Origin of the sequence: Saccharibacillus qingshengii (assembly GCF_013185195.1) — a bacterium.
GTDB lineage: Bacteria > Bacillota > Bacilli > Paenibacillales > Paenibacillaceae > Saccharibacillus > Saccharibacillus qingshengii.
The window spans coordinates 56,251-153,663 of the sequence record NZ_JAAZWC010000012.1 but is presented as its reverse complement, the minus strand read 5'-3'; the positions used below and the strand labels follow the sequence as shown (position 1 = coordinate 153,663).

77 protein-coding genes and 1 tRNA gene (1 of these 78 only partly in view) are annotated in these 97,413 nt (G+C 58.5%); 52 read left to right on the top strand and 26 right to left on the bottom strand.

The window, feature by feature from the left end; all coding sequences use genetic code 11:
• Positions 1-213: 213 nt before the first annotated feature.
• The 3 genes from HRQ60_RS12585 to HRQ60_RS12575 all read left to right on the top strand — a co-directional run bounded on the left by HRQ60_RS12585 (position 214) and on the right by HRQ60_RS12575 (position 2,504).
• Positions 214-660: a LytTR family DNA-binding domain-containing protein gene (locus HRQ60_RS12585; protein WP_172196167.1), complete on the top strand. Its 447-nt coding sequence runs from the start codon at positions 214-216 to the stop codon at positions 658-660.
• Positions 657-1,076 carry a hypothetical protein gene (locus HRQ60_RS12580; RefSeq protein ID WP_172196166.1) on the top strand — a complete coding sequence of 140 codons (420 nt, stop codon included), beginning with the start codon at positions 657-659 and terminating at the stop codon, positions 1,074-1,076. The genes HRQ60_RS12585 and HRQ60_RS12580 overlap by 4 nt, the downstream gene beginning before the upstream one ends.
• A gap of 141 nt (positions 1,077-1,217) precedes the next feature.
• Positions 1,218-2,504 (top strand): galactokinase, encoded by a 1,287-nt coding sequence (locus tag HRQ60_RS12575; protein WP_425501669.1) that lies wholly within the window; start codon positions 1,218-1,220, stop codon positions 2,502-2,504.
• Positions 2,505-2,586: 82 nt separating this feature from the next.
• Here HRQ60_RS12575 and HRQ60_RS12570 read toward each other — a convergent pair whose 3' ends face one another.
• From HRQ60_RS12570 to HRQ60_RS12560, 3 genes are all read right to left on the bottom strand, one after another.
• Positions 2,587-3,297 (bottom strand): ABC transporter permease, encoded by a 711-nt coding sequence (locus HRQ60_RS12570; RefSeq protein WP_172196165.1) that lies wholly within the window; start codon positions 3,295-3,297, stop codon positions 2,587-2,589.
• Positions 3,298-3,320: 23 nt separating this feature from the next.
• The gene (locus HRQ60_RS12565; protein ID WP_246281298.1) at positions 3,321-4,235 is read right to left on the bottom strand and encodes an ABC transporter ATP-binding protein; all 915 of its coding nucleotides are present in this window, start codon (positions 4,233-4,235) and stop codon (positions 3,321-3,323) included.
• 79 nt (positions 4,236-4,314) lie between these two features.
• Entirely contained in the window at positions 4,315-4,959 is a 645-nt protein-coding gene (locus HRQ60_RS12560) for a TetR/AcrR family transcriptional regulator (protein ID WP_172196164.1), read from the bottom strand.
• 130 nt (positions 4,960-5,089) lie between these two features.
• On the opposite strand from HRQ60_RS12560, the gene HRQ60_RS12555 reads away from it, so the two are divergent.
• Together HRQ60_RS12555 and HRQ60_RS12550 are read left to right on the top strand one after the other, a co-directional pair.
• Positions 5,090-5,938: an aldo/keto reductase gene (locus tag HRQ60_RS12555; RefSeq protein WP_172196163.1), complete on the top strand. Its 849-nt coding sequence runs from the start codon at positions 5,090-5,092 to the stop codon at positions 5,936-5,938.
• Between the two features lie 104 nt (positions 5,939-6,042).
• Complete coding sequence (locus tag HRQ60_RS12550) at positions 6,043-8,487, top strand: polyprenyl synthetase family protein (protein WP_172196162.1); 2,445 nt, start codon at positions 6,043-6,045, stop codon at positions 8,485-8,487.
• 106 nt (positions 8,488-8,593) lie between these two features.
• On the opposite strand, the gene HRQ60_RS12545 is transcribed toward HRQ60_RS12550, so the two are convergent.
• Positions 8,594-9,088 (bottom strand): hypothetical protein, encoded by a 495-nt coding sequence (locus HRQ60_RS12545; protein WP_172196161.1) that lies wholly within the window; start codon positions 9,086-9,088, stop codon positions 8,594-8,596.
• Between the two features lie 12 nt (positions 9,089-9,100).
• Positions 9,101-9,763, bottom strand: coding sequence for a hypothetical protein (locus HRQ60_RS12540; RefSeq protein ID WP_216671571.1), 663 nt, complete (start codon positions 9,761-9,763; stop codon positions 9,101-9,103).
• A gap of 58 nt (positions 9,764-9,821) precedes the next feature.
• On the opposite strand from HRQ60_RS12540, the gene HRQ60_RS12535 reads away from it, so the two are divergent.
• Positions 9,822-10,136, top strand: a complete 315-nt coding sequence (locus tag HRQ60_RS12535) for a hypothetical protein (RefSeq protein WP_172196160.1) — start codon at positions 9,822-9,824, stop codon at positions 10,134-10,136.
• A 217-nt stretch (positions 10,137-10,353) separates the two neighbouring features.
• Positions 10,354-13,128 carry a glycoside hydrolase family 3 C-terminal domain-containing protein gene (locus HRQ60_RS12530; RefSeq protein WP_172196177.1) on the top strand — a complete coding sequence of 925 codons (2,775 nt, stop codon included), beginning with the start codon at positions 10,354-10,356 and terminating at the stop codon, positions 13,126-13,128.
• Positions 13,129-13,338: 210 nt separating this feature from the next.
• Here the strand turns inward: HRQ60_RS12530 and HRQ60_RS12525 are convergent, their stop codons facing one another.
• Positions 13,339-14,997 carry a glutamate synthase subunit beta gene (locus HRQ60_RS12525; protein ID WP_246281297.1) on the bottom strand — a complete coding sequence of 553 codons (1,659 nt, stop codon included), beginning with the start codon at positions 14,995-14,997 and terminating at the stop codon, positions 13,339-13,341.
• A gap of 373 nt (positions 14,998-15,370) precedes the next feature.
• On the opposite strand from HRQ60_RS12525, the gene HRQ60_RS12520 reads away from it, so the two are divergent.
• Positions 15,371-16,024: a transcriptional regulator gene (locus tag HRQ60_RS12520; RefSeq protein WP_172196159.1), complete on the top strand. Its 654-nt coding sequence runs from the start codon at positions 15,371-15,373 to the stop codon at positions 16,022-16,024.
• Positions 16,025-16,470: 446 nt separating this feature from the next.
• A complete protein-coding gene (locus HRQ60_RS12515) occupies positions 16,471-20,289 on the top strand; it encodes an alpha-L-arabinofuranosidase C-terminal domain-containing protein (protein ID WP_172196158.1) in 3,819 nt (1,272 codons plus the stop codon).
• A 242-nt stretch (positions 20,290-20,531) separates the two neighbouring features.
• On the opposite strand, the gene HRQ60_RS12510 is transcribed toward HRQ60_RS12515, so the two are convergent.
• Both HRQ60_RS12510 and HRQ60_RS23685 read right to left on the bottom strand, forming a co-directional pair.
• Complete coding sequence (locus tag HRQ60_RS12510; RefSeq protein WP_246281296.1) at positions 20,532-21,212, bottom strand: hypothetical protein; 681 nt, start codon at positions 21,210-21,212, stop codon at positions 20,532-20,534.
• A 69-nt stretch (positions 21,213-21,281) separates the two neighbouring features.
• A complete protein-coding gene (locus HRQ60_RS23685; protein WP_246281295.1) occupies positions 21,282-21,509 on the bottom strand; it encodes a hypothetical protein in 228 nt (75 codons plus the stop codon).
• On the opposite strand from HRQ60_RS23685, the gene HRQ60_RS12505 reads away from it, so the two are divergent.
• From HRQ60_RS12505 to HRQ60_RS12460, 10 genes are all read left to right on the top strand, one after another.
• Positions 21,492-22,814 carry a LamG-like jellyroll fold domain-containing protein gene (locus tag HRQ60_RS12505; protein ID WP_246281294.1) on the top strand — a complete coding sequence of 441 codons (1,323 nt, stop codon included), beginning with the start codon at positions 21,492-21,494 and terminating at the stop codon, positions 22,812-22,814. The two genes, HRQ60_RS23685 and HRQ60_RS12505, sit on opposite strands and share 18 nt — an antisense overlap.
• A 210-nt stretch (positions 22,815-23,024) precedes the next feature.
• Positions 23,025-23,252: a DNA-binding protein gene (locus HRQ60_RS12500; protein WP_172196157.1), complete on the top strand. Its 228-nt coding sequence runs from the start codon at positions 23,025-23,027 to the stop codon at positions 23,250-23,252.
• Positions 23,253-23,352: 100 nt separating this feature from the next.
• Positions 23,353-23,436 (top strand) — tRNA-Leu (locus HRQ60_RS12495).
• A gap of 243 nt (positions 23,437-23,679) precedes the next feature.
• The gene (locus HRQ60_RS12490; protein ID WP_246281293.1) at positions 23,680-24,246 is read left to right on the top strand and encodes a MarR family winged helix-turn-helix transcriptional regulator; all 567 of its coding nucleotides are present in this window, start codon (positions 23,680-23,682) and stop codon (positions 24,244-24,246) included.
• A gap of 365 nt (positions 24,247-24,611) precedes the next feature.
• Entirely contained in the window at positions 24,612-26,003 is a 1,392-nt protein-coding gene (locus HRQ60_RS12485; RefSeq protein ID WP_172196156.1) for an MATE family efflux transporter, read from the top strand.
• Positions 26,004-26,153: 150 nt separating this feature from the next.
• Positions 26,154-26,789, top strand: a complete 636-nt coding sequence (locus HRQ60_RS12480) for a pentapeptide repeat-containing protein (RefSeq protein ID WP_172196155.1) — start codon at positions 26,154-26,156, stop codon at positions 26,787-26,789.
• 56 nt (positions 26,790-26,845) lie between these two features.
• Entirely contained in the window at positions 26,846-27,565 is a 720-nt protein-coding gene (locus HRQ60_RS12475; protein ID WP_172196154.1) for an HAD family hydrolase, read from the top strand.
• Between the two features lie 88 nt (positions 27,566-27,653).
• Positions 27,654-28,496: a VanW family protein gene (locus HRQ60_RS12470; protein ID WP_172196153.1), complete on the top strand. Its 843-nt coding sequence runs from the start codon at positions 27,654-27,656 to the stop codon at positions 28,494-28,496.
• A 290-nt stretch (positions 28,497-28,786) separates the two neighbouring features.
• Complete coding sequence (locus HRQ60_RS12465; protein ID WP_172196152.1) at positions 28,787-29,995, top strand: S-layer homology domain-containing protein; 1,209 nt, start codon at positions 28,787-28,789, stop codon at positions 29,993-29,995.
• Complete coding sequence (locus HRQ60_RS12460; RefSeq protein ID WP_172196151.1) at positions 29,995-33,465, top strand: DUF5704 domain-containing protein; 3,471 nt, start codon at positions 29,995-29,997, stop codon at positions 33,463-33,465. The genes HRQ60_RS12465 and HRQ60_RS12460 overlap by 1 nt, the downstream gene beginning before the upstream one ends.
• A 133-nt stretch (positions 33,466-33,598) precedes the next feature.
• Here the strand turns inward: HRQ60_RS12460 and HRQ60_RS12455 are convergent, their stop codons facing one another.
• Positions 33,599-34,726: a glycoside hydrolase family 88/105 protein gene (locus HRQ60_RS12455; protein WP_246281292.1), complete on the bottom strand. Its 1,128-nt coding sequence runs from the start codon at positions 34,724-34,726 to the stop codon at positions 33,599-33,601.
• Between the two features lie 187 nt (positions 34,727-34,913).
• Here HRQ60_RS12455 and HRQ60_RS12450 point away from each other — a divergent pair, with 187 nt between their 5' ends.
• The 11 genes from HRQ60_RS12450 (at position 34,914) to HRQ60_RS12400 (ending at position 48,682) form a co-directional block, all read left to right on the top strand.
• Complete coding sequence (locus HRQ60_RS12450) at positions 34,914-35,750, top strand: helix-turn-helix domain-containing protein (protein ID WP_172196150.1); 837 nt, start codon at positions 34,914-34,916, stop codon at positions 35,748-35,750.
• A 111-nt stretch (positions 35,751-35,861) separates the two neighbouring features.
• Positions 35,862-36,026: a hypothetical protein gene (locus HRQ60_RS12445; RefSeq protein WP_172196149.1), complete on the top strand. Its 165-nt coding sequence runs from the start codon at positions 35,862-35,864 to the stop codon at positions 36,024-36,026.
• 45 nt (positions 36,027-36,071) lie between these two features.
• Entirely contained in the window at positions 36,072-36,392 is a 321-nt protein-coding gene (locus HRQ60_RS12440; RefSeq protein ID WP_172196148.1) for an iron-sulfur cluster biosynthesis family protein, read from the top strand.
• A gap of 232 nt (positions 36,393-36,624) precedes the next feature.
• On the top strand, positions 36,625-38,889 hold the full coding sequence (locus HRQ60_RS12435; RefSeq protein ID WP_172196147.1) for an AraC family transcriptional regulator: 2,265 nt from the start codon (positions 36,625-36,627) through the stop codon (positions 38,887-38,889).
• 189 nt (positions 38,890-39,078) lie between these two features.
• Positions 39,079-40,041, top strand: coding sequence for an ABC transporter permease (locus HRQ60_RS12430; protein WP_172196146.1), 963 nt, complete (start codon positions 39,079-39,081; stop codon positions 40,039-40,041).
• Positions 40,042-40,083: 42 nt separating this feature from the next.
• Positions 40,084-40,980 (top strand): carbohydrate ABC transporter permease, encoded by an 897-nt coding sequence (locus tag HRQ60_RS12425; RefSeq protein WP_172196145.1) that lies wholly within the window; start codon positions 40,084-40,086, stop codon positions 40,978-40,980.
• A 37-nt stretch (positions 40,981-41,017) separates the two neighbouring features.
• Complete coding sequence (locus HRQ60_RS12420; protein WP_172196144.1) at positions 41,018-42,643, top strand: type 2 periplasmic-binding domain-containing protein; 1,626 nt, start codon at positions 41,018-41,020, stop codon at positions 42,641-42,643.
• 357 nt (positions 42,644-43,000) lie between these two features.
• Entirely contained in the window at positions 43,001-43,840 is an 840-nt protein-coding gene (locus HRQ60_RS12415) for a LamB/YcsF family protein (protein ID WP_172196143.1), read from the top strand.
• A 142-nt stretch (positions 43,841-43,982) separates the two neighbouring features.
• Positions 43,983-46,004, top strand: a complete 2,022-nt coding sequence (gene pxpB / locus HRQ60_RS24015; RefSeq protein ID WP_343044681.1) for a 5-oxoprolinase subunit PxpB — start codon at positions 43,983-43,985, stop codon at positions 46,002-46,004.
• 80 nt (positions 46,005-46,084) lie between these two features.
• Positions 46,085-47,773, top strand: a complete 1,689-nt coding sequence (locus HRQ60_RS12405; RefSeq protein WP_172196142.1) for a right-handed parallel beta-helix repeat-containing protein — start codon at positions 46,085-46,087, stop codon at positions 47,771-47,773.
• A gap of 225 nt (positions 47,774-47,998) precedes the next feature.
• Complete coding sequence (locus HRQ60_RS12400; protein WP_172196141.1) at positions 47,999-48,682, top strand: methyl-accepting chemotaxis protein; 684 nt, start codon at positions 47,999-48,001, stop codon at positions 48,680-48,682.
• A 175-nt stretch (positions 48,683-48,857) separates the two neighbouring features.
• Here the strand turns inward: HRQ60_RS12400 and HRQ60_RS12395 are convergent, their stop codons facing one another.
• Positions 48,858-49,430: a 5' nucleotidase, NT5C type gene (locus HRQ60_RS12395; protein WP_172196140.1), complete on the bottom strand. Its 573-nt coding sequence runs from the start codon at positions 49,428-49,430 to the stop codon at positions 48,858-48,860.
• 271 nt (positions 49,431-49,701) lie between these two features.
• Between HRQ60_RS12395 and HRQ60_RS12390 the strand changes: the two genes are divergently transcribed.
• Complete coding sequence (locus tag HRQ60_RS12390) at positions 49,702-50,451, top strand: thermonuclease family protein (RefSeq protein WP_172196139.1); 750 nt, start codon at positions 49,702-49,704, stop codon at positions 50,449-50,451.
• A gap of 368 nt (positions 50,452-50,819) precedes the next feature.
• On the opposite strand, the gene HRQ60_RS12385 is transcribed toward HRQ60_RS12390, so the two are convergent.
• The gene (locus HRQ60_RS12385; RefSeq protein ID WP_172196138.1) at positions 50,820-51,155 is read right to left on the bottom strand and encodes a winged helix-turn-helix transcriptional regulator; all 336 of its coding nucleotides are present in this window, start codon (positions 51,153-51,155) and stop codon (positions 50,820-50,822) included.
• A gap of 300 nt (positions 51,156-51,455) precedes the next feature.
• On the opposite strand from HRQ60_RS12385, the gene HRQ60_RS12380 reads away from it, so the two are divergent.
• The 3 genes from HRQ60_RS12380 to ribD all read left to right on the top strand — a co-directional run bounded on the left by HRQ60_RS12380 (position 51,456) and on the right by ribD (position 54,664).
• Positions 51,456-52,547: an FAD-dependent monooxygenase gene (locus HRQ60_RS12380; RefSeq protein WP_172196137.1), complete on the top strand. Its 1,092-nt coding sequence runs from the start codon at positions 51,456-51,458 to the stop codon at positions 52,545-52,547.
• Positions 52,548-52,771: 224 nt separating this feature from the next.
• A complete protein-coding gene (locus HRQ60_RS12375) occupies positions 52,772-53,560 on the top strand; it encodes a GTP cyclohydrolase II (RefSeq protein WP_172196136.1) in 789 nt (262 codons plus the stop codon).
• Between the two features lie 6 nt (positions 53,561-53,566).
• On the top strand, positions 53,567-54,664 hold the full coding sequence (ribD, locus tag HRQ60_RS12370; RefSeq protein WP_172196135.1) for a bifunctional diaminohydroxyphosphoribosylaminopyrimidine deaminase/5-amino-6-(5-phosphoribosylamino)uracil reductase RibD: 1,098 nt from the start codon (positions 53,567-53,569) through the stop codon (positions 54,662-54,664).
• Between the two features lie 97 nt (positions 54,665-54,761).
• On the opposite strand, the gene HRQ60_RS12365 is transcribed toward ribD, so the two are convergent.
• Both HRQ60_RS12365 and nudC read right to left on the bottom strand, forming a co-directional pair.
• Entirely contained in the window at positions 54,762-55,694 is a 933-nt protein-coding gene (locus HRQ60_RS12365; protein ID WP_172196173.1) for a cation diffusion facilitator family transporter, read from the bottom strand.
• 303 nt (positions 55,695-55,997) lie between these two features.
• A complete protein-coding gene (gene nudC / locus HRQ60_RS12360) occupies positions 55,998-56,861 on the bottom strand; it encodes an NAD(+) diphosphatase (protein WP_343044680.1) in 864 nt (287 codons plus the stop codon).
• Between the two features lie 200 nt (positions 56,862-57,061).
• On the opposite strand from nudC, the gene HRQ60_RS12355 reads away from it, so the two are divergent.
• A complete protein-coding gene (locus HRQ60_RS12355) occupies positions 57,062-58,159 on the top strand; it encodes a threonine aldolase family protein (RefSeq protein ID WP_172196134.1) in 1,098 nt (365 codons plus the stop codon).
• 126 nt (positions 58,160-58,285) lie between these two features.
• Here the strand turns inward: HRQ60_RS12355 and HRQ60_RS12350 are convergent, their stop codons facing one another.
• Positions 58,286-59,149 carry an SDR family NAD(P)-dependent oxidoreductase gene (locus HRQ60_RS12350; RefSeq protein WP_172196133.1) on the bottom strand — a complete coding sequence of 288 codons (864 nt, stop codon included), beginning with the start codon at positions 59,147-59,149 and terminating at the stop codon, positions 58,286-58,288.
• Positions 59,150-59,328: 179 nt separating this feature from the next.
• On the opposite strand from HRQ60_RS12350, the gene HRQ60_RS12345 reads away from it, so the two are divergent.
• On the top strand, positions 59,329-59,793 hold the full coding sequence (locus HRQ60_RS12345; protein WP_343044679.1) for a MerR family transcriptional regulator: 465 nt from the start codon (positions 59,329-59,331) through the stop codon (positions 59,791-59,793).
• A gap of 111 nt (positions 59,794-59,904) precedes the next feature.
• On the opposite strand, the gene HRQ60_RS12340 is transcribed toward HRQ60_RS12345, so the two are convergent.
• Positions 59,905-60,780, bottom strand: a complete 876-nt coding sequence (locus tag HRQ60_RS12340) for an aldose 1-epimerase family protein (protein ID WP_172196132.1) — start codon at positions 60,778-60,780, stop codon at positions 59,905-59,907.
• A gap of 177 nt (positions 60,781-60,957) precedes the next feature.
• On the opposite strand from HRQ60_RS12340, the gene HRQ60_RS12335 reads away from it, so the two are divergent.
• From HRQ60_RS12335 to HRQ60_RS12320, 4 genes are all read left to right on the top strand, one after another.
• Positions 60,958-63,348 carry a glycoside hydrolase family 3 protein gene (locus HRQ60_RS12335; protein ID WP_172196131.1) on the top strand — a complete coding sequence of 797 codons (2,391 nt, stop codon included), beginning with the start codon at positions 60,958-60,960 and terminating at the stop codon, positions 63,346-63,348.
• 93 nt (positions 63,349-63,441) lie between these two features.
• The gene (locus HRQ60_RS12330; RefSeq protein WP_172196130.1) at positions 63,442-64,080 is read left to right on the top strand and encodes a peptide-methionine (S)-S-oxide reductase; all 639 of its coding nucleotides are present in this window, start codon (positions 63,442-63,444) and stop codon (positions 64,078-64,080) included.
• Between the two features lie 162 nt (positions 64,081-64,242).
• Positions 64,243-65,004 carry a tetratricopeptide repeat protein gene (locus tag HRQ60_RS12325; RefSeq protein WP_172196129.1) on the top strand — a complete coding sequence of 254 codons (762 nt, stop codon included), beginning with the start codon at positions 64,243-64,245 and terminating at the stop codon, positions 65,002-65,004.
• A 64-nt stretch (positions 65,005-65,068) separates the two neighbouring features.
• Entirely contained in the window at positions 65,069-65,554 is a 486-nt protein-coding gene (locus tag HRQ60_RS12320) for a GNAT family N-acetyltransferase (RefSeq protein ID WP_172196128.1), read from the top strand.
• 90 nt (positions 65,555-65,644) lie between these two features.
• Here the strand turns inward: HRQ60_RS12320 and HRQ60_RS12315 are convergent, their stop codons facing one another.
• Positions 65,645-66,748, bottom strand: a complete 1,104-nt coding sequence (locus HRQ60_RS12315) for a Gfo/Idh/MocA family protein (protein WP_172196127.1) — start codon at positions 66,746-66,748, stop codon at positions 65,645-65,647.
• Positions 66,749-66,789: 41 nt separating this feature from the next.
• A complete protein-coding gene (locus HRQ60_RS12310; RefSeq protein ID WP_172196126.1) occupies positions 66,790-67,449 on the bottom strand; it encodes a ThuA domain-containing protein in 660 nt (219 codons plus the stop codon).
• Between the two features lie 161 nt (positions 67,450-67,610).
• Between HRQ60_RS12310 and HRQ60_RS12305 the strand changes: the two genes are divergently transcribed.
• From HRQ60_RS12305 to HRQ60_RS12290, 4 genes are all read left to right on the top strand, one after another.
• Positions 67,611-68,456, top strand: a complete 846-nt coding sequence (locus HRQ60_RS12305; protein WP_172196125.1) for an AraC family transcriptional regulator — start codon at positions 67,611-67,613, stop codon at positions 68,454-68,456.
• Between the two features lie 427 nt (positions 68,457-68,883).
• Positions 68,884-70,176, top strand: coding sequence for a hypothetical protein (locus HRQ60_RS12300; protein WP_172196124.1), 1,293 nt, complete (start codon positions 68,884-68,886; stop codon positions 70,174-70,176).
• Positions 70,177-70,437: 261 nt separating this feature from the next.
• A complete protein-coding gene (locus HRQ60_RS12295; protein ID WP_172196123.1) occupies positions 70,438-71,709 on the top strand; it encodes a hypothetical protein in 1,272 nt (423 codons plus the stop codon).
• A gap of 337 nt (positions 71,710-72,046) precedes the next feature.
• The gene (locus HRQ60_RS12290; RefSeq protein WP_172196122.1) at positions 72,047-72,622 is read left to right on the top strand and encodes a hypothetical protein; all 576 of its coding nucleotides are present in this window, start codon (positions 72,047-72,049) and stop codon (positions 72,620-72,622) included.
• Here HRQ60_RS12290 and HRQ60_RS12285 read toward each other — a convergent pair.
• From HRQ60_RS12285 to kdpF, 5 genes are all read right to left on the bottom strand, one after another.
• Complete coding sequence (locus tag HRQ60_RS12285; RefSeq protein ID WP_172196121.1) at positions 72,606-74,951, bottom strand: universal stress protein; 2,346 nt, start codon at positions 74,949-74,951, stop codon at positions 72,606-72,608. The genes HRQ60_RS12290 and HRQ60_RS12285 overlap by 17 nt on opposite strands.
• A 60-nt stretch (positions 74,952-75,011) precedes the next feature.
• Complete coding sequence (kdpC, locus tag HRQ60_RS12280; RefSeq protein WP_172196120.1) at positions 75,012-75,578, bottom strand: potassium-transporting ATPase subunit KdpC; 567 nt, start codon at positions 75,576-75,578, stop codon at positions 75,012-75,014.
• Positions 75,579-75,662: 84 nt separating this feature from the next.
• The gene (gene kdpB, locus HRQ60_RS12275) at positions 75,663-77,693 is read right to left on the bottom strand and encodes a potassium-transporting ATPase subunit KdpB (protein WP_172196119.1); all 2,031 of its coding nucleotides are present in this window, start codon (positions 77,691-77,693) and stop codon (positions 75,663-75,665) included.
• Positions 77,694-77,724: 31 nt separating this feature from the next.
• Positions 77,725-79,410: a potassium-transporting ATPase subunit KdpA gene (gene kdpA / locus HRQ60_RS12270; protein ID WP_216671568.1), complete on the bottom strand. Its 1,686-nt coding sequence runs from the start codon at positions 79,408-79,410 to the stop codon at positions 77,725-77,727.
• A gap of 73 nt (positions 79,411-79,483) precedes the next feature.
• The gene (kdpF, locus tag HRQ60_RS24130; protein WP_172196169.1) at positions 79,484-79,564 is read right to left on the bottom strand and encodes a K(+)-transporting ATPase subunit F; all 81 of its coding nucleotides are present in this window, start codon (positions 79,562-79,564) and stop codon (positions 79,484-79,486) included.
• 488 nt (positions 79,565-80,052) lie between these two features.
• Here kdpF and HRQ60_RS12260 point away from each other — a divergent pair, with 488 nt between their 5' ends.
• The 4 genes from HRQ60_RS12260 to HRQ60_RS12245 all read left to right on the top strand — a co-directional run bounded on the left by HRQ60_RS12260 (position 80,053) and on the right by HRQ60_RS12245 (position 85,038).
• The gene (locus HRQ60_RS12260) at positions 80,053-82,743 is read left to right on the top strand and encodes an ATP-binding protein (RefSeq protein ID WP_172196118.1); all 2,691 of its coding nucleotides are present in this window, start codon (positions 80,053-80,055) and stop codon (positions 82,741-82,743) included.
• Positions 82,733-83,437: a response regulator gene (locus HRQ60_RS12255; protein ID WP_172196117.1), complete on the top strand. Its 705-nt coding sequence runs from the start codon at positions 82,733-82,735 to the stop codon at positions 83,435-83,437. Before HRQ60_RS12260 ends, HRQ60_RS12255 begins: the two co-directional genes overlap by 11 nt.
• A 58-nt stretch (positions 83,438-83,495) precedes the next feature.
• The gene (locus tag HRQ60_RS12250) at positions 83,496-83,957 is read left to right on the top strand and encodes an Lrp/AsnC family transcriptional regulator (protein ID WP_172196116.1); all 462 of its coding nucleotides are present in this window, start codon (positions 83,496-83,498) and stop codon (positions 83,955-83,957) included.
• A gap of 247 nt (positions 83,958-84,204) precedes the next feature.
• Complete coding sequence (locus tag HRQ60_RS12245; protein ID WP_172196115.1) at positions 84,205-85,038, top strand: endonuclease/exonuclease/phosphatase family protein; 834 nt, start codon at positions 84,205-84,207, stop codon at positions 85,036-85,038.
• Positions 85,039-85,272: 234 nt separating this feature from the next.
• Here the strand turns inward: HRQ60_RS12245 and HRQ60_RS12240 are convergent, their stop codons facing one another.
• The 3 genes from HRQ60_RS12240 to HRQ60_RS12230 all read right to left on the bottom strand — a co-directional run bounded on the left by HRQ60_RS12240 (position 85,273) and on the right by HRQ60_RS12230 (position 91,454).
• Positions 85,273-85,713 carry a GNAT family N-acetyltransferase gene (locus HRQ60_RS12240; protein ID WP_172196114.1) on the bottom strand — a complete coding sequence of 147 codons (441 nt, stop codon included), beginning with the start codon at positions 85,711-85,713 and terminating at the stop codon, positions 85,273-85,275.
• 411 nt (positions 85,714-86,124) lie between these two features.
• Complete coding sequence (locus tag HRQ60_RS12235; protein ID WP_172196113.1) at positions 86,125-89,391, bottom strand: DEAD/DEAH box helicase; 3,267 nt, start codon at positions 89,389-89,391, stop codon at positions 86,125-86,127.
• On the bottom strand, positions 89,388-91,454 hold the full coding sequence (locus HRQ60_RS12230; RefSeq protein ID WP_172196112.1) for an SWIM zinc finger family protein: 2,067 nt from the start codon (positions 91,452-91,454) through the stop codon (positions 89,388-89,390). The genes HRQ60_RS12235 and HRQ60_RS12230 overlap by 4 nt, the downstream gene beginning before the upstream one ends.
• 220 nt (positions 91,455-91,674) lie before the next feature.
• Between HRQ60_RS12230 and HRQ60_RS12225 the strand changes: the two genes are divergently transcribed.
• On the top strand, positions 91,675-92,346 hold the full coding sequence (locus HRQ60_RS12225) for a GntR family transcriptional regulator (protein WP_172196111.1): 672 nt from the start codon (positions 91,675-91,677) through the stop codon (positions 92,344-92,346).
• Between the two features lie 152 nt (positions 92,347-92,498).
• Positions 92,499-93,911 (top strand): branched-chain amino acid transport system II carrier protein, encoded by a 1,413-nt coding sequence (gene brnQ, locus HRQ60_RS12220; protein ID WP_172196110.1) that lies wholly within the window; start codon positions 92,499-92,501, stop codon positions 93,909-93,911.
• A 111-nt stretch (positions 93,912-94,022) separates the two neighbouring features.
• On the opposite strand, the gene HRQ60_RS12215 is transcribed toward brnQ, so the two are convergent.
• The gene (locus tag HRQ60_RS12215; protein WP_172196109.1) at positions 94,023-94,568 is read right to left on the bottom strand and encodes a GNAT family N-acetyltransferase; all 546 of its coding nucleotides are present in this window, start codon (positions 94,566-94,568) and stop codon (positions 94,023-94,025) included.
• 177 nt (positions 94,569-94,745) lie between these two features.
• On the opposite strand from HRQ60_RS12215, the gene HRQ60_RS12210 reads away from it, so the two are divergent.
• Positions 94,746-95,357 carry a TetR/AcrR family transcriptional regulator gene (locus tag HRQ60_RS12210; RefSeq protein ID WP_172196108.1) on the top strand — a complete coding sequence of 204 codons (612 nt, stop codon included), beginning with the start codon at positions 94,746-94,748 and terminating at the stop codon, positions 95,355-95,357.
• Positions 95,358-95,400: 43 nt separating this feature from the next.
• Positions 95,401-97,413, top strand: the 5' portion of a protein-coding gene (locus HRQ60_RS12205; protein WP_172196107.1) for an MMPL family transporter. The gene runs 414 nt beyond the window's last position; only the first 2,013 of its 2,427 coding nucleotides appear in the window; the start codon lies at positions 95,401-95,403; its stop codon lies off the right edge, out of view.

The following is a 97,413-nucleotide window of genomic DNA, read 5'->3' as shown; positions in this document are numbered from 1 at the left end:
GCCGAGGAAAAAAGAGACTCGAAACACAAAAGAAACCCAACCCTCCGTTTGGAGAGCTGGGTTTCTCGACACTCTGAGGCGCTCCTGCGGAGCGCCTTTTTGCCGTGCTTGCAACAAAAACCCCAATCTTTGCAACAAACGGTACAAACCCTGGTTCCTACCCGATTTTGCGGGTACGCTGAATACAAGCAGCAGAAAGGGGAGGAGGCCATCATGAAAATTACATTCGAAGCCGATGCCGCGCTGGAGCGCCGGATCGCGAAAATACGGACCCATCCGGAAGAACAAGAGCGCTGGCCGCAGATCCGCGACGCGATCGAACAGTCGATAGGCAGGATCGGATTAATCAATGCCGCGAACGACCGGGTCGTCCAGGTCCCGCTTGGACAGATCGCCGTGATCGAATCGGAAGACCGGATGTGCGGCGTGAGACTGATTAGCGGTGAGCGGTATCTGCTGAACAAGCGTTTGAAGTCTGCCGAAGAAGCTTTTGCCGCGCCGCAGTTTGTCCGGATCAACAACCGCACGATGATCGGCGCCGCGCATATCCGGGAATTTTCGTCTGCCGCTCACGCCCGGATCGAAGTAACGTTAACCGACGGTTCGCAGTATGTGGTCAGCCGCTTTTATATTCAACAATTCAGGAGGGGTTTGGGATGATCGTTCAATTGAGACAGTCGTTTTTCCAGGTATTTACGATGAGTTTGCTGTGGGTGGTTCTGCTGCTGACGCTGTTCTACAAAGAAGAAACGGTAGGGATCGGCTATCTGTGGAATGTGGCCGGGATCGCCGCGATCTGCGGAGTGCTGTTCGGCGTGATGTACAAAGCGCTGTGGAGCCATTTTACGCTGAAGCCGGTCTGGAATATCCTGATCTCGTCGGTGCTGTCGATCGGCGGGGCGATGCTGGGGACGAACTTGTTTTCGGCGGAAATGTACGGGATGCTGCTTCCCTGGCTGCCGGGCATGATCGCGGTATCGCTGGTGCTGCATACGCTCGCCTTCTATGGGTATGCACGGATAGACAGCAGAAAGCGGGCGGAGGAACTGAACCACAGACTCAAACAGCAGGCTTAGAGGGTTAAAAGTGTCGAAAAGAACCGGGATATTGGCAATCTGCCCTGTATGCGTATTCAAAAATGTGTCATATTGGAGAGGTGGGCGGACAGAGCCGCTTCTTTAACCGATTTGACATACCGTATTCAGGAGGAATTTTGGATGACGAACGAATTTAACCCGGCTTTTCTGCAAACGCCGGCGATGCTCTCCGCTTTGACCGCGCTGTACGGCGCAGCCAAGCTTGACGAACAAACGGTGCGCTACCAAAAAGTGCTGGACGCGTACGCCGACACCTACGGACCGGAAGCGGTACGGCTGTTCAGCGCGCCGGGACGGACCGAGATCGGCGGTAACCATACCGACCATAACCACGGCAAAGTGCTGACCGGCAGTATCGATCTCGATACGATCGCCGCAGCGGCGAAGACGGAAGAGAACGTCATCACGCTGCGTTCGGAAGGCTACGAGCGGCAGTATTCGATCAACCTCGATCAGCTGGAGATCAACGCCGAAGACGACGGCACGGCGGGCTTGATCCGCGGCATCGTCGCCGGCTTCGCCGAACAGGGCTACCGGACCGGCGGATTCCGCGCCTACGTCTCGAGCAGCGTGTACAGCGCTTCGGGGCTCAGCTCGTCCGCTTCGTTCGAGATGCTGATCTGCACGATCCTCAGCGAGTTCTATAATGAAGGAAGCTTGAACGCGGTGCAGATCGGCAAGATCGGCAAATACGCGGAGAACAAATTCTGGAACAAGCCGTCGGGTCTGCTGGACCAGATCGCCTGCGCGCACGGCGGCCTGATCTCGATCGACTTCGAGAATCCGGACGAGCCGGTGATCGAGCCGGTCACGTACCGTTTCGATCAGGACGGGTATGCGCTCGTGATCGTAAATACCGGCGGCAACCATGCGGACCTGACGGAAGACTACGCAGCCGTTCCGCGGGAAATGTTCGCGGTGGCGGAGCTGCTCGGAACCGAGTTCTGCCGCGGTACGTCGGCGGACGAACTGTACGCGCGCCTGCCGGAAATCCGGGAAAAAGCCGGCGACCGTGCCGTGCTTCGCGCGCTGCACTTTTTCGAAGAGAACGACCGGGTAGACGGCATGCTGGACGCGCTGCGCCGCGAAGATCTGCAGGCGTTTCTTCCATTGATTACGGAGTCGGGCAATTCGTCGTGGAAATGGCTGCAAAACGTCTATCGTCCCGAAGCGACCCGCGGGCAGGAAGTGGCGATCGCGCTGGCGATCACGGAGCGCTATATCAAGCAGCTCGGAGCGGGCGCGTGCCGCGTTCACGGCGGCGGATTCGCGGGCGTGATTCTGGCCGTGCTGCCGCAGGATGCGGTTCCGGCGTATCAAGATCTGATCCAGCGCACGCTGGGCACGGAGTCGCTTGAGATCCAGGTCCGCGCGCACGGTGCGGTCTGCCTGGACCGGGTGAAGTAGCCTTCAATACACGCTAAAAAAGAAACGAGCCGCCGAAGAGATTCGGGAGGCTCGTTTTTTACATTCCGTCTTGTCTGTCGAATTACCGCTGGTCCGCTCGTTTCCACCAAGATATCGTTCCGAACGCACCAAGCTCAAATACCAAGATCAGAATTACATAACTGGCTGTACCCAGCGGAAACAGCGTCAAGCCGCTCATCGACAGATGCAGTGCCGGAATCGACCAGGGCAGATAAGGGCCGAGTGCGGTCGGTCCTGCAGTCAGGGCGACCATCAGCGTGGTGAACGCGTAAGCGATCGGAACCAGATAACCGCGCGAGATGCTGGCCAGCAGCGCGATCGGCGAACAGAGCAGCAGATGAAACACGGCTATCAGCAGCAGTCCGACGAACTGATGGGCGATAATAGGCCAGGAAAAACCGGGAACGCCGATGAACAAGCCGATCAGCAGCGAGAAAGCGAAGATCGTCAGCGCTGCGACCAGACACCAGAACGCGATGACGACAGCCTTGGCGATCACAATGGTGGTGCGCGAGACTGGCAGGGCCAGCAGGTCTTTCACGGTCCGGTCCGTATACTCCCTCCCGAAGGTCCAGGCGGTAATCGTCCCGAATCCCATCAGACCGAATACGGAAGCGAACAAGAAGGTCATGCTTCCCAAATGCTCGTTCCAGTCCGCTCCGCCGGAGCGAATGCCTGTCACGAACAACAGGAAGACCAACATCCCCCACAATACCGGTGAACGGCTCAATTTTCGATTTTCCACGTAAACGGCATTCCCTAATGATCTCATATTGGATATCCTCCCTACAGCCATTATTCGCTTACCCGCTGCAAAAAATACGATTCAAGCCCTTCTTCTTCAACCGTCAGCCCGGCCAGTGAAAGGTTGGCGTCCACCAGCAGTTTGGCTACCCGTTCCGGCTGCCGGATCGCCTGTTCGTCCGCAATCTCGATGCTGCCTTCAGCCGAGATTTGCGCACGGTAACCGGCTTCCAGCAGCAGTCGATTCGCGGTTTCCCCCTGATCTTGAACCTTAACCATCAGCCGTTTACGCCGGAGCTGCTCAAACTCCTGCGAGCTGATCTCTTGAATCAGCGTGCCGCCGTGAATAATGCCGATCCGCGACGCCAGTTTGGACATCTCCTCCAAAATGTGGCTGGAAATAAATACGGTCATCCCTTCCTCCTTGGCCAAGCGGCGCAGAAGTTCGCGAACCTGAACGATGCCTGCCGGGTCGAGCGCATTGGTGGGTTCGTCCAGAATCAGCACGGAGGGGTTATGGATCATGGCTTTGGCCAGGCCAAGCTTCTGGGCATTGCCGAGCGACAGGTTTTTGGCTTTGGTATCGGCATAAGGCGTCAGCTGCAATTTTTCGATGACGGACTCGGTCGCGCTTTTTGCCGGCAGACCCCGCAGTCTGGCGATCAGCCGCAGATTGTCGCGTACCGTGAAATTCGGGTATGCATAAGGCGTCTCCACCATGTAGCCGATCTGCCGCCACAGATCGGGCTTGGCTTCGATGATGCTTCGACCGTTGATATAGGCGGCTCCGGAAGTCGGCCGAATCATGCCCAGCAGCATGCGGATCGTCGTTGTTTTTCCGGCTCCGTTCAGACCCAGGAATCCGTAAATTTCTCCCTGGTGCACATTCAGCGATACGTCCTGCAGAACCGAATGGGTGCCGTACCGTTTGGTCAAAGATTCCGTGCGAATGATCTCCTGCATCATCAACTCTCCTTGTTTTTTATTTCGTTTACCGAACGTTCGTTGAGTGATATTGTCAAAAAAAGAAGCACCGAAGTGCCGCTTATTCGTTGATCGGTTTGGCCCACAACTGCATATAGAATTGCGATAATGCAGCGGCTTCCTCCTGCTCCATGCGGTTTCCCCTCAACAGCTGCTGGATCACGGTAAACACGATATGCGCCAAAAACTGCGAGGAAGCGAGCGAGAAATCCATGTGCCGAATATCGCCCTGCTCCGCGCGCTGCGACAGATAATCGGACATCGCTTCGAACGGAAGACGGGTGACGCTGTCGAGCGCTTCTTTCTGTTCGTCGCTCAGCAGAGAGCGCTCGCGAAGCAGAATCTGGAAGTAGGCTTGGTCTTCCGTCAATTTTTGCGCCAGCCCGACAATCAGCTCCGTTAATACAGGGAACAGAGGCAGGTCGGTTTTGGCAAAAATCTTTTGAAAAAACAAAACGATGCCGCCGATCCGTTCTTCCTGCGCCGTTTGCAGCACAGTGGTCAGAATTTCGAATTTGCCGCCGGGAAAATAGTGATACGTTAGGGCATCCGCCATGCCGATCGCTTTATTCAGCTCGCGCATCGATACGGCATGATACCCTTTTTCCGCAAAAAGTTGTTTGGCGGTCTGGAGGATCTGCTGCCTGCGATGGACAGCTTGAAGATCTCGACTTGTCATACGTTTGCCGGGCTGTTTCGATTCCATAACGGTTCCTCATTTCACTAAACGTTCGTTGAACCAATAATAAGCGCGTTTGTCGGTAAAGTCAACTCCGTATTTTGCTCGGGCTACTCGAAAGTGCTATCGTAGAATCATACGAGAGGAGGGCTTTTTCATGTCAACGAATATTCCGGTCATCACCTTGAACGACGGTCTCGATCTTCCGGCGATCGGACTCGGCACGTACTCACTGAATGGATTTTCCGGGGTCGAATCGATCAAAAGCGGTATCGAGGAAGGCTACCGCCTGATCGATTCGGCGTTCAACTACGAAAACGAAGGGGCCGTCGGCCGCGCCGTGCGCGAAGCTTCCGTTCCCCGCGAACAGCTGCGGATCTGTTCCAAGCTCCCGGGCCGCCACCACGAATTCGACAAAGCGCTGCGAACGATCGAAGAATCGCTGCTGCGTACGGGTCTCGACTATTTCGATCTCTACATCATCCATTGGCCGAACCCGGAGCAGGGCAAATATGTGGAAGCTTGGCAGGCTCTGATCGAAGCGAAGAAGCGCGGTTACGTCCGTTCGATCGGCGTAAGCAATTTCCTGCCGGAGCATCTCGACCGCATCGTCGCCGAGACGGGCGCCGCGCCGAGTCTCAATCAGGTGGAGCTGCACCCGTACTTCGACCAAGCGGTTCAGCGCGAAGCGAACGCCAAGTACGGCACCGTCACCGAATCGTGGAGCCCGCTCGGCCGCGGCAAAGGGGACGGCGTGCTGGAAGACAGCGAGGTCCAAGCGATCGCGGCTGCCCACGGCAAAACGCCGACCCAGGTCATCCTCCGCTGGCATACGCAGCTCGGCGCCGTGCCGATTCCCAAAGCCGGTTCGCGCGAACACCAGCGGGAGAATCTCGATCTTTTCGATTTCGAGCTGACGAATGAGCAGATGAAGACGATCTCGGCGTTCAGCCAAGGCGGCAGAAGATTGTGGAATCAGGATCCGGCGGAGTACGAGGAGTTTTGATCGGTTTTTTGTCCATTCCTTCCCGCGGTTCGTAACCCAATCCTTTCCCGCCCGTATAACCCCTAACGATTCTTAACACGACACAAAACCTAAGGGGAATGACCATGAGTTTGACATCCATCAATATAAATCCGGCCGGACCGAACGAGGCGCGGGAAGTGACGGGAATTCGGGCCGAAGAAGCTTATCGAAGGGCAGAGCTGCGGGCGGAACAATATCTGGAGCAGCTGACGGAGCGGGTACAAGGCGGAAGTTATGCGGCCGAGCTGACGGAAGATTTTCAGGTGTGGAAAAAGAGTCATATCCGCCCGTGGCCGGCGCGTCTGTTCGGCAGCCGCAGCAGTGCACAGCCTCAGGACTACAACCGGTACATCCAGTGGATGGATGCCGCCGGCAAGCTGAACGACTATCTCGCGCGCAGCGTGTCGTACCTGTATATGCGCGATCTGGGCCGTGCGCTGGACGATCCCGATACGCAGAGCCGTATCCACCGGACAGCGGGAGGCCTCAAACGTTCGCTGCTCAGCGGCGGAGATCCGCAGGAAGGCATGCCGACAGACGGGTTCGATACGGCTGCGCTGTACCGGTGGGGCCAGCAGGAGCAGATCGAGGACACGGTCATCTGGATGATCGCCAAGATGAAGCGCGTATCCGAGAACATTCCGGAAGGCATGAACGCGGAACAGGCCCAGCGCAAACTGCTCAAGATCATCGCCGGCGTCGTGCTGCATGCGCGGGAAGAGATGGATGCCCAGACGCCGCAGGCAGAACGCTCGCGCCGTATGGATGAAGCGGTTCGGCTCGGGTACTCGTACGGACTGACCTACCCGTTCGTCGACGATCTGCTCGACTCGCAGCTGCTGACCGACGAGGAGAAAAAGCGCTACTCTGATCTGATCCGCAGCGCTCTGCTGAGCGGAACGGTCCCGGTATGGGACGACTGGAGCGGCGCGTTCGGGAGCGGCCATGCGGAGAACTTCGCGCTGATCCGCTATATCCACAGCGAGCTGGGCGAAGCGTTCGAATACATCAAAGGCCGGCAGTCCGGAGAAGGAGGCAGCGTCTTTTTCGAGCAGGCCTACGTCTTTTTCGAATCGCAGGATGTCGACCGGAACAAAAGCCTGGCTGACGGCACCTACACGGCGAGCCAGCTGTACGTACCGGTCATCCTCAAATCTTCCGGCTCCCGTCTGATCGCGCGTTCGGTGGGGCAGGGCGGCGGAGACGGCGGATTCGAGCGGAGGACTTTTTACTACGGGATCTATAACCAGCTGGCTGACGACTTCGCGGATCTGTTCGACGATCTGGAAACGGGTGCGGTTACGCCGTATACGTATTATTGGAAGCATCGCGGCGAACGGCCCGATCTGCAGAGCCCGTTCGAGATGTATTGGGCCGTCATCGCCTACCTGATCCGCGACGTGTACGGCAGCGACGCCAACACGCGGGAAGTGCTGCTGGACCGGGCGATCAACGGCCTGAAGAGAGCGCGCCAGCGTCTCGGGATTCCCCGCTACGAAGAGCTGATGGAGGTGCTGACTCCCGGCATGCCCGCGCTAAACGCGGTCATCCAGAAGATGGTGCGCCAAGCGGAAGACGTCGAGTTCTTCGACAAGCTGCTGCGCGACCGGATGCTGACCGAGATGAAGAAAGACCGCGAAGACCGGGAACGTTTCCGCTCGCTGCTGGACGAGGTGCGCGCGCAGATCGACGCAGCGCTTCCGATCTCGCCCGACTCGAACGTGCCGGCGGTCGGCGACTCGCTCATCGACGCGGCCAACTACAGCCTGGCAGGATCCGGCAAAAGACTACGGCCGATTCTGGCGCATCTGGTGGCGACGGAAGGCTACGGTCTGGATGGGCAGCAGGTACGGCCTCTGCTCAAATCGCTGGAGTACCTGCATACCGCCTCGCTGATCTTCGACGATCTGCCTTCGCAGGACGACGCGGACCTCCGGCGCGGCCGGCAGACGCTGCATATGCGCTACGACGGGGCGACCGCCGAGCTGTCCGGACTGCTGCTGATCCAGCAGGGCGTGCGCGAGCAGTCGCGTCTGCAGGGATTCAAGCCGGAGACGGTGCTGGAACTGATGCATTATTCGGCGCACAAAGCGGAAGAGCTGTGCATGGGACAGGCGCTCGATCTGAAATCCCGGGGGCAGAAGCTGACGCTTGAGCGGCTGAACGAGATTTGTTTTTACAAGACGGGAGTCGCGTTCGAAGCGTGCCTCATCATGCCGGCGATGCTGGCGAATGCGCCGCAGGATCAGCTTAAGCAGCTGGAAACGTTAGCTTACCATGCGGGCATCGCGTTCCAGATCCGGGACGATCTGCTTGACGCCGAAGGCGAAGCGCTGCAGCTCGGCAAGCCTGCGGGGCAGGACGAGGCTAACGGCAGTTCGACGTTCGTAACCGTGCTCGGTGTTGACGGGGCGAAGCGGGAAATGTGGAATCACTACTGCGAAGCGTCGGACGCGGTGCGGGAACTGCCGGAGCGACTGCGGTTCCTGAAGCATCTGCTGGATTATTTGGTGCAGCGGGAGAAATAAGATATCCATGCTGGACGATTTTTCAGAAGAAATCATGGCAGGTATTTCATTAAAAAGAGCCGTTCAGTCCCGACTGACGGCTCTTTTCGATGCGTAATCGAACGTGTTATTTGTTTTCTTCAACATAAGGCTCGCCAAGTGCTTCGTCATCTTCGGCGTAATACCACTGACGGTAGACGGGATCGGCGTTTTTTTCGTTATTCGCGCGCAGCTCAAAGCGACTTATGGAGTCGGGATTTTCGGTGCGAAAAACAACAACGAAGTTCGGATGTCCGCTCGAAAAATACTTGGCGATTTTCGGGCTTTGAATGATTTCTTCATCGAACCGATCGCTCATCAGAAACCGCCGGCTGTCTTCAAAAAGCTTCGCTTTCTCTTTTTCGTCAAGCGGCTCTTTTAAGACATGGGTCATGTGGAAGGTCAAAGGCTCGAAGGTAAGCGTCGTTTTTTCGATGGCCGGATAATCCTGTTCGATTCGATCGTGGAAATCGTCTGCTTGTTCGCCGGATATCGCGATTGTTTTGGAGCAGCCCGTCGTTAGTGCGATCGTGATAAGCATGAATGTAAGAAGTCCGATGGTTTGGATCCAGGAACGGCGCATACGCGATCCTCCTTATTTAAAATACATGAATCCGCCTCCGAAGGATTGGAGCCTTGTTATAGCTTCGAAGTGTGTTCTGTAATTGATGCTTCTACGGTCTCCCCACGTCGAAACGGCAATCCACCGATTATCGTTGATGTCCCTGTAATACTTTGTAATCGTCATCCAGTGCCATTCATAAATATAATCCGTGAATTTGGAGAGATTCAACGTTGCGACTGGAGAATTGAGGCTTAACCCTTTTTTGATATAGGCGGCGGTATTATCTAAAGTGAAAGCCGAATTGTCGCGAACGCCGGAAAGCTTTACGTTTTTGTCTTTTGCGTATTTCTCGATACTGGATGCGAAGTCGGGTACGGAAGTTTCTCCGAAAGCACCCGGATCGATATAACTGTACATGACATCCATGTGAGCCATAAAATCGTTTTTGGAAGTAGCGACTCCGCTGTATAAGTTGCGATAAGCGGAAGGGTTAGTGATCTTAGCCAGATAAGTAGTTAAATTGGCTGCTGCAACAGGTCCGCATCCTCTGTCATATTTAGTCGGATTGATGGGCTTCCACCATTCTTGATCTCCCCCATAACTGTAAGTACCCGAACCGATATCCACCGGAACGAACCTCTGCTGACTGGCTTCGACCGTAAGCGCATAATCTTCTTTGGCTGCGGTTGCCATAAGAGAATTTGCATTCGATCCTTCATCCAGAACCCTTGCCGATACGAAGACCGTCCAGATGGACCGTAAGGTCGTTCTGAGCAATGGGCAGCAGATCGTGATCGACAAGGTGGTGGTCAGTCCGCTGTCGACCCGCGTTTTTATACAAATGACGAAAGAAGCCCCTCCGGGAAGGAAATATACGTTTTTTGGATTCCTGCTGGTGTCGGCAAGCGGTAAAGAATTCGACCAGTCGGCTTTCTCGGGAGGGATAGACTCGTATTCGTACTCCCGGTTCCCCAAGATCGATCTTGAAGCGGAGAAGTATTTCCTGATTCCTTACGACGGGTCGCAAGACAAAGAGCTGGGTGAAGCGATTCCGATCGAGCCGTGAAAGAGCAAATAGCGAAGGCAGTCTGCGGACTGCCTTTTTTGTACTATCACCGCTTCTTTTCCGCGCAAAGCTTTACTTCCTCCCCCTACATTCTTTATAGTGGAGGAAGATGCGCGGCGTATTTCCGGCATTTACGAAACGGTTTTCGGAAAGCGCGACCATACGTGCACGGGCAGTATTCACACAGAATCGGGAGGGAAAGCTTTTGAATAAAGTAATGGGTGCAGGACCTCTGAAAGGCTTTGCGGAATTCAGCAGAACGGTAGCCGCACAAGGTGCCGTATTGATTCAAAACGAAGGACAGGCGCTGCCGATTCGAAATGGCGAGAACGTGGCGATTTTTGGACGGGTGCAGCTTAACTATTACCGCAGCGGTACGGGATCGGGCGGCAGCGTGCATGTGTCGCATACGACGAACCTGCTGGACGGACTGCGCAGCAAACCTTCGGTTGCGGTTAACGAAGAGTTGGCAGCCGTATACACGAAATGGATCGAAGAAAATCCGTTCGACAACGGCGGAGGCGGTTGGGCGGCGGAACCGTGGCATCAAAAAGAAATGCCTCTGACGGACGAGCTGGTCGCGAACGCGCGCACGCAGTCGTCCAAAGCGATCGTGGTTATCGGCCGGACGGCCGGCGAAGACCAGGATAACGCCGATGCGCCGGGCAGCTACCGCCTGACACCGGAAGAGTTGGATACGCTCACGCAGGTCACCAACCATTTCGAGCAGACGATCGTGGTACTGAACGTATCGAACATCGTGGACATGAGCTGGGTCAAAGAGTCCTCGCACAAGCATCCGATTGCGGCGGTCATCTACGCATGGCACGGAGGCATGGAAGGCGGCAATGCCATTGCGGACGTACTGTCCGGCGAGGTGACGCCAAGCGGCAAACTGACCGATACCATCGCCTACTCGATCGACGATTATCCGTCCACGAGCAACTACGGCAGCGAGTTCAAAAGCGTGTATGAGGAAGATATCTACGTCGGATACCGGTATTTCGAAACGTTTCGACCGGAAAAAGTGCAGTACGAATTCGGTTTCGGCCTGTCGTACACCACGTTCAGCCAGGCATCGGAAGAAGCCAAAACGCTGCAAAAAGACGGCGCGGCATGGATCGAAGTCGGCGTAACCGTGACGAACACGGGCGATACGTTCGAAGGTAAAGAAGTGGTGCAGGTCTACGTGGAAGCGCCTCAGGGCAGACTCGGCCAGCCGTACAAAAAGCTCGTGGCTTTCGGCAAAACGAAGTCGCTCCAACCGGGCGAATCGCAGCGTATCACGGTCGGATTCCCGGTTGAGAAACTGGCTTCCTACGACGATGCGGGCGTAACCGGACATGCGCATGCTTACGTACTCGAAGAAGGAATGTACCTGCTGCACGTCGGCTCAAGCGTCAAACACACGACAGGGGTACAAGTAGACGGTTCGGGCGGCTATATCGTAAATGAACTGCGCGTTCTGGCCCAGTTCGAAGAAGCGATGGCACCGGTCGAAGCGTTCAACCGCATCAAGCCGGGCGCACGCCGGGAAGACGGCGCGTATGAACTAGGCAGCGAGAGCGTACCCACGCGCAGTGTCGACCTGGCGCAGCGGATCCAGAACCGGATGCCGAAATCGCTGGCGGAGACCGGAGACAAAGGCATCAAACTGCAGGACGTCAAAGCCGGCCAGGCTTCCCTGGACGACTTCGTGGCGCAGCTCAGCAACGATGAGCTGGCGACACTCGTGCGCGGCGAAGGCATGAGCAGCCCGCTCGCAACGCCGGGTACGGCTTCCGTATTCGGCGGAGTCAGCGATGCGCTGCTCGGCTACGGCATTCCGGTCGCCTGTACGGCGGACGGTCCTTCGGGCATCCGGATGGACAGCGGCCAACAGGCGACCCAGGTATCGATCGGCACGCTGCTCGCGGCGACATGGGACAAAGACCTGGTCGAAGAGCTGTACGTGCTCGAAGGACAGGAGCTGGTGCTCAACGAAGTGGATACGCTGCTGGGACCGGGTCTCAATATCCGCCGCAGCCCGCTGAACGGACGCAACTTCGAATACTTCTCCGAAGATCCGATCGTCTCGGGCGAATTCGCGGCGGCCTGCGTACGCGGGATTGCCAAAGGCGGTTCGAACGCAACGCTCAAGCACTTTGCCTGCAATAACCAGGAACAGTACCGCAGCAAAGTGAACGCGGTCGTATCCGAACGCGCCCTGCGCGAGATTTACCTCAAAGGCTTCGAAATCGCGGTCCGCGAAGGCGGAGCGAAATCGATCATGACTTCGTACAATCCGATCAACGGCCATTGGGCGGCGTCGAATTACGACCTCAACACGACGATCCTGCGCGGCGAGTGGGGCTTTGAAGGGATCGTTATGACCGACTGGTGGGCGATCATGAACGATTCGGTCAACGGCGGCGAAGCGGATCGCAAAAACACCAACTTCATGGTCCGCGCGCAAAACGATCTGTACATGGTCGTGATGAACTATGGCGCCGAGACCAACATCTGGGGCGACAACACGATCGAATCGCTGGAGAACGGTACGCTTACCCGCGGCGAACTTCAGCGCAGCGCCAAAAACATCTGCCAGTTCATCATGGACGCGCCGGTGTTTGCAAGAGAACGCAAAACGGAAGAATCGTTCGAGAAATTCGAAGCGGCAGGCGTAATCCAACTGGACAGCGCGCAGGCGTTGTCCGGCCAGGGAGAGATCCAGCCGTCCGTCGATTCGCCGGTCTACATCAAGGTTGAACAGCCGGGCGTATACCGCGTAGCCGTCAATGTGATGTCGCCGGAGCCGGAGCTGTCGCAGAGCGCCTGCAACCTGCTGCTGAACGGCAAGATCATGACGACCGTTCAGATGAACGGCACCCAAGGCCGCTGGCTCAAACAGCGCCTCGTGTCGATCGAACTGGAAAAAGGCACGTACAAACTGGAAGTCGAATTCACGAAACCGGGCCTGCAGCTGGGTACGGTAGAGTTTAGAGCGATCTAATCGACAAAAAAAGCAGCAAAAAGAGCATTCGTCCTCTGGGGGCGGATGCTCTTTTTGACGTGCTGCGGGTCGTAGGCGCATGCCGCAGGAATAACGGTGAAGAGGAGCCGGACGCTTACCTGGCAAGCCGAAGATACCTACTCTAACGGAAGGAGGAGGAGGTTCTTCGAATAGTCATGTGGGCATTCGACAGGCGGGTCCTCCGTCCGCTCACTGCAGTCCGCTGCCGCCCGTCAGGTACCGGTCGACTTCCCGTGCCGCTTCGCGGCCTTCGCGGATCGCCCAGGCTACGAGGCTCTGTCCGCGGCGCATATCGCCGGCCGCAAATACGCCTTCGGCATTGGTAGCGTACGCGAAAGCTTCCGCGTCAAGCCGCGAACCGTCGAGTCCGGCCGGGCTCGATGGAGGAGCCGATCCCGGCCGGACCGGAACGGCACTGCGCGCCGCCGCTTCGCCGCGGCTGGCCCAGACCCGGCCGACGGCGCCGGTCCGGATGTTGGAGCGCTCGTCGCTCTCCAACTCCAGCTGCCGCAGCAGGCCCTGTTCCGGCCCGGTAAAGCCCAGCGCCAGCAGAACCAGCTGCGCCGGGAACGTCTCCTCGCTGCCGGGGATTTCATGCGGCAGCACGCGTCCGTCGGGGCCGGGACGCCAGTCTACCCGGACCGTCTGAACCCCGCAGACGCGTTCGCCCGTCTCGGTCAGAAATCGCGTGGCGGACGTGACATAACGGCGCGGATCGCGGCCCTGGACGGCTGCGGCTTCCCGCTGGCCGTAGTCGGTCTTCTTCACCCGCGGAGCTTCCGGCCACGGATTATTCGGCTGCCGCGCACTCGGCGGCTCCGGCAGAATCTCCAGCTGCACAGCGCTGCGGCATCCCTGCCGCAGCGCTGTGGCTACGCAGTCCGTGCCGGTGTCCCCGCCGCCGATGACCACGACATCGCGGCCCGCCGCGGAGAGATCGCGGTGCGCCTGCGAATCCGGTTGGCCTGCGGCAGATGCGCTTTTTGGCGTCGCAGGTGTGCCGGTTCGGCCGTCAAGCAGCGATTGCGTGCTCAGGGTCAGAAACGACATCGCTTGGTAAATGCCGCGCAGCTCACGGCCTTCGACGGCCAATTCTCTCGGCGTGCTTGCTCCGCCGCACAGGACCAGCGCGTCGTGATGCGCGCGCAGTTGCCAGGCCGGAAGGTCTCGGCCGATCTCCGTTCCCGTAACGAACGTAATCCCTTCGGCTTCCAGCAGGTCGACGCGGCGCTGGACGATCCGTTTGTCCAGCTTCATATTCGGAATGCCGTAGGTCAGCAGGCCGCCGATCCGATCGGCCCGTTCATAGACGGTCACCGTGTGGCCGGCCTTATTCAGTTGGGCCGCACAGGCAAGACCGGCGGGACCGGAACCGACAACAGCCACTTTCCTGCCCGTACGCGCAGTCGGCGGTGTGGGGACAATCCAGCCTTCTTCGAAACCTCGTTCGACAATCGCTTTCTCCAGCGATTTGATCGCGACGGGACTGCCGATCAGGCCGCCGGTGCAGGAACCTTCGCACGGCGACGGACATACCCGTCCAGTAAATTCGGGGAAGTTATTTCGTTTATGCAGCCGGTTGAGCGCGCCTCTCCAATCGCCCCGGAACACCATGTCATTCCACTCGGGAATCAGATTGTTCAGCGGACAGCCCGCGGCCAATCCCGACAGCACGCGCCCCGCATGACAGTAAGGCGTGCCGCAGTCCATACAGCGGGCCGCCTGTTCCCGCAGGGTCTCGGCGTCCATCGTTTCCGTGAATTCGTTCCAGTTTCCAAGGCGTTCTTGTATGTCGCATTCGCCCGGTGCTGCGCGTTCGTAATCCAGAAATCCTGTTGCTTTTCCCATCTGTGCAAACCTCCGGTTTCTTCTGCCAAGCGCCCGATTCGCCTTCTTCGACGGTACGCCTGCGGGTGAAATGTCTCAAGCCTATCAGCTGCAGCCGTGAAACGTCATGAAGTAAGTCACTTCGACAGGAACGCGGCTGATCGAATTTTGTGATGAAGGGGATAGAAGGGAGACGATGCGTGTGCAGACAGGCAAAAAGTGCGGCCGAACGCGCTTTTTTAGACCGGGCTGAGATTGGGACTTGTATCTGTGCGGACTTTTTTCTAAACTTGGTCTTATCACGGATGCGAAGCACGCGCCGCTTGAATCCCTCGGGGTTGAAGCGGCTTTTTGGCGTGTACACGGATCTGCAGCAAAGGAGGAAAACACCGAAATGACCGTATTCGGAACCGAATATAGGAACTGGATCGACAGACAGATTGCGGCGGAACAGAATCCGAGAAGAAGGGAGCGGCTCGAAGCGGGATTGGGACATGGGAGTGCCGAGTTTCTGCGTTTGATCTGGCTGCCGGTATTCAAAAATTTTGAGGATCTCTATGCCGAATTCGAAGTGCGCGATTTGAACGGCGGTTACCGGTATATCGATCTCGCTTACCGCCCGGGCGGCGCAAAAGGTGCGATCGAAATCCAGGGTTACGGTCCGCATGCCCGGGATTTGGATGTTCGGCGCTTTAAGGATCTGTGTTGGAGGCACAGCCTGCTCGCTTTGGACGATTGGACGCTGCTGCCTATCGCTTATCCGTCGATTGTGGAAGAGTCGGAGCGCTGCAGGCAGCTCGTGCTTGCTTTTGCCGGGAAATTCGCCGCTGCGGCTTCCGAACCGTCTTTATCCTGGCTGGAAGCGGAAATGCTGCGCTTTGCTCGCGTTACGTTGGGTCCTTTTACAGCGGTTCATCTGGCGGAACATCTTCGGATCAGCAGTCAGCATGCCAGACGTCTTCTGCATGCGGCTGTCGAAAACGGGCGTCTGGTTGTGGCGAGCGGGGAGAAAAGGTACCGAACCTATAGGCTGCCGGATTGGAAGTGAGCGGTTAAGCGAAAAGAGCTGTATGGCGGCATGAAATCGAATGATACGGTACAAAAAGGGCGATATCGGAAACCGAAACTGATCACACGCCCTTTTTTTGCCGTCTAACGAATCCTCACAGCGCTATTCCCCGAAAAAAGGGCAATATGAAAATCTAACGAATCGTCATAACGTTATAGGAGCAAAATTGTGCCTAATCGGAGGAATTGCGGCAAATAGCGTTACCACGATTCGTTAAAACTCACACGGCGGCTGTTTTGACGAAATAGCGTTATGAGGATTCGTTAGCCGCATCATTTGTGGAGTCTTGGAGTCGGGCGATTTACTTTTCCCTCTTGAACTTGTACGTACAACACGTTATGATTAATCAAAGAATCATATATACACAATTGATTAACTATTATATTAACTTAATTGAGAAATCCATTAACGATAGGAGAATGTTCATGACCTCTTTCCATGATCGACTCATTGCCTTATACAAATTCGACGAGGCTTCGGCAGTGGGACGTGATCACTCGGTACGCGAGCGGGATGCGAAGCCTGCCGGAAGCGTGCAGCCTGTTATCTCGGAAGTTGCCGGCCGCTCGGCGGTTACGTTCGTCGGCGGGCGAAACGGCACCTCGTATCTGGAACTGCCGTCCGATCTGCTGCAAGATGTAAGCGATCACACCGGGATTACGGTGACGGCCTGGGTGCGTTTTGACGCGGGAACAAGCGTATGGGAACGCATCTGCGACTTCGGCAAAAGCGAAGGTGCGCCGTCGCTGTTCCTGACCCGCGCCATGCGCGCCACGCTGTCGGCCGGCGGCGATCTGGTCGCCGATCCGGGACGGGGCTTCGTGCGCGGCGAATGGATGCACGTCGCCATGAGCGTCATCGGCACGCAAAGCGGGACGCTGAGCAGCGCCGGACCGATCGTGTACGTGAACGGCGAAGCGGCCGCGGACGGCTCGATCAGCCAGACGTCGAGCGGCAACTACGCGCAGCTGCGCCGCTGGTTCGAGACCTTCGCCGGCGAAGACAACTATACCCGCAGCTATATCGGGCGCTCGCAGTTTGCGGCCGACGATGATTTTGCGGGATCGATCTCCGATTTCCGCGTCTACGCGGCAGGCCTGACGGCCGACGAAGTGATCGAGGTCATGTGCGAATCGCTGACGGACGAAGAGATTGTGCGCCTGGCGGCGGACAAGTACCTGTCGTTCCCGACAAGCATTTTGACAAGCGATGTGAATCTTCCGGTCTCGCTGATGGGTGGCAAAGTCGGGGTAAGCTGGACTTCGAGTCTTCCCCAAGTCGTATCGAATGAAGGCAAAGTCTGGCCGCAGGGCAGCGGGGAACCGCAGGCCGCGACGCTGACCGCCGTGCTCGAGGTTGGCGGCAGCACGGTGCAGCGCAGCTTCGACGTCTCCATCCTGCCGCCCGAGCTGCCTCCTTACACCGTCACGGTGCACGGCGGAGGCCGGTCCGGAGGTGTGGTCGATGTCAGCGAAGTGATGTACGGGCTCTTTTACGAAGATATCAACAATGCGGCGGATGGCGGAATTTACGCGGAGATGGTGCAGAACCGTTCGTTCGAGGCGTTCGAATTCGACACGTACTCGCACGCTTCCGGGGAATGCGGCTGTTCGACCGGACGCAACCGTCAGCCGCTGCTGTGGTGGTACGGCGATCTCGACAAGATGACGCCGCAAACGGCGGACCCGCTCGGACAGTTCCTCGGCTCTCCCGACCCTGATGTGAACAGTTATTATGTGACCGTAGCGGACGGCGCGACGATCTATAACCGCGGCTTCAACGATACGAACAACGGGTACGCGATGAAGATCCGTCAGGGTGCGAAGTACGATTTTACCGTCTGGGCCAAAGCCGAGCAGGCAAGCCATATCACGCTCCAGCTGCAGGATTCCAGCGGCGAAGCGGCGAGCGACGTGGTGACGTTCAAGGTCGAAGGAGGAGGCACCTGGCAAAAATACGGCGTTCCGTATCCCGCGGACGGCAGCGTGCTGTCTTCCCTTGTGCTCACCGGCTCCCAAGATATTCTGGGGCAGCTCGCGCTGACTTTTGAAGGAGAGGTGTCGATCGAACTGGTGTCGCTTGTCCCTCGCAGCGTATGGGGGGCGGAGGAAGAGAACGGTTCGCCTTCGGCGCGAAGCAACTACCTGGGCAATCCAAACTACCGGCTGCGCCGCGATCTGGTCGAAGCGCTGGCCGGCATGCATCCGACCTTCCTGCGTTTCCCGGGCGGCTGCATTTCGGAAGGTTCGTTCATCTGGGATAACGTCTACGATTGGAAAGACTCCGTCGATACGATCGAACTGCGCAAAGAAAACTTCAACGTCTGGGGTTACATGATGACCATGGGACTTGGCTATATGGAGTATTTCCAATTGGCCGAAGACCTGAACGCGACGCCGCTGCCGGTTATGGCGTGCGGGGTGCTGTGCCAGGCCCGTTCGGATTACGCTCACCCGGCCGGCGGCGAACTGCGCGATTATTATATCCGGAACTTTACGGATCTGATCGACTTTGCGATCGGCATGGACTTCGAGCATAACGAATGGGCCGCGATGCGCCGCAAAATGGGGCACGAAGCGCCGTTCGATCTGCGTTATCTGGGCGTCGGCAACGAGAACTGGGGCACGGAATTCTTCGCCAACTTCGAAGTGTTCAAGACCCGGATCGACGAGTATATGGAGCGGCATTACCCCGGTCACGAACTGCATATCATCTCCACGGTGGGCGCGCAGGCGGACGACGATGCGTATCAGCAGGGCTGGAAGTTCCTGAGCGGCGGACTGGAAGGTTCGGCCGAAGTGGAGTTTGCGGATCGGGACAAGGTAATCTCGGAAAACGTAAGCTGGTACGCCAAGCAGCCCAACTATATGGATACGATCGCGGACGAGCATTATTACCGGTCGAACGAATATCTGCTGAACAATGCGGATCGTTACAACTATTATTTCCGGGCGTACAACGAAGACGGCAGTATGAATTGGCGCGAAACGTCCAAAGTATTTGTCGGCGAATACGCGTCTACGGACAAGAATACGCTGGCGGGCGCGGTAGCGGAAGCCGCGGTGATGACCGGGTTCGAAAATAATGCCGATGTCGTGCGTCTGGCCGCTTACGCGCCGCTGTTCAACAAAGTGCTGACCGACGGCACGTACCGCTGGACGCCGGACTGCATCTGGTTCGACGACGAGACGGTCTGGTTCACGCCGAACTATTATGTGCAGCAGATGTATGCCAAGTATCTGGGCGACCAAGTGCTGCCGACGTCGTTCTCGACGTACCGCGGCGGCAAACCGGTCGAGCTGATTCCCCGCGGCGGAATCGAGATCGCGGCCGGCCAAGCGGAAGTGACGGTAAGAAGAGTTAAGGTCATATCGAACCGGGGCGGAGAAGTCCTGCTGGAAACGGACTTTGCCGCACTTGCGGCCGCCGGCGGGGGTGGGCTGGATCCGCTGTGGCAGAGTATTCCGGATTCGGCCGGTTATACGCTGGAAGCGGGGCGGGGCCTTGTGCTCAAGCCGCAAAGCGGCGGTCTGAACGGTCTCTATGTATACGGCGACAGCTGGACCGATTACAAAGTCGAAGTCGAAGCGTCCAAAGGGGCCGGTGAAGACGGCTTCTATATCGGCGTCGGTCTGACCGATATTTCCCCGGACAAAAAAGACGTACTGGAATACGCGATCGGCTACGGCGGATCGGCGACCGGCGTGAAAGTGTACAAGCAGGGCGTCGAAGGCTATACGCTTGGCGACTACTCCTCGAGCACGGCAGCGGGCAATTTGCGCGCAGCCAACCATGAGCCGCTGGAAGACGGACGCGAGTATACGGTTACTGTCGATTTCGGCGGTGCAGGCGGCCGGAACCTGGTCTGCTCTTACGCGGATCGGGCCAACGGCTGGAGCAGCAAAGTGCTCGATTACAAACTGGAAGCGTACAACCGCGAAGTTTTCCATTCGGTTACGGCAGACGACAAGCGGGTCTATATCAAGCTGGTCAATGCCGATGCCGTAGACAAAAACACGCGCTTGAACCTGGAAGATCTCAATGTCTCGGCGGAGGCCAAGCGCATCACGCTCTCCGGCGACGCTTCGCTGCTGCATGTGCCGAACGTGAATAAGAAAAATGCGGAGCAGGTGGTGCCGGCCGAGAGCGGCTTTACGCTCGAAGAAGGCGCATCGGGCCGCACGGCGGTGCTGAAGCTGCCGGCCCATTCCGTAAGCGTGGTCGTGCTAGATCGGATCGGATAAGCGGATTATCCGATCGCACATAAGGCCGGTGCAGACTCCGACAGGGCGGTCTGAGTCCGTACCGGTCTATAACGAAAAAGAAGGAACCGGCAGAACATGCCGGTTCCTTCTTTTTGCTGTACCTGCCGGTTCGACCGAACAGCGGCTTCGCCGGCCCCCTAAATCGGATGTCCGGCGGCCTTGGCCGCCCCGCACCCGCCTATACGCTTTACACCCGACTGCGCCCGCCTGAAGCCGCGCTTTCAGCGTTTTCGTCTGCGAATCCGCCGAACCCGATTCAATCCCAGTCTGCCGCTGCCGCGCTTCAAAGTCCGCAGCGCTCTCGCTTTGCGTTCCCTTTTTTGCTGCCGGATCGGATGGGTCTCTTCGTGCTTCCGGATTTCTTCGATCTCCTGCATATACCGTTCTTCCACTTCGCTTGTCGAGGGAAGGAACGGTTCGTGGTTATAATCGGTCCGGCGTCCGTAGCGCAGCATTTCGTAGATGATCATGCCGTTATTGGGTTTGCCGTTGGTTGTTTTCATAGGAATAATATCGAACAGCGCGTAATAAAACGCATAAAAAACAAGGCGGTCCCAAAACGTCTGCTGCCACCGGATCACGTCGTTCGCGAGCAGGGTATTCAGCGTGAACGCGAGAGCGAGGTTGACCAGAATAGGTCCGGCATACAGGCAAACGTAAGCCGCCCGGTTCTCGCGCTTGATCTCGTCGTACGAAAACCAGCTGTACAGATGATAATAGCGGCGGACATCCAGAATTCCCAATTTGAACAGCCGGGGACCCGAGCCCAGGGTGATCCGCGGATTGCGGACGCCGAAGACGAAGCTGCCGAGCAGATAACCGGATTCGCGCAGAAAAACGACGACGGGCAAAATGATGAACGCCGAGATGATCAGGGATACCAGATCCGTTAAGCCAAACATGCTGCTCGCTCCTTTACGGTAGGGAAGCAGGCCGCGACACGGCTTGCGCGCCGCGCCTGCCTCCCGGCCTTATTGGGACTTGGACAATAGAATACATTCCCTGTACAGTACCCGCACCGGGCTTATTCGAATACCGCCGGCACGGAGAATACCGAAATCGGCAATAAACTGATTGGCAACTTCCTGTTCGAACGCGAAGCGGGAGATCCGGGAACGGGAATCGGCTACGGCTACGTCTCGGCCGGACACAATTCCGTCTATACGGACAAAAACGGACAGATGTTCCTCGTCTTCCATGCCCGTTTCCCGAAACAGGGAGAGGCGCACGAACTGCGGATCCATCAGATGTTCATGAACAAAGACGGCTGGCCGGTCGTCGCTCCGTACCGCTACGGCGGCGAGAAGCTGACGGCGGTCAAGAAAGACGATATCGCCGGGGACTACAGCTACGTCAACCATGGCAAAGCGTATTTGGGTGCCATTGAGGAACCGGAATCGATCACGCTCAAAGCGGACGGAACGGTTACCGGCGCGCTCGAAGGCAAATGGCGCAAGAATGCCGACAACAAAGCCAAGCTGACGCTCGGCGGCGAAGAATTCGACGGCGTGTTCCTGCGGCAGTGGGATCCGGTCTCGCAGAGCAGCGTCATGACGTTCACTGCGGTATCGGAATCGGGCGAATCGGCCTGGGGAACCCGACTGGCCGATCTGAACGACGAACAGATCGTCAACCGCGTGGCGGAAGGGCTCAGCTTGGGCGATATAACCAAGGTTACGGCCGACCTGAATCTGCCGACAACCGGCAGCCGCGGTACAACCATTGCCTGGAGCAGTTCGGACGAAAGCGTAGTGTCCGCTGCCGGCAAGGTCACGCGTCCGGCCGAAGGCGAACCGGCCGGCCAGGCGACGCTGAGCGCGACCATCGCCAAAGGAAGCGTGCAGAAGACCGTCAAGTTCGAAGTGACGGTCGTGCCTTCTGCGAGTGCGGCGCTGACCGCGCATTATGCTTTTGAGAACAATCTGTCCGACAGCAAGGCCAAGTATGCGGACGGCCAAACGACCGGCGACCGGATCGGCAAAGAAGGCGGACAGATCGGCTACGAAGCCGGCGTGACCGGCCAAGCGGCGACATTCGACGGCGCTTCGGGCGTCCGTCTGCCGAACAACCTGATCCAGGGTTCGTCGTATTCCGTTGCACTCTGGGTGAAACCGGAAGAACTGACGTCCTTCACGCCGACTTTCTTCGGAGCCAAAGACGAGACGCACTGGCTCAGCCTGCTGCCCAAAGGTTCGGTAGGCGACCAGACGATGCTCTGGGGCGGCAGCGCAAGCTGGTACGACGGAGTGACCGGCCTTAAGATTCCGGCAGGCAAATGGTCGCATCTGGCTTTCTCCGTGAATGAAGGGACGCTCACGGTCTATGTGGACGGCGAGCGCAAGTTCTCCGGCACCGGCTTCCCGGATCTGTTTGCGGAAGGTGCGGAAAGTACATTTGCGCTGGGTGTGAACTGGTGGGATGCGGCGTTCAAAGGCCAGCTCGACGAGCTGAATGTGTACCAAGGCGCACTGACGCCGGAGCAGGCGGCCGAATTGGCGAAATAAGCGGCAGTAAACCAAGACCGCGTGAAAACGGATCGGGCAGGGTGGACGGGAATTCCGTTCTTCCTACCTTTTCTTGGTCTGCAAAGGCGGGCTTGGGATGCGCATTCTGAGGCTTTCGCCGGGATTTGTCCCAGTAAAACGTTAAAGTGTGATATAATAAAAGGATTCACGACAAAACATTCACATTTTTTATAAATAGGAGGTCGATCCATGAGTACATTTCAGGATTGGAATTTAAAAGTAAAAAAGACTTTTAACGCGACGAGCAACGAAGAGGTACTGACCGTTACGGAAGCGGGCTGTCTGCTCGGCTTGACGAAAGATCAAATGAAAGTCTATGTGGATAAAAACAAGCTGACCAAAGTTCCGATCATGCGCAGCACGCACCGGTACCTGGTTCTACAAAAAGAAATCGACGATATTCTGAAAACTCTCTAATATTCGATTTCAAAAAAGTTCAAAAGAATGCTTGCCATCTTCAAGAAATGATGCTATATTATTTCTTGTGCTCGCGAGGTAATCGCGTTCATCAAGATATGCGGTCGTGGCGGAATTGGCAGACGCGCACGGTTCAGGTCCGTGTGGGTTAACACCCGTGGAGGTTCGAGTCCTCTCGACCGCATCCTTTATTTGAAACCAAGGCCCGGATTTCTGATTTTAATCAGAAGTTCGGGTCTTTTTTCGTCTGCCGTTCCCGCTGTCACAAAACGGCGGAGTGAACGGTCTGCTGCGTATCGGTTATACCGAACAGGAGGAAAGGCGACAGTCAGGGACCTGACGGTTATACTGAGTTTAAAGTTGAGGATCTAACTGTCCATGATCTTAATGTTCGAAAAGCGAACGAAACGCAAAGGAGCCATCCATCATGCCGGACAAAGACGAGAACGAGAAGAAAAGCAAGAAGTCCAAAAGCGCCAAAAAAGCGAAAAAGGCGGAGAAACTGGAGAATGCCGCCAAAATGGCGGCTGCGGAAGGTTCTGACGGAGCGGAGCGGGAAGTCGGCGGGAAATCCGCGGATCCCGTCCTTTATGCGGACCGTTTTCGCGAGATTGAAGCGCAGCTTAAGTTCTCTGCGGACAGCCGGCTGGCCGAATGGGAATTAAACGTCCAGCAGGCGCAGGCGCTCGGTTATATCCATACGTTTCAGGCAGACGGCATTATCCAGAACGATCTGGCGAAGCAGTTCGGTCGAACCGGTGCAAGCATCAGCAGCATGCTTCAGGGCCTGGAGAAAAAAGGCTTCGTCCGGCGGGTGATTCCGGAAGGCAACGAGCGTCAGAAGAAAGTCTACGTGACGGAGAAGGCGGAACCGCTGATCCCGGAGATCAACTTTATTTTCGCGGAATTGGAGAAGCGGATTACCGCCGGACTGACCTCCAAAGAAAGAGATCTTCTGGATACGCTGCTGGAGAAAGTGAAGTCGAATCTGTAGAATCGGCAGAGAAGCGCAGCGGCTCGTTTTGCAGCCGTTGGACGCTTCGGGAGCAGGCAGAAAGGCCGATCGGACACGGTTTTTCCTTTTGCCTATCGCCCGTCCGCCCTGCCTTGTCCTTTCCGGGGAATCATGTTATATTGGCAGACGTGGCGGAACTGACACAGGGCCCCAAACGGCTTGAACCAAGCCGATTTCCGCATGCGGCGCGCTTTGCGCCAAGCCGCACCGAACGATTACGATAGTCAGCCACGCCCTCCGGCCCCCACGGCCGAGCAGGGCGTTTTTTTGTTTTGGATCAAGAATTTCAAAGTCGGGAAGCCGGAATTTGAGTAGTGAAAATTCGTGAAAAAGAAGGGTTGGAGATGACAGACAACGGCATACGAACAGGATGGAGCACCAGGCTCCTGGACAAATATCTCTCGGGGAGATCGATCGACTACAGGCAGATCATCGGATTGTTCGTCCCTTTGCTCGTCGACCAGATTTTTATCGTCGGGCTGAATATGGTGAACACGGCAATGATCAGTTCGGCGGGCGTGGACGCAGTCAGTGCGGTCAATATGGTCGATTCGCTGAATATCTTCCTGCTGAGCATCTTTGTGGCGGTCGCCACGGGCGGTACGGTAGTCGTCGCGCAGTACAAAGGCAGCAATAATCCGATCATGGTATCCAAAGCGACTGCCGGATCGGCTTCGGCCGTCTCGCTGCTGGCCCTGCTGATCGGGATCTTCATGATCGTGTTCCACAATCCGCTGCTGAACGTACTGTTCGGCTCGGCGGAACCGGCGGTGATGGAGCTGGCCCGCACGTACATGATCGGCAGCGGATTGTCGTATGTGGGACTGGCTTTCGTCGAAGCGGTCTGCGGCGCTCTGCGCGGCATCGGCCGTTCCCGGGCGTCGCTCGCCTTGTCGCTGGTCATGAACCTGCCGTATGTCGGGCTCAACCTGCTGTTTATCAATGTGCTGGATATGGGCGTGCTGGGCATGTCTTTGTCGCTTAACATTTCGCGCTATCTGGCGGCAGCCTGCGCGGTGTATTACCTGATCAAGATCGATGCGGAACTGCGGCTGCAGATTCGGGACTTTTTCCATGTCGGGCTCGATATGTTCAAAAAAGTATTCGGGATCGGCATGCCGTTCGCGGCGGAGCAGATGTTCTTCAACGGCGGCAAGATCCTGACCCAGATCTTCATTGTCAGCATGGGCACGTACGCGATCGCGACCAACGCGATCAGCGGCGCGCTGGCCGGCGCCATGCAGATTCCGGCCAATGCGCTGTCGCTGACGCTGATCACGGTCGTCGGTCAGTGCATGGGCCGCCGGGATGTGAAGGATGCCAAAAAGCTGACCAAATCGTTCGTCGTGCTGGGCTCCTTTTTCTACGTGCTGATGGGTCTGATCATTCTGCCTCTGTTCCATCCCCTTATCAGCATGTTCAATCCGCCGGCGGAGATCGTGGACGACATTTTCTTAATCGTGCTGCTCAATACGATCGCGCAGATTCCGCTGTGGTCGATCAGCTTCATGATCCCTTCGGCGCTACGCGCGGCGGGAGATGCCAAATTCACTTCGCTTGTCTCCATGCTCTCGATGTGGCTGTTCCGCGTGGTGCTCGGCTATATTCTCGGTATCGTACTGGGAATGGGGATCCTCGGCGTATGGCTTGCGATGAATGCGGAATGGGCGATCCGGGGCGCTGTATTCATCTGGCGTTTCACCGGACGGAAATGGTATCGGCATAAGCTGATTTAGTTCGGAATAGAGATTGCCTTCGAATAGAAATTGAAAAAGAACCGTGCGGCCGCGGACCTGCAGACGTCCTGCCGCGCGGTTCTTTTTGTCCAATTGTGATACAATCGGGCAATCGAGCGAAATCGTAATCTTACGGAAGGAGAGAAGCCCATGACGAACAAAATAACGGCGCCCCGTCTTCGGGAGGAACAGCTGGAACAAGAAACCGACATCTATGTGGAGTCCCGGGTCGAAATCGCGGATCGGTTGATCGAACAGGCACAGTGGACAGGCCTAGATGCCGATCGTGCTTCGTTCGACCGCGTGGTGTTCCGGCAGACGACGATCTCGGAATCCGCGCTGCGGGAAACGGAATTCACGGACGTTCTTTTTGACCGGTGCGATTTATCGAACGTGAATTTTGCGGATATTTTTCTCAATCGGGCGGAGTTTCGAGGCTGCAGACTGGTCGGAAGCGACTTCGGCGGCGGGCGGATGCAGCATGTCGTTTTGTCGGACTGTATTGCGGATTACGCCAATTTTCGTCTGGTCAAATTCAAGTCCGTCCGCTTCGAAGACTGTTCCCTGATCGGCAGCGACTACTACGCGGCGGCGGTGCAGCAGCTCGAATGGACAAGGTGCAAGCTGGATCAAGCCAATCTGTCCGAGGTCAAGCTGCACGGAACCGATCTGAGCAGCTGTACATTCGATTCCCTGACCGTGAACCCGGAAGACCTGGCGGGGTGCACCATCGCTTCTTCCCAGGCTTCGGTGTTTGTCGGGCTGCTGGGATTGATTCTGGAATAAAACACAGCCAAAATGCAGGATTCAAAAACGAATACGCCGCGGGTGGAGGAACCTTCATGTACCATTTTATTTTCGATATCGACGATACGATTTACGACCAGATCATTCCTTTCAAAAAGGCGTTCGACCGGAACTTTGCCCATTACGCGCATCTGTCGCTGGATGACCTGTATCGGTATAACCGGCATTTCAGCGATGAAGTGTTTGAACAGACCGTGCGCGGGGAGATGACGCTCGAAGACATGCACGCTTACCGGATTACGGAAGCTTTTCGCGTGCTGGAGATCCGTATTTCAAGGGAAGAAGCGCTCCAATTCCAGCAGGATTATGCCGCGGCGCAGGGTGAACTCGAGCCGACGCCGGACATGCGGGAAGCTCTGGACTACTGCCTCGCCAAAGGACTGAAGTTCGGGGTTATTACCAACGGTCCGGCGGAGCATCAGCGAAAAAAGGTCAAACAGCTCGGCATTTACGATTGGCTCAAGCCCGAAGAGGTCTTCGTCTCCGGCGAACTTGGCTTCATGAAGCCGGATCTGCAGATCTTCCGCCATGTGGAGGAGAAGCTGGGTCTTGACCGCAGGCGGACGTATTACATTGGCGATTCGTATGCCAACGATATCGTCGGAGCCAAAGGCGCCGGTTGGCAAGCGATCTGGATCGACCGCCGCGGACAGACGCTGCCCGAGGGCGGCGCACAGCCGGATATTACGCTTGGCGCACACGACTCGGTCGCGGATACGATCCGGCGGATCTGCGAAGGGGAGTCGGTAGGCTAAACGCGAATTGGCGCGTTTATGTAAGTAATAATCCGGCGGCGGTCCGATGATGCGACTGTTTGGCAGCCGACCGACGAGGAGGATTCCCATGCCGAACCCGACCCGCAAGCTTCCCGTTTCCCTCAAACCTGTTCCGCGTTCCCGTCTGCGCCTGGCGGCAGGCCGCACGTACTATACCGGCCGCCGCTACGCGGCCTGGCTGCTCGGCGGCCAAAAGTACGCGTCGCACCGGCAGACCGAGCCGCTTCCGCACCGAATATTCAGACACGGGACAATCCTGATGCGCCGTCTGCGGGATGTGGACATGCAGCTTCAGGTGAACAAAGTGACCAATCTGCGGATCGCGGCCGAACGGCTCGACGGAATCGTGATCCGGCCGGGCGAGACTTTTTCATACTGGAAAACGATCGGACGTCCGAGCCGGCGTAAAGGCTATGTGGACGGGATGGTGCTGCATTACGGGGGATTCAAATCCGGTACCGGGGGCGGGCTGTGCCAGATGTCCAATCTCATCTACTGGATGACGCTGCATACGCCGCTTGAGGTGAGCGAACGGCACCGGCACAGCTACGACGTGTTTCCCGACTCCAATCGGACCCAGCCGTTCGGCAGCGGAGCGACCTGTTCCTACAATTATCTCGATCTGCAAATTTTCAATCCGACTGAGCACGATTACCAGCTTTGCGTCTCCGTCGGCGAGGAGCAGCTGCTCGGCGAATGGCGCTGCGTCTCTCCGGCGATCCATACGTACGAAATCTACGAAGAAGACCATCGGATGACGCAGGAGTATTGGGGTGGCTACGTGCGAGAAAACGTGATCCGCCGCCGCATGATAGCGCCCGGTGGGAAAGTCGTGGACGACCGCGAGATTACGCGCAACCGCGCGCTGATGATGTACACGCCTTTTTTGTCGCCCGGAGCGGAAGAGTGAGCGCTGTCGGTCGGTTATGCAGGATTTGAGCTTGCTTTCCCGCTTAAAAAGGATTAAATTAGATGGGGTTATTGGATCAACATTCGCGAAGCACGCGGACGTATCTCTTCTTTAGCAGAAGAGCGGCGTCCGCTTTTTTGTGTTTTCTCGGAAGATCGCCGCAACATATCAAACGTTCTTTGACAACCGAAAATGGGTCTTTCCCTATTCAAGCAGGCGAGCGACAATAGAAGAGAACGGATGGTTTGTTAGGATTATGGAAAATAAACCGGAAAGAGGAGTGTGGAAAGGTGAAAAAAGGATTGGGAAAATGGCTGGGTCTCGCGCTTGCCGTGAGTATAGCCGCAGCGGGAGTCGGGAATGGGCCGCCAAGCGCGCACGCCGCCGCGGCCCAGTTCTCCGACGTGAAAGCTTCGCACTGGGCAATCGGCGCGATCAACAAAGCCGTCGCCAAAGGCTACGTCGACGGCTACACCAACGGCATGTTCAAACCGGATGCGTCCGTCACGCGCGCCGAGTTCGTGAAGATGGTCGTCGTGGCCATGAAGCTGGATACGGCGCCGGCAGGTGGTAAATGGTACGCCGAGTACGTCAACGCCGCGAGTACGGCCGGCCTGTACGCCCGCGATGACTTTGCGAACAACGAAGCGGCTTGGACGAAAGTCATGACCCGCGAAGAAATGGCCCGCGTGGCGGCCCGTGCGATCGGCGAGAAAACAAGCGAAAACGACAAATGGATGTACCTTGCTACCAAAACCGGCCTGATCCAAGGCGTCGGTAAAGGCCAGATCGCACCCGCAGGTCTCACGACCCGTGCGCAGTCCGTGGTCATCATCGAGCGGATCTTGAAGGCGAAAGCTGGCGGTGAACTCGACACGGATCAGTACGCAACAGCCGAAGCGGAAATCCTTTGGCACGGCACCAACATCTTCACCGTGATGCCAGAAATGTTCGTGACCCCGGAATCCGACTGGAAAAACAAAGGCAAGTCGTCGGTGGAAGAAATGTGGAATGAAAAGAACATGACGATCACGTCGAAAGACGGGTTGTATCAAGCGAAGCTTGAGGCGCTGATCGCGATCGACATGGCGGATGCGAATGATCCGAACAGGTCGCTGCTGGGCGATATCGATACGCTAAGATGGCACAACGGCGACGAAATGATGCGTAACCCAGTCAAAGGAAACACCAACGCCTACGTGATGTACTTCAAAAGTAAGCAGGTGTTTAACAAAGATACAAAAAACTATTTGAACCGCCCGTTTGCGCAGTTCAGTGTCCGTGGATTTACGAGTAATAACACGGCTGCACAAATCGCAGGTAAACTCAATCGGGCATCTGACATCTATCGAAATGTGCGCGGCGATGTTCCTGCCATCATCATGCCAAAAAGTGGAACCATTCAAGGACTGTTCGATATCTCAATCACGCTGCAAACCCCAACGAGCGGGTCACGGTTTAGTGAGAATGATATACTCAGACTGCGAGGACTCAACTAATGGAAAAAAACCGACAACGAAAGAAACGAATCACGCTTGTCGGACTCAGCACCCTGCTCCTTGCGAGCAGCGTGCTGGGTGTTTTTTTTCCACTCCAAGGGGAGATCGAAGCCGCTCCGATTAAAAAGGTCATCACTTACGCCGGCGGGGAGGATGCCCCGAGGATTCACCCCAATCGGCGCACTGTCGCTTTTGGTAAAACACCTACGGCCACAACCGCTCGAATCAGTGAAGATGCCGGCTCCGGAAAAAAGATTGAAAAAATCGTATTTTATAAAGGAAACGAAGCCGTCAAAACAATCCCGGTCGATGCCCAAACCTACACCGGAACCGAAACCTTCACCGGTACAGCCGTCGAAGTCCTATCCGAAAGGAACGGTACCAAAGCTGGATCATGGTTTGCATGGAACCGAACGATCCGTGAAGGATGGAAAGCCGGCCAAAGTGATTCATGGGATGATGTAGGTCCATCAAGCGTAGCACCCAGATCAGAAGGACCCATCACAACCCCAAGTCCGCTGACTACGGCTACGTATACCACAGCTCCCGGTAGAGTAGCACAATTATCCGTCCAATATGGTATCACAGAACCCTTTAGAGGGATCGATACGTTTACGGATTTGACCTTCCCATTGTATATGATCGACAATCGATCAAACATCGTACAACAAAAAAACAAACAACTACCTAGAGATGGCGCCAAAGTTGAAATCAATGAAGACCAAGTGGTCACGAATAAAACGTTAGAGATTTCAGGTAAAGCACTCAAAGACCAAATTAGTATTGTATCGTTGTTAGTTGGGTTACAGCCCGGACAAACTGAAGCTGGACCTACTCGCGACCTAAATTATGCAACCATCACATTCAAACAACAACATAGCGATAGAGGCGCTGATCGCTACTACGTCGAAAAGAACGATGACGGTTCTATGAAACCCTATAGTGGTAATCCGGCAAACGCCCAAATCATGGCGTTTTACTATGCCGCATATCTATTCAACGCCGCATCCTTCACCTACCAATATCCGGACCGGTACTGGGTGTATACCGAAAACGGACAACCCGAAGAAGGCGGGTCATCCGGATTTTGTAACATACGAGACGGACGCACGATTGAAGGGGATGCGACCGGTATGCAGCCCACCCCAAGTGCCGTGATCAAAGCGGATCAGCGCGACCGAGAAATCTTCGACGTGCTGCAAGGCATCCCCACTTCGGAAAGCTTGTACGGCAATGTCCTTGCGAAAAACTATTTGAACCAGTACAAATTCCAAGAACATCTTGTGACCTGTATCTATGATGTCGATGTCACGCAGCCCTACCTGCTCAAATGGGACCCCGGTCAGCCGAATCCAGCCGACCCGCCGGTTCCGGCACGGATTCCCGATCCGCAAGAAGAAGAGGATTCGGAAATCTATCCGATTCATACCGAACGATATTTCAAATATTGGACGGTTGAAAACTTAGGTATTTATGAAATCGAAAGTGCCCAGCTCCAAAACTATGCGTTTGAAGGCGAAAATATCACGATCTACCCCCAAGGGTATGTCCCGCCGACACTTGTTGTCGACAAGAATGGCGACTATATCGCACCCGAAGTCCCCGATGCGTTTACCGCACCGAATGTTATAACGGTTACCGGTGGTACGACCAGACCGGCAAAAACCAATGATATTGACGTTGCTCAAGGGTATGTTGAAGAGAAGATCGGACAAATTAAAGGCCGAAACGATAAAGTCGTATTCAACGGACAAGTCATTATGGATGACCGGGAAGTCGAGCGAGAAACGCCTGTTCCGAGCCGGATTCCAAACGGGACGATGATCAGCCGTGACGTTTTGTATAGTCCCGATCATATGATCCCACGAAGTAAAACCAACCGAATGGCTGCGCCAAGTATGGGCACCGTCACGTACAGTGGCCTTGACGCCAACTACGAGGCCGAAGACGGCGATACGTACCCGATTGGCGGCATTAACCCCGTCACGGTCCATACGCCCGTGGTGAACTACTCTAGCGCCTCTGACGATGCGGCGCATAACCAGAAGACGACACCGAATTACAATCGTCAAGCGTTCATCTTGGATCGACCATTTACCATCACGATGCCGACAAGCGGACAGCATCAAAGTTATCCGGGTTACGGCAACCGAGATTACGCCAAGTATTATCGGAGTAAAGAAGTCTACTTCCCGTTTGATACGTACGCGGCAGATCGCTCGACCTTCTATCCGAAAAACACATGGATTCCGATTCCGGTGAGTCAAATCACGACCGAATTCTTCTTGCCCGTGTGGGTCGATGAAGGTGATTATACGGTTTATTACCGAAACGTTGCCGAGAACGCACCGGGCGTAGCCCCAACCCAGCAGGATGCGAACTTTGATCTAAACAATCACGTGGCATCCGATACGGTGGACGTCGAAGTCATTGGGCGTCTGTATGATTTCCATATCACAGACATCGCCGACTACAACTGGGAAATGGTATTCCGCACCCAATCCGGCAGTCAAAATCCTAGCGGAAATAGCTACTGGACAGGACTAAACGGAATTGACGGCGACCCTCGCGGGAATGCCCAGCCGTTCACGCTGCCGATCCTGCCGGGCAAGAACCCGCTCGAAGGGACCAAGAACGTGAGTATCAAGACCGGCTATCATGTAAAGTTCGACCTGAAGACCAAAGGCAACATGTTCGGCAAGACAGACGGTCTGCGCATCACGCCAAGCTTCGCTTTCGTGAGCCGAGACGGCAAAACGAAAACCCCGGTCGATCTGTATTACAACGACGACCACCGAACGTTCATTAAGGTGGGGTCGCCCGAAGATACGGAAGAACGCTACGTTATCTTGAACGATCGTCTGCGAAACGTACCGGAAGAAGAACTGAGCGATACCGCGCGGTACAAGTACGACAATTACTACGGCTTCGCCGAGATGAACGGCGTCAGCAGGGAATTGTTCATCACGGATTACATCCGCCGCTTCACCAAAGAAAAGACTCCGGTCGGCGGATTCGATCTGATGCTGCTTCCGGAACAGATCCGCACCCTGATCGGGCCCAAAACCCAAATCCCGGCCGGCGTAGATAACGCCCGCGCCAATGCCGCGATCCAGAAATGGTACGGCCAGTATTCCCTGCCGGGTGATCCGTATGTCGTCGTAAAAGGAACCGATCTTCCCGAATACGCACGGACCCACGGCGGACTCACCAAACGCGACCCGGTATTCCTCAAAGACGGTTACGTTATCTTGAACTTCGACATCGAGAGTATCCGCTTGGGCCATACCGGCGCGCCGCACCTGCAGTACATCCATGCACCGCTGATGAATCAGTGGAGCCTGGAAGGATACAAGCGCAGCGTGCAGGATTCATGGGGGAATTCCTTCAGTCTGCAGGATGGCGATATCGCCTTTTTCCACGCCGACAAGTCGTACAAAGACGATTTCGAGTCGCAGGTGACGCATTGATCGGCCGCATTAACGTTAAGCCAACCAATCGCATAGATCGAGTCCGGACCTTTCGCGAATGGAAAGTCCTTTTTGCGTTGAAAGGCTTCGCTCCCTAACCGGGAACGAAGCCTTTTTTGGGTGATCCGGACAGCTAGGGTTCCACGACGGTTGAAGCGGAAGGTTCCGGATTCGTCTGATTTGTCTGCGTCTGCGTCTGTACCCGCTCGTCCGCCGCTGCCCGGCGCTCTTCGACCTGCCGATCTTCCAGTGCCGCCGTCAGCAGAGCGAGTGCCAAGCCCTGCCCCCAGCCCTGCGCCCATTTACGGTCGATGCCGAGATAGCCTTCGATATCGTTCATGACCGCGGTACCGCCGGAGACGTTCATGACGCGGCCGGTGTCCGAGATATTGGCTATCACGCCGTCCAGCGCTTGGCGTACGTATTTGCCATGCAGCGGGTTGCCCTGCACGATCATCGCGGCGGCGATTCCCGCGGTTGCGGATACTTCGCCGTAAGCGTCCGGGTGATCGAGGATCGTGCCCCAGAGGCCGTCGTTTTTTTGCAGCTTCTTGATCGCGGCCAGCTGATCGCGCAGCGAGCTCCAGATATGCATCATCGGCGGATAGAGATAGGCTTCGGGCAGTCCGTGCGCCGCGCGGGCCATCGTGTACGCTCCCCAGGCATTGGCGCGGGCCCAGTGCAGACCGGACATGTGATTCTGCTTGACGTTGTTATAGCCGTGGTACCACAGTCCCGAATCTTCATCCTGCAAATAGTTGATATGCCAGAAATACTGGTGCAGCGCATCGTCGATCAGGTCTTTGCGATCCAGCATGACTCCCGCACGCAGCAGGAAGTAGGCGGCCATAAACAGCGTGTCGGCCCAGGCCTGTTCGGGGAAGTCGTTTTTGGCCGATACCGTATGCTGAAGCACCCGATCTCCGAAACGCAGCGCGTCGCGCTCCAGGTATTCGATTTTGCTCAGGATCAGATCGAGGTACTTCGGCTCTTTCGTCTCGGCGTACAGCGTCAGCAGCATATGGCCCATCGCGCAGGCATTAACCGTCCAGACCGGCGGCAGGCCCGCTTCGATGTATTCGTCTACCCAGGCCACCATACGCTCCAGATAGATCTTATTGCCCGTCGCTTCGTACGCCCGGCTGACGCCGTAATAAGCGACGCCGCACGGCCAGTCCCAGGTCAGATCCATATCGAGGGTGTACTCCGTTACGCGTTCGATCAGCTGCTTCAAGTCTTCGGTCGAGGTATGCAGTTTCATCCGTTTCGCTCCGTTTTCGTTGGATTTAGGATCATGCTGTGTATTTGTGTAAGCGTTCTATATCCGTATCCTAGCATGATGAACTGTACATATTTTGCCCGAATTTGCGATTTCCTCTCGGATCTTGCGATCCTGCGCTGCACCTATATAATGAGAGAAAAGTCCGGAACGCCGAAGGAGGCCAAGCATGGAAGAACTGTATTACGACAACGGTAACGAGACGTTTCTGGTGCATTATCGCAGCGGGCCGAGCTACCGGATGACGACGAGCCATTTTCATGCGACGTACGAGTTTTTCTACATGATGGACGGGCAGCGGAAGTTTTTTATCAAAGACCGTACGCTGCTGATCGAAGCGGGGGATATCGTCGTCGTTGCGCCGAATGTGCTCCATCGGACCACCCAGGCACAGACGCCGGATTACGAGCGCTTGGTGGTCAATGTGCATGAGCGGTATCTGAGCGCCGATGGAGCTGCCCGAACCGAAGGGCTGCGACCGCTGTTCGAGCGGGATTACCTGCTGTTGAAAAAAGGCACGTACGCTTCCGCCGCGATCGATACGCTGGCGGAGCAGATGATCCGCGAGGTGCAGGAGAAGCGGCCGGGATACGAAGATTACGCGCGGACGCTGACGATCCAACTGCTGATCTCCTGCTGCCGCCAGCTTCCGGTGCAGACCGGAGAGCCGCCTGCGGCGTCGAACCCGATGCACGAGCGGATTTTCGAAGTGGTGCGGGATATCAACGAACGTTATATGGAGGAGCTGACGCTGGAACGCCTGGCGGAGCGCCATTATGTCAGCCCGTATGCGATCAGCCGCTCGTTCAAGGAAGCGACGGGCTTTACGTTTGTGGAGTACGTGAACAGCGTCCGGGTCAAAGAAGCGATCGCGCTGCTGCTGGGCTCCCCGCTAAAAGTCAATGTCATTGCGCGGAGAGTGGGCTTCGGGAGCGTGACGCATTTCGGGCGGGTGTTCAAGGAAGTGACGGGGAAGGCGCCGCTTTTTTATCGGAAAAAAGGGTAAAGCTCCATAAGAAACCGCCGCCGGATCGATAACTTTTCACGCCTCCGCCGGAAGCACGGGAAGGGGTCTCGTTCGGGGACCGGCTGCCTTACGCAAACGGGGACCGGAGCGGTGAACGCGGCAGAAGCGCACTACGGAGCGGAGTTGGCCGCCCCGGCGCTTCCCGGCTCCGATCCCGTATCGACCGAACGCGAATCCTATGTTCCCGGCGCAAGCGTGGAAGATTTCAAAGCAAAAATCCGAAGTCTTCACGCTTCCGTGATTCCAAACACCTGACACCTCTCTCCAAAACGGGTAAAGTAAAAGCAGGAGGGATCAATCATGCGTATACAAATGGACGACTACACCACAGGCAAACTTCAGGAGAAGCTCGGCGGCCGCCCCGGCAGTCTCCGGCTGATCTACGATACGATCAACTGCGGCTGCAACGGCATAGTCACGATCCAGATCGCGGACAAGCCGTGGGATACCGACGTCAAGGTCGAAGCGGATTCGTTCGAATTCTGGACGGATCGCCAGCAGGAGCAGCAGTTTGATCCGGTTATGAAGCTTGAAGCGGATCGCGGCTACCCTTCGTTCAAGCTCTCCAGCGACGGAGCGGTATTCAGCCGGGATCTGCGAATAGCGGATATGCGGGCGTAATCCGAACAAGAAAAGACCGTTAGACGCAGGATCGATGCGGCTAGCGGTCTTTTTTGTAGGCAAAAATCTTCGAAAGACGCAAGAAACCCAATAAATAAAGGTTTAATCCGTGGACAAACCAGAGTTCGATAAATTAATATATGAGGGAGTCATTAACAAATTTAAACTTGTAAGCGTTACCAAATAGTTAATTTCCGGTCGATTTTGGCCCGAAAAGAGTGGAGGGGTTAACTTGAAACGTTTCCCGATGACGCTGCAGCTGGCCTGCATTTTGTTCATCGTCATGGTCATCCCGGCCAGTATTCTGACGTGGTACAGCGGCGAACAGAGCCTGCGAAGCTCGCAGCGGGAGATCGCGGAGTCTTCGCTGGCCGAGCTGGTCGCCGGACGCCGGCTGAACGAGAGCGCGCTCAACAGCCTGTCGCAGGATACGGTCCGCTTGTCCGCTACCGGCACATTCGACCGGATTCGTCCGTTCCCGACTTATGACGATCTGAGCGCGGATTACGGCAATATCAGCCGCGCGATGGCGGTGATGCGCGAGCTGACGAACCTGAACCGGAGAGCGGAAGGGGTCTATTCGTCCTTTTTCTATCTGGAGGATTCGGATTACGTGGTCTCGACGGACAAGAGCATTACCCCGCTGAGCCGGTACGAGCCGATCGATTGGGTGGAGGATGCGCTCAAAGACCAGCAGGGAATCGGGGGAGTCTGGTATGCGCGCACGCTGCAGTCCGGCATCCCGGTCGTCTCGTACGTGCTGCCGCTCAGCCGGCTGTCGACGACAACAAGAGGCATGATCGTCGTCAATCTGCGGGAAAGCCAGCTTGAAGACTACCTGTCTTCATCCAACGCGGCCAATACCGATTACGCCCTGATCGACGGCAGCGGTACAGTCATCTCGAACGGAGACAAGAGCCTGCTGCTGACGGGTGCCGACGAACTGCCTTTCTACAAGGAGCTTCGCGGCGAACCGGCCAAGGAAGGGTATGCTTTTCGAAAAACGGCCGACGGCGAACGGGTACTGTACGCCTGGACGCATTCGGAACCGTTTGGCTGGACGCATCTGAATACCTATTCCGTACAGGAGATGCTGACCCGGACGCACGCCCAGCAGCGGGGCATTATTCTGCTGACCGTGGTCGTGATCTTCATCGGCACGTTTGCGACGCTGTTTCTGGCTGCCTGGGTGTCCCGGCCTGCGCGCGAGCTGGTCCGGCAGTTCAATCTGCGCGGCTATCTGGATCTGCCCGGGCAGAACGAATTCGCTTTTCTCGATACGGCGTTTCGCCGGATGCAAGATGAAGAATCCAAGCTGCACGGGCTGCTGCGCGAACGCGAACGCGACGCGCGCAGCCTGACGGTGCAGCGGCTGCTCCGGGGCGAAGCGCACGGTCCGCTGGACGATATTTTTCCGTATCCGCAGTTTGTCGTAGCCTCGATTTCGATCGACGGGTATCGAAAATACGTCAGCAAGCACAATTCGGAGACGCGCAGCTACCATCGCCATCTGCTGTCCGCCGCCTGCGACGTTCTATTTGAAGACGGTCCGGCCGCGCATTTCCTGTACCGGGGCGACGGGTATTTTGCACTCGTTCTTAACGATCGCGAAGAAGGCGGCGGCCGCGGCGGACTTCACTCCAAGCTGGAGTCTATTCAAGGCAAAGCGGAAGAGCTGCTCGGTCATACGGTTACGATCGGCGTGAGCGGACGGGCCGAGTCTTCGGCGCGCGTTCCCGAGCTGGCCGCCGAAGCGCTGGAAGCCGTGAAGCACCGGATGATCGCGGGCAGCGGAGGCATTCATTACGGCTGTGCGGAAGAACGCCGCGACCACAAATATATGTATCCCGAGTGCAGCGAGCGCCGCATTCTCAATTTCCTGGACGACGGACAGCCGGAGCGGATCGAAGCGGAGCTTGAGCGGATCGCGGAAGAAATCCGGGCGGCCGATTATATTTCCCACGACAATATCCTGTTCATCTACAACCAGCTGGTCGGCGTGACGATCAAACATCTTCAGGAAAGCGGCAGCCAGGCGGCCCGGGTTGTTGCCGGCCGCGGCAGCGTCTACTCGACGATCGCTTCTTTGGATACGCTGGACGATCTTCAGCAGTACGTGCGCGAATTCTATACGGGAATCGTACGGGCGAAGCGGCCGGAAGACGAAGAAACCGTATCGCACGGGGAACGGATCTCGGCTTACCTGCGGGAGCATTTCTGCGAGGAAGTGGTGTTCGAAGATATGGCGCGGGAGATCGGAATCAGCTACTCGTACATGCGCAGAATCGTGTATGAAGAAACGGGCGCCAGTCTGATCGATTCGCTCAACAAGCTGCGGATCGAGAAAGCGAAGCCGATGCTGCTCGAAGACGAGCGGACCATTACCGAGATTGCGGCGGCGGTCGGGTACGAGAACGCGCGCAGCTTCAACCGCTTTTTCCAGAAGTTCGAAGGCATGCCGCCGAGCGCGTACAAAAGCCGGAATCGGGTATCGTGAGGCAGACACCATTTTTGATCCGAATATCCAATATTGATCTTGAGCCCTACCAAGAACCCTATAACGGCGGGCTTGGAATCAAAAATGGCCCTTATCATCAACACTCGTCGTTTACCGATCCAAGGAGCGGGCGCTATGCTGGGCACATCTCCGGCGACGGATGGTAAAAAGCAGACGGGAGGTGACAACATGAAGGGAATCAGTATAGCCAAAACCAAAAATGAAACCGCTTTACTGAAAAAAGACCGCTACGGAATGCTCTACTATCTGCGGCGCGACTGGCAGCTGTACGTGCTTCTTATTCTTCCGCTGGCGCTGGTGCTTCTCTTCAAATACACGCCGCTTGCGGGTCTTGTACTAGCCTTCAAGGATTACAAGATCGCCAAGGGCTTTTGGGGAAGCGAATGGGTCGGGATGGAGGTCTTTCAGGAATTGTTCGCCAAGCCGGACTTTGCCCGGGCCGTACGCAATACGCTGCTGCTCAACATTATGGATCTGATCTTCAGCTTTACGGTGCCGATCTTCCTGGCGCTGCTGCTGCACGAGGTCAAGAACGTCCTGTTCAAGCGGGTCAATCAGACGCTGCTGTATCTGCCGCATTTTCTGTCTTGGGTCATCGTGGGAGCGATGGCGTACCAACTGCTCGGCGAAGGCAACGGCATGATCAACAATCTGATCGTGACGCTGGGCGGAGACCGGATTCCGTTCCTGCAGGAAGACATGAACTGGCTGATCAGCTATCTGGCGATCGGCATCTGGCAGAGTATGGGCTGGGGCACGATCATCTATCTCGCCGCGATGAGCAGTATCAATCCGGAAATGTACGAAGCGGCCACCGTCGACGGCGCAAACCGCTGGCGCAAAATGTGGAACATCACGCTGCCTTCGATCCGGCCGACCATCGTGACTCTGCTGATCATGAGTCTGGGCGGCGTCATGGGCGGTTCGTTCGAACGGATCTTCTCGCTCCTGAACCGGGCCACGACCGAATTTACGACCACGATCCCGGTACTGGTGTACCGCTGGGGGATCGAGGGCGGAGACATCAGCCGCGCAACCGCGCTGGGACTGTTCCAGGCGCTGATCGGATTGGTGCTTGTGCTGACGGCCGACCGGGTCGCCAAGAAAATGGGCGAAGACGGATTGCTGTAGTCGCAGACATCCGAATCTACCTTCAAAGAAAGGAGCAACACGATGAAAGCCGCAAAATCCCTTCCGGTCGGCAGCAAAAAAAGCTTCGATGTCTGGGGATTTGTGATCCACGCCTTGTTGGTGGTCATTTCCCTTGTCTGTCTGCTGCCTTATATGCATATCGTCGCCAAGTCGTTCAGTGAAGATGCTTACGTCATCGCGAACAAAGTCTTCCTGCTGCCCAAAGGATTCTCGATCGAGGCGTACGCCAAGATTTTCGCCGATGCCAGCATTCTTCGCTCGCTCTACGTCTCGGTGATCGTCACCGTTCTGTTCACCATCCTCGGGATGGTCGTCACGGTGTGCGCGGCGTATCCGCTGTCCCGCAGACAGCTCAAAGGCCGCTCGACCCTGACCTTCATCTTCTTGTTCACGATGTACTTCAGCGGCGGGATCATTCCCGAATACATGCTGATCAACAATCTGGGTATGCTCGATACGATGTGGTCGCTAGTGCTGCCGCTGTCGTTCAGCGCCTTCAATCTGTTGATCATGAAAACGACGTTCACCCACAGCGTGCCGGTCAGCCTGGAGGAATCCGCGCGGATCGACGGAGCCGGACACTTCCGGATCCTCTGGAGTATCGTGCTGCCTCTGTCCAAGCCGATTCTGGCCACCTTGTCGCTCTTCTACGCGGTCGGGCGCTGGAACGCTTACCAGGACGCGCTGTTCTATATCAAACATAATGTCGATCTGCGCCCGCTGCAGTTGAAACTGTATTATCTGATCGTCCAGGCGACCGAGAGCTTCCAGCTTGAGGCGACCGAAGTGACACTGAGCAATCCCGAAGTCATGAAAGCGGCGGTGGTCGTATTCGCGACGATTCCGATCATCTGTATCTATCCGTTCGTGCAGAAGTATTTCGTTCAGGGCACCATGTTGGGCGCGGTCAAAGAGTAGGGATAACTTTTTGAAGAAAAATGGAGGGGGTCTGGCGATGAATCGAAAGAAAAGAAAAGCTTCGCTGTTCGTGACGGGTCTTGCGCTGGTCGGGCTGTTGGCGGGATGTACGGGAGGCGGCGGTAAGGAAGCGGCGAGTTCTCCGGCTGCGGAGACACCGGCCGAAGGGTTCGCGGATTATTCCAAAGGTTTCCCCGAGAAAGTCAGTCTGGATATCCCCGTCTACGAGCGCGCTTTTGAAGGATGGAACGTAACCGACAACTTCTATACCCGCTGGATCCAAAAGGAATTCGGCGACAAGTATAATGTAAGCGTTAACTTTGTGCCAATTACCCGCAGCAGCGAAGTGACGGATTTCGAGCAGCTGCTGGCTTCGCACAAAGCGCCGGATATCATTTTCCACTACGATATGCCCCAAGCGCTTGCTTATTACGGCGAAGAAGTGCTCCAGGAGCTGAACCATGAAGAAGTGGAGCATTACGCCCCGACTTATTGGAAGAACATGGGGGAGACGATCAAGCAGTACGGCACCATCGACGAGAAGAACACCTTCGTCTTCGCTTCGCGTCCGAATGCGGACAACTTTACGAGCATCATCCGCAAAGACTGGGTCGAGCAGGTCGGAATGAAGATGGAAGATCTGACTTCGCTTGAAAAATACAACGAGATGCTGAAAAAGTGGAAAGAAGCAGGGCTCGGCACGACGGGCGGCAGCTTGATCCAGAACTCGTTCAACTACAATTATGCGTTCCGCGACTGGCCGTTCGACGAGAAATACCGGGCGCTGTACTCCGATCTGTCCGTAGCGGATTTTACGACGGCCGATACGGAGCGGTATCTGCGCAATCTGAACTACCAGTACAACAACGGCCTGATCGACCGCGAGTTCTATCTGCGCGACGACGATTCCAAGATCAAAGCGGAGTTCGTGGCGGGCAAAACGGGCACGTACGGCACGTATCTCACCAACAACACGGATGTGTTCGAAGCGACGCTGAAAAACAATCCGAAAGCCGAATTCGCCATTGTTCCTCCGTATGCGGGAGTACCGGAAGGCCTCGAGCCCCAAGGACGCGCCTACTGGCCGTTCGGCATGATCATGGGCATTAACTACGAATCGACCGACATGGAACGGGCGGCCGTATGGATGTACCTGGATTGGATGAGCCAACCGGAGAATCTGTTCCTGCTGCAGAACGGGGTCGAAGGCGAGAACTACAAGCTGGATGCGGAAGGCATCGCCGTACGCGATCCCGAGTTCAAAGGCGAATCCGTACTGGCGCAGAACAACAACAAAGACTATTGGGCGCTTGTGACCGAGACGGCGCAGTACCCGGATCCGGAAACGACGCTTGCGGCCAACAAACGGAACTGGTCGCCGCCGGGACACGAGTATCTGGTCGAAGACCTGGTCAAATATTATAATGAAGTCGAAGAATTCCGTACGCCGGATGCGCTGTACACGGTCGTGCTGGAGAACGTCAACGATTACAAAGCCGATCTCAACGTCCTGTTCCAGGAATTGTACCTCAAAGTCGCGCTGGCTCCGGAAGACCAGTTCGACAAGCTGTACGAGGAAGCGAAGCAGCAGTATCTGGACGCGGGCTATCAGGAGATTCTGGACGAGAAACAGGAAGCGATCGACGCGGGCAGCTATAAGTAAGGCGCGTTAACAGCCGGCAGCCTACAGCCAAAAGATGCATGTTTTCGCGCCGGATCTCTGCTCGGCTCCGTGCGCAGTTTGAAAGGCGATCGCCGGGAAAGCGAACGTTTCAATAATCAAAAGGAAGGCCCGGCCTCTCCATGTGCGACATGGACGGGGGCGGGCTTTTTGCCTGCCCAAAAGAAGATCTGCCGGCCGCCTGTTCGAACAGGCGTTGAGGAAGATTCGCCGTACGGTTATAATGGCGGTATTTCAAGGCCATGCTCCGCAGTCGGCATCCCGGCTCCACTGCTTCCCGCCAGACGAAGCCGGCCGAGGATAAGCAAACGGCGGGAACAGGAACAGGAGGACAAGAAGATGGACGAACGAGATCCCCTATTACGCGAAAAAAAAGCGGCCGGGCCGACACCGGACTGTCAAGAAGGTCGCCCGGCTGCCCGGATCGATCTGAATTGCGATCTCGGCGAGAGCTTCGGCGCCTATACGCTGGGGCGCGACGCCGAAATTCTGCCGTACGTCACGTCGGCCAATATCGCCTGCGGCTTCCATGCCGGCGATCCATCCGTCATGCGGCGGACGGTCCGGCTGGCGCTTGCGGCGGGCGCGGCGATCGGCGCCCACCCCGGACTGCCGGATCTGGCCGGCTTCGGCCGGCGGAACATGGACGTCACGGCGGACGAAGTCTACGCGATGACGGTGTACCAGATCGGCGCGCTCGAAGCGATCGTACGCGCCGAAGGCGGAACGCTGCGGCACGTGAAGCCGCACGGCGCGCTGTACAATATGGCCGCGGCCCGGGCGGATCTGGCGGAAGCAATCGCCGAAGCCGTATACCGGACGAACCCGGGCCTCACGCTGCTCGGCCTGGCCGGCGGCGAGTCGACCCGCGCCGCCGAACGGCTCGGGCTGCGAACCGCGCACGAAGCGTTCGCGGACCGCGGCTATCGCGCGGACGGCTCGCTCATGCCGCGCGGGCTTCCCGGCGCGCTGATCGGGGACGCCGGCATCGCGGCGGCCCGGGTTGTGCGCATGGCTCTCGAAGGGCGCGTCTCCACCCCGGAGGGAGAAGACGTGCCGCTGCGTGCCGATACCGTCTGCCTGCACGGTGACGGGGAACACGCTCTTGAATTTGCCCGCCGGATTCGGGCGGCCTGCGAAGGCGCCGGAATCGAAGTTCGGCCAGTGGGAGACGCTTAGAACAGCATGAACGGTGCAGGGAAAGACTGGCCGAAAATAATGGGATAAATCGGCTCATCGCGTCCCATAAGCGAGCAGGGGGCCGAATAGCTGCAGCAGGGGTAGGCGAATCGGACGGGAAGATGGGAAAGGGAGGCGGAGTATGGAGGGAAATCCGGAAAATGAATGTCTTGGACAGGAAGACGGCAAGCAGCAGGGCCAGTGCGGCGAGAGCACTCGGAGCTCCGGGAACAAGAAAGAACGCGTCTTGGAAATCGAGCCGCTGGGCGAAACGGCGCTCCGAATTGTGCTGGGAACGGAAATCGCTCCGGACGTACAGCGGGAAGTGCGGCGTGTGATGCGGCAGTTGGAAGACTCTCCGCTGCCGGGGATGATCGAAGCAGTGCCTTCGTTTGCGGCGGTGACCGTGTTCTATGATCCGCTGCACACGGCACAAGAACTTGGGGTGCCGGCACATATTCAGGGCAAGAGCAGGACTTCAAAAGCAGGAACGAAGCGGAAAAACTGGCTTTCCGTATTCGAACTTGCGGCTGATTGGCTGAGCCGTCTCTCCCTGACGGACATCGACGAAGAAGGTCTTCAGATTCGGACCGTCGATATTCCGGTGCGGTACGGCGGCGAATTTGGCCCGGATCTGGAATTCGTCGCGGCCCATAGCGGACTGACGACGGAAGAGGTCGTTCGTATTCATGCAGCGGGGGAGTATCCGGTATATATGATCGGATTCGCCCCCGGATTTCCTTATCTGGGCGGGATGGACGAGCGGATCGCCGCTCCGCGGCTCGATACGCCCCGAAAGGCCGTGCCGGCAGGAGCAGTCGGGATTGCGGGTGGGCAGACCGGGGTGTATCCGATATCGACACCGGGCGGCTGGCGGATTATCGGGCGGACCCCCACTGCCTTATTCCGACCGGAGCGTATGCCGCCGAGTCTGCTGCGGGCGGGCGACCGGGTCAGGTTCGTGCCGGTTACGGCGGAGGAATATGCGGATCTGGCGCTTGACGACAGCCTGCAAACGGTTCCCGATCCCAAATCCGGCACCGATCGTAAGCCGGCTTACACGCTGAAGGCAGCAGGCGAAAAGCCCGCCAGGGAGAGTCGTGAACAAGCAAAGACGAACGCTATTACCGTGCTGAAGCCCGGTCTGCTGACCACGCTTCAGGATCTCGGTCGTCCGGGTTATCAGCAGTACGGCGTAACGGCCGGCGGTGCCATGGACGGTTACGCGCTGCGCACCGCCAATCTGCTCGCGGGCAATGCCGAGAGCGAAGCTGCGCTCGAGATTACGCTTACCGGGCCCGGGCTCCGCTTCGAACGCGAGTCGCGGATCGCGCTGACCGGTGCGGATCTGGCGCCTTCGATCGGTGGCGAGCCGCTGCCGATGTGGCGGCCCGTCGTGGTGCGGGCCGGGGCCGTGCTGGAATTCGGCACGGCCGTGCAGGGCTGCCGCGCGTATCTCGCGCTGGCGGGAGGCTTCGGCGCGCCCGAGGAGATGGGCAGCCGAAGCACCGATCTTCGAGCCGGCCTGGGCGGGCTCGAAGGCCGCGCGCTGCGCGCGGGCGATGTCCTGCAGGTGCGGACATCGCCTGCCGCTGCGCGGTCCGCTTCGGGCGGGATTGTACCGCTGCGCGGAATCGGGCCCGAAGCGGACTTCGCCGCGGCGGCCTGGCACGTCGCACACGGCTACATCGCCGGCCTTGCGGATTGGGCCGGTTTCCCGGCAGCCGCTGCCGCTTCGTCTATCGCTGTTCGTTTTACCCGGGGGACGCATTTTGCCCGCTTTGACGAAGCCAGCCGCGCGGCGCTGCTCGACTCCGCTTTTGGTGTCACTCCGCAGTCCGACCGGATGGGCTGCCGACTGTCGGGTCCGGCGCTTGCCCTTGCGCATCCGCTGGAACTGATCTCCGAAGCGGTTGCCCCGGGTACCGTGCAGGTACCGCCGGACGGCGGACCTATCGTATTGACGGCCGACCGGCAGACAACGGGAGGATATCCGAGAATCGCGCAGATCGCCGCGGTCGATCTGCGCATCGTGGCCCAACTTCGCCCGGGGCAGACTATTCGCTTCGTCGAAATTTCGCTGGAAGAAGCGGAGCGGCTGTACATGGAGCGTGAGCGGGAATTGGAACGGCTTCGGATCGCGATCCGGCTGCGCAGCCGCTAATGAATGAAGCACGCGATCATGCCACCCTTTTTAATCAGGGAAGCCGTACGCGAAAACAAGACCATTCGAGGAGGAAGCCCATGCTGCCGAATATTTCAAAATCTTTGACTGCCGCCGCAAGCATTCTGCTGGCAGCGGCATCGCTCGCCGCCTGCACGGCGCCGTCTACCTCGGCTTCGGCGGTTGCCGCCGCCGCTCCGCCTGCCGCTGCGGGCTCCGCCGCCGCTCCGCCTGCCGCTGCGGGCTCCGCCGCCGCTCCGCCTGCCGCTGCCGCCTCCGTCGTATCCGCCGCCCAAGCGGACCCCGCCCCCTATTACTATGTCGCACCGGACGGCAGCGACAAGGACGGCACGGGCGCGAAGGCTCGCCCATGGAAGACCGTGCAGCGCGCCGCGGATGCCGCCATGAAGAGCGGCGGCACCGTGTATCTGCGCGGCGGCCTGTACAGCCAGCGGCTCAAGCTCGCCGGAGAACCGGGCGCGGCGGGCTCCGCCGCGCGCCTGACCGTCGCGAGCTATCCGTCGGAGACGGCGGTGCTCGACGGCACGAACCTGTCCGCTTCGGACAAGGGCAGCCTGATCGAGCTGGACGGGGCCAGCCGCGTAACGATCCGCGGCCTGGAGCTGCGCAATTACAAGACGTCCGCGTTGGACGTCGTGCCGATCGGCATCCATGTGCACGGAGCCGGCCGGGGCGTCCGGCTGCTGGATAACCGAATCCACGATATCGGCAGCACGGCTGTGCCTGCAGGCCGTGAACTTGCGGGCCGCGACGCGCACGGCATCGCGGTGTACGGCACGCAAGCGCCGGCTTCGATCTCCGATCTGACGATTGCCGGCAATGAACTGTACCGTCTGACGCTCGGCTCGAGCGAAGCGCTCGTGCTGAACGGCAACGTCGAACAATTCGTCGTGGAGAACAACTATGTCCATGACAACGACAATATCGGGATCGATGCGATCGGCTTCGAAGGCACGTCGCCGAAGACGAAATACGACCAGGCCCGTGACGGAGTGATCCGCGGCAATCTCGTCACCGGCAGCACTTCCGTCCGCAATCCTTCCTATGGCCGCCGCATCCCGAACGGCAGCCATTCGGCCGGCGGCATTTACGTCGACGGCGGACGGGATATCGTCATCGAGCACAATCGAACCGAACGCAACGATATCGGCATCGAGATTGCGTCGGAACACGCGGGCCGCTCGACTTCGGGCATCACCGTCCGCAGCAATGTCGTCGTCTATAATGCCATGACCGGGATTGCGCTCGGCGGCTACGACAAAGACCGCGGTTCCACGGCGGACAGTATCGTGACCGGCAACACGGTCGCTTACAACGATACGCTGGAATGGGGGACCGGCCAGCTGTATCTGCAATTCGACGTCAGGAACAATATCATCCGCAATAATATTTTCGCCGCGTCCGCTTCCGGAGCCCTGATTCTCAACGAGTATACCGAGAATGTCGGCAGCTTGGTCGACTACAATCTGTACTTTGCACCCAATGCCAAACAGGCGACCTGGACGTGGAAAAACAAAACGTACAAAAGCTTCGCCGCCTACGCCAAAGGTTCCCGGGGCGATACCCATTCGCTGTTTGCCGATCCGCTGTTCGCGGCGCCGGCTTCCGGCAGTTTCCGGCTGCAGGCCGGTTCTCCCGCTTCCTTGTCCGGCATCGCCGACCGCGTGCTGAGCGCCGCTCCGGATCCTGACGGACGCCCGCGTGGAGCCGGCGTCGGGGGACGTCCGAGCCGCGGCGCATACGAGTAACAAAGCCGCCTTGTCCCCGTTTGATTTGTCCGTTTGATGTGATCGATCTAACAAATCAAGGAAAAATCCTCCTAAGAAGGTGAACCTATGACAAAAGGAATCGATTCCCTGGATACATTGGCGGCGGTCATCCCTCTGCTCAAAGCGGCGATGCCGGTCGAAATATCCATTGCACTGTGCGACAAGGAGCAATTTACAGCCTATTAGCCGGGTACCCATATCGATTTGAAGATCAAGCCGGGTCAGCGGCTGCAGACGGGAGAACCGTTGATGCAGGCGATCCGGGAGGATCAGGCGCTGCGCGCGGAAGTGCCGGCCGAGTTTTACGGATTTGCTTTTACGGGTACGGCGACGCCGGTGAAGGATACGAGCGGCCGGGTAATCGGCGGCATTGCGGTTCAGGTGCGCCGGCACAGCGAACTGGTCGAGATTGCCGACCGGATCGCCGAGTCGCTATCGGGCGCCACCGAACGCATCTCGCATCTCGCGGCAGGATCGAATCACCTTGCGGACGTATCCGGTGAGCTGCTCGGATTGTCCCGGGAGGCGGAAGAAAATGCCCACGGCGCCGACGACGTGGTGCGGATGATCAAGGAAGTCGCGGACCAGACCCATATGCTCGGCATCAACGCGGCGATCGAAGCGGCGCATGCCGGGGAGAAAGGCGCGGGCTTTGGCATCGTCGCTTCCGAAATCCGCAAGCTGTCCGGACAGACGGTCACTTCGACGAACAGCATTCGGGACACGCTCGGCACGTTCAAAAAGCTGACGGCGCAGATGAGCGGTTCGGTAGAGCGTATTGCCGGCACGGGTCAGGATCAGGCGCAGTCGACCGAGCAGCTGTCCGCGATGATCGAAGAGATTCGCGAAATGGCGCTTAAGCTGAACGAATTTGCCAAGCAGCTGTAACCCTCTGTTCATGTCCCTATCTTTTCAGACAAAAAACTCCCGAAACGACGACGCTTGGGCATCGGTCGTTTCGGGAGTTTGGCGTACCGGGAACTGTGGCGGTTCTGCTCGGACAAGGCGATCGGGCCAGGCCTGACGGACAAAGCGCCGGCTCATGCGCCCGGAGGGCTTACTGTCACCCTTTGGCCGGAAAGCCGGGACCCGACAGCACGCTGTTGACGAGATCGCCCATGCCGTCCCAGGAACCTTTCATCAGGAACTCATCCTGCAGCTTGAGGTTCCAAGGCCGCGGAATACCGATTGTCCGCTTGCCGGCCTCGCGCGCAGCGAGCAGATTATGCGGCCCGTCGTCGATCAGCAGGTCGAATTCGAGCAGATATTTGCGTTTGGCGACAAAGAAATTCTCGAACGGGATGAACGGCATATGGCGCTGCAGCCAAGCCCATTTCTCCGGTACGGCCGTAGGGCGTGCCGCCGTTACGATAATGACGTCGTGTTCTTCGCTGATCCGGCGCACTTCCTCGATCGTGTGCTCGTCGAACACTTCCAGTTCTTCGTACAGCTTGGGCCGCCCGAAGAAAATCTCTTCGTTGCATTCCGGATGCCAAATCCCACTGAGATCGAAGCTGACGATCTGGTCGATCGACAGCTGCAGATCCGGATAAGCGGCGTTATGATAATGAAGGGCCTTCGGCACCAGATGACAGATTGTGTCGTCCATGTCGATGGCTACGATTTTTTTGCTCATGCTTTTTCTCTCCCGGCTTGAAAAATAAGATTGATTCTCGTGAATATGCAGATACTTGCATTGTAGCGAAGTTGACGCGCAATGGCAAAAAAATGCCGGGAAGAGCGGCCGAATTCGATAGGGCAGGGCTTGTCCCCGGCAGACCGGTGCATCCTCGAAGTTGCTTTTTGCCTGAGAAAAGGGTAAGAACGAGGGAGTGCCGACGGGTCTCGGACCGAAAATTCGGGAGGCCGCGGCGTTTTACGAAACAACACGAACCGGAGGAATCAACATGACATCATCAGGCAATCGCGGCTCGGGATCCGGGCCGGATCCTCAGCGCAAGAACAGCGGCAGGCCTCAGCGCAGCCTGCTCTCGATTCTGGCCACGGTCGTTGTGCTGGGCCTGCTTCTGTTTACGGATCCGGGCCGCAATCTGCTGGACAGCCTGCTCGGCGAAAACGGCGGAACCTCGCAAACGGAAGATACGCAGCAGAGCAGGCAGTCCCCCGCACCGGCGACCACGGAAGACAAGCCGCAGGGCGGTTCGCAGCAGGCGGATACGCCGGAACCGGGAGCGCAAGAACCGGCCGACGGCCGAATAGCCGCGACCGTGGACCGGACCGTCGACGGAGATACCTTTATCGCGAACCTGGAAGACGGCAGCCGGGAGCGGGTCCGCATGCTGCTGCTCGATACGCCGGAGACCAAGAAAGAAGGGACCGCTGTGCAGCCCTTCGGACCGGAAGCGAGCGAGTATACCAAGAAGCTGCTGACTGGGCGGACCGTCGAATTGGAATTCGACGAGGAGCAGCGCGATCAATACGATCGGATGCTGGCATACGTCTATCTGGACGGGGAACTTGTAAACGAGCAGCTGCTGGAGCAGGGACTCGCCCGTGTCGTCGTGTATCGGCCGAACGATAAATACGTCGACGAATTCCGCGAGATCCAGAATGAAGCCAAGCGGAAAAAAATCGGGGTATGGAGCATCGAAGGTTATGCCGACAACCGCGGATTCCATCCCGAAGCGGCAGAGTGATCGTTGGCGCTAACGAATCGCGATCACGCTATAGGGCCGGATTCGCATGTTTTTGGTTTCTAACGAATCGGTATACCGCTATTTCGCCTCAACTTCGCTTTTACACACGAAATTCCGTCCATAGCGTTATGAGGGTTCGTTAGAAGCTTCGTAGACGTGCGGCAAATCGCAAATGCCGGGCTGTTGGGGAAATAACGGATCGGCAAGCCGAGCCTGAGATCCGTACTCTGCCCAGTCCAAACGCCTACCAAAAAGAGACGCCCCATCGGGACGTCTCTTTTTAGTAGGCGCTATCGCAGAATACGGCTGTCGTTGAATCCAACTATCGCAGAATCCAGCTATCTTCGAACAACGCTGGGCGGAATTTTTCACACCTGCTCCTGCTCGATCTTGATCCAGCGCGTCGCCCAACCCTGAATATCGTCCATCAAGGGTGCGAGATCGCGGCCCATTTCGGTCAGCGAATATTCGATCCGTACCGGCTTTTCCGGATATACGGTGCGCAGCACGACGCCGGCTTCTTCCAGTTCTTTGAGGCGCTCCGACAGCACTTTGCCGCTCAGATTGGACAGCGAAGTCTCGATATCCACGAAACGGCGCGGGCCGTCCAGCAGGCGGTAAATAATAAGGGTTGTCCAGCGTTTGCTGAGCAGTCCGATGGCTTTTTCGAATCTTGGGCACAGTTGGGTCAGATCTGCTGCCAATGGAATCACGCTCCATTCATTATTCTTAGTGAGAAGTCCTGTTGATTATCCGTCGAGAAATCTATGCTTATAAGCCCGAACCTGCGGGCCGTGCGAAGGTGTAAGGTGGGGGATGCTTTCCACTTTATTATACATCAGTGATTAAAATAAACAAGCTTACAATTAGTAATAATTAAAACTTGACTTCGTAACATTTATTAAATATACTCGGTTACATAAAGTAATTTACGCACATGGTCGTATACGCTGCACCACCCTATATCCAGTTTCGTTAGAACACCCGCAATCGGAGGAAAAAAGATGGAACGACAGACGGAAATTTGTATAGTGGGCGGAGGCCCGGCCGGCACTTTGCTGGCGTGCCTGCTGGCCCGCCGCGGCGCGGACGTTGTGCTGATCGAGAAACAGTCGGTACCCGGACCGTCGTTCCGAGGGGAGATCCTGAACGGCGACGGCGAACGGGTGCTGAGCAAGCACGGACTGTTGGAGAAAATCGAGCCGGAAGCGGTGCTGCCGCTGGTCCGGCTTGAATACTGGGACAATCGCCGCGTCGTCAAGACCATTCTGCCGGATACGGCGGGTGGCAATGTCGGCATTCATATTCCTCAAGCCGACCTGCTGTGCGCCCTGCTGGATGAAGCCGCCGCTTATCCGAACTTCACGTATATGCCCGGCACGACCGTACGCGGCCTGCTGCAGAGCGAAGACGGCCGTTACGCCGGCGTGAAGATCCGTACCGGCAGCGGAGAAGACGGAGAGATTCGCAGCCGCGTCGTGGTCGGCGCCGACGGCCGTTATTCGTCGGTCCGCAGACACGCCGGAATCCCGGCAAGCACGGAAGGCCACGGTTACGATCTGCTGTGGGCAAGAATCCCCGCACCGGAAGGCTGGGAGCCGGTCATGTGCTCGACGATCCAGAACGGACAGCAGCTGCACCTGTTCACCCAGGCCCGGGGTTACGTGCAGGTCGGCTGGAACATCGAGGAAGACTCGTACAAAGAGCTGCGCAAGCGTCCGTTCGAAGAACTGACCGATACGCTGATCCAGGCTTTTCCGAAGCTTGAGCGAAGCGTACGGAGCCATATCAAGTCGTGGCAGGACTTCGTGCTGTTGGATATTTTCAGCAGCAGCTCGGAACGCTGGGCAAGGCCCGGCCTTGTCCTGATCGGCGATGCGGCACATACGATGACGCCAACCGGTGCGTTCGGATTGAACGAAGCGCTGTGCGACGCGGATGTGCTGCACGAAGAACTGCTGGCCTGCCTGGAACGCAGCCAGGATCCCAATGCGCCGCTGGAACGGCTTGAACAGCGCAGACGCGCGGATGTGGAGCGCAGACAGCTCGAGCAGGTGGCGATGGAATCCGCGTATGCCCAAAATTTTAACATTTAACAATACAAGTGACGATAAGAGACAGACAACCGGTAAACTAAATGAAGTTGGACCGAAATAAATTAAATTTTAATCTTTTTGATCCAAAAGTGATCCGAATCGGAATGACCTGCGAATACACCAAGAGAGATTTTTTAAAAAGGACCAGGGGCGGATCGACGGCGGAAAGTTCGCTCGCCTGCTTACCCGACTTAACCAATATGAACATAAGGATGTGCCCTCACATGTTGAACAATCGTGCAGCATTTATACTGAAAGACAGTATTCACAACGTTTCTTCGCCCCTGAATCCAAAAGAGGGCTATATACTGGTCGGACCGATCAAACTACCTGTCAATCTGGACGGCGAGACGATCGTTTTCCAATGGTACAGCTGGATGAAAGAACCGGAAGGCGGCCAGGACATGTCGCCCGAGGCGCTGATCCGCAGTCTGCCGCAGATGAACCTGGCCGAAGGCCAGCAGTCGAGCGTACTCGTATACGGCGATTTCGAACATTCCCCGGACGCGTTGATCCGGATGCACAGCATCTGCCATACGGGCGATATTTTCGGCAGCAAGAGATGCGACTGCGGCTATCAACTGCACCAGTCGATGAAAATGATCGCCGAACACGGTTCCGGAGCGCTCTTTTACCTGGCCAATCATGAAGGACGCGGCATCGGCCTGTTCAGCAAAGCGATGGCCTACATTCTGCAGGAGCAGGGTATGGATACCGTCGAAGCGAATCTGGCGCTCGGGTTCGAAGACGATACCCGCAACTACGACGGCGCGATCGGCGTGCTGAAGTTCCTGCGCCCGCTGCCGGTTACGCTGATTACGAACAACCCGCGCAAGCTTGAAGCACTCAAAGCTTCCGGGATGAACGTGTCCGGCCGCACGCCTCTCTGGGGCGACGTGTCGGAGTTCAACGAGAAGTATCTGCGCACCAAGGTCAACCGGTCCGGCCACTTTGCGACGCAGAATCCGATCGAAGGTCTGACGGAACTGCCGGCTGCCGAAGGAGGAGACTGACGAAGCATGAGCGAACTGTCCCTCCACGAAAAATATATGCGCCTCGCCCTTGAGAATGCGCGTGCGGCGCAGGGCCAGACGGCGCCCAATCCGCTAGTCGGCTCGGTCATCGTAAACGACGGCCGCCTCGTCGGTATCGGCGCCCATCTGAAGCCCGGCGAACCGCATGCGGAAATTCATGCGCTGCGCATGGCCGGGGAGCATGCCCGGGGCGCGACGATCTATGTGACACTCGAGCCCTGCTCGCATTACGGACGCACCGGCCCTTGTGCCGAAGCGATCGTGCAGGCGGGCCTGGCTCGCGTTGTCGTGGCCGCTCCCGATCCGAACCCGCTGGTAGCGGGCCGCGGCATCCAGATTCTGCGGGATGCCGGGATCGAAGTGATCGAAGGCGTGCTGCGCGAAGAATCCGAACGCTTGAACGAAGTGTTCAACCGCTATATCGTCGACAAGCGTCCGTTCGTCACGGTCAAATCGGCCGTGACGATGGACGGGAAGATCGCGACGCGCACCAGCAGCAGCCGTTGGATCACATCGGCCGAAGCGCGCGAAGACGTACATCGGCTGCGCCATGAGAGCGGAGCGATTCTGGTCGGCGTGCAGACGATTCTGCACGACGATTCGCAGCTGAATACCCGGCTGCCCGGCGGCCGCAATCCGCTGCGCGTCGTGCTGGACAGCACGCTGCGCATTCCGGAGAACGCCCGGGTCATCACGGACGGCGAAGCGCCGACCTGGATCTTTACCGGCTCGAACGCCGATCCGGATAAGCGCAGACGGCTGGAAGAAGCCGGCGTACGCGTGATCGATACGACAGGCGAACGGGTGAATCTCGGCGAAGTGCTCGATACGCTCGGAGCGGGCGAGATTTCTTCGCTCCTGGTCGAAGGCGGCGGACAGGTGATCGCTTCCTTTGTCGAGCAGGGTCTGGCGGACAAGCTTGTCTTGTACATGGCGCCGAAGCTTGTCGGCGGCCGCGAAGCTCCGACCTTTATCGAAGGTCTGGGTATCGCGGATATGAACGATGCCGTCGGATTGACGGGACTTCAAGTCAAACAGCTGGGGCCGGATTTGAAGTTCGAAGCGTATTTTCCGAAGAAGTGAAGACGGTCTGGCAGTGGATTCCTCAGCGTACTCCCAGCCTTTATAAATAAAAAGAAGCCGGTTCCCTCAATAGGGGAACCGGCTTCTTGCCGTGTCGCTATTTCTTCTCGATATCGGCTTCCCGGCGATGCCAGCTTGCCGTGCCGTCGTCTTCGACGATCGATATCGCCGCGTCGGCGATATCCGGGTTGGTGGTCAGTTCTTTCTGAATCCGGAGCTTGATATCGTCGGCGTCGCCGAGCGTCAGGCCCGTCCGCAGTTCGACCACCGCATCCACGTGATAATAGCGGCCTTCCTGAATGATCCGCATACTTCCGATATCGCGTACATCGGGATCGGCCAGTATGGTCGAAGACACGCCGTCCTCGACGTCCTGCGGCGCGGAGACGCCGATCAGGCCGATCATGTTGTCGTAGCCGACCCGGAACGCGACGGCGATCATCAGCAGGCCGATCAGCGTCGTGACCAGTCCGTCGATCAGCGCGAAGTTGGTGAACGCGACGACCACGACAGCGACCAGTGCGAAGAAAGCGCCGAGTACGGCTACGATATCTTCATAGAACACGAGGCGTGTCGGAGGCGCGGCGCGGCCGACGTTCTTGAATGCGGCCGGAAGCAGGGCGAAGCCCGAAGCTTTGGGCGCGCGGGCTTCTTTGAGGATTTCCTTCGAAGCTTTGATCAGGATGGCGCCGTCGACCAAGATGTTCAGAATCAATACGCCGACGTTGATCCAGAAACCGCTCGAAGCTTCGGCCGGATGCCGGAGCAGGTGGATCCCTTCGTGGATCGTTTCGTACGCCATGATCGTGACGACGATAACCGCGATCATGCAGAAGATGTTGATCACGCGCCCGAAGCCAACCGGGAACCGGCGGCTCGGCCGGCGTTCGGACAGCACGCTGCCGACGAAGACGAAGCCCTGGTTCACGGCGTCCGCAAGCGAGTGCATGGCCGAGGCGAACATGGCGCCGCTACCGGTAAAAGCCGCAGCCGCGCCTTTGGCGGCGGCCAGTACGGCATTGCCGGCCATGGCGACGGCGGAAGATGTATTGCCTTTCTTGATCAATGAGCCTAACGTTTCTTTCGGTTGAATCTCGGTTCGGTTTGCTTCAGCCACGAACGACTCCTCCTAACGGGGTATGGGGTTTGGGCGAATACGACTTACGTACAGCTTATGTATATCCCCTGCGGGGATTCCCTGCCTAATATGTACCCCGAATCGGTGCCGTGGAACAGAACGGTCACCGATTCTTTTGAAGGAGGATGGACTTGGGTCCGGCAGCGTGCCGATCCAGGCGTCCGATTTTCCGAATTTTTACGCGTTGCTCTCCGTTTATGTTGCCGCTCCGCCGCTTCCGTATTCGCCGGCATACCAGTCGATCATCCGGCGCGCGATACTGCCCCGGGGCGGAATATTCGGCAGTTCATCCGGGCCGAACCAGTTCGCTTCCGCAATTTCTTCGCCGTCGACCGTAATCTCGCCGCTTTTGTATTCCGCCACAAAGCCGATCATCAGCGAATTGGGAAAAGGCCACGGTTGGCTGTCGAAGTAACGGATCTCGCCGAGCGTGAGACCGACTTCTTCCATCGTCTCGCGCCGCACACAGTCTTCGAGCGTCTCCCCGGCTTCGAGGAAACCCGCGATCAGACCGTGCATTTTGTTCGGGAAACGGGCCGAGTGCGCCAGCAGAATCTTGCCGTCTTTGAGGATTGCGGTGATGACGGCCGGCGAGATACGCGGATAATGGCTGAGCCCGCAGTTGGGGCAGACTTTGGCATGTTCGTGCCCGGCATTCGCAAGCGTGGTTCCGCAGCGTCCGCAGAAGCGGTGGGTGGCATCCCAATTCAGCATTTGCAGCGCGCGCCCGGCGACATGGAACAGGTCTTCGTCTATGCTGTCGTACAGCGGTCGCAGCGAATGGAACGAAGAACCGGCAGGCGGAACGGCGTCTTCCGGCGCTTCGGCGGCATAACAGGGCGCGCCGTCCAGCAGACCGATAAACAGCGAGCGAACCGGCGTAAAGCCCAGCGAGTCCGAATGAAGGGCGCTCGGAATAGCGGCAATCCCTTCCTGGTCGTTCAGCAGCAGTTGACCGGTCGTCGACAAGAACACGAACCAGTAGGCCGGCCGGTCCGAAGGCTCCGCGCTCAGCGCGGGGATGTAGCGGTCGTAGATGCTCGGTTTGGAAATGGGCACGGTAACAGAACCTTTCGGAGTGGATTGATCAAGCTTAGGTGCGTTTGAAGAGAGCGTAACCTTACCTTTAGCGTTGACAAGGTACAATCTTTCTTATTATGAGAGGATAGCGGATGCGGAGCAAGAGGCGTACAATATCCGTAATAGACCCGCGGAAGCGCAAACAATGAACTTTTCGCGCAAAAGGAGGATTTTCCATCATGAATCAGGCGTTAACTTTGGGCGATACGTTTGCCAAAGCGCAGTACCGGACGAGCGGCAACGGCCCGCGCAATGTGAGCGTGCTGCTGGACGCGCTTCAGCATGCGGACGGCGCGGCGCCAAGCGATATGTATGGCCGCGGCGAGATGATCGGGAACTTCGAGCGCAAGCTTGCGGACATGCTGGGCATGGAATCGGCGGTCTTTTTCCCGAGCGGCACGATGGCCCAGCAGATCGCGCTGCGCATCTGGAGCGATCGCAAAGCCAGCCGCGCGGTGGCCTACCATCCGCTCTGCCATCTGGAGATTCACGAACAAGACGGTTTAAAAGAACTGCATCATCTGGAACCGGTGCTGCTGGCAGATCCCGACCGGCTGATTACGCTGAGCGACGTCAAAGCCATGCCGGATAACATCGCCTGCCTGCTGCTTGAGCTGCCCCAGCGCGAGATCGGCGGCCAACTGCCGGAATATGCGGAGCTGGAAGCGATCTCGGCTTACTGCCGGGGTCGCGGGATCGCTCTGCACCTCGACGGCGCGCGGCTGTTCGAGATTCTGCCGCATTACGGCAAAACGGCGGCCGAAGTCTGCGCGCTGTTCGACAGCGTCTATATCTCGTTCTACAAAGGCATAGGCGGAATCGCCGGCGCGATGCTGCTCGGAGACGCCGATCTGTCAGAGCAGGCGAAAATCTGGAAAAGACGCCACGGCGGCGATCTGATCAGTCTGTATCCGTACATTCTCAGCTCGGACTATTACCTCGAGCTGCGTCTGCCGCAGATGGCGAGGTACTACGAAGAAGCCCGGGAGCTTGCGGCCTTGTACAACGCCTGCGAAGGGATTCGGACACAGCCGGAAGTCCCGGTCTCGAATATGTTCCACCTGCATATCGAAGCCACGGCGGACAAAGCGGCGGGCGTGATCGCGCATGTGCAGGCGGAGACGGGCGTTGCGCTGGCCGCCTATTTGAAAGCGGTCGGCAGCTCGTCCTGCTCGACGGAAATCTCGATCGGCGACCTGTATCGGGAAGTGCCAAAAGAAAAACTGCGCGAAGCGATCGCCATGCTTGAAAAGGGATTGGCGGCGGCGCAGGCTTGAGCCTGCGCGCCGTCCGTTGCCTCGAGCTTGCTTCGTCCGAATAGATGCCCCGACCGCCTGAAGGATCCCGGATCCTTCAGGCGGTTTTTTCAACCCTGCTTATATACATTCTGCTCTTCAGGCTTGTTACGTCAAAGTCCGGAATTCTTCGCGGTAGATCCGGTCCACGTTAGCCAGTACGCGCGGAGCCTGATCGGCGAATTTGAGATTAACGATACCTTTTTTATTAAGCAGTACCCCGGATTCGTTCCGATGAGGTCCGAACGCCGCTTCGTACAGCCGCCCGGCGCCCTGCGTCGGCGGAGCGAAGAAGAAGCGCATCAGATAATTGACGGGAAACGGGAGGCCGGATTTTTTGCCCGGACGAAGCGTGTTGTTGGGACCGGGATCGGCGCTGCGCAGCCAAATGCCGTCCGCCGCCTCCGCCGGGGCAAGCGCCTGCGTCCACAGCGACAGCGCGAGCTTGGTGTCCGCGTACGCGCCCGTCAGCGGCTTGAACGTTTTCGGCCGAGCCAGCTTGTCGGCGTCGAACGTTTTCGTATAATTGAACGCATTCGACGAGGTGCCGATCACGGTCTTCAGCGATCCGCGCAGCAGCAGCTCCTTCGTCTCGCGGTAGAGGATGTACGGCACGACCGTTTGCAGCTCGTAATGCATTTCGCGACCCTGCGGCGAGAAGGCGAGTTCCGGCAGACTGCCGCCCGCGTTGTTGAACAGCACGTCGATCGCCGTCTCTTCTTGCTTGATACGCTTCAGCGCCGCGGCCAGCTGCCGGTAATCCGTCAATTCGGCTGGGTAGACCCGCAGCCGCCCTGCTTGTATGGCCGCCGCAGTCAGCTCGTCCTCCGCCGCAAACGACGAACGGATTAGTGCGGCGACGTCCCACCCTTCCGCGAGCAGCCGGCGCGTCAGTTCCAGGCCGATGCCGTTGTTGGCGCCGGTGATCAGGGCCGTCTTGCCCGCTGTAGGAGTTGTACGAAGATTGTTCATACTGAATGCCTCCATTCGATGATTTGATGATGGAGAACAGCATATAACCTGGAGCCGACTCCAAGTCAAACGCAGCATTTTCAAAACCGCAGACTGCGTCCCGCTTTTTGACTTGGAGCGGGCTCCAACGGGTATACTCGGTTCAACGAATCTCAACCGATCAAAAGGAGCGATACCACGTGGCCGAACAAACGATCCTCCGGGCGGAGGAGACAGAAGGATACACGATCAAGCAAACCGCGGAACTGACCGGTCTGCCGGGAGATACGATCCGTTATTACGAGAAGATCGGGCTGCTGCCGAGAGCGAAGCGCAAAGCCAACACCCACCGCATCTATACCGAAAGCGACGTGCAGACGATGAAGCTGATCCTGTGCCTCAAAAAAACCGGCATGCCGCTGGAGGAGATGAAGCCTTATCTGGACATGTCCCGCACCGGAGACCTGGCCGATACCCCGGAAGCGTTCGAGCGGATCCGGCAGTATCGGGCAGAGGTGCTGGAGCAGATGTCGTCCCTGCAGACGATCATCGATTTTATCGATCTTAAGCTGCCGCAGGGCACGCTGCTGAACAAGCAGGACTGCGCCGCCGATCCTCAGGATGGGCCGGGTCTGCCGGCGAAGCGGGACAGTAAGTTTCGGTGAACGCCAAAAAAAGCTCCGAATCCGCGTTTCCCCTGTTTGGGGGACGCGTTTTTCGGAGCTTTTGTTCGTGTCTTCCATTCAGTGGAACTTTTTTCGCTCCATCGATCTCGATCAACCGACTTCAATCACCAAAGCCGCTTCAAAATACTCGCCCGGCTCAAGTCCGACCGCAAGCTCCTTGTCTTTCAATTCGCCGTCGAACTTATCCGCGTCGGCGAGGCCATGCCACGGTTCGATGCAGAGAAACGGCGCGTTCTTCGGCTGCCAGACGCCGAGGTACGGGAAGTTCTCGTACGAGACGGTCACGCTGCGCTCGCTTTTGTCGCTTCTCAGCGCAACGCGTTCCGACTTCACATCGCGGAAGATCATGGCGCCTTCCTCGAACTGTGCGCGCGTCAGCGGCAGCACGGTTCCTTTTTCCAATACGATCTCCGATTTGTCCGGTACCTGGATATTGCCGCCCGTCACGAAGAAGCGCTCCAGCGTCTCTTCCTGCTCGAACTCCAACCGATAGTCCTCGAATTCGCCTTCGCCGCCGATCGGGCAGTTGAACGCCGGATGCGTGCCAAGCTGGAAATGGATGCGTTTATCGTCGTCGTTGTCTACCCGGTACTGGACGCGCAGGGTGGAGCCTTCCAGCGTATAGGTCAGCGTAAGCGCGAATCGGTACGGGTACCTCGCAAGCGTCTGGTCGTCGTACGACAGATGGAACACGGCCCGAGACGCGTCCGATTCGACCAATCGGAACTCGCGATTGCGGGCGAATCCGTGGTTTTTGAGCTCGTACGTGCCGCCTTCGGCCCGCATTTTGCCTTCGTACACGGACCCGACGATCGGGAACAGCACCGGCGAACGGCCTGTCCAGAATGCCGCGTCGCCGCTCCACATGTACTCGATTCCCGTGTCTGTGCGTTTGAAGCTGACCAGTTCCGCGCCGAGCGGCTTGATCTCGACTGTGGCCGTATCGCTGCTTAAGATTGCGTTCATAGGTTGTTCCCTCCGGGTGAATGATTTGGTCGAGCTTGAACTGCCTTTAGTGTAGCAAAAAAAGCTTCCGCATAAAAACGCCTTCGGCGCTTGCAGGCGGGCTTCGGGAGCGCAGATTGGCTATAATGGAGGAAAGCGCGTCAGGCGCGACACACACCCCTAATGGAGGCGATTCCCATGAACGAATCCCCGCGGAACATTTCGAATGCAGCGGAAGAAGGTCCCCACGAAACCGAGCGCCACGAAGATCTCGGCGGCGGAGCGGAAGTCACGTACGTCCACAACGAGAACGGCCCGACCCTCGGCTTGTCGCCGCTGTCCGGGGTGGGCGTGATCGAGCGGGACGGGCTCTTTTTCAAAGACCTGAACCGCAGCGGCGAACTCGAACCGTACAAAGACTGGCGCCTGTCGGCGGAAGAACGGGCCCGTGATCTGGCTGCCCGCATGACGGTCGAGCAGATCGCCGGGCTGATGCTGTACAGCCGCCACCAGTCGATACCGGCGGGCAGCACGAACTGGCATGCCTCCACGTACGGCGGCAAATCTTATGAAGAGAGCGGCGCCAAGCCTTGGGATCTGACGGACGAGCAGCTGTCGTTCCTGCGAGACGATCATCTGCGGCATATTCTCGTCACGACGGTGGAGAGCCCGGCCACAGCCGCGCGCTGGAACAATCTCGTGCAGGCGTATGCGGAATCGACCGGCCTCGGCATTCCGGCCAATAACAGTTCGGATCCGCGCCACGGCTCGGATTCCGACTCGGAATTCAACGCCGGAGCGGGCGGGCGCATCTCGATGTGGCCGGAAAGTCTCGGCCTGGCGGCGTCTTTCGATCCGGCGCTCGTCCGCCGCTTCGGCGAGATCGCCGCCCGCGAATACCGCGCGCTTGGCTTGACGACGGCGCTGTCGCCGCAGGTGGACATTGCGACCGATCCGCGCTGGTTCCGTTTCAACGGCACGTTCGGCGAAGATTCGAAGCTGTCGACCGATCTCGGGCGCGCTTATATCGACGGATTCCAGACGTCGACCGGCGAAGAAGCGATCGAGGGCGGATGGGGAAGGAGCAGCGTCAACGCCATGGTCAAGCATTGGCCGGGCGGCGGTTCGGGCGAAGCGGGCCGGGACGCGCATTACGCCAGCGGCAAATACGCGGTGTATCCGGGCGGGAATTTCGCGGAGCATCTGAAGCCGTTTACGGACGGGGCGTTCAAGCTTGAAGGCGGGACGGAGCAGGCTTCGGCGGTCATGCCGTATTACACGGTGTCCTGGGAGCAGGACGCGAAGAACGGCGAGAACGTGGGCAATTCGTACAGCCGCTATCTCATTACGGATCTGCTGCGCGAGCAGTACGGCTACGATGGCGTCGTCTGTACGGACTGGCTGATCACGGCCGACGAGAATGGGGAAAAAGATTCGTTTCTCAGCGGCAAGCCGTGGGGCGTGGAATCGCTGAGCGCCGCCGAGCGGCATTACAAGCTGCTGCTGGCCGGCGTCGACCAGTTCGGCGGCAACAACGAAGCGGGGCCGCTGCTGGAAGCGTACGCGATGGGCGCGGCCGAGCACGGCGAAGAATGGATGCGGGCGCGCTTCGAGCGCTCGGCGGTCCGGCTGCTGCGCAACTTGTTCCGGGTCGGACTGTTCGAGAATCCGTATCTGGAACCGTCGGACAGCGAGCAGATCGTCGGACATCCGGACTCTATGCAGGCCGGCTACGAAGCACAGTTGAAATCGGTCGTGCTGCTCAAAAACAGCGGGAACCGGACGGTCGGAGGACGGAGCGGGGGGAGCGAAGGCGAAGGACTGCCCGTGATTCAGACCAACCGCAGAGGGGTTCTTCCGCTGCCGCGCCGCAGCAAAGTCTATATCCCGCAGCGTTATATCGCGCCGGGCCGGGACTGGTTCGGCAATCCGACGCCGGAGCGGACGGTGGACCCGTTGAACCTGGACATCGTGTCCCGCTATTTCGACGTGACGTCCGACCCGGCGCAGGCCGACTTCGCGCTCGTCTGTATCGCCAATCCGGATTCCGGGATGGGCTACAGCCGGGAAGATGCGGCGGACGGCGGCAGCGGCTATGTGCCGATCAGTCTCCAATATCGGCCTTACACGGCCGAAGGCGGGCGGACGGCGAGCCTGGCCGGGGACCCCCGGCCGAGCGACGTGCTGAACCGCGCGCATATCGGCAAATCGGTCCGGACGCGCAACGAATCGGATCTTGATCGGGTGCTCGATACGCGCGCGAAGATGGGCGACAAGCCGGTCATCGTCTCGATGACCTTGTCCAACCCGGCGGTAGTCGCCGAGTTCGAGCCCGAAGCCGACGCCATTCTGGCGAACTTCGGCCTGCAGGACCAGGCGCTGCTTGCGATTCTGTGCGGCGAGGCCGAACCTTCCGGCCTGCTGCCGATGCAGATGCCGGCGGACATGGCTGCCGTCGAAGCGCAGCTCGAAGACGTTCCGCGCGACATGGCCTGCCATGTCGATACGGAGGGCCACGCCTACGACTTCGCGTTCGGCTTGAACTTCGTCGGCGTGATCGACGACGAGCGGGTGCGGAAGTATCGGTGAGCGAAAGCGGACAAGCGATTTAAGGCTGCAAAAGATTGAGCAAGCACAGCAGCCGCCCCGGTTTCTATCCCACGTCAAAAGGAGGGTTCCACCATGCCCGAACAAACGCCGCTTCGCGAGAAGCTTACCTTCGCCATGGGCTGCTTCTGGGGACCGGAAGACCGGTTCGCCCGGGTGCCGGGCGTTACCGGAACGCGCGTGGGCTACTGCGGCAGCGATTCGCCGTCCGGATCAGCCCCGCTTGGCGCCTCGTCATCGCGTACCGTTCCCGGCGCCCCCGAACCGGCTGCTCCCGCCTGGTCAGAGCCCGGCACTGCGGCCTCCTCGCCCGACATTCCCGCTTCCGGCCACCTATCGCCCGCTCCGACCCACCGCCGCCTCGCCGGGTACTCCGAGGCGGTCGAAGTGGAGTTCGATCCGCGCATCGTTTCCTTGGAGGAGCTGCTCGCGAAATTCTGGAGCGAGCATAATCCTTCGGCGATCGAAGGTTATAAGCCGGACGATTCCCGCTATCGCTCGATCCTTTTTTACCGGAACGAAGAGCAGAGGGCGGCGATGGAGCGAATGCAGAGCGAGAGAACGGACGCCGGCCGAAGCCGTGCATGGACCGGACTTCGCCCTCTTGGCGTCTTCTATCCGGCGGAAGAGAAGCATCAGCGGTACGAAGAGAAGAAACGGGCGCGAACCCGTTCAGGGGAACAAGCCGCGGCGCAAGAGCAAAGGGACGAATAAGAGCGAAGATAGAAGGTTCCCGATCGTTCGGAGCTGCGCAGGTCGTCCGCTCTACCCGTGCACGCGCCGGATTTTCCCGGGTTTACGGCGGCAAATTTAAGATAAACGATACGCGGCTTTCTACTTTCAGGTACAATCGGGGCATAGGGGAGGGGGATCTGCATGAACCATTTCGACAAAGGCATCGAGTGCTACAACCGAAGAGACTTCCGGAATGCCGATTTTTATTTTAAAAAGGCGCTGGTGGAAAAAGGAATGGATGCCGAGACTCTCGATTACCTCGCACGCTGCCGGCTGATGCTGGGCGATTCGCGCGGCGCGCTGGAGCTGTTTGACCAGACCATGAAGATGCGGCCGACCTGGGAGAATCCGTATGCCGGCAAAGCGCGGGTATATGCGCATCGCGGCAAGAACGAAGAAGCCGAAGCCATGGCGCGGCGTGCGCTTATGCTGAATGCGGAATCCGCAGACAGCTGGTCGGTGCTGGCTTACGTCTGTGAACGAACGATGCGGCTCAAGGAAGCCAAGTCCTGCTATTTGCGTGCGATCGAACTGGATCCCCGTTTGGAAGAGGCGCATGTGCATCTGTCCGTCGTCTACTACCAGTTGGGGGAGCCTTATTCGAAGTGCTTGGAGCAGCTCGAACGGGCGCTGGACCTCAATCCGCAATCGACCGATGCCCTGTTCAACAAAGGGCTGATCAATAAAGATCTGCGCCGCTACGGAGCAAGCAAAGCGGCGTTCGAGAAGCTGCTCGCGATCGACCCGGAAGACCGGGAAGCGAATCTGGAGCTAGCGGAGCTGTACAAAAGAGACCGTCAGTACGAGAAAGCGCAGCAGTGCATGGCACGCGCCCGCGAGCGCCGATCGTATGACGGCCGGGTAGGCGCAAGATCGCAGGATCGCGGGAAAACGGATCGCTAACCGCTTGTTCCAAGCGGAGGGAAGCGGCTGTGACGGCCCGCTGTCGCATAAGGAGGCCAAGCCGATGACGAAACAACTCAATCAAGCGGAAGCACTGTCGGTGCGCCAAATTCCGTTCGCCGAAGCCGAGTATGAACAGGCGCTGAAGCTGCGCGACGAGGTGCTGCGCCGTCCGCTGGGCATGAGCATCGCGGACGACGATTTGTCCGGCGATGCCGACGCGCTGCATATCGGGGCTTTTGTCCGAAGCGGTGCCGAAGACGCTCCCGCCGAGCGGCTGGTCGGTACGCTGCTGCTTCGCGCCTTGGACGATCGGACTCTGCAGATGAAGCAGGTCGCGGTCGAAGAAGCGCGGCGCGGAACGGGAACCGGGCGGGACATGGTGCGGTTCGCCGAAGTTCTGGCCGCCGAGCTGGGATACGGCGAGATCGTCCTGCATGCGCGGGAGAACGCGGTGCCTTTTTACGAGAAGCTGGAGTATACCCGAGAAGGCGAGCGTTTCGAAGAGATCGGTATTCCGCATTACAGGATGCGCAGGGAACTGGGCTGATCTCCGCTTCGAATAATCCAAAAAACCTGAACGACCGGCAGGGAAAAGCGCCGGCTGTTCAGGTTTTTTGTCGTGGGCATCCGAGAATCTTTATTCCACATATCCTCGGACAAGTCCCAGCGGCAGCGGGCGGGGCTGCTCGCAGGTCGTAGTCAGTTCCGCATACACGCCGCTGTCCGAACTGGTATGGAACGCGTGCATGATTTCCAGTACGTGGTTCGCCAATTCGCCGTTTGCGCGCGGCGTGCCGCCGTTTACGATGCAGTGGGCCATGTCGGCGATGCCGAGCCCCCGGCTGTTCTCGGCGTATTGGTGCACGACCGGAATCTCCTTGAACTCGTTTGCGCCGGCCGGGCGCAGCAGCACCGGACCCCCGAAGTTGTTCGGATCGGGGACGAGCAGGGTGCCGAGCGTGCCGTAGATCTCGATGAACGGCAGCGTGCTGCTCCAGACGTCGAAGCTCGTGATCATTGTCGCGACCGCGCCGCCGCGAAACCGCAGCGTACCCGCGATATGCGTCGGAACTTCAACGTCAATTTTCTCGCCGAACAGCGGCTCGCTCGTGATCGTGCGCTGCTCGAACGATTTGGCCGTCATGCCCGCCACGGTCTGCGCCGGGCCGAGCAGCGAGACGAGCGCTGTCAGGTAATACGGACCCATATCGAACATCGGGCCGCCGCCGGCCTGGTAATAGAACGCCGGATTCGGATGCCAGTTCTCGTGGCCGTGGCCCAGCATGAAGGCGGTCGCCGCGACCGGCGTTCCGATATAGCCGTCGTCGATCAGCTTGCGGGACGTTTGCAGACCGGCACCGAGGAAGGTATCCGGCGCGCCGCCGAGCAGCAGTCCTTTTTCGCGAGCCAATTCGACTAGTTCGCTGCCCTGCTCGGGCAACAAGGAGAGCGGCTTTTCCACGTAAACGTGCTTGCCATGCTCCAGTGCCAGACGGCAGATGCGGAAATGGTCGCCCGGCGTCGTCAGATTGAGTACGATCTCGATTTCCGGGCTGGCCAGAATCTGCTCGGCTGTCCATTGGTTCGGAATGCCGTATTTCTCCGCAGCCGCGGCCATCCGTTCTTCGCTGATGTCGGAGATCGCATACACTTCCGTGTTGGCGAACGTCCGGGTCAGATTTTCCAGGTAGATGCCGCTGATATTGCCGCAGCCGATGATGCCGATTTTTACTTTGCGCATGGCTGTTTACCGCCTCTCGTCCGTTGGGAATAGGTTCACGTTCAGCGCGCCGCCCACAGCATGCCGCGCCGCATCAGTTCTTTGGCTTCCGGAATATCGAAAATGTTCGCCTGGTGGCCCAGCGAGTTATAGAACACTTTGCCCGCGCCCCAGCGTTTGGTGTAGACGACCGGCATCACGATTTCGCCGTTGGCGGAATGGGGGCCTTCGCTGATCTTGAACGTCGTGGTAGCCAGCACATCCACTACCGGATCGACGTGCAGGTAATACTGCTCCGATTTGACGGTGAAATCCGGGATATTCTCGATGATCGGGCTGGAAGAGGTCCGCGTCATACGCACTTCATACTCCACGCCGTCGTTGAACGGATGCGCCACCCACTGCGATCCGGTCAAAAATTGCCACTCGACGCTGTTGCGGAAAGAGTCGCACATGCCGCCGTGGCAGCCCGCCATACCCACGCCGGATTCTACCGCTTTGAGCACCGGTTGAAGCTGCTCGTTACTGATCTCGCCCATGGTCCATACCGGCACGATCAGGTCGAGCTTCAGCAGCCGTTCCTCGTCCAGAAAAGCGTCCAATGTATAAGAAATCTCCACTTCGAATCCTTCTTGACGGAGCGTTTCCGCGAAAATGTCGGCGACTTCCTTCGGCTGGTGTCCGTCCCAGCCCCCGCTTACGATCAAAGCCTGCTTGCTCATCCTATCGATCTCCCATCTCTTGTGCGAATATGAAATCTGCTGATTAATCCTACAGCCATATTGTAAAGGAAGCCCTTACACGAAGCGCGCCATATTCGTTGTGAAAGTAGACGATTTTTGCTATTATGCAGCTATTCGATTACCCGAACGGAGGCGCGGCGATGAAAGCTTTTCACGAAAATCGGATCTATGGCAGCGGTCTGCCGGTCCAGATCTCAACCGTACGCAATATCAATTTTCTGGCGCATTGGCATCACGATGTAGAATTTATCTATGTGAGCGAAGGTTCGCTTCAGGTCGGAATCAACTCCGGAACGCGAACGCTGCGGGCGGGCGAATTCGCTTTTTGCGGCAGCGGAGACATTCATTATTACGACAGCGGCCGAAGCGAGTCGGAGATTATTCTGGTCGTGTTCAACCCCCGGCTGATCGGCAGCACGGCAGGATGGCCGGAAGAAGGGATAGTCCGCTCGCCGTTTATTCCGTATTCGGAAACGGGCGCGCCGTCCGCGTTCGAACAGGAAGCGCTGGAGGAATTGGCCGGCGTGATGAAGCGGATCGAAGCGGAAGGAGCCGGAGGACGGGAGCAGTCGGATACGGTAATCACCGGGCTGCTTCATCTGCTGTGCGGGTTGGCGCTGCGTTATGCGTCGGCGGCGGGACCGGACAGCAGACGGAGCGCCCGTTCGGCCGCCCATCTCAAGGTGACGCAGGAACTGCTGGATTATCTCGATCGAAACTGCACGCTGCCGCTTACGCTTCAAGACGGAGCAGATCGGGCGCGGATGAGCGTGTTCCATTTTTCCCGGTTTTTCAAAAATGTGACCGGCATGAACTACAATACCTATCTCAACGAGCTGCGGATCGGCCGCGCCGAGCGGATGATTCTGGGCACCGATGCCAAGCTGATCGATATTGCGCTGGAATGCGGATTCGGGAATGTGCGGACGTTCAATCGGGTGTTTCGGCAGCTGCGGGGGTGTACACCATCCGATCTTCGTTATTAGATCCGTTTCCTGCTATTCGTACCTTGTTAACGCTAAAAGTAAGGTTACGACCCTTCAAGTGAACCTAAAGCATGTACGTTTGAAGGAACGTAAACCTCGGATTAAGAGTGGACAAGGTATTAGATGTAACGAAAAGTTATTCATAAAAAACGACAGAAATTGCGAACCGTTCGATGAGGCGGGGAGTCTTTGTAACGAGGCGCTTGGGGGCAGAGAAGCCGTAAAACGGCTGTATCCTCCTCCGTGCGGCCTTGATTAACTGCCGAATAAACATCCAAATATGTACTTTAAAACAGACCCACACAGGAGGAACAAATCATGAAGATTCCATTCAAACCCGCAATGTTGAGTATGGCCCTAGTACCTTGACCGATAATGATGTTAGGTTACGCCCCTCGAAAACCCGCTTGAACCGTGCGTGTTTCCGATGAACGCAAACCTCAGATTTGATTCGGTCAAGGTACTAGTCATCGGAGTTACCGGCGCAAGCGCAGGCGCAGCCGCTGCGGCGGCCGCCCCGACGAATGCTTCGACCAACGCCCCAACGACTGTCCCGACGAACGTCCTGGCCGATCCGGATTGGACGTACGAAATTCCCGGCGACCGGGGCATCGAAAGCCTGTTCGCTTGGGCGACAGTAGGCGGCGGCAACGTGAACTTCAGAGCCGAAAGCGGCGAAAATTCGTTTATCGCGCAGGCCGTCGACCGCAAAAGCGGCGACAAGATCAACTGGGCTTACGATTTCCGGGGCGACACCAAAGTGCTGACCGGCGGCAGCCTGCATTACGGCAGCAACGGCGACGTCTACTTCCTGAGCAAAAAGTCGGAAGAGAAAACCCATACGATCCGCGCCGTCGATGCGCAGGGCAAGCTGAAATGGACGACGCCGGTCAAAGTGGACGTGGGCGACGAGCTGACGGTGCTGCCAAACGGAGATATCGTCCTGCACAATTCCGTGCAGGAGACGAAAAAAGCAAAAGCCTACACGACGTTCCAGACGTTCGGCAGCGACGGCAAGCTCAAAAGCGAGAAGAAAGTGACCGACTCCGGCATTTTCAAAATGCTGAGAAACGGCCAGGTGCTGCGCAATGACACAGGTTCCGTGAAGCTCTACGCCAACGTGAACGCGCTGTCGAAACCTATCTTGAACCTTAAGATGTCGGAGTACGAGCACCTTTTCTATGACTTCCGCATCACGGGTTCCGACTATGCCGTCTATCCGCTGAACGGTGGCGGCACGGTGATCGAAACGTACGAAGAAAAAATCGAACCCGGCAAAGAAGGCGAAGTGATCGAGATCGATCCGGACACGATCGACACCAAGCGCAAGCTGGTCGGATTCGACGCCAAAGGCAAGCAAACGTTCGAGCGTTCCCTGGCCAAAGGAGACAACGTGATGGCCACGGGCAGCGGATTCGTCCTGCAAAAAGGCACGAAATTCGAAGCGTACGATATCCATAACAAACGGACGGGAGCCGCAGCGCTTGAAGGCAAAGACCTGTGGATGATGCCCGCTCCAAGCGGCGAAGTCACCGTAGCGAGCAAAAAAGACGGCAAATTCTACGCGCTCGACGCCAAGACGCTCAAAGCCAACTACGAAGTCGACATGAACGCCGGCGCGGAACGCGCCAAATCCTACTCGTTCTACTACGCCGGCAAAGGCGAACTGTACACGCTGGAAGCCGGAGAGAAAACCTTGTCGCGTTACACATTGAAATAAACGCCTGAACCGCCCGCCTGTCTCTACCGGAAACCGAACCCCTTTTTCGGAAAAACCCTGTCAAAACCGCTGTCTCCTTTGGAGGCGGCGGTTTTTTCGCTGCTCTCCATTCCTACGGACTATCCTCTGCAGCAGCGAAAAAAACGGAAAAAGTTTCCGTTTTTGCGAACCCTTCCGGTAAGCCGTTCGTCCCTTCTATGTAATGGGCGAAGCCTACAAATTGGCTTCGCTTATCCTATACACTTTGAGGAGACGAGCAAGATGAAATTTCAATTTAAACCGGCCGTTCTCGGCATGGCGATTGTAGTAGGTCTGACAGGAGTAGGGGTGAGCGCGGGAAGTCTGGTATCTGCGGAAGGTCCGGCAGCTGCCACAGCCCCGGCAGCCGCAGTCCCGACAAACGTATTGGCCAATCCGGACTGGACGCTCGAGATTCCCGCCGGTCAAGATATCGAAAGTCTGTTTGACTTTGCGACGCTTGGCACAGACAACGTCTATTTCCGAACGGAACAAGGGGAGAGCTCCTTTGTGGTGCAGGCACTCGACCGGAAAAACGGAGACAAGAACAGCTGGAAATACGATTTCCGGGCAGGCACCAAGATGCTGAGCGGCGGTGATCTGGCCTACGGTACCAACGGCGATGTCTACTTCCTGGGCAAGCGCGCCGAAGACAAGACCCATACGCTTCGCGCCGTAAGCAAGCAGGGGAAACTCAAATGGACGACGCCAGTCGAAGTGGAGATCGGCGGAGACCTGCATGCGATGCCAAACGGCGATATCTTGCTGCTCAGTTCCGTACAAGGGCCAAAGAAAGCCGAAATGTATACGTTATTGCGGACGTTCGGTCAGGACGGCAAACTGAAAAGCGAGAAAAAGGTGGAGGTTTCCCGAATATTGGAAAACGGACAGGTTCTGGGCGATGCTCCTACGCTACAGCTGTACGCCAGTATCCATGCATTGTCCAAGCCGATCCTCGACTACGCCATACCCAAAGACTACATGCTGTTCTACAATTTCCATTCGAATTCTTCGGGCCCAGCGGTCTATCCGCTTACCGGCGGCGGAACCGTGATAGAAATCTACAAGGATGTCAAAATCAAAAAGAGCAAGTCCAATGAAGCCGGCATCGGGTCGAAACACATGATGGTCGTTTTCGACGCCAAAGGCAAGAAAACATTGGAGCGCCCGCTGGCGGATGACGAAACGTTCGTAACCGCAGGCAGCGGATACATTCTGCAAAAAGGACAGACTTTCGAAGCCTACGATGCCAACAACAAACGGACAGGGACCCAAACGCTGGAAGGCCGAGATCTGTGGATGATGGTCGCCCCAAGCGGAGAAGTCACCGTAACGAGCAAAAAAGACGGCAGGTTCTACGCATTGAACGCCAAAACGTTAAGCAAGGTGCATGAAGTCGATATGAATGCCGATGCGGAGCGCGTTAGAGGGTACTCCTTCTACTACGCCGGTAAAGGCGAACTGTACATGCTCGGCCGCGGAGAAAAAACGGTATTCCGCTATACGTTGAAATAAAGAAACAAGCTGCACACGTCCTGAGCTAGCAGAAAGAACAAAAAGAGCCTGCGCTTGAAGCAGGCTCAGGCTGTCGAGAAAGTCCCATTCGTGTGAAAAGCTTGTCGGCTGCGGGAGAAATTCGTTTCGGTCGCGTGTTGAAATCGGGAAAAATGATCAAATTTCAATGGAATTTTCCCGATTTCAAAGGCGAACGCTGGCGCTCCTACACTGAATTTCTCCCTTCGCCTCCTCGCTTCACTCGGAAGCAGACCTTTCTCGACACGTTGAGCCTGCGCTTGAAGCAGGCTCTTCTTACTGTTTCCTATAAAGTGGTGGAGATTCCGTGTTCCCGCCGTTGTCAGAACCACGAGCAGTACGAGTCCGCCCGGTCTATCAGATCGGACGAAACAGGCCGTCCGATCGCGGCGGAGGTTCGCGCCGCCTGGACGAGAGCCTCCGGCATCAAGCGAACAGGCGCATGCTGCGACCGTCCGCCGCTATGGGCGCGGCTGTCCGCAGCCGGAGAGACCTGCGCGTCGGAGCCTTGCGCCGAAGCCCGGGCGGCCAGGCCGCCCAGCAGTCCGGCCGCGCCGAGGCCGAGCAGCAGGCGCGCACCGGACCGGCGCGCTTCCCGCGCGGCGAGCAGATCGGCCAGTGTGCGCGCAGCCAGCGCGTACTGCGCCGGGTGCCGCTCCCGCGCGCCCCAGCGGTCGGCCGCGATCGCGGCCGCCGCTTCTTCCGGCGCCAGGCCGCGCAGGCGCCGCAGCCGGCGGTTTCTCCGCAGGACAGCTTCAGCAGGCCGTATCGGCGGACGGTCCTGCGCGGCTCTTTCGCCCCGGCTTCTTCGACAAGGTCAAACGCAAACAGTTCGATCCCGGACAATCCGCCTTCGTTCATTCTGGGATGCGCCTCCTTTATTCTTCCCGTTTGACCTGCGCGGCATGGTCGAACCTTGCGACCACCAGCAGATCCATATGCCGGGCCGTGCGCAGCAGGCGGCGGGTCAGTGAACCGAACAGCAGACGGTAAGCGGCGGGCCGCCGGGTCTGGCCGACGATAAGCTGCGTGCAGCGCCGGGCGTCGGCGCGCATCAGCAGTTCTTCGTGCAGGCGGCGCGCAGGCACCCGCTGCCCGAGATCGAACTGTCCGCCAAGCCGCCGGGTCAGCCGCTGAAGCTGTTCGATCCGCTCTTTTTCCCGGGCTTCGGGGCAGACTCCGTCCGGAATATAGCAGACATGCCACGAAGCCTTGAGCCGGTAGGCGATCCGGAAACCGCGCCGGATCAGCCGTTCGGCGTTATCGCTCAGCGTGATCGCGACGAAGATGACTTCCTCGCGCCGCCAGGGACCGCGCAGCGAAGTGCTGCGTTCCCACGATTCCAGCCGTTCGTCCACATCGTCCGCGATTTCGCGCAGCGCCAGTTCCCGAAGCGCGATCAGATTGCCCGTTTTGAAAAAGTTCCCCAGCGCCTGGTCTACTTTTTCCCGGGCATAGATTCGTCCTTCCCGCATCCGCTCCTGCAGCGCTTTGGGCGTGACGTCGATCAATTCGACTTCGTCGGCCAGGTGCAGGAGAGAGTCGGGCACCGTTTCCCGCACGCGCACGCCGGTCAGCTGCTCGACGTTGTCGTTCAGGCTTTCCAGATGCTGCACGTTCATGGTGGAGATGACGGAGATGCCGGCGTTCAGAAGGCGGATGACGTCTTCGTAGCGCTTTTTGTTAAGACTGCCGGGAACGTTCGTGTGCGCCAGTTCGTCGACGAGGACCACTTCGGGGTTGCGGGCGATAATCGCATCCGCGTCCATTTCTTCGAGCTGGGCGCCTTTGTAGGAGAAGACGAACCGGGGCACCTGCTCCAACTCGCCGACCTGGGCCTGCGTCTCGCGCCGTCCGTGCGTTTCGAGCAGACCGACGACGACATCGATGTTCTTTTTGCGCAAAATATTGCCTTCCCGCAGCATGGTATACGTCTTGCCTACACCCGGAGCGGCACCGATGTACACTTTGAACCGGCCGCGCTTGAGCTCCTCGATCCGCCTGCCGGCTTGTTCTTCGCTGAGACGGCGGTAAGGACCGGCGGGATCGCCGAGCGGTTCTTTGCGTTTGGTCGGCAGAATCCGCTCGCCGCCGCCGGCCGTCCGGTCCGCGACAACGAACACGTCCGCGTTGCACATGCGCTTGACCATTTCCGCCACGATCGAACCTTTCCAGAATTCCTGGGCCCGCGTCTGGTTCGAGTGTCCGATCACGATACGCGAGACGTTCTGTTCCAGCGCAAGACGGACGAGTGTCGGCGGAATCTCGCGGCGGGAGCCGATCTTGATCTCATGCAGCGCCGCCCCGATCTTCTCGCACAGCTTGCGGATCGAGCGGCGGAATTCTTCGCGTTCCGGACCGAGCCGGTCACCCGCGTTGACGAACGTGACGACCGACAGTTCGCCGCCGAGCCGCTGCGCAATCTGCTGTCCCCGGCGGATATGGATCGAACCGTTCCAATGGTATTGGGCGGACACCAGAATATGTTCCGAGGTGCCCGAAGCGCCGGTATACCCTTGTTCGTCGCGGTATTTGAGCAGGCTTCCGTTGACGCCTTCGGCTACGAGCCGCAGCGTCAGTTCGCGCAGGACGCCGATATTGCCGCGGCTGAGCCGCGTCTTGTCCGGCATATTCGTGAGCAGTCCGTCTTCGATCCGCGCCAGCAGCGCTTCCGGCGTGACGTCGATCAACCTTACCTCGTCCGCAAGCTCCAGCGTGTCGGACGGAACCGTTTCCTTGACGTCGATCCCGATCAGTCTGCGCGCCATCTCGGTCACGCCCTGCAGTTCGTAGACATTGACGGTGGCGATGACGCTGATCCCTTGGGTTAGCAGGAAGCGGATATCGTCCAGCCGCGAACTGTTCGGAGCGCCGGGGCGGTTGCGGTGCGCGAGTCCGTCGGTCAGCAGCACTTCCGGATTGCGCTTCAAAATGGCGTCCAGATCGAGGTCTTTGCGTTCGGTGCCGTCTTGGGTAGTCCAATGGATGCTCGGAATACGCTCCAGTCCTTCCAGCTGCTCGATCGTTTCCGGTCGGCGCATGGTCGATACGGCGCACAAGGCAACGTCGATCCCTTGGGACTTGAGCGTCTGTCCGTCCCGGAGCATGTGATACGTCTTGCCGGAGCCGGACACGGCTCCGATGATAATCTTCAGCCGGCCGTTGTAGAGAGCATGGATCGACTCCAGAATCTCCTCCGGCGATTTGCGTTTGAAGTCGGGCATAAGGATTCTTCCTTCCGATTGATCCTTGAAGCTTGCGTCTGGGCGAGTGGAACCGAAGGATTAACGGGCCGCCTGAACATCCAGATTCAGTTCCAGCACGTTGACGGCGGGTTCGCCGAACAGACCCAGCGAACGGCCCTGCGTATGCTGTTCGATCATCTGCTTAAGCTTGTCCGCCGCGATCCCGGTTGCCGCGCTGATCCGCGGAACCTGCGCTTCGGCGGAAGCCGGGCTGATCTGCGGATCGAGGCCCGAACCGGAGTTGGTTACGAGGTCGATCGGCAGTTCGGACACGGGCACGTCGGGATTCTCGCTCTGCCAGGCAGAGACCGATTCCTGCGTGCGCAGCAGCAGATCCGGATTGGACGGCGCGTAGTTCGGAGAACCGGAACCGTTCGCGTCGTAGTCGATACTCGACACGCGGCCGTGGAAGTAGCCGGGATCGGTGAAGCTTTGGCCGATGAGGCGCGAGCCGACGACCTGTCCTTGGGCGTTCTCGATCAGGCTGCCGTTGGCTTTATCCGGCGCGGCGGCCTGGGCGACGGCCCAGACGGCCGCGTTATAGACGAGGCAGCACATAATCGCCACGGAAAAAGTAGTGCGCAGCGTCACCCATATGATTCGCATGAATAATTTCCTCCAGTATAAGCGGGGCGGGGCCGAAATTCCGGTATCAAGCGGGTTTCGGCCGAGCCGCAGATTTTGATGGGTTTAGATAAATACCTGGACGACCAGGTCGATCAGCTTGATTCCGACAAAAGGTACGAGGACACCGCCGAAACCGTAGATAAGCAGGTTTTTGCCGAGCAGACGGCTCGTACTCATCGGCTTGTAAGCGACGCCGCGCATGGCCAGCGGGATCAGCATCGGGATGATGATCGCGTTGAAGATCAGCGCGGACAGGATCGCCGACAGCGGGGAATCGAGCCGCATGATATTGAGGGTCTGCATCTGCGGAACCGCCAGCATGAACATGGCCGGAATGATCGCAAAATACTTGGCGACGTCGTTGGCGATACTGAACGTGGTCAGCGCGCCGCGCGTCATGAGCAGCTGCTTGCCGATCGCGACCACTTCGATAATCTTCGACGGGTCGGAATCCAGGTCGACCATGTTGGCCGCTTCCTTGGCGGCGACGGTACCGCTGTTCATGGCGATACCGACATCGGCTTGGGCCAGAGCGGGAGCATCGTTCGTGCCGTCGCCGGTCATGGCGACGAGCTTGCCTTCGGCCTGCTCGCGGCGGATCACGGCGATCTTGTCTTCCGGCGTGCTCTCGGCAATAAAATCGTCCACGCCCGCTTCGCGGGCAATAGTGGCGGCGGTCAGCGGATTGTCGCCCGTACACATGATGGTCTTGATGCCCATGCGGCGCATCTGTTCGAACCGATCGCGCATGCCGGGCTTGACCGTGTCCTTGAGGTAGATCAGGCCGTAGATCTTCTCGTCGACGGCGACGGCAAGCGGCGTACCGCCGGCGGTCGCGATCGCGGCGCTGCTTGTTTCAAGGTCGCTTGGAATCGTGCCGCCCTGCGAGAGCACCCACTGTTTGACCGAGTCGACCGCGCCTTTGCGGACTTTGCGCCCGTCCGCCAGGTCGATGCCGCTCATTCTTGTCTCGGCTTTGAATTCGATAAACTCGCCGCCTTCGGCCAGCTCTTCATCGTAGGGGAATCCGTTCTTTTTCATCAGTTCCAGCACCGAGCGGCCTTCCGGCGTCTCGTCGCGCAGCGAACTGACCGAAGCCCAGTACGCCGTCTCGTCTTCGCGGCTGCCCTGAACGGCGACGAATTCGCTTGCCATCCGGTTGCCGAACGTGATCGTGCCCGTTTTGTCGAGAATGATCGTATTGATATCGCCGGACGCTTCGACCGCTTTGCCGGACATGGCGAGCACGTTGAACTGGGTCACCCGGTCCATGCCCGCGATGCCGATCGCGGACAGCAGCCCGCCGATCGTGGTCGGAATCAGGCAGACGAGCAGAGCGATCAGGATCGGGATTTCCATTTGGATGCCGAGGAAGTCCGACAGGAACGGCAGCGTGACGACGACGATCAGGAAGATCAGCGTCAAGCTGACGAGCACCGTGTTCAGCGCGATTTCGTTCGGCGTCTTCTGGCGCTTCGCGCCTTCGACGAGCGAGATCATCCGATCGAGGAACGATTCGCCGGGATCGGCGGTGATCCGTACTTTGATCTTGTCGCTGACCACTTTGGTGCCGCCGGTAACGGAGCTGAAATCGCCGCCCGCTTCCTTGATGACCGGGGCGGATTCGCCGGTGATCGCCGATTCGTCGACGGAAGCGAGTCCTTCGACGACTTCGCCGTCGCCCGGAATCATCTCGCCGGTCGAGACGACGACGAAGTCGCCTTTGCGCAGTTCGGACGCCGGCACGACCTTGATCGCGCCGCCGCTCGACACTTTGTTGGCCGCGACGTCCTGTTTTGTTTTTTTGAGCGAATCGGCCTGGGCTTTGCCGCGGCCTTCGGCCAGCGCTTCGGCGAAGTTGGCGAACAGCAGCGTCAGCAGCAGGATGACCGAGGTGACGACGTTGAACCAGCGCGGCACGGTGCCGCCGAACGCGTCCGGCACGAAGCACAGCAGCAGCGTGACGAGAAATCCGATTTCGACGACGAACATGACCGGGTTGCGCAGCATGATGCGCGGATCGAGCTTCACGAACGACTGCCGCAGGGCGGCGCTTGCGATCTCCCCGCTCAGCATGGTCTTTTTCTTATCCATAAATCAGCGTCTCCATTTCTAAGTAAGAGGTTTACAGCGTCAGCTGTTCGGCGATAGGGCCGAGTACGAGTGCCGGGAAGAACGTCAGCGCGCCGACGATCAGCACGACGCCGACGAAGACGGCTCCGAACATCGCAGTGTCGGTGCGGAACGTGCCGGACGATTCCGGAATCCGCTTCTTGACTGCCAGCGAACCGGCGACCGCAAGCAGCGTCACCATCGAGAGATAACGGCCGAGGAACATGACGATACCGGTCGAGATATTCCAGAATGCGGTTGCGTCGCCCAATCCTTCGAAGCCCGAACCGTTGTTGGCCGCCGCCGAAGTGAACTCGTACAGCGCCTGGGTCAGACCGTGGAATCCCGGATTCGAGATCGTCTCCGGATGGGTGGCCAGCGCGATGGCCGTCGGCACCAGGATCAGGAACGGCTGAATCAGCAGCGTGACCGCGATCAGCTTCATTTCTTTGCCTTCGATCTTGCGGCCGAGGAATTCCGGGGTGCGGCCGACCATCAGGCCGGACAGGAACACGGCGATGATCGCGTACATCAATACATTCAGAAAACCTACGCCCATTCCGCCGAACACGGTATTGAGCATCATGTTCGCCAGCGGAACAAGCCCGCCGATCGGGGTCAGCGTATCGTGCATCGTGTTGACGGCTCCGGTCTCGGAAGCTGTCGTAACGACGGAGTAGAATGCGGATTGTGCGGTTCCGAGCCGAACTTCCTTGCCTTCCATCGAACCCTGGCTGTGCTCGACGCCCAATGCGTTAAGCGCCGGGCTGCCCGCGCTTTCGGCGGCAAGCGAGATACTGGTCATCACGATCAGCATCAGGAACATCGATACGAAGAGTACCCGGCCCTGCTTGACCCGGCCGACCATTTTGCCGTAAGCGTAAGGAAGCGACGTTGTAACGAGGAGCATGAGCAGCAGCTGCAGCAGGTTGCTCAGTCCGTTCGGATTCTCGAACGGATGTGCCGAGTTGACGCCGAAGAAGCCGCCCCCGTTATTGCCTAATTCCTTGATTGCGAGGAACGAAGCGACAGGGCCCCGTGCAATGTTCTGCTGCGCGCCTTCCAAGGTGGTGACTGCGGCAGCCGGTTCGAACGTCTGGGGCACGCCCATGAAGACAAACAGCAGCGCCGATACGAAAGCGACCGGCAGCAGCACCCGTGTAATAGCCCGAATCAGATCGGCGAAAAAGTTACCTGGCGCCCGTCCGGTCATGCCGCGGATGAAAGCCATCACGAGTGCCAGACCGGTAGCCGGTGAAGTGAACATCATGAACACGATTGCTGTCGACTGGGAGAATATAGACAATCCGCTCTCGCCGCTGTAATGCTGCAGATTGGTATTGGTCATAAAACTGATCGCGGTGTTGAACGCGAGCGTCGGTTCCATGTTCGCGATGCCGGCCGGATTCAGCGGCAGCAGTCCCTGGAAGCGGAGCACCAGGTAGACGAGCAGGATCATGACGGCATTGCTTGCGACCAGCGAGACCGCGTACGTTTTCCAACTTTGATTCTCTTCGCGAATGCCGCTCACTTTATAGATGAGCCGTTCGAACGGTCCGTAGATCCGGTTCAGCCGATTGGGGCCGTAATCGAATGCCGCGGCCAGGTACAGGCCGACCGGCTTCGCCAGCGCCAAGGCGATCAGCAGCGTGACGGCGATTGCGAGGATGCTGATAGTAGTCACAAAACTTCCCTCCATCTGATGGGTCGGCCGCGTACGGCCGACGAACAATTTCGATTCTTGCGCATGCCGGTTTGCCGGATGCGGCGGTTCAGAACTTTTCCGGGTTAATCAGGGCGTAGCCCAGATACAGGAACAATAGGGCGACGATGCAGGCGAGCAGCACGATCATCGTTCTTCACGTCCTTCCCGGGTGACTCGGCCGGACCAGGCGGAGAGGCCCAGCGCCGCCAGGGTCATCACGGCGACGAGAGCGAGCATCAAGATGTCGGTCATGGATTCAACCTTCCTTTGGGTTCAGGATATCGGGCCGCGGACGCCGGCTTTGTCGGCCGCGGCGTCCGGTTCGGACTCGCGATTCATGTTCCGTATCGTAGTCCTGCCGCGTCGCTCTGTAAAACGGATAAAAATCGAAAAAAGATCGTTGAAGGCTGTTGGAGATGTTTTCGGCGATAAAAAAGGTGATATAATCGGTTTAACTCCCGTATTCGTCCGTTTATTCGCTTTATTGTCTATTTTTACGTTTTTTTTACACCTTTGCTCCAGATCTTTATGCCTTTTTTACGGGGTGGGGAACCGCCGATTTGACCGCTGCCCTGCCGCATGTCTTATACTTGAAGGAGAAGGAAATGCAGGCCTTGGGCCGACGGGAGAGCAAATGTGGACGACTTGGACAAGAGAGGGCTTCGCAGAGGCCGATTGACGCTGTTTATGGGAGCGGCCCCCGGATCGGGCAAGACCCAGGCCATGCTGCGGGCGGCTGCGCGGGAAGCGGCTTCCGGCGTACCGGTAAGCTGCGCGGTTTCCGGAGCGGAAGCGCAGTACCCCGATACGCAGGCGCTGCTGCGGGAGGCGGGTCTTCCGGATGCGCCGCAGCGCGGAGGCGACCTGGATGTGGAGGCGCTGCTGGACGATAAGCCGGGGCTTGTCGTCGTGGATCGGCTGGAAGCGCGCAATTCCAAACGGGCGCTGCGCGTCAAAAGGTATATGGATGTAGAGACGCTGCTGCTGAACGGAATCGACGTCTACGCCGCGCTGAATATCGGTCACGTGGAAAGTCTGAACGCATTGGCGAGCCGGATCTGCGGGCGTCTCCTGACCGAAACGGTGCCCGATGCGTTCGTCGAACAAGCAGATGTGCTGCGGATCGCGGATGCGCCGCCGGAAGAAATGAAGCGCCGCAGTATCGCGCCTCCCTGCGGGGAAGAAGAACTGTTCGCGCTTCGGGAAATGCTGTTTCGTTTCGCGGCCGAGCGGATGGACAGCAGGCTCGACGCTTATCTGCACGGCCGCGAGGGCGATTCGCCGGAGCCGTGGCCCGTGGCGGAGAAAGTCATGGTTGCGATAGGAAGCGGCCCGTCGACGGCTGAACTGCTGCGGATCGGACGCCGGACCGCTGCGGCGCTCAAGACGTCGTGGATCGCGGTCCACGTGAAAAAGCCCGAGAAGCCCCTCGGCTTATCGGCTTCTATTCAAGGCGACCCCGAGCGCAGTTTGCGGCTTGCCGAAGAATTGGGCGCGGAAGTATTCGTACGCGACGGACGCAGCGTGAGCGCAGAGCTGCTGCATTTTGCGGAACGCCAACATATCCGGCAGATTATCGTCGGAGAAACGCTGAGGCCGCGCTTCGGGCTGAGGCTGCGCCGGACGCTCGCCGAAGAGCTGCTTCGCGGCAGCCGGGGGATCCAGATCCGCGTGGTGCCGGCAGCCGCGGACGCGGAACCGCCGCAGACGGATCGGCGGAGAACGAAGCTTCCGCCCGGAGGGCTGCCCGGCTGGGCGTCTTACGTGCTGATTACGCTGATGACGGCGCTGATGACCGCGATTATGCTCAAGTACGCGCCGATGCTGGAGATCGTGAACATCGCGCTGATCTATCTGTTTCCGGTGCTGCTGTTCGCGGTCTACGGAGGGATGGGTCCGTCGCTGTTTGCGGCCGGAGCGAGCGTGCTGGCGCTCGATTTCTTCTTTGTCGCGCCGCAGCTGAGTTTTACCGTGTCGGATCTGCGTTATCTGATCTCGTTCGGCGTCTATCTGTCGGTGGCTGCGCTGACGTCGAGTCTTGCCGGCCGGCTCAAACAGCAGCTGCTGCAGGCGCGTCAGCGCGAAGAGCATACGGCTTCGCTGTACGCGTTCAGCCGCCAGATCGGAGCGGTCTCCGATATCTCGTCCCTGCTGGACGGCATGACGCGCCAGCTGTCGCAGACGATCGGGGCCGAGACGTCCGTTTATTTGCCGGATGAAGACGGACATCTTCGCCGCGTGCACGCTTCGGCGGGCTTCTCCGACCACGGAGACGGCGAAGAACGCGCCCGGGAAGAAGAAGTGGTGGCGGGGATGGTCTTCGAAGACGGGGAAGCCGCCGGTCGGGGATCGGACACGCTGCGCGAACTGCCGGGCCGCTACATGCCGCTGCGCACCGAAGCGCGGACATACGGCGTACTGGCCGTGCGGCTGCCCAAGCAGGGCGGAAGCGGCACTTCGCTGACCGGCGAACAGCAGCGGCTGCTCGAAGCACTGTGCGACCTGGCGGCTGCGGCCATCGCCCGTTTCAAGCTGGCCGAAGAAGCCAGACTGGCGCATCTCACGGCCGAATCGGAGCGTCTGCGCACCGCGATTCTGGATTCGGTGTCGCACGAGCTGCGGACGCCGCTTGCGACGATCGTCGGCTCGGCGACGGGATTGATCGACAGCGACGACCTTTTTTCGCGGGAAGATCGCATGGAGCTGCTTACGACGATCCGGGGCGGCGCGATGCGCATGAACCGGCTCGTACAGAATCTGCTCGGCATGGTGCGGCTGGAGAGCGGCATGCTGACCCTGCGCCGGGAATGGTGCGATGTCCAGGATCTGATCGGGGTGGCGCTCTCGCAAATTCGCGATATTCGCGGAAGCCGGGAGCTGTCGCTTCATATTCCGGACAACCTTCCGATGGTACGGGGCGACGAAGTGCTGCTGGAGCAGGTGCTCGGCAACGTTCTCGGCAATGCGATCAAATACGGTCCGGACGGCAGCACGATCGGCATCGAAGCGCGGACGCAGGGCGGCATGCTGGTCCTGTCCGTCTCGGATGAAGGGCCGGGGATTCCGGAGGGAGAGCGGCAGCGGATTTTCGAGAAATTTTACCGGTCCGATTCGACCAGCCATGTCGCGGGAACGGGCCTGGGTCTGGCGATCTGCAAAGGCATCGTCGATCTGCATGAAGGTACGATATCCGCGGAGCCAAGAGCGGACGGCAGAGCCGGGACGATCGTCGCGATTCGGCTGCCTGCCGCGGCTGCGCCGAAACTGCCGGATGCGGAGCATGACTTTCGGCCCGGCTCAGAGAGGGGAATGAACGATGACGAATGAGAACGGATCGGGGACGCGCATCCTGATCGTGGACGACGAACCCCAGATCCGCAAGCTGCTGCGGGTGACGCTGGCGGCGCACGGTTATACGGTGCATGAAGCGGGAACGGGGGAAGAAGGCGTACTGCAGGCCTCGATGCATGCTCCCGAGCTGATCGTCCTGGATCTGGGTCTGCCGGACCTGACCGGGATGCAGGTATTGGAACGAATCCGGGAATGGTCGGGCGTTCCGGTCATCGTGCTCACGGCCAAAGACCGGGAAGAAGACAAGATTGCCGCACTGGATGCGGGAGCCGACGATTACGTGACCAAGCCGTTCGGGATGGGCGAGCTGGTGGCGCGGATCCGCGTCGCGCTGCGCCATACGGCCAAATCGGCGGAGGAGCCCGTGATTCGCAGCGGTAACCTGGCCATCGACCTGGCGCAGCGGATCGTCGAGCTGAACGGTGAACGAATCAAGCTGACGCCGACCGAATACGATCTGCTCAAGGCATTGGCCTCCCATGCAGGCAAAGTCGTGACCCAACGCCAGCTGCTGCAGCAGGTATGGGGCAGCCGGCACGATGAAGGCGACAGCCATTATCTGCGGATCTATATCGGGCATCTGCGCAAGAAGCTGGAGGAAGATCCGTCCCAGCCGGAGCTGATCGTAACCGAACCGGGAGTCGGATACCGTTTTCTTATCCGGGAATGATATAATAGAGAAACGTTTCACTGCTTTAAATTAGCAATACGGAATAGGGTGATGGGGCTTGGACGCTTTGGATGTAAAGATTCTGAGATTGCTGCAGCAAAATGCACGCATGAACGTAACTTCTCTGTCGAACGAATTGTCGCTGAGCCGTCCGAGTGTAGCCGAGAGGCTGCACCGGCTCGAAGAACGCGGAGTCATTGAAGGGTATACCGCGAGAGTATCGCCGCAGGCCGTCGGTCGGGACACCCAGCTGGTGATCCAGATTGCCGATTTGCGCGTAACCCCACAGCAGTTTGAGCAGTGGGCGCAGACCCAGGAAGACATTGTCGAATGCCACCGTGTCACGGGGCATGCCAGTCACTTTATCCAGGCTGCCGTTGCCGGTACGCCGGGCCTGCGCGAGCTGGTCGACCGGCTGATGGACTTCGGCACCGTGCAGACTTCTGTCGTGCTGTCGTCCCCGGTCGCTTACCGGCCGATGCTCCCGCCGGACGCCGCGCAGATTGAACAAAGCCGTTAGGATTCAATGAGAATAGGTAGAAGGATGTGCCGCAGGACTGCGGAAGAACCGGCAGCCGCGTTTCGGGAATACCGTTCTGTTCAAGAAACGGGATTACCCCCAGACGTGAGCTGCCGGTTTTTTGCGCTGCGTTTTCTTTTTTATCCGCAGTCATGCGTTTACCGGATCTTGCCGGCCTTGGGGAATCGATATGATACACTAAGAGAGTCGAAACGATACGGAACACTTGAGAATGCGGGGGATCGCGATGAAATTGCTGACATTGAATGCCCATTCGTGGCACGAAGAGAATCAGTTGGAGAAGATCGGCCAGCTGGCCGAATTTATCGAGCAGCGGGGGTTCGATGCCGTCGCGCTGCAGGAAATCAACCAGCCTATGAACGGTGCGCCGGCTTCCGGCCCACTGATGGAGCGGTACACGGAAGGAGAAGAAGGCGTGGTCATTCGCGAGGGGCATTTTGTACTGGCGATTCTGGAACATCTGACGACTCCTTATTACTGGACCTGGATTCCGGCGCACGCCACGTTCGGACGCTACGACGAAGGACTGGCCGTTCTGAGCCGGATGCCGATCACGGAAGCGTTCTGTGCCCGGGTATCGGCGCTGGAAGAGTACGATAACCATAAGACCCGGCGTCTGCTTGTCGTGCGGACGTCGGCGCAGGAGCAGGCGGACCGGCCGTTCTGGCTGGCAAGCGGACACTACGGCTGGTGGAACGACACGATCGAACCTTTCCGCGCACAGTGGGACCGGACCGAGGAAGTGCTGGCGGAACTTCGGGCCGGCAGCGAACCGCTGTATCTGCTCGGCGACCTGAACAACGTGGCGCAGATCCGCGGCGAAGGCTACGATTACGTCATGGAGCGCGGCTGGTGCGACCTGCACACGGCCGCCGCGGAAAAGGACGAAGGCTCGACCGTGCTCAAAGCGATCGCCGGCTGGTCCGACAACGAACGCCCGCTGCGAATCGACTATATCCTGTCGAGCGCCCCGGTCGCCGTGAAGAAGTCGGAAGTCGTACTGGATGGGCGAAACGGCCCGGTGGTATCGGATCATTTCGGGGTGGCGGCGGAAGTGTAAGGCAAACGGCTTGGCGGATCGTTGAATGGTTGCCGGGACAAAGCGGATACCTGGGATTCTTTTGGATGCGGCGGTCCGGTTCTTCCGATCTCTGGCTTAACCAAGCTTATATGGACCAAAAAAAGCCCCTGACAGCGGACCGGAATCCGTCGTGTCGGGGGCTTTTGGCATGGGCGAAAAAGGGTAAAGGTCGATCCAATCGATATTCTTCTCTGTATCTGGATAAGGCTTCGGTCAGGCCTTCGGCCGACTCGGCCGGTACATGCCGATCGAAGCCGGGGCCGTGTCGATAAAACCGAAATGACGGTACAGCGCGTCGGCCGGCGTATCGGCGATCAGGCTGACGAACGAGCCGGGAGGCACGTTGTCTTCCAGATACCGCTCGATTTCCGCCATGACGCGTCGGCCGAGGCCGCGGCGCTGCATGGACGGGTGGACGACGATATCAGAGATGAGATAGGCGCAGCCGCCGTCGCCGAGTACGCGTCCCATTCCGACAAGCCGGCCGTCTTTTTCGCGCAGGGTGACGGCAAACAGGGAATTGGGCAGGCCGTTTCGTGCCGCTTCCGGCGTTCGGGTGCTCATTCCCGCCGCGACGCGAAGTTCGATATATTCCTCGGGCTGGGGAACCTCGTACGCGAGGAGGAGTTCAGACAGATGTTCCGATTGAGTCATGGGATAAGGCTCCTTATGTCGGGATTGGGCTAAAGATCGGCAGACAGGTACAGTGGTAAGTGGTAAACAAGAGCAAGAAATCGTTCAGCTAAGAGCCGAGAGATCCGTAAAAGTTATCGGGATGAACACTTTTATGGCGAAAACCGATCTTATTAGCGAGAGAGTGATCATGTTGCTCACATTTTTGCCGATTTTATTGAGTTTTGAACTTTTTTGAGCGAAAAATCGATCAAAACGACAACATTTCGCATGAAGAACACCGTTTAGCCTGAAAATGTGTTCGAAATGCACACATTTGCGAATTCGGGCCGGACGGATACGAATCGACGGATCACGAAGCGGAAGCGCTTGGCTGGATGATCCGCCGCAGCGCTGATTTTTGCAGATGCAGCCGGTTATTTCAAGCTCCGGTCAGCCCTGACGCAGCGTAAATAGATCGCGCAGCGCGTTGTCGGACAGCTCGGTGATCCAGCCTTCGGAGCCGGCGATGACGCTGTCGCTGAGCTGCTGCTTGCTCTCCAGCATATCGTCGATCCGCTCTTCCAGCGTGCCGATCGAGATGAACTTGTGGACCTGGACATCCTTGGTCTGGCCCATCCGGTACGCCCGGTCGGTTGCCTGGTTCTCGACGGCCGGGTTCCACCAGCGGTCGACGTGGAAGACGTGATTGGCCGCCGTCAGGTTGAGGCCGACGCCGCCCGCTTTGAGCGACAGGATGAATACGGCCGTGGTCTCGCCGGCGGGTTGGTCCTGTGCCTGAAACTGTTCGATCATGCGCTCGCGCATCGTTCTTGGCGTGCTGCCGTTCAGATAGAGCACGTTCTCGCCGAGTTCTTCGCTCAGGACGCGCTGCATCATTTCGCCCATGCCGATGTACTGGGTGAAGATCAGGCAGCGTTCGCCTTCGGCCCGCAGTTCTTTGACCATCGCGACGAGCCGCGACAGCTTGGCCGACTGCTCGATCAGCGTATCGAGATCCGGTGCTTCTTCCGGCTCGGACGCGGTCGATTCGCCCGCGGTCAGGGCCGGGTGGTCGCACAGCCGTTTGAGCTGCGTCAGCGCGGAGAGGATCGCGCCTTTGCGCTTCATGCCTTCAAGCTGCGGCATTTCTTTGAGCAGCTGCTTAACGACCTGCTCGTACAGGACGCTCTGTTCCGGGGTGAGGTGGATATACGTCTTCATCTCGTTTTTCTCCGGCAGGTCCAGCTGGATATTCGGGTCTTTCTTTTTGCGGCGCAGCATGAACGGCTTGACCAGCTTCTGCAGTTCGCCGATCTTTTCTTCGTTTTGCTCTTTCTCGATCGGATTGGCAAACCGGTCCTGGAACGCTTTGGGCCCGCCGAGATAGCCGGGTACCATGAAGTCGTAGATCGACCACAGCTCGGACAGCCGGTTCTCGATCGGCGTGCCGGTCAGCGCGATCTTGTGCAGCGCGCGGAAGCTGCGGATCGCGGTGGACTGTTTGGTCTGCGCGTTCTTGATCGTCTGCGCTTCGTCGAGGCAGATGGTCAGCCAGTTGAAGCCGCGCAGCAGATCCTGGTCGAGCGCGGACGTCGCGTAGGACGTCAGGATGACGTCGGCGTCCGAAGCCGCCGCGGCGAACGCTTCGCCGGTCCGGCGTCCGCTGCCGTAGTGCAGCATGACGCGAAGCTCCGGCGCGAAGCGTGCGATCTCCTTCTGCCAGTTGCCCAGCAGGGACGTCGGGCAGATGATCAGGGAGGCTTCGAGCGGATAGGAACCCGGACGGATGATCCCGTCGTCCTGGGGCAGCCAGCCGGAAGCGGCGGGACCGGCCGAAGCGGAGCGCGGCTGCGCCGCGCCGGTTCCGCGAGCGCCTGCGCGGGGCGGCGTGCGGACATCCGCGTAGGCTTCCGAAGCCGCGGCGCGCGAGGCTGCGCCTGCGCTGCCCGGCACACGCGCGGCTTCGCCCGAGCCCGAAGCGGCCGCGGCGCGGCTTTCTTTGACATGCAGCAGATAGGCGATCAGCTGCACGGTCTTGCCGAGGCCCATATCGTCGGCCAGGCAGGCGCCGAGGCCAAGCTGGCGCAGGAAAGCCAGCCAGCCGAAGCCTTCGCGCTGGTAGTTCCGCAGCTGCGCGTGCAGCCCTTTGGGCAGATCGATCTCCGGCCAGGCGTCTTTCTGGCCGAGCTGTTCGATCAGCGACGCCAGATGGCCGGTCAGCTGCACTTCGATCTCCAGCCGCGCATTCGCGTCGGCTTTGGCGCGTTCTTCCGCTTCGCCGTCTTCTTCGGCTTTTTTGAGCAGCTGCAGCTGCAGAATATCCTGGAACGACAAGCCGCGGGACTTGTCCAGCCCGTTCATGGCGCGGCTGATCTGCGTCAGCAGCACCGGGTCGAGCGCGACCCACTCGCCGCGGAACTGTACGAGCCGCTCGTTGCGGGCCGCAAGTTCCAGATATTCCTCTTCGCTGAATTCCGCGTCGCCGATCGCGATGCGCCAATCGAAGTTCAGGACGGAATCGAGTCCGAAGACGGACTTGCCGCCTTTCTTCTTCTCGTCGCCGCCTTCTTCTTCCTTGACCCGCGCCTTGAGCTTGGGCTTCTTCTTGCTCGCCGCCTGCCACCAGGCCGGCAGCAGCACCCGCCATCCGGCGTCCAGCAGCCGCGGGCTGTCCTTCGTCAGGAACTGCCAGGCTTCCGGCCCGCTCATCGTGCGGGACAGAATATCCGGACCCGGTGCCACGCGCGGCGTCGGCAGACCGGTCCGCAGGCTCTTGAGCCATTCCGCGCTTCGTTCGCGCACGTACTTCTCCCAGGCCGAAGGCCATTTGCCGGCCGCAAGGCCCGAATCCGAGAGGGTGATCGGGACGAGCGACGTCTCGTCTTTCTTGTCTTGGAGGGCGAGTTCCAGCCTCCAGTTGGCCTGGTCTTCGTCCGGTTCGAGGAACCGGACGACCGGGCGCATCGGCATGGCGTCTTCGCGCCAGCCGACCGCGATCAGCCACGCGTCTTCGTCCAGTCCAGCCGCCGAAGCGCCGCGGTCGAACAGCTTCGGATGCTCGCGGCGCAGATCGAGCGCCGCCTGCTCCGAACCGTAGCGGCGCTGGAATACGGCCGCCGAATAGGCGGCGCGCAGCCCGGCGATGAACGATTCCTCGGCTTCGGCTTCTTCCTCGCCGCGTCCGCCGAACATGGCTTCTTCATAAGCTTCTTCGCTGCTCATTCCTTTGCGGGCTTCGCGTTCTCCCGCTTCGGCGCCTGCTGCGCGGATTCTACCCCGGTCAAGCGCGGCCAATACCGAAGCGGGACCGCGTTCCTTGAGCATATGCCGGTCCCACTTCCACTGCAGTTTGCCCGAGCGGTACGCGCCGAAGTCCGGTTTGTAGGCCCGCTTCGCGATACTTGCGGCAAGCGCGGGCGCGCTTTGCGCCAGCAGCTCCGCGTCGCCTTCGAACGACCAGTCGATATGCTTCAGCAGCGGCCGGTCCGCGAAGAACGACAGCACCATTTCCGCCGGCAGCAGCACCAGATCCATTTCGCCGCTGGTCTGGATCTCGAGTTCGGTGCCGTAGAACGATTCTTCATGCCGGGCAAACAGCAGCTGCTTGAAATACAGCCCCGGCACGGCGCCGTAAGTCGGCTTGGTTCCGTAGAGCAGGGCATCGCCGTATTCGCTCAGCACCGCATGTACGGTAACAGTCTCCATCACTGCGTTCATAGCATCAATTTTCCTTTCTTCAATTCTTCCTGAAGCGCCCGCAGCCGCCCGTATCGGGCATTGAACGACTCCATAAAAGCATTCCAGCGGTCTTCGCGCTTCATTTTCCGGTACAGTTTCTCCAGTCGTTTGAGCAGGCGGACCGCGGCTTTGTAGCCGTCCCGGCTGCGCTGTTCGACGAGCCGCTCGGCGGCCTGATGGTAGAACGGCAGCAGCAGTTCCGGCGCGTTCTTCTCGATCGGAGCGAGGTCCGAGACCTTGAAGCCCGACGGCTCCGCTCCGGTCGAGAGCTGATAGTCCATCCAGCCTTCCCAATTGCCCCGTTCCAGCAGCTTGGCTTCATAGAGGGAGGAAGCGTGCGGCAGCATCCCCCGCAGCGAGGCCCACATGCGGCCTTCGGCATCCGGCAGATGTTCGGCCGCCCGGTCCCAGAGTCTTCCGTAGTCCGTGAGGTTGGCGCGGGCGCGTTCCAGCAGCGGTCCGAACGTCTCCAGCCAGTCGGCCAGCCGCTCCCATTCGCCCGCGCGTGCGGGAGGGGAGAGGAAGTCCGGCAGTTTTTTGGGCGAAAAATAAGGCTTGTCCGCCGCTTCTTCCAGCAGCTTTCTCGCGCGGTCGTCCTGGCCAAGGCAGAACCGGCTCCAGGCATTGGCTCCGAGCCAGGCCTGCCGGTTAAGCGCACGTCCGAGTTCCCGTTCCTCGTCCATCAGATACTGCAGTTCGGACTCGTAAAAGTCGCGGCGTTCTTCCGCTAACCGGCGCAGCTGCTCCGGATCGGTCTCCGGCTGAGTTCCCGGCGCGCGAGTATCCGCCAAACTTTCGGGGCGGTCCGAATCGGCTGCCGTGTCCGAATGTCCGGCGTGATCCAGCGCGAACAAATCGGGCATTTCCACTGCCGGTTCGGCTTGTCCGCCGCCTGTGCTTGCATCCGCGCCCGATTGAGCGTGAAGTTCCGTTTCCGGCGCGGCCCAGCGTGTCAGCAGCCGGTAATAGCAGGTCGAGAACAGATCCTGTTCGCGGCCTTCCGTCAGCATCTGCTTGCGTACGAAATGAAGCGTCTCGCCGAGCCGTTCGCGCACCTGGGGATCGTCCCGGTCGGGCAGCGGCGCAGCCAGAATCCGCTCTATGCCGGCCGCGGTCTCGGACACGGCCAAATGTGCGAAATAACCGGGTGTGGACAGGCCGGAACCGGTCGGCGCGCTCAGGGTTCGCAGCACGAACAGATGCGCGTTCAAGCGGTACAGCGCTTCAATGCCGGGTTGGAACGGAGGCATTTCCGCAGATACGAGCTGAAGCGTCAATTCCGCAAACTTCGGATTGCGGGTACGGCCGGCCAGCGAGGAAGCGGCTTCCTCGAAGCGCCGGTTCCAGGTCGAAATGCCGGACGCGGCGAGCAGGGCGGCTTCTTCGATGCCCGGCTTTTTGGCGGACGGGCCGCCGGTCGGGTTCTCCGCCGCCTCTCCCGGCAGAAATTCCGGTCGCCCCGGTGCGCTTGAAGCGGCTCGATCCGCGGCCGGATTGCCGTCGCCCGGGCTTCGCCTTGGCGCATCTTCCGGCGCGGCGTTTGGCATCCGTCCGCCGTCTGCGGATTCGGAGGACGGGGAATCGCTCGCCCGGCCTGCCGCGCCGCCATTCTTGCCTCTGCTGTCGGTATCCGCCGCAAGGTCTTCGCCGCCTTCCGCCAAACCCGTTCCCGAAGCCGCCTCTTCCGCTTCCCGTCTGGCTTTGGCCGCCGAAGCGCTGGCATTCGCCAGCGCCGATACGGGCCGGCCGCGCAGGCGGGCCAGCTTCATGAGGGCGGCGGCCATATGCCGGCACGGTTTGCGGTCTTTGCAGTCGCAGCTTCCGCCTCCGGGGGAATCAAGCGCCAGATCGACCCGGCAAAGGGCCGCGCCTTCTTTGACTTCGGCTTCAAGACGCCGGTCTTCGGAGAGGCCAAGCTGCTCGATACTGCCCATGCGCTCGTATTGAAAGCCTCTTTTTAACGTCAGGTCGTCGAAAGCTTCCGCAACGCCCTGAACGAGATTATTCCATTGTTCGTCGGTGAACGTCGTGTTCGCATCCATGCCGTAATCGTCTCCCGTAAATGTACTGTTTTTGTCGTCCGCCTATTATAACACGGGGGAGCGAACGTCTGTACCCCGGAGAATACAGCGTTTGGCACAGATGTAACCGAATCGTCGAAATAAATCCGCTGCAAGCGTATGCAATATATTGCATGTACAAAAGACGAAGCCTATAATATAAAAATCTTGTCAAGACATGTGAGACATAAAGGAGGGCGTCATGCCGATTCCATCAGGATTTTCCGTTCCGAACCGTCTTACCGCCAAGCAGCGCGCTTTCCGGCAGCTTCAGGAATGGATCATCGACGGAACGCTCAAGCCGGGCGAGAAGCTCAATGACGGAGAACTGGCGAGTGCGCTTGGCGTCAGCCGGACCCCGGTGCGCGAAGCGCTGCAGCTGTTGAACGTCGAAGGCCTCGTTGAGATGAACCCCGGCGTATCCACGCAGGTCACCCAAGTGAACGGTGAAGACATCGCCAAGATTCTGCCGCCGCTGGCCGCGCTTCAATCGCTGGCCGCCGAGCTTGCGCTGCCGCTTGTTTCGCTTGGGGAGATCGAGTCGCTGAGACGGATCAATACCGAATTCGGCGAGGCGCTCGAACGCGGCGATTATCATTATGCGCTCAAGCTCGATGAAGAGTTTCACGGTTTCGTCGTCGAGCGGATCGACAATCCCTATATCGCCAACACGATCTCCACGTTCCAGGCGCATATCCGCAGGTTGTTCTTCCATAATTCAATCATCTTGAGCCTCAAATCGGTCGAAGAGCACGAAGAGATCCTGCAGGCTTTCGAGCGGGGCGACAAGGAAGCGGTCGGCCGTTTGGTCCGGAGCAATTGGCTGCGTGCGGTCGATGCCTACTATGAAGCATTGTCAAGCGGCGGCTCCTGAATAGGAGGCTTGCCTGCGCTCGGCCGTATTTCCGATTCTGAGCACGACTATACGAACATCCCCGCATACGTATCGGACTCGACGGTTTCGGCCGCACAAGGTCGAACGACAAGATTTCGTATGCGGCGGTACACGGTTGGAGGATTTTTAAGATGTCAAACAAAGCCCCTTTGTCCTTTATTGTCATTCTCGGTTCCATGCTGTTCGCCCTGTTCTTCGGAGCGGGCAATCTGATCTTCCCGCCGATGCTCGGCCAGATGGCCGGCGAGAACGTTTGGTCCGCCAATGCGGGCTTTCTCGTGACGGGCGTGGGTCTGCCGCTGATCGCCGTCGCCGCGTTCGTATTCTCGGGCGAGCGCGATCTGCGCGCGCTGTCGAGCCGCGTCAATCCGACGTTCGGACTGCTGTTCGCGATCGTGCTGTACCTGGCGATCGGGCCGTTCTTCGCCATGCCGCGAACCGGCAGCGTCTCGTTCGAGATCGGCGTGAAGCCGCTGCTTCCGGCCGCCGACTCGCATCATCTGGCGCTGGCGATCTTCACGACAGTGTTCTTCGGCGTCGCCTGCCTGCTGTCGCTCAATCCGACCCGGATTATCGATATCGTCGGACGAGTGCTGACGCCGATGAAGCTGACTTTTATCGGCGTGCTGGTCGCGGCGGCGCTGATCTATCCGATCGCCAAGTTCCAAGCGCCGGACCCGAGCTATGCCTCGCATTCCTTTTTCAAAGGATTCCAGGAAGGTTATCTGACCCTGGACGCGCTTGCGGCTACCATCTTCGGCATCATCATCGTCAACGCGCTCAAAGACCGCGGCGTCACCGGACGCAAATCGCTCATGGGCGCCTGCGCCAAAGCGATCTTGATCGCGGGCGTACTGCTGGCCTTTATCTATACGGCGCTTGCCTATATGGGCGCTTCGAGCGTAGGCAAGCTCGGGGTGCTCGGCAACGGCGCCGACGTTCTGGCCGCGGTATCTTCGCATTATTTCGGCGCTTACGGCTCCGTCCTGCTGGGATTGATGATTACGGTAGCCTGCATGACGACAAGCGTCGGTCTGATTACGTCCTGCGCCTCGTTTTTCCATGGGCTGTTTCCGAAGTTTTCCTACAAAAAGATTGCCGTCTCGTTGGCCGTGTTCAGCGCGCTTGTGGCGAACGTCGGTCTGAACGGCCTTATCAAGTTCTCCGTTCCCGTACTGATGATGCTGTATCCGCTCGTGATCGAGCTGGTGCTGCTGACCTTTGTGCATCCGCTGTTCAAAGGGCGGAACGAAGTGTATCAGGGCACGATGCTGCTGACCTTTCTCGTAAGCCTGTTCGACGGGTTCAAAGCGGCGGGCATCGAGATCGCTGCGGTCGAGCGGCTGTTCGCTGAGATTCTTCCGTTTCACTCGCTGGGCCTCGGCTGGCTGCTGCCCGCGGTTGTTGGCGGAATCGGCGGCGCTCTGGTCGCCAGATTTACCGGCAAACCGCAGGGACTGACCGCCCGGGAGACGAAGACCGAATCGTCCGCCAAGCCTGCGGCTTCCGTTCAAGAAGGCAAAGGCCCTTCGACAGGCCGTTAACACCGATAACAGATCGGGCACAGACGAATAACCGGGACCGACCCAAGTCGGATTCCCGGTTTTTTGTCGTTTGCGGCGGCTGCCGAGTCCGGTCCGATACGTCCTCTTCGTTCAGTCGATCTGCCGCGCGGACAGCCATTCCTTTTTCAACAGTGCGTATTGGAACGTATTCTCGTATTTGGGCGTTCCGTCCGGGTGCGAAGTGAACGAGACGAATTCGAGGAACAGTCCTTCTTGGCGCATGCCCAGACGTTCGCACAGCTGCTGGGACCTGAGGTTGTCGTCTTCGACGTAAGCGTACAGTCTCCGGGCGTTCCTCTGCGTGAACAGATGGTGCAGCAGGGCCCGACAGCTTTCGCTGGCGTATCCCTGACCTTCGCAGCGCGGATTGAAGTTCCAGCCGATGGAATACGTATCCGGCTCTTCCTTGATGGCGAACAATTCGCCGATCAAGCGGTCGTCTTCTTGGAGGCAGACGGCGATATGGGAATCGGTGCGGCTGTTCTCGGTGACTTTTAAGACGGCGGCTTCCAGATCGGGAACTTTCTCGTCCAAAAAGCAGTTCACCTGCGGATTCGCCGCGTACTCCAGCAGATGTGGGGCGTCTTTTTTGGCAAAATTCCGTAAAATCAAGCGTTCGGTTCGAATCGGCTGCATGAGGGTCTCCTTCGTCAAACAAGCTGTTTCTTGAAACCGAGTATAACGAACCGCCGTCAAAAAGCGAAATTCGGTTCCGATTGGGAAACTTTGCGCATTGGGCAATGAAATGTTATGCTTACTTTCAGCTGTTTCTGCAAAGGGTTGAAAAGGTGCAGTACGCAAAGGAGGGACCGGATGACCAAACAAAGTCTGCGCGATATGAAAAAGGAAGAAACCTGGCATGTGCTGGCCCGCACCTGTTACGAGCTGGCTGTCGCAAAAGGCCTGGACGGCTTCACGATCGAAGATGCGGTGCAGCGCGCGCGGTATTCCCGTCGCACGTTCGCCAATCATTTTTCGTGCAAGGAAGAAGCGGTGGCGATGGCGGTTCTCTCGCTGAGCAGCGGCCGAAGCGATGTGCTGCGGGAAGTGGAAGTCCCGGACGGAATGGCTCCGCTCGAAGCGCTGGAACAGTGGTCGAGGATGCAGTTCACGGCGGAACTGCTGCGCAATCTAAGGCAGCTTCTGCGGATGGCCCGCGATTACCCTACGCTTGAGCCGTACGTATTAATCGTCCTGCAGCGGCTGCAAAAAGCGGCCCAGGAAGAACTGGACCGCAATTACGCCGGACATTATCCGCCGGGCTACACGCATATTCTGGCCGGAGCGGTGTTCGGGGCGGTGCTGTCGATCCTCGAAGGGGAGAATGTGCGCATTCCGGGAGAAGAGCAGGCCGGCGAGCCGGGGGAAGCGACGTTCGAGGAGTTTTTGCAGACCACGTTCAATTATTTGAAAAACGGATTCTGACGATCGGAGAAGTCCGATGCGCGAATAGAAGGAGCGAGCGCTAGTGTCCAAGTTTTTGTATAAAATCGGTAGGTCGGCATACAGCAAGCCCTGGTTGTTTATCGGGGGATGGGTTGTCGTTCTGGCAATCGTCATCGCGATGCTGGGCATCAACGGAGTAAGCGTAAGTTCGGAGATGAAGATCGAAGGCACGGAGTCGCAAAAAGTGCTCGACCAGTTGGCCGAAGTGCAGCCGGAAGCTTCCGGCGGGCAGGGCAGCGTCGTCTTCGTTGCGCCCGAAGGCGAAAGCCTGAATACGCCGGAGCGTCTGGCGGCGATCAAGGAAGCGGCCGACGAAGTCTACGGCCTCGACCAGATCCTGAACGCGCCCGAATTGGCCGCGCAGGCCATGGCCCAGGCGCAGGCCGCTCAAGCAGCTGCGGGTGAAGGCGCGGGCGATGCCGCCGCGCAGCCGAGTGCCGCGGGCGACGCGGCTTCCGCGGCGGGCCAGACCCCCGGCGCGGCTGCCGGGGATAACGCCGACGCCCAGCAGGGCGCGGGCGCCGCTCAAGCCGGCGCCGAACGGCCGCCGTACACGCCGCTCGTCGTGGACGGCATGCCGGTCATCGGCGTGACAATCGCAAACGACGGCAGCGCGGCGCTGTTCCAGTTCCAGTTTACGGTGCAGCAGTCCGCCGTGTCCGATGAAGTCAAAGAATCGGTCATCAAGACGGTTGAAGACGTGGCGAGCGAGACGGGCGTTACGGCGCTGCCGAGCGAATCGCTGCTGCCGCTCGACATCCCGATCGGCACCAACGAAATTTACGGTCTGGTCGTGGCCGCGATCGTGTTGATCATGACGCTTGGTTCCGTCGTGGCTGCGGGCCTGCCGCTTGTCGTCGCCCTGTTCGGCGTCGGCATCGGGGTCGGAGGCGCGTACGCATTCTCCAGTTTCTTCAATATGGGTTCCATCACGCCTATTCTTGCGCTGATGGTGGGCCTTGCGGTCGGCATCGATTATGCGCTGTTCATTATCAACCGCCAGCGCCGCCTGATTCTCGATCAGGGATTGAGTGCGCAAGAAGCGGCCAGCCGTTCGATCGGTACGGCGGGCAGCGCCGTCTTCTTCGCGGGCCTTACGGTCATTATCGCGCTGTGCGGTCTGCTGGTGATCGGTATCGGCTTCCTGAGCGCGATGGCGCTGGTCGCTTCGGTGACCGTGCTCATCAACGTTCTGATCGCACTCACGCTGCTGCCGGCGCTGCTTGGTCTGATCGGCGAGCGTATTTGCTCCCGCAAAACGCGCGAGAAGAATACCGCTATGCGGACTGCCCGCGCGCAGAAGCAGACCCAAGCCCGCTGGATTCACGGCGTGATCAAATTCCGCTGGCCGGTCATTCTGCTGAGCGTGATTGTTCTCGGCATCGCGGCCATTCCGGCTGCCAAAATGGATCTGGCCATCCCGTCCGCGGCTTCGGCCGATCTCGATACGGCCAAGCGCCAGAGCTACGATGCTATCTCCAAGAGCTTCGGCGAAGGCTTCAACGGCACACTTCTGATCGTCGCGGAATCCACGAAAGGCGAAGATGTCACGCCGCAGACGCTCGGCGCGCTGACCCAGGGGATTCAGCAGGTCGACAACGTCTCTGTCGTCTCGCCGCTCGGGATCAGCGAGAATGGCAAGCTTGCGCTGCTGAGCGTCATTCCGAAGACCGGCCCGAATGATGCCGAGACCCGGGATCTGGTCACGCTGCTGCGCGACGACGATTCCGCTCTTGCAGCCGATAACGGCATCACGCTTGGTGTAACGGGTGTGACTGCGGTCAATATCGACATGTCGGCGAAGCTCGCGGAAGTGTTCCCGATCTACGTAGGCATTATCGTCGTGCTGTCGCTGATCATTCTGCTGCTGGTGTTCCGCTCGATCGTCGTACCGATCAAAGCGACCGTAGGGTTCCTGCTGAGCATTCTGGCGACGTTCGGCATCACGACCGCCGTGTTCCAATGGGGCTGGGCGCATGACCTGTTCGCGTTTGATACGGCGGGTCCGATTCTGAGTTTCCTGCCGATCCTGGTG

Coding starts and splice junctions, on each gene's coding strand:
- HRQ60_RS12585 (WP_172196167.1), top strand. CDS start 214: ATGAAAATTACATTCGAAGCCGATGCCGCGCTGGAGCGCCGGATCGCG.
- HRQ60_RS12580 (WP_172196166.1), top strand. CDS start 657: ATGATCGTTCAATTGAGACAGTCGTTTTTCCAGGTATTTACGATGAGT.
- HRQ60_RS12575 (WP_425501669.1), top strand. CDS start 1,218: ATGACGAACGAATTTAACCCGGCTTTTCTGCAAACGCCGGCGATGCTC.
- HRQ60_RS12570 (WP_172196165.1), bottom strand. CDS start 3,297: ATGAGATCATTAGGGAATGCCGTTTACGTGGAAAATCGAAAATTGAGC.
- HRQ60_RS12565 (WP_246281298.1), bottom strand. CDS start 4,235: ATGATGCAGGAGATCATTCGCACGGAATCTTTGACCAAACGGTACGGC.
- HRQ60_RS12560 (WP_172196164.1), bottom strand. CDS start 4,959: ATGGAATCGAAACAGCCCGGCAAACGTATGACAAGTCGAGATCTTCAA.
- HRQ60_RS12555 (WP_172196163.1), top strand. CDS start 5,090: ATGTCAACGAATATTCCGGTCATCACCTTGAACGACGGTCTCGATCTT.
- HRQ60_RS12550 (WP_172196162.1), top strand. CDS start 6,043: ATGAGTTTGACATCCATCAATATAAATCCGGCCGGACCGAACGAGGCG.
- HRQ60_RS12545 (WP_172196161.1), bottom strand. CDS start 9,088: ATGCGCCGTTCCTGGATCCAAACCATCGGACTTCTTACATTCATGCTT.
- HRQ60_RS12540 (WP_216671571.1), bottom strand. CDS start 9,763: ATGGCAACCGCAGCCAAAGAAGATTATGCGCTTACGGTCGAAGCCAGT.
- HRQ60_RS12535 (WP_172196160.1), top strand. CDS start 9,822: ATGGACCGTAAGGTCGTTCTGAGCAATGGGCAGCAGATCGTGATCGAC.
- HRQ60_RS12530 (WP_172196177.1), top strand. CDS start 10,354: ATGGGTGCAGGACCTCTGAAAGGCTTTGCGGAATTCAGCAGAACGGTA.
- HRQ60_RS12525 (WP_246281297.1), bottom strand. CDS start 14,997: ATGGGAAAAGCAACAGGATTTCTGGATTACGAACGCGCAGCACCGGGC.
- HRQ60_RS12520 (WP_172196159.1), top strand. CDS start 15,371: ATGACCGTATTCGGAACCGAATATAGGAACTGGATCGACAGACAGATT.
- HRQ60_RS12515 (WP_172196158.1), top strand. CDS start 16,471: ATGACCTCTTTCCATGATCGACTCATTGCCTTATACAAATTCGACGAG.
- HRQ60_RS12510 (WP_246281296.1), bottom strand. CDS start 21,212: ATGTTTGGCTTAACGGATCTGGTATCCCTGATCATCTCGGCGTTCATC.
- HRQ60_RS12505 (WP_246281294.1), top strand. CDS start 21,492: ATGTTCCTCGTCTTCCATGCCCGTTTCCCGAAACAGGGAGAGGCGCAC.
- HRQ60_RS23685 (WP_246281295.1), bottom strand. CDS start 21,509: ATGGAAGACGAGGAACATCTGTCCGTTTTTGTCCGTATAGACGGAATT.
- HRQ60_RS12500 (WP_172196157.1), top strand. CDS start 23,025: ATGAGTACATTTCAGGATTGGAATTTAAAAGTAAAAAAGACTTTTAAC.
- HRQ60_RS12490 (WP_246281293.1), top strand. CDS start 23,680: ATGCCGGACAAAGACGAGAACGAGAAGAAAAGCAAGAAGTCCAAAAGC.
- HRQ60_RS12485 (WP_172196156.1), top strand. CDS start 24,612: ATGACAGACAACGGCATACGAACAGGATGGAGCACCAGGCTCCTGGAC.
- HRQ60_RS12480 (WP_172196155.1), top strand. CDS start 26,154: ATGACGAACAAAATAACGGCGCCCCGTCTTCGGGAGGAACAGCTGGAA.
- HRQ60_RS12475 (WP_172196154.1), top strand. CDS start 26,846: ATGTACCATTTTATTTTCGATATCGACGATACGATTTACGACCAGATC.
- HRQ60_RS12470 (WP_172196153.1), top strand. CDS start 27,654: ATGCCGAACCCGACCCGCAAGCTTCCCGTTTCCCTCAAACCTGTTCCG.
- HRQ60_RS12460 (WP_172196151.1), top strand. CDS start 29,995: ATGGAAAAAAACCGACAACGAAAGAAACGAATCACGCTTGTCGGACTC.
- HRQ60_RS12455 (WP_246281292.1), bottom strand. CDS start 34,726: ATGAAACTGCATACCTCGACCGAAGACTTGAAGCAGCTGATCGAACGC.
- HRQ60_RS12450 (WP_172196150.1), top strand. CDS start 34,914: ATGGAAGAACTGTATTACGACAACGGTAACGAGACGTTTCTGGTGCAT.
- HRQ60_RS12440 (WP_172196148.1), top strand. CDS start 36,072: ATGCGTATACAAATGGACGACTACACCACAGGCAAACTTCAGGAGAAG.
- HRQ60_RS12430 (WP_172196146.1), top strand. CDS start 39,079: ATGAAGGGAATCAGTATAGCCAAAACCAAAAATGAAACCGCTTTACTG.
- HRQ60_RS12425 (WP_172196145.1), top strand. CDS start 40,084: ATGAAAGCCGCAAAATCCCTTCCGGTCGGCAGCAAAAAAAGCTTCGAT.
- HRQ60_RS12420 (WP_172196144.1), top strand. CDS start 41,018: ATGAATCGAAAGAAAAGAAAAGCTTCGCTGTTCGTGACGGGTCTTGCG.
- HRQ60_RS12415 (WP_172196143.1), top strand. CDS start 43,001: ATGGACGAACGAGATCCCCTATTACGCGAAAAAAAAGCGGCCGGGCCG.
- pxpB (WP_343044681.1), top strand. CDS start 43,983: ATGGAGGGAAATCCGGAAAATGAATGTCTTGGACAGGAAGACGGCAAG.
- HRQ60_RS12405 (WP_172196142.1), top strand. CDS start 46,085: ATGCTGCCGAATATTTCAAAATCTTTGACTGCCGCCGCAAGCATTCTG.
- HRQ60_RS12395 (WP_172196140.1), bottom strand. CDS start 49,430: ATGAGCAAAAAAATCGTAGCCATCGACATGGACGACACAATCTGTCAT.
- HRQ60_RS12390 (WP_172196139.1), top strand. CDS start 49,702: ATGACATCATCAGGCAATCGCGGCTCGGGATCCGGGCCGGATCCTCAG.
- HRQ60_RS12380 (WP_172196137.1), top strand. CDS start 51,456: ATGGAACGACAGACGGAAATTTGTATAGTGGGCGGAGGCCCGGCCGGC.
- HRQ60_RS12375 (WP_172196136.1), top strand. CDS start 52,772: ATGTTGAACAATCGTGCAGCATTTATACTGAAAGACAGTATTCACAAC.
- ribD (WP_172196135.1), top strand. CDS start 53,567: ATGAGCGAACTGTCCCTCCACGAAAAATATATGCGCCTCGCCCTTGAG.
- HRQ60_RS12365 (WP_172196173.1), bottom strand. CDS start 55,694: ATGGCCGGCAATGCCGTACTGGCCGCCGCCAAAGGCGCGGCTGCGGCT.
- HRQ60_RS12355 (WP_172196134.1), top strand. CDS start 57,062: ATGAATCAGGCGTTAACTTTGGGCGATACGTTTGCCAAAGCGCAGTAC.
- HRQ60_RS12350 (WP_172196133.1), bottom strand. CDS start 59,149: ATGAACAATCTTCGTACAACTCCTACAGCGGGCAAGACGGCCCTGATC.
- HRQ60_RS12340 (WP_172196132.1), bottom strand. CDS start 60,780: ATGAACGCAATCTTAAGCAGCGATACGGCCACAGTCGAGATCAAGCCG.
- HRQ60_RS12335 (WP_172196131.1), top strand. CDS start 60,958: ATGAACGAATCCCCGCGGAACATTTCGAATGCAGCGGAAGAAGGTCCC.
- HRQ60_RS12330 (WP_172196130.1), top strand. CDS start 63,442: ATGCCCGAACAAACGCCGCTTCGCGAGAAGCTTACCTTCGCCATGGGC.
- HRQ60_RS12325 (WP_172196129.1), top strand. CDS start 64,243: ATGAACCATTTCGACAAAGGCATCGAGTGCTACAACCGAAGAGACTTC.
- HRQ60_RS12320 (WP_172196128.1), top strand. CDS start 65,069: ATGACGAAACAACTCAATCAAGCGGAAGCACTGTCGGTGCGCCAAATT.
- HRQ60_RS12315 (WP_172196127.1), bottom strand. CDS start 66,748: ATGCGCAAAGTAAAAATCGGCATCATCGGCTGCGGCAATATCAGCGGC.
- HRQ60_RS12310 (WP_172196126.1), bottom strand. CDS start 67,449: ATGAGCAAGCAGGCTTTGATCGTAAGCGGGGGCTGGGACGGACACCAG.
- HRQ60_RS12305 (WP_172196125.1), top strand. CDS start 67,611: ATGAAAGCTTTTCACGAAAATCGGATCTATGGCAGCGGTCTGCCGGTC.
- HRQ60_RS12300 (WP_172196124.1), top strand. CDS start 68,884: ATGAACGCAAACCTCAGATTTGATTCGGTCAAGGTACTAGTCATCGGA.
- HRQ60_RS12295 (WP_172196123.1), top strand. CDS start 70,438: ATGAAATTTCAATTTAAACCGGCCGTTCTCGGCATGGCGATTGTAGTA.
- HRQ60_RS12285 (WP_172196121.1), bottom strand. CDS start 74,951: ATGCCCGACTTCAAACGCAAATCGCCGGAGGAGATTCTGGAGTCGATC.
- kdpC (WP_172196120.1), bottom strand. CDS start 75,578: ATGCGAATCATATGGGTGACGCTGCGCACTACTTTTTCCGTGGCGATT.
- kdpB (WP_172196119.1), bottom strand. CDS start 77,693: ATGGATAAGAAAAAGACCATGCTGAGCGGGGAGATCGCAAGCGCCGCC.
- kdpA (WP_216671568.1), bottom strand. CDS start 79,410: ATGGAGGGAAGTTTTGTGACTACTATCAGCATCCTCGCAATCGCCGTC.
- kdpF (WP_172196169.1), bottom strand. CDS start 79,564: ATGATCGTGCTGCTCGCCTGCATCGTCGCCCTATTGTTCCTGTATCTG.
- HRQ60_RS12255 (WP_172196117.1), top strand. CDS start 82,733: ATGACGAATGAGAACGGATCGGGGACGCGCATCCTGATCGTGGACGAC.
- HRQ60_RS12245 (WP_172196115.1), top strand. CDS start 84,205: ATGAAATTGCTGACATTGAATGCCCATTCGTGGCACGAAGAGAATCAG.
- HRQ60_RS12240 (WP_172196114.1), bottom strand. CDS start 85,713: ATGACTCAATCGGAACATCTGTCTGAACTCCTCCTCGCGTACGAGGTT.
- HRQ60_RS12235 (WP_172196113.1), bottom strand. CDS start 89,391: ATGAACGCAGTGATGGAGACTGTTACCGTACATGCGGTGCTGAGCGAA.
- HRQ60_RS12230 (WP_172196112.1), bottom strand. CDS start 91,454: ATGGATGCGAACACGACGTTCACCGACGAACAATGGAATAATCTCGTT.
- HRQ60_RS12225 (WP_172196111.1), top strand. CDS start 91,675: ATGCCGATTCCATCAGGATTTTCCGTTCCGAACCGTCTTACCGCCAAG.
- brnQ (WP_172196110.1), top strand. CDS start 92,499: ATGTCAAACAAAGCCCCTTTGTCCTTTATTGTCATTCTCGGTTCCATG.
- HRQ60_RS12215 (WP_172196109.1), bottom strand. CDS start 94,568: ATGCAGCCGATTCGAACCGAACGCTTGATTTTACGGAATTTTGCCAAA.
- HRQ60_RS12210 (WP_172196108.1), top strand. CDS start 94,746: ATGACCAAACAAAGTCTGCGCGATATGAAAAAGGAAGAAACCTGGCAT.